This is a genomic window from Comamonas sp. GW821-FHT11H03 (assembly GCF_058807955.1).
On the sequence record NZ_JBXARF010000012.1, the window covers coordinates 1 to 113,059 of the forward strand.

101 protein-coding genes and 2 tRNA genes (1 of these 103 cut by a window edge) are annotated in these 113,059 nt (G+C 63.2%); 37 read left to right on the forward strand and 66 right to left on the reverse strand.

Annotation, left to right across the window (positions count from 1 at the left end; all coding sequences use genetic code 11):
* The 5 genes from AC1RTQ_RS21710 to motA all read right to left on the reverse strand — a co-directional run.
* Positions 1 to 356: transposase family protein (locus tag AC1RTQ_RS21710; protein ID WP_492878829.1), on the reverse strand; the 356-nt coding region annotated here is incomplete at its 3' end.
* A 161-nt stretch (positions 357 to 517) separates the two neighbouring features.
* A complete protein-coding gene (locus AC1RTQ_RS21715; RefSeq protein ID WP_492878831.1) occupies positions 518 to 1,135 on the reverse strand; it encodes a protein phosphatase CheZ in 618 nt (205 codons plus the stop codon).
* A 3-nt stretch (positions 1,136 to 1,138) separates the two neighbouring features.
* Positions 1,139 to 1,525 carry a chemotaxis response regulator CheY gene (gene cheY, locus AC1RTQ_RS21720; protein WP_054073241.1) on the reverse strand — a complete coding sequence of 129 codons (387 nt, stop codon included), beginning with the start codon at positions 1,523 to 1,525 and terminating at the stop codon, positions 1,139 to 1,141.
* A gap of 65 nt (positions 1,526 to 1,590) precedes the next feature.
* Positions 1,591 to 2,658, reverse strand: coding sequence for a flagellar motor protein MotB (motB, locus tag AC1RTQ_RS21725; RefSeq protein ID WP_492878833.1), 1,068 nt, complete (start codon positions 2,656 to 2,658; stop codon positions 1,591 to 1,593).
* Between the two features lie 42 nt (positions 2,659 to 2,700).
* Entirely contained in the window at positions 2,701 to 3,561 is an 861-nt protein-coding gene (gene motA, locus AC1RTQ_RS21730) for a flagellar motor stator protein MotA (protein ID WP_302093069.1), read from the reverse strand.
* Positions 3,562 to 3,946: 385 nt separating this feature from the next.
* On the opposite strand from motA, the gene AC1RTQ_RS21735 reads away from it, so the two are divergent.
* The 5 genes from AC1RTQ_RS21735 (at position 3,947) to AC1RTQ_RS21755 (ending at position 9,705) form a co-directional block, all read left to right on the forward strand.
* On the forward strand, positions 3,947 to 5,431 hold the full coding sequence (locus tag AC1RTQ_RS21735) for a flagellin N-terminal helical domain-containing protein (RefSeq protein ID WP_304350647.1): 1,485 nt from the start codon (positions 3,947 to 3,949) through the stop codon (positions 5,429 to 5,431).
* A 293-nt stretch (positions 5,432 to 5,724) separates the two neighbouring features.
* Positions 5,725 to 7,323 carry a flagellin N-terminal helical domain-containing protein gene (locus tag AC1RTQ_RS21740; protein ID WP_492878836.1) on the forward strand — a complete coding sequence of 533 codons (1,599 nt, stop codon included), beginning with the start codon at positions 5,725 to 5,727 and terminating at the stop codon, positions 7,321 to 7,323.
* Positions 7,324 to 7,479: 156 nt separating this feature from the next.
* Positions 7,480 to 8,895: a flagellar filament capping protein FliD gene (fliD, locus tag AC1RTQ_RS21745; RefSeq protein WP_492878838.1), complete on the forward strand. Its 1,416-nt coding sequence runs from the start codon at positions 7,480 to 7,482 to the stop codon at positions 8,893 to 8,895.
* A gap of 93 nt (positions 8,896 to 8,988) precedes the next feature.
* Positions 8,989 to 9,402, forward strand: coding sequence for a flagellar export chaperone FliS (gene fliS / locus AC1RTQ_RS21750; protein WP_492878840.1), 414 nt, complete (start codon positions 8,989 to 8,991; stop codon positions 9,400 to 9,402).
* A 3-nt stretch (positions 9,403 to 9,405) separates the two neighbouring features.
* Positions 9,406 to 9,705, forward strand: coding sequence for a flagellar protein FliT (locus AC1RTQ_RS21755; RefSeq protein ID WP_003059178.1), 300 nt, complete (start codon positions 9,406 to 9,408; stop codon positions 9,703 to 9,705).
* Between the two features lie 253 nt (positions 9,706 to 9,958).
* Here AC1RTQ_RS21755 and AC1RTQ_RS21760 read toward each other — a convergent pair whose 3' ends face one another.
* The 17 genes from AC1RTQ_RS21760 to flgB form a co-directional block, all read right to left on the reverse strand.
* Complete coding sequence (locus AC1RTQ_RS21760; protein ID WP_003059180.1) at positions 9,959 to 10,678, reverse strand: RNA polymerase sigma factor FliA; 720 nt, start codon at positions 10,676 to 10,678, stop codon at positions 9,959 to 9,961.
* A gap of 5 nt (positions 10,679 to 10,683) precedes the next feature.
* On the reverse strand, positions 10,684 to 11,541 hold the full coding sequence (locus AC1RTQ_RS21765) for a hypothetical protein (protein ID WP_492878843.1): 858 nt from the start codon (positions 11,539 to 11,541) through the stop codon (positions 10,684 to 10,686).
* On the reverse strand, positions 11,534 to 13,147 hold the full coding sequence (gene flhF / locus AC1RTQ_RS21770; RefSeq protein ID WP_492878845.1) for a flagellar biosynthesis GTPase FlhF: 1,614 nt from the start codon (positions 13,145 to 13,147) through the stop codon (positions 11,534 to 11,536). The genes AC1RTQ_RS21765 and flhF overlap by 8 nt, the downstream gene beginning before the upstream one ends.
* The gene (gene flhA / locus AC1RTQ_RS21775; RefSeq protein ID WP_492878847.1) at positions 13,144 to 15,246 is read right to left on the reverse strand and encodes a flagellar biosynthesis protein FlhA; all 2,103 of its coding nucleotides are present in this window, start codon (positions 15,244 to 15,246) and stop codon (positions 13,144 to 13,146) included. Before flhA ends, flhF begins: the two co-directional genes overlap by 4 nt.
* The gene (flhB, locus tag AC1RTQ_RS21780) at positions 15,246 to 16,427 is read right to left on the reverse strand and encodes a flagellar biosynthesis protein FlhB (protein WP_492878849.1); all 1,182 of its coding nucleotides are present in this window, start codon (positions 16,425 to 16,427) and stop codon (positions 15,246 to 15,248) included. The genes flhA and flhB overlap by 1 nt, the downstream gene beginning before the upstream one ends.
* 185 nt (positions 16,428 to 16,612) lie before the next feature.
* Complete coding sequence (locus AC1RTQ_RS21785; protein WP_492878851.1) at positions 16,613 to 17,881, reverse strand: HDOD domain-containing protein; 1,269 nt, start codon at positions 17,879 to 17,881, stop codon at positions 16,613 to 16,615.
* A 55-nt stretch (positions 17,882 to 17,936) separates the two neighbouring features.
* A complete protein-coding gene (gene flgL, locus AC1RTQ_RS21790) occupies positions 17,937 to 19,151 on the reverse strand; it encodes a flagellar hook-associated protein FlgL (RefSeq protein ID WP_492878853.1) in 1,215 nt (404 codons plus the stop codon).
* A gap of 23 nt (positions 19,152 to 19,174) precedes the next feature.
* Positions 19,175 to 21,121, reverse strand: a complete 1,947-nt coding sequence (gene flgK / locus AC1RTQ_RS21795; RefSeq protein ID WP_492878855.1) for a flagellar hook-associated protein FlgK — start codon at positions 21,119 to 21,121, stop codon at positions 19,175 to 19,177.
* Complete coding sequence (flgJ, locus tag AC1RTQ_RS21800; protein WP_492878857.1) at positions 21,118 to 22,146, reverse strand: flagellar assembly peptidoglycan hydrolase FlgJ; 1,029 nt, start codon at positions 22,144 to 22,146, stop codon at positions 21,118 to 21,120. The genes flgK and flgJ overlap by 4 nt, the downstream gene beginning before the upstream one ends.
* The gene (locus AC1RTQ_RS21805; protein WP_304350638.1) at positions 22,143 to 23,291 is read right to left on the reverse strand and encodes a flagellar basal body P-ring protein FlgI; all 1,149 of its coding nucleotides are present in this window, start codon (positions 23,289 to 23,291) and stop codon (positions 22,143 to 22,145) included. The genes flgJ and AC1RTQ_RS21805 overlap by 4 nt, the downstream gene beginning before the upstream one ends.
* Before the next feature lie 20 nt (positions 23,292 to 23,311).
* Positions 23,312 to 24,019, reverse strand: coding sequence for a flagellar basal body L-ring protein FlgH (locus AC1RTQ_RS21810; protein ID WP_492878859.1), 708 nt, complete (start codon positions 24,017 to 24,019; stop codon positions 23,312 to 23,314).
* A gap of 170 nt (positions 24,020 to 24,189) precedes the next feature.
* On the reverse strand, positions 24,190 to 24,972 hold the full coding sequence (gene flgG / locus AC1RTQ_RS21815; protein WP_302093055.1) for a flagellar basal-body rod protein FlgG: 783 nt from the start codon (positions 24,970 to 24,972) through the stop codon (positions 24,190 to 24,192).
* 18 nt (positions 24,973 to 24,990) lie between these two features.
* The gene (locus AC1RTQ_RS21820) at positions 24,991 to 25,731 is read right to left on the reverse strand and encodes a flagellar basal body rod protein FlgF (RefSeq protein WP_492878861.1); all 741 of its coding nucleotides are present in this window, start codon (positions 25,729 to 25,731) and stop codon (positions 24,991 to 24,993) included.
* Between the two features lie 69 nt (positions 25,732 to 25,800).
* Complete coding sequence (gene flgE / locus AC1RTQ_RS21825) at positions 25,801 to 27,069, reverse strand: flagellar hook protein FlgE (RefSeq protein WP_492878863.1); 1,269 nt, start codon at positions 27,067 to 27,069, stop codon at positions 25,801 to 25,803.
* A 14-nt stretch (positions 27,070 to 27,083) separates the two neighbouring features.
* Positions 27,084 to 27,746 carry a flagellar hook assembly protein FlgD gene (locus AC1RTQ_RS21830; RefSeq protein ID WP_492878865.1) on the reverse strand — a complete coding sequence of 221 codons (663 nt, stop codon included), beginning with the start codon at positions 27,744 to 27,746 and terminating at the stop codon, positions 27,084 to 27,086.
* A gap of 16 nt (positions 27,747 to 27,762) precedes the next feature.
* The gene (gene flgC, locus AC1RTQ_RS21835; protein ID WP_003059205.1) at positions 27,763 to 28,167 is read right to left on the reverse strand and encodes a flagellar basal body rod protein FlgC; all 405 of its coding nucleotides are present in this window, start codon (positions 28,165 to 28,167) and stop codon (positions 27,763 to 27,765) included.
* Positions 28,168 to 28,183: 16 nt separating this feature from the next.
* The gene (flgB, locus tag AC1RTQ_RS21840; protein WP_003065531.1) at positions 28,184 to 28,597 is read right to left on the reverse strand and encodes a flagellar basal body rod protein FlgB; all 414 of its coding nucleotides are present in this window, start codon (positions 28,595 to 28,597) and stop codon (positions 28,184 to 28,186) included.
* Between the two features lie 204 nt (positions 28,598 to 28,801).
* Here flgB and flgA point away from each other — a divergent pair, with 204 nt between their 5' ends.
* The 3 genes from flgA (at position 28,802) to AC1RTQ_RS21855 (ending at position 30,393) form a co-directional block, all read left to right on the forward strand.
* Positions 28,802 to 29,560: a flagellar basal body P-ring formation chaperone FlgA gene (flgA, locus tag AC1RTQ_RS21845; RefSeq protein WP_492878868.1), complete on the forward strand. Its 759-nt coding sequence runs from the start codon at positions 28,802 to 28,804 to the stop codon at positions 29,558 to 29,560.
* Between the two features lie 117 nt (positions 29,561 to 29,677).
* Positions 29,678 to 29,992 (forward strand): flagellar biosynthesis anti-sigma factor FlgM, encoded by a 315-nt coding sequence (gene flgM, locus AC1RTQ_RS21850; protein ID WP_492878870.1) that lies wholly within the window; start codon positions 29,678 to 29,680, stop codon positions 29,990 to 29,992.
* A 38-nt stretch (positions 29,993 to 30,030) separates the two neighbouring features.
* Entirely contained in the window at positions 30,031 to 30,393 is a 363-nt protein-coding gene (locus AC1RTQ_RS21855; protein ID WP_302093049.1) for a hypothetical protein, read from the forward strand.
* Positions 30,394 to 30,459: 66 nt separating this feature from the next.
* Here the strand turns inward: AC1RTQ_RS21855 and AC1RTQ_RS21860 are convergent, their stop codons facing one another.
* Positions 30,460 to 31,941: a glycosyltransferase family 39 protein gene (locus AC1RTQ_RS21860; protein WP_492878872.1), complete on the reverse strand. Its 1,482-nt coding sequence runs from the start codon at positions 31,939 to 31,941 to the stop codon at positions 30,460 to 30,462.
* 132 nt (positions 31,942 to 32,073) lie between these two features.
* Here AC1RTQ_RS21860 and AC1RTQ_RS21865 point away from each other — a divergent pair, with 132 nt between their 5' ends.
* From AC1RTQ_RS21865 to AC1RTQ_RS21875, 3 genes are read left to right on the forward strand one after another with little or no spacing between them, the layout of a single operon-like run.
* Positions 32,074 to 33,078 (forward strand): glycosyltransferase family 2 protein, encoded by a 1,005-nt coding sequence (locus AC1RTQ_RS21865; protein ID WP_492878874.1) that lies wholly within the window; start codon positions 32,074 to 32,076, stop codon positions 33,076 to 33,078.
* Entirely contained in the window at positions 33,075 to 33,491 is a 417-nt protein-coding gene (locus tag AC1RTQ_RS21870) for a GtrA family protein (protein ID WP_492878876.1), read from the forward strand. The genes AC1RTQ_RS21865 and AC1RTQ_RS21870 overlap by 4 nt, the downstream gene beginning before the upstream one ends.
* Positions 33,488 to 34,315 (forward strand): ChbG/HpnK family deacetylase, encoded by an 828-nt coding sequence (locus AC1RTQ_RS21875; protein WP_492878878.1) that lies wholly within the window; start codon positions 33,488 to 33,490, stop codon positions 34,313 to 34,315. The genes AC1RTQ_RS21870 and AC1RTQ_RS21875 overlap by 4 nt, the downstream gene beginning before the upstream one ends.
* On the opposite strand, the gene AC1RTQ_RS21880 is transcribed toward AC1RTQ_RS21875, so the two are convergent.
* Positions 34,312 to 35,784: an aminotransferase-like domain-containing protein gene (locus tag AC1RTQ_RS21880; RefSeq protein ID WP_492878880.1), complete on the reverse strand. Its 1,473-nt coding sequence runs from the start codon at positions 35,782 to 35,784 to the stop codon at positions 34,312 to 34,314. The genes AC1RTQ_RS21875 and AC1RTQ_RS21880 overlap by 4 nt on opposite strands.
* A gap of 381 nt (positions 35,785 to 36,165) precedes the next feature.
* On the opposite strand from AC1RTQ_RS21880, the gene AC1RTQ_RS21885 reads away from it, so the two are divergent.
* Positions 36,166 to 37,344, forward strand: coding sequence for an aminotransferase-like domain-containing protein (locus AC1RTQ_RS21885; protein ID WP_492878882.1), 1,179 nt, complete (start codon positions 36,166 to 36,168; stop codon positions 37,342 to 37,344).
* Positions 37,345 to 37,562: 218 nt separating this feature from the next.
* On the forward strand, positions 37,563 to 38,489 hold the full coding sequence (locus tag AC1RTQ_RS21890; RefSeq protein WP_492878979.1) for a PhzF family phenazine biosynthesis protein: 927 nt from the start codon (positions 37,563 to 37,565) through the stop codon (positions 38,487 to 38,489).
* 3 nt (positions 38,490 to 38,492) lie between these two features.
* On the opposite strand, the gene AC1RTQ_RS21895 is transcribed toward AC1RTQ_RS21890, so the two are convergent.
* The 3 genes from AC1RTQ_RS21895 to AC1RTQ_RS21905 form a co-directional block, all read right to left on the reverse strand.
* Positions 38,493 to 39,152 carry an ABC transporter ATP-binding protein gene (locus AC1RTQ_RS21895; RefSeq protein WP_034353083.1) on the reverse strand — a complete coding sequence of 220 codons (660 nt, stop codon included), beginning with the start codon at positions 39,150 to 39,152 and terminating at the stop codon, positions 38,493 to 38,495.
* A 166-nt stretch (positions 39,153 to 39,318) separates the two neighbouring features.
* Positions 39,319 to 40,971 carry an ABC transporter permease gene (locus AC1RTQ_RS21900; protein ID WP_302093042.1) on the reverse strand — a complete coding sequence of 551 codons (1,653 nt, stop codon included), beginning with the start codon at positions 40,969 to 40,971 and terminating at the stop codon, positions 39,319 to 39,321.
* A 205-nt stretch (positions 40,972 to 41,176) separates the two neighbouring features.
* Entirely contained in the window at positions 41,177 to 42,205 is a 1,029-nt protein-coding gene (locus AC1RTQ_RS21905; RefSeq protein WP_304350631.1) for an extracellular solute-binding protein, read from the reverse strand.
* A 283-nt stretch (positions 42,206 to 42,488) separates the two neighbouring features.
* On the opposite strand from AC1RTQ_RS21905, the gene AC1RTQ_RS21910 reads away from it, so the two are divergent.
* The 3 genes from AC1RTQ_RS21910 to AC1RTQ_RS21920 all read left to right on the forward strand — a co-directional run bounded on the left by AC1RTQ_RS21910 (position 42,489) and on the right by AC1RTQ_RS21920 (position 44,751).
* Positions 42,489 to 43,166, forward strand: coding sequence for a histidine phosphatase family protein (locus AC1RTQ_RS21910; protein WP_492878885.1), 678 nt, complete (start codon positions 42,489 to 42,491; stop codon positions 43,164 to 43,166).
* A gap of 47 nt (positions 43,167 to 43,213) precedes the next feature.
* Complete coding sequence (locus AC1RTQ_RS21915) at positions 43,214 to 43,663, forward strand: hypothetical protein (RefSeq protein WP_409811504.1); 450 nt, start codon at positions 43,214 to 43,216, stop codon at positions 43,661 to 43,663.
* Between the two features lie 101 nt (positions 43,664 to 43,764).
* On the forward strand, positions 43,765 to 44,751 hold the full coding sequence (locus tag AC1RTQ_RS21920) for a Bug family tripartite tricarboxylate transporter substrate binding protein (RefSeq protein ID WP_492878887.1): 987 nt from the start codon (positions 43,765 to 43,767) through the stop codon (positions 44,749 to 44,751).
* Between the two features lie 632 nt (positions 44,752 to 45,383).
* On the opposite strand, the gene AC1RTQ_RS21925 is transcribed toward AC1RTQ_RS21920, so the two are convergent.
* Positions 45,384 to 46,259 (reverse strand): creatininase family protein, encoded by an 876-nt coding sequence (locus AC1RTQ_RS21925; protein ID WP_492878889.1) that lies wholly within the window; start codon positions 46,257 to 46,259, stop codon positions 45,384 to 45,386.
* A gap of 96 nt (positions 46,260 to 46,355) precedes the next feature.
* Between AC1RTQ_RS21925 and AC1RTQ_RS21930 the strand changes: the two genes are divergently transcribed.
* Entirely contained in the window at positions 46,356 to 48,008 is a 1,653-nt protein-coding gene (locus tag AC1RTQ_RS21930) for an MATE family efflux transporter (RefSeq protein ID WP_492878891.1), read from the forward strand.
* Here AC1RTQ_RS21930 and AC1RTQ_RS21935 read toward each other — a convergent pair.
* A complete protein-coding gene (locus AC1RTQ_RS21935) occupies positions 47,995 to 48,969 on the reverse strand; it encodes a Bug family tripartite tricarboxylate transporter substrate binding protein (protein ID WP_492878893.1) in 975 nt (324 codons plus the stop codon). The genes AC1RTQ_RS21930 and AC1RTQ_RS21935 overlap by 14 nt on opposite strands.
* Positions 48,970 to 49,174: 205 nt before the next feature.
* Between AC1RTQ_RS21935 and AC1RTQ_RS21940 the strand changes: the two genes are divergently transcribed.
* Positions 49,175 to 51,463: a protein-disulfide reductase DsbD family protein gene (locus tag AC1RTQ_RS21940; protein WP_492878895.1), complete on the forward strand. Its 2,289-nt coding sequence runs from the start codon at positions 49,175 to 49,177 to the stop codon at positions 51,461 to 51,463.
* A 30-nt stretch (positions 51,464 to 51,493) separates the two neighbouring features.
* Here AC1RTQ_RS21940 and AC1RTQ_RS21945 read toward each other — a convergent pair whose 3' ends face one another.
* Positions 51,494 to 51,880: a VOC family protein gene (locus AC1RTQ_RS21945; RefSeq protein WP_012836833.1), complete on the reverse strand. Its 387-nt coding sequence runs from the start codon at positions 51,878 to 51,880 to the stop codon at positions 51,494 to 51,496.
* Positions 51,881 to 52,228: 348 nt separating this feature from the next.
* Here AC1RTQ_RS21945 and AC1RTQ_RS21950 point away from each other — a divergent pair, with 348 nt between their 5' ends.
* Positions 52,229 to 52,744 (forward strand): hypothetical protein, encoded by a 516-nt coding sequence (locus tag AC1RTQ_RS21950; RefSeq protein ID WP_492878897.1) that lies wholly within the window; start codon positions 52,229 to 52,231, stop codon positions 52,742 to 52,744.
* A gap of 62 nt (positions 52,745 to 52,806) precedes the next feature.
* Here the strand turns inward: AC1RTQ_RS21950 and AC1RTQ_RS21955 are convergent, their stop codons facing one another.
* Positions 52,807 to 53,673 (reverse strand): GNAT family N-acetyltransferase, encoded by an 867-nt coding sequence (locus tag AC1RTQ_RS21955; RefSeq protein ID WP_492878899.1) that lies wholly within the window; start codon positions 53,671 to 53,673, stop codon positions 52,807 to 52,809.
* A 216-nt stretch (positions 53,674 to 53,889) separates the two neighbouring features.
* Here AC1RTQ_RS21955 and hemE point away from each other — a divergent pair, with 216 nt between their 5' ends.
* From hemE to AC1RTQ_RS21970, 3 genes are all read left to right on the forward strand, one after another.
* Complete coding sequence (hemE, locus tag AC1RTQ_RS21960) at positions 53,890 to 55,005, forward strand: uroporphyrinogen decarboxylase (protein WP_302093031.1); 1,116 nt, start codon at positions 53,890 to 53,892, stop codon at positions 55,003 to 55,005.
* Positions 55,006 to 55,664: 659 nt separating this feature from the next.
* Positions 55,665 to 57,857, forward strand: a complete 2,193-nt coding sequence (gene priA / locus AC1RTQ_RS21965) for a replication restart helicase PriA (RefSeq protein WP_492878902.1) — start codon at positions 55,665 to 55,667, stop codon at positions 57,855 to 57,857.
* Positions 57,858 to 58,052: 195 nt separating this feature from the next.
* Positions 58,053 to 59,174, forward strand: a complete 1,122-nt coding sequence (locus tag AC1RTQ_RS21970) for an asparaginase (RefSeq protein WP_302093029.1) — start codon at positions 58,053 to 58,055, stop codon at positions 59,172 to 59,174.
* A gap of 163 nt (positions 59,175 to 59,337) precedes the next feature.
* Here the strand turns inward: AC1RTQ_RS21970 and AC1RTQ_RS21975 are convergent, their stop codons facing one another.
* From AC1RTQ_RS21975 to AC1RTQ_RS21995, 5 genes are all read right to left on the reverse strand, one after another.
* Complete coding sequence (locus tag AC1RTQ_RS21975) at positions 59,338 to 60,288, reverse strand: AEC family transporter (RefSeq protein WP_302093028.1); 951 nt, start codon at positions 60,286 to 60,288, stop codon at positions 59,338 to 59,340.
* A 127-nt stretch (positions 60,289 to 60,415) separates the two neighbouring features.
* Complete coding sequence (locus AC1RTQ_RS21980) at positions 60,416 to 60,775, reverse strand: hypothetical protein (RefSeq protein ID WP_003078024.1); 360 nt, start codon at positions 60,773 to 60,775, stop codon at positions 60,416 to 60,418.
* Between the two features lie 85 nt (positions 60,776 to 60,860).
* The gene (locus AC1RTQ_RS21985; RefSeq protein ID WP_302093027.1) at positions 60,861 to 61,262 is read right to left on the reverse strand and encodes a roadblock/LC7 domain-containing protein; all 402 of its coding nucleotides are present in this window, start codon (positions 61,260 to 61,262) and stop codon (positions 60,861 to 60,863) included.
* Complete coding sequence (locus AC1RTQ_RS21990) at positions 61,259 to 61,825, reverse strand: GTP-binding protein (protein ID WP_492878905.1); 567 nt, start codon at positions 61,823 to 61,825, stop codon at positions 61,259 to 61,261. Before AC1RTQ_RS21990 ends, AC1RTQ_RS21985 begins: the two co-directional genes overlap by 4 nt.
* Positions 61,822 to 62,649 (reverse strand): hypothetical protein, encoded by an 828-nt coding sequence (locus AC1RTQ_RS21995; protein ID WP_492878907.1) that lies wholly within the window; start codon positions 62,647 to 62,649, stop codon positions 61,822 to 61,824. Before AC1RTQ_RS21995 ends, AC1RTQ_RS21990 begins: the two co-directional genes overlap by 4 nt.
* A gap of 190 nt (positions 62,650 to 62,839) precedes the next feature.
* Here AC1RTQ_RS21995 and AC1RTQ_RS22000 point away from each other — a divergent pair, with 190 nt between their 5' ends.
* Genes AC1RTQ_RS22000 through AC1RTQ_RS22010 form a run of 3 tightly spaced genes read left to right on the forward strand, consistent with a single transcriptional unit; the run spans position 62,840 to position 66,606 of the window.
* Complete coding sequence (locus tag AC1RTQ_RS22000; protein ID WP_304350617.1) at positions 62,840 to 64,912, forward strand: ATP-dependent helicase; 2,073 nt, start codon at positions 62,840 to 62,842, stop codon at positions 64,910 to 64,912.
* 9 nt (positions 64,913 to 64,921) lie between these two features.
* Positions 64,922 to 65,350 (forward strand): hypothetical protein, encoded by a 429-nt coding sequence (locus AC1RTQ_RS22005; RefSeq protein WP_492878909.1) that lies wholly within the window; start codon positions 64,922 to 64,924, stop codon positions 65,348 to 65,350.
* 41 nt (positions 65,351 to 65,391) lie between these two features.
* Entirely contained in the window at positions 65,392 to 66,606 is a 1,215-nt protein-coding gene (locus tag AC1RTQ_RS22010) for a phospholipase A (protein ID WP_492878911.1), read from the forward strand.
* 38 nt (positions 66,607 to 66,644) lie between these two features.
* Here AC1RTQ_RS22010 and AC1RTQ_RS22015 read toward each other — a convergent pair whose 3' ends face one another.
* The 8 genes from AC1RTQ_RS22015 to AC1RTQ_RS22050 all read right to left on the reverse strand — a co-directional run bounded on the left by AC1RTQ_RS22015 (position 66,645) and on the right by AC1RTQ_RS22050 (position 75,368).
* Positions 66,645 to 67,316 (reverse strand): GDSL-type esterase/lipase family protein, encoded by a 672-nt coding sequence (locus AC1RTQ_RS22015; RefSeq protein WP_492878913.1) that lies wholly within the window; start codon positions 67,314 to 67,316, stop codon positions 66,645 to 66,647.
* Between the two features lie 180 nt (positions 67,317 to 67,496).
* A complete protein-coding gene (locus tag AC1RTQ_RS22020; protein WP_182285441.1) occupies positions 67,497 to 67,889 on the reverse strand; it encodes a RidA family protein in 393 nt (130 codons plus the stop codon).
* Between the two features lie 2 nt (positions 67,890 to 67,891).
* The gene (locus tag AC1RTQ_RS22025; RefSeq protein WP_492878915.1) at positions 67,892 to 68,353 is read right to left on the reverse strand and encodes an acyl-CoA thioesterase; all 462 of its coding nucleotides are present in this window, start codon (positions 68,351 to 68,353) and stop codon (positions 67,892 to 67,894) included.
* 76 nt (positions 68,354 to 68,429) lie between these two features.
* A complete protein-coding gene (locus AC1RTQ_RS22030; RefSeq protein ID WP_492878917.1) occupies positions 68,430 to 70,040 on the reverse strand; it encodes a benzoate-CoA ligase family protein in 1,611 nt (536 codons plus the stop codon).
* Positions 70,041 to 70,095: 55 nt separating this feature from the next.
* On the reverse strand, positions 70,096 to 71,259 hold the full coding sequence (locus AC1RTQ_RS22035; RefSeq protein ID WP_492878919.1) for an acyl-CoA dehydrogenase family protein: 1,164 nt from the start codon (positions 71,257 to 71,259) through the stop codon (positions 70,096 to 70,098).
* A gap of 1 nt (position 71,260) precedes the next feature.
* A complete protein-coding gene (locus AC1RTQ_RS22040) occupies positions 71,261 to 72,115 on the reverse strand; it encodes an enoyl-CoA hydratase family protein (RefSeq protein ID WP_302093018.1) in 855 nt (284 codons plus the stop codon).
* A gap of 21 nt (positions 72,116 to 72,136) precedes the next feature.
* A complete protein-coding gene (locus AC1RTQ_RS22045) occupies positions 72,137 to 72,907 on the reverse strand; it encodes an SDR family NAD(P)-dependent oxidoreductase (protein WP_492878922.1) in 771 nt (256 codons plus the stop codon).
* A 136-nt stretch (positions 72,908 to 73,043) separates the two neighbouring features.
* A complete protein-coding gene (locus AC1RTQ_RS22050; RefSeq protein ID WP_492878924.1) occupies positions 73,044 to 75,368 on the reverse strand; it encodes a bifunctional salicylyl-CoA 5-hydroxylase/oxidoreductase in 2,325 nt (774 codons plus the stop codon).
* Between the two features lie 116 nt (positions 75,369 to 75,484).
* Between AC1RTQ_RS22050 and AC1RTQ_RS22055 the strand changes: the two genes are divergently transcribed.
* Together AC1RTQ_RS22055 and AC1RTQ_RS22060 are read left to right on the forward strand one after the other, a co-directional pair.
* Positions 75,485 to 76,009 (forward strand): MarR family winged helix-turn-helix transcriptional regulator, encoded by a 525-nt coding sequence (locus AC1RTQ_RS22055; RefSeq protein ID WP_492878981.1) that lies wholly within the window; start codon positions 75,485 to 75,487, stop codon positions 76,007 to 76,009.
* Positions 76,010 to 76,047: 38 nt separating this feature from the next.
* Positions 76,048 to 76,527 carry a hypothetical protein gene (locus tag AC1RTQ_RS22060; RefSeq protein ID WP_492878926.1) on the forward strand — a complete coding sequence of 160 codons (480 nt, stop codon included), beginning with the start codon at positions 76,048 to 76,050 and terminating at the stop codon, positions 76,525 to 76,527.
* 58 nt (positions 76,528 to 76,585) lie between these two features.
* On the opposite strand, the gene AC1RTQ_RS22065 is transcribed toward AC1RTQ_RS22060, so the two are convergent.
* Complete coding sequence (locus tag AC1RTQ_RS22065; protein WP_182285434.1) at positions 76,586 to 77,059, reverse strand: universal stress protein; 474 nt, start codon at positions 77,057 to 77,059, stop codon at positions 76,586 to 76,588.
* A 121-nt stretch (positions 77,060 to 77,180) separates the two neighbouring features.
* On the opposite strand from AC1RTQ_RS22065, the gene tgt reads away from it, so the two are divergent.
* Positions 77,181 to 78,353 (forward strand): tRNA guanosine(34) transglycosylase Tgt, encoded by a 1,173-nt coding sequence (gene tgt, locus AC1RTQ_RS22070; RefSeq protein WP_304350609.1) that lies wholly within the window; start codon positions 77,181 to 77,183, stop codon positions 78,351 to 78,353.
* 264 nt (positions 78,354 to 78,617) lie between these two features.
* A complete protein-coding gene (locus AC1RTQ_RS22075) occupies positions 78,618 to 80,039 on the forward strand; it encodes a GGDEF domain-containing protein (RefSeq protein WP_492878929.1) in 1,422 nt (473 codons plus the stop codon).
* Positions 80,040 to 80,087: 48 nt separating this feature from the next.
* Here AC1RTQ_RS22075 and AC1RTQ_RS22080 read toward each other — a convergent pair whose 3' ends face one another.
* From AC1RTQ_RS22080 to AC1RTQ_RS22090, 3 genes are all read right to left on the reverse strand, one after another.
* Positions 80,088 to 81,188 (reverse strand): serine endopeptidase, encoded by a 1,101-nt coding sequence (locus AC1RTQ_RS22080; protein ID WP_492878931.1) that lies wholly within the window; start codon positions 81,186 to 81,188, stop codon positions 80,088 to 80,090.
* 70 nt (positions 81,189 to 81,258) lie between these two features.
* Positions 81,259 to 82,116 carry a DUF2145 domain-containing protein gene (locus AC1RTQ_RS22085; protein WP_302093012.1) on the reverse strand — a complete coding sequence of 286 codons (858 nt, stop codon included), beginning with the start codon at positions 82,114 to 82,116 and terminating at the stop codon, positions 81,259 to 81,261.
* Between the two features lie 21 nt (positions 82,117 to 82,137).
* Complete coding sequence (locus AC1RTQ_RS22090) at positions 82,138 to 82,644, reverse strand: hypothetical protein (RefSeq protein ID WP_492878933.1); 507 nt, start codon at positions 82,642 to 82,644, stop codon at positions 82,138 to 82,140.
* Between the two features lie 269 nt (positions 82,645 to 82,913).
* Between AC1RTQ_RS22090 and AC1RTQ_RS22095 the strand changes: the two genes are divergently transcribed.
* Entirely contained in the window at positions 82,914 to 83,606 is a 693-nt protein-coding gene (locus tag AC1RTQ_RS22095; RefSeq protein WP_492878935.1) for a DUF3047 domain-containing protein, read from the forward strand.
* Between the two features lie 10 nt (positions 83,607 to 83,616).
* Here the strand turns inward: AC1RTQ_RS22095 and AC1RTQ_RS22100 are convergent, their stop codons facing one another.
* Both AC1RTQ_RS22100 and AC1RTQ_RS22105 read right to left on the reverse strand, forming a co-directional pair.
* Complete coding sequence (locus tag AC1RTQ_RS22100) at positions 83,617 to 85,569, reverse strand: MFS transporter (RefSeq protein ID WP_492878937.1); 1,953 nt, start codon at positions 85,567 to 85,569, stop codon at positions 83,617 to 83,619.
* A gap of 105 nt (positions 85,570 to 85,674) precedes the next feature.
* Positions 85,675 to 86,475: a hypothetical protein gene (locus AC1RTQ_RS22105; RefSeq protein ID WP_492878939.1), complete on the reverse strand. Its 801-nt coding sequence runs from the start codon at positions 86,473 to 86,475 to the stop codon at positions 85,675 to 85,677.
* A 111-nt stretch (positions 86,476 to 86,586) separates the two neighbouring features.
* Between AC1RTQ_RS22105 and AC1RTQ_RS22110 the strand changes: the two genes are divergently transcribed.
* The 5 genes from AC1RTQ_RS22110 (at position 86,587) to AC1RTQ_RS22130 (ending at position 91,973) form a co-directional block, all read left to right on the forward strand.
* Positions 86,587 to 87,318 carry a helix-turn-helix domain-containing protein gene (locus AC1RTQ_RS22110; RefSeq protein ID WP_492878941.1) on the forward strand — a complete coding sequence of 244 codons (732 nt, stop codon included), beginning with the start codon at positions 86,587 to 86,589 and terminating at the stop codon, positions 87,316 to 87,318.
* A gap of 199 nt (positions 87,319 to 87,517) precedes the next feature.
* Positions 87,518 to 87,922, forward strand: a complete 405-nt coding sequence (locus tag AC1RTQ_RS22115; RefSeq protein ID WP_302093006.1) for a YXWGXW repeat-containing protein — start codon at positions 87,518 to 87,520, stop codon at positions 87,920 to 87,922.
* A 208-nt stretch (positions 87,923 to 88,130) separates the two neighbouring features.
* Positions 88,131 to 89,141 carry a Bug family tripartite tricarboxylate transporter substrate binding protein gene (locus tag AC1RTQ_RS22120; RefSeq protein ID WP_492878943.1) on the forward strand — a complete coding sequence of 337 codons (1,011 nt, stop codon included), beginning with the start codon at positions 88,131 to 88,133 and terminating at the stop codon, positions 89,139 to 89,141.
* A 198-nt stretch (positions 89,142 to 89,339) separates the two neighbouring features.
* Positions 89,340 to 90,803, forward strand: coding sequence for an NAD(P)-binding domain-containing protein (locus AC1RTQ_RS22125; RefSeq protein ID WP_492878945.1), 1,464 nt, complete (start codon positions 89,340 to 89,342; stop codon positions 90,801 to 90,803).
* Positions 90,804 to 90,818: 15 nt separating this feature from the next.
* Positions 90,819 to 91,973, forward strand: coding sequence for a CMD domain-containing protein (locus tag AC1RTQ_RS22130; protein WP_492878947.1), 1,155 nt, complete (start codon positions 90,819 to 90,821; stop codon positions 91,971 to 91,973).
* Between the two features lie 238 nt (positions 91,974 to 92,211).
* Here the strand turns inward: AC1RTQ_RS22130 and AC1RTQ_RS22135 are convergent, their stop codons facing one another.
* The 4 genes from AC1RTQ_RS22135 to AC1RTQ_RS22150 form a co-directional block, all read right to left on the reverse strand.
* Entirely contained in the window at positions 92,212 to 93,462 is a 1,251-nt protein-coding gene (locus AC1RTQ_RS22135) for an FIST signal transduction protein (protein ID WP_492878949.1), read from the reverse strand.
* Between the two features lie 72 nt (positions 93,463 to 93,534).
* Entirely contained in the window at positions 93,535 to 94,404 is an 870-nt protein-coding gene (locus AC1RTQ_RS22140) for a PhaM family polyhydroxyalkanoate granule multifunctional regulatory protein (protein WP_492878951.1), read from the reverse strand.
* A 127-nt stretch (positions 94,405 to 94,531) separates the two neighbouring features.
* A complete protein-coding gene (locus tag AC1RTQ_RS22145) occupies positions 94,532 to 95,047 on the reverse strand; it encodes a copper chaperone PCu(A)C (RefSeq protein WP_492878953.1) in 516 nt (171 codons plus the stop codon).
* Positions 95,048 to 95,188: 141 nt separating this feature from the next.
* A complete protein-coding gene (locus AC1RTQ_RS22150; RefSeq protein WP_492878955.1) occupies positions 95,189 to 95,590 on the reverse strand; it encodes a hypothetical protein in 402 nt (133 codons plus the stop codon).
* A gap of 115 nt (positions 95,591 to 95,705) precedes the next feature.
* On the opposite strand from AC1RTQ_RS22150, the gene AC1RTQ_RS22155 reads away from it, so the two are divergent.
* Together AC1RTQ_RS22155 and AC1RTQ_RS22160 are read left to right on the forward strand one after the other, a co-directional pair.
* Positions 95,706 to 96,365 carry a glutathione S-transferase family protein gene (locus tag AC1RTQ_RS22155; RefSeq protein ID WP_492878957.1) on the forward strand — a complete coding sequence of 220 codons (660 nt, stop codon included), beginning with the start codon at positions 95,706 to 95,708 and terminating at the stop codon, positions 96,363 to 96,365.
* 73 nt (positions 96,366 to 96,438) lie between these two features.
* Entirely contained in the window at positions 96,439 to 96,852 is a 414-nt protein-coding gene (locus tag AC1RTQ_RS22160) for a VOC family protein (RefSeq protein WP_409811561.1), read from the forward strand.
* Between the two features lie 133 nt (positions 96,853 to 96,985).
* On the opposite strand, the gene recD is transcribed toward AC1RTQ_RS22160, so the two are convergent.
* From recD to AC1RTQ_RS22220, 12 genes are all read right to left on the reverse strand, one after another.
* Positions 96,986 to 99,076: an exodeoxyribonuclease V subunit alpha gene (gene recD / locus AC1RTQ_RS22165; protein ID WP_492878959.1), complete on the reverse strand. Its 2,091-nt coding sequence runs from the start codon at positions 99,074 to 99,076 to the stop codon at positions 96,986 to 96,988.
* Positions 99,073 to 102,885 (reverse strand): exodeoxyribonuclease V subunit beta, encoded by a 3,813-nt coding sequence (recB, locus tag AC1RTQ_RS22170; RefSeq protein ID WP_492878961.1) that lies wholly within the window; start codon positions 102,883 to 102,885, stop codon positions 99,073 to 99,075. Before recB ends, recD begins: the two co-directional genes overlap by 4 nt.
* On the reverse strand, positions 102,882 to 106,436 hold the full coding sequence (gene recC / locus AC1RTQ_RS22175) for an exodeoxyribonuclease V subunit gamma (RefSeq protein ID WP_492878963.1): 3,555 nt from the start codon (positions 106,434 to 106,436) through the stop codon (positions 102,882 to 102,884). Before recC ends, recB begins: the two co-directional genes overlap by 4 nt.
* A 185-nt stretch (positions 106,437 to 106,621) precedes the next feature.
* Complete coding sequence (locus AC1RTQ_RS22180; protein ID WP_492878965.1) at positions 106,622 to 107,062, reverse strand: CopD family copper resistance protein; 441 nt, start codon at positions 107,060 to 107,062, stop codon at positions 106,622 to 106,624.
* Positions 107,059 to 107,517, reverse strand: a complete 459-nt coding sequence (locus tag AC1RTQ_RS22185) for an RrF2 family transcriptional regulator (protein WP_302092992.1) — start codon at positions 107,515 to 107,517, stop codon at positions 107,059 to 107,061. The genes AC1RTQ_RS22180 and AC1RTQ_RS22185 overlap by 4 nt, the downstream gene beginning before the upstream one ends.
* A gap of 13 nt (positions 107,518 to 107,530) precedes the next feature.
* Entirely contained in the window at positions 107,531 to 108,790 is a 1,260-nt protein-coding gene (locus AC1RTQ_RS22190) for an NnrS family protein (RefSeq protein ID WP_492878967.1), read from the reverse strand.
* A complete protein-coding gene (locus AC1RTQ_RS22195; protein WP_492878969.1) occupies positions 108,783 to 109,187 on the reverse strand; it encodes a group III truncated hemoglobin in 405 nt (134 codons plus the stop codon). Before AC1RTQ_RS22195 ends, AC1RTQ_RS22190 begins: the two co-directional genes overlap by 8 nt.
* A gap of 268 nt (positions 109,188 to 109,455) precedes the next feature.
* Positions 109,456 to 109,531 (reverse strand) — tRNA-Phe (locus AC1RTQ_RS22200).
* Between the two features lie 159 nt (positions 109,532 to 109,690).
* A tRNA-Phe gene (locus AC1RTQ_RS22205) sits at positions 109,691 to 109,766 on the reverse strand.
* Positions 109,767 to 109,851: 85 nt separating this feature from the next.
* The gene (locus AC1RTQ_RS22210; RefSeq protein WP_492878971.1) at positions 109,852 to 110,517 is read right to left on the reverse strand and encodes a response regulator; all 666 of its coding nucleotides are present in this window, start codon (positions 110,515 to 110,517) and stop codon (positions 109,852 to 109,854) included.
* Positions 110,518 to 110,555: 38 nt separating this feature from the next.
* Positions 110,556 to 112,877 (reverse strand): sensor histidine kinase, encoded by a 2,322-nt coding sequence (locus AC1RTQ_RS22215; protein ID WP_492878974.1) that lies wholly within the window; start codon positions 112,875 to 112,877, stop codon positions 110,556 to 110,558.
* Positions 112,877 to 113,059, reverse strand: the final stretch of a protein-coding gene (locus AC1RTQ_RS22220; protein WP_302093168.1) for a DUF4390 domain-containing protein. It continues 387 nt past the right edge of the window; only the last 183 of its 570 coding nucleotides appear in the window; the start codon falls outside the window, past its right edge; it ends in the stop codon at positions 112,877 to 112,879. Before AC1RTQ_RS22220 ends, AC1RTQ_RS22215 begins: the two co-directional genes overlap by 1 nt.

Below are 113,059 nucleotides of genomic sequence, written 5' to 3' on the forward strand. Positions count from 1 at the left end.
CTGCTGCTGCGAAGCAACTGGCTGCACGCCTGCGCCAGACGGTCTGTGACGCGCTGGTAGCGACCGAGCCAGCTGAGCTTCTCCAGGTACGGGCCACCACAGCTATCGCACCACAGACGCCGACGCGGCACATGTAGCACCACTCTGTACTCGAACAATGCCAGATCGCGCACGCGCCGTGTCGTGGTCTCATGGACTTGGCTGCACTGCGCACCGCAGCGCTCGCAATGCATGACGCTGGCCTGCGGCTTCAGATAAATCGACACGGTGCGGCTATCGCCCTGGGGCCACTGCACACGTTCAACCACGTAGCCCTCCCAGCCGCCAAGAGCCTGCAATAACTTCGAGTCCAGCATTTGATTTGTTCTCCGATGTCAGCTTCGTTGCTATCAGATTACAAAACGAACGGGCTTATCTCCACGGAATTCCTCGATGAACCTAAAAAAAGCCCGATCCATTCGAAGATCGGGCTTTTCGGGCTCAAACGCTTATCTGCAAAGCGCAATCAGCTATTTTTTTAAAAACCAAGACTGGCCAGCAGATCATCCACCTGGGACTGCGAAGTCACCACGTCGGTGGTGTTTTCGGGATCCACCACCGGGCCTGCCAGCTTGGGCTGCGCGGCTTCCACGGGCGCCAGGGCCGGCATCTGCTCAGCATCCGGCGAGGTCTGGATCAGCAGCTCCAGCAGCTGCGACTCCAGATCGGCCGCCAGCGCCACCACACGAGCAATCACCTGACCGGTGAGGTCGTGGAAGTCCTGCGCCATCATGATCTCGGTCAGATGGCTATTGGTCTGCTCCGTACCTTCCTCCACCTCCTGCAGATAGTTCATCACGCGCCCCTTGGCCACCGCAGCCACAGGATCCTTGATGAGTTCTGCACGCATGGCACGGGTACGCTCGGCCAGCGCATCCTGGCAGTTCTGCGTCACCTCGACCTGACCCAGCACCTTGTTGGCAGCTTCTCCCGTCAGACGGGCGATATAGGACAGACGGCTTTGCGCATCGGGAAGCTCCCCCGCACTGCCGCGCAAACGGTCCGCATAGCCCAGCTCATTGAGCGAGTTATGCAACTGGCGCGTGAGTACGCCAATCTTGTAGTGGACGTTGGCGGAAGCCTGGTCGCTGCTCATGGCTCAGAGATCGAGTTTCTTGATGATGAGATTGACCTTCTCTTCCAGAGTGGCCTTGGTGAAGGGCTTGACGATATAGCCGGCCGCGCCGCCCTGGGCGGCAGCCACGATATCTTCCTTGCGGGCTTCGGCAGTCACCATCAGCACCGGAAGATGCTTAAGCTTTTCATCCTGCTTGATCTCGGTGAGCAGCTGAAAGCCGTTCATGTTCGGCATGTTGATGTCGGTCACCACAAAGTCGAACTTGCTAGCACGCAACTTGGTGATGGCAGCCACACCATCTTCGGCTTCATCGGCATCGGCAAAGCCACTCTCCTTGAGCAGATTGCGCACGATGCGGCGCATGGTGGAGAAGTCGTCAACAATCAAAAATCGCAGGGCATTAGCCACGAGAGGCCCTTTCGGTCGGAATAGGTGCGTGGGAACAAGTTTTCAGCCGTGATGGTAACAATTTGTCAACCTCCCGGCATTGGACGTGCATTGTCAGGCTTTTCGACAGTCTCCGTGGCAACTTCAGGGTTTGTTACAACAAACTCTTCCTTGGCATCCAGAGACTGCCTGTCGACAGCGCTGGGTACTGCGCGCCGGGCCTTGGGTTGATTGATCGTGCTGGCAGCCTCCTCGGCACTGGTCACCTGCTCCATGCTGCGCTCCTTGTCATTGCCCAGCACACGGCGCTCGGCCTCCTTGGTCAGCACGGTAATCGTGATGCGGCGATTCTGCGCCGCGCGCGGCTCCTCCGGCAGCAGCAGGTCACTGCTGGCCATGCCGACCACGCGCGCCAGCTTGTCCAGCGGCATTCCGGCTGCCACCAGCTCGCGGCGCGATGCGTTGGCGCGGTCGGCCGATAATTCCCAGTTGCTATAGCCTCGATCGGCATTGCCGTAAGGCGCGGCATCGGTGTGGCCAGAGAGACTGATGCGATTTTCCGCATTGCCCATGGCCGCACCTATCTCGCGCAGGATATCGCGCATATAGGGCTTGACCACGGCACTGCCGCTATCGAACATGGGGCGGTTCTGGTCGTCGACGATCTGAATCATCAGGCCGTCATGCGTGATCTCCGTGCGAATCTGCGAGCGATACTCGTTCAGGCGCGCATTATTGGCAATCATGCTGTCCACCTTGGCCTTGAGCGCATGCAGACGCTGAGCATCGCGTGCGGACTCTTCGGCCCGGCCCATGGCCTGGCTGGAGCGACGGTTGGCATTGTCTTCGGACTCGGAGCGGCGCACCTGGCCGTGCACCTTGGACAGGTCGTTACCGCCGCCCGGCACGATGCTGGAGCTGTTACCGGCACCGCTGCCGCCCGACATGGCCACCTTCAGCGGCGAATTGAAATACGCAGCAATCCCCTGCAGCTCGCCCTGAGCGGTCGAGCCCAGCAGCCACATCAGCAGGAAGAAGGCCATCATCGCCGTCACAAAGTCGGCATAGGCAATCTTCCAGGCACCACCATGGTGGGCATGGGCGGTCTTCTTGACGCGCTTGATGATGATGGGCTGCAGCTTCTTGTCAGCCATAGCTGCGCTCCATCATTAGCTCCTGGCGAGAGTGGGCACTCATTACTTCTTACCCTTGACGTGCGTCTCCAGCTCCAGAAAGCCTGGACGCTCGGTGGAGAACAGCACCTTGCGGCCGAACTCGATGGCCGTGCCCGGGTTGTAGCCCTGCATGCTGGCCAGTAGCGTCGCCTTGATGCACTCGAACTCCTTGGCCGCATCCTGGGCACGCTGCTCCAGCAGTGCAGCCATAGGCTCCACCAGCGCATAGGCCAGCAAGATCCCGAGGAAGGTACCCACCAGCGCCGAGGCAATCATCCCGCCCAGCACTGCCGGGGGTTGCCCCACGAAAGCCATGGTGTTCACCACGCCCAGCACGGCCGCAATAATGCCGAAGGCCGGCAAAGCGCCCGCCAGACGATTCAGAGCCATCACCGGCGCATGGGCCTCGGCATGATGGGCTTCGATTTCGCTGTCCATCAGCGCTTCAATCTCGTGAGAGTTCAGATTGCCCGAGACCATCATGCGCAGATAGTCGGTCAGAAACTCGACGACATGGTGGTCGGCCATCAGCTGCGGATAGTTCTGAAACACCGTCGACGACTGCGGATCTTCCACATCGGACTCGATCGACATCAGGCCTTCCTTGCGCGCCTTCTGCAGCAGCTCGTACAGAAGCGCCATCACTTCCATATAGCGCGCCTTGTTATAGCGCGAAGGCTTGAGCGCCGAGGGAATCGCCTTGGCAGTGGCCTTGAGCACCTTGGGCTGGTTGCTGACGATGAAAGCGCCCAGAGCGCCACCGCCAATGGTCACCATCTCGAACGGCAGCGCCTTGACAAGAACGCCCACGCTGCCGCCGTGCAGCACATACATGCCGAAGATGCAGCCGAAGGCAACGATATAACCGATGAGAACAAGCATAGGTGCCGATTGTGAAGTTGCAAAAGCGCCGCCATAGCCGCAAAAAGCTGGGCGTTTGGAAGCTAGATCGGCAGCTAGCCGTCGTTATGTAGGGTAATTCCGAGCCAAGCAACGACTTGAAGGCTCTGGCGGCATACAGGCAAAGCAAAGCTTCTGCACTTGTTACATCCCGAAAAATATTTGCAGAACTCTCTAAAGTTTTTGCGGGATGGCTCCGATAACAGCTTCAACAGGGAAAAAAAGCCCTGTCACCAGCGAGCCACAGCAGCAAATATCATAAGGAACTGCAGGCTGGGGTGCTGGATTGGGCTGCCGCCGCCGCCCACCCTGAATATTTCAGGTCACTGTGGCGGCGACGTTTTGATCGCATCAAGGAGTTCGCATCATGGCAATGACCATCAACACCAATATCCAGTCGCTCAACGCACAGCGCAACCTGGGCACCTCGCAATCTTCGCTGTCGACCTCCATGCAGCGTCTGTCTTCCGGTATGCGCATCAACAGCGCCAAGGACGATGCAGCCGGCCTGGCCATTGCCGAGCGTATGAGCGCCCAGGTTCGCGGCCTGAACCAGGCACAGCGCAACGCCAATGACGGCGTCTCGCTGGCCCAGACGGCTGAAGGCGCACTGAGCACCATCGGCGGCAACCTGCAGCGTATCCGCGAACTGGCTGTGCAATCGCGCAATGCCACCAACTCGACCGAAGACCGTTCGGCTCTGCAAAAGGAAGTGGACCAACTCAAGAGCGAAATCGACCGCGTTGCCACCGACACTTCGTTCAACGGCACCAAGTTGCTGGATGGCTCCTTCACATCCCAGGCTTTCCAGGTTGGCGCCAATCAAGGCCAGCGTATCAATATCGATAGCATCCAGAACTCCAAGATCGATCAACTGGGTACCTGGAACAGCGCAGACAAGCCTGCAGCTGCCTTCGGCACCGCTGCGCTAGGCGGCACCGCCACCCCTGGTGCAGGTGCGTTCACCGTGACGGCTCCTGCAGATGCTGCCGCGGCCCAAGCTGCATTTGCAGACTTCAAGGTCAGCGTGGGCGGTGTTGAACTCAATGTCACCGGCCTGACCGCCGACGGCACTGCCACACGTACCGTGGCACAGGCTCAAGATCAGCTGGCTGCAAACATTGCCACTGCTGTCAATGCCGCCGGTATTTCCGGCCTGACTGCGACTGCTCCTGCAGCCGGCAACGGTGCAGTGACCCTGGCCAATGCATCCGGCAATCAATATGCTCTGTCTGTTGCAGGCCTGGCAGCCACGACCACCAACGTGACGGCTGGAACCAAGCATGCTGCACTGACAACCGAGCTGAGCATCAACGGTAAAGCGATTGCCGTCGGTGCCGCCTACACCGACGCAGAGCGCTCCAACCAGCTCGTTGCAGCCATCAACAAGACCTTCACCGACGGCTCGGTCAAGGCTTCCAATGTGAACGGCTCTGTCGTTCTGCGCTCCGACAAAGATATCGTCGTGGACGCTGCACCCGCAACTGGCACCGGCTTGACTGCAGGCACGACCAAGGTAACCTCCGGCACTGCCCAGACAGGCTTCAAGGATATCTCCGTGGCCACCGCCGAAGGTGCGGATGACACCATCCTGGCCATGGACGCTGCTCTCAAGGCAGTGAACTCCGCACGCGCCGACCTGGGTGCCATTCAGAACCGCTTTGAATCCGTGGTTTCCAACCTGAGCGTGAACAGCGAAAATCTGTCGGCCTCCAAGTCCCGCATCACCGATGCAGACTTCGCTGCAGAAACCGCCAATCTGAGCCGCTCGCAGATTCTGCAGCAAGCCGGCACCGCCATGGTGGCACAGGCCAACCAGTTGCCCCAGGGCGTGCTGTCCCTGCTGCGCTAATTGCATCAAGCTACTGCACCAGCCATACGCTGGTGCAGTCAGCGTCATGCCAGGCCTCCTTCGGGAGGCCTTTTTGCTGCCCAACTGCGCCGACATGTAACCATCAATTGTAAAAATGGCAGGACTTTAGGCCTCTTATCGGTCTTATGTCCCACACGGCTTGCTCCAACAATCCTCGTACCCGGAATACCAGACTTCGTCCGTGTTTCCGGTCACGTGGGCCAGCGCCGTCGCTGGTCGTGAAAACGGCTAGTACGTCGCCGGTTTACTGGCTTGAAACAGGAGCACACGCCATGGCAGCCATCATCAATACCAATATCCAGTCGCTCAATGCGCAACGCAATCTGAGCTCGTCCCAAAGCCAGCTGGCTACATCCATGCAGCGCCTGTCCTCGGGCTTGCGCATCAATAGTGCCAAAGATGATGCAGCCGGCCTGGCCATTTCCGAGCGCATGACCACCCAGGTGCGCGGCCTCACAGTTGCGATGCGCAATGCCAATGATGGCATTTCCCTCGCGCAGACCGCCGAAGGCGCCCTGGGCTCATTGGGCAGCAATCTGCAGCGCATTCGCGAACTGGCTGTTCAGGCGCGCAATGCCACCAACTCGGCAGAAGACCGTGCAGCTCTGGATGTGGAAGTGCAGCAGCTCAAAGCCGAAGTGACCCGAGTCGCCCAGCAAACCAGCTTCAACGGCACCAACCTGCTCGATGGCTCATTTACCAATATGGCCTTTCAAGTCGGTGCCAACCAAGGTCAGACCATCGATATTTCCTCGATTGTGAATGCCAATGTGGATGCGCTGGGTACTTGGAACAGCGTGGCAGTTCCCTCGAAGCTGACCGGATCAAGCATCTCCGGCAGCAACACGGCAGTGACGGTCCCAGCAAAAACCAGCTGGAACCTGAACGAGCCCGCCCCTGACGGCTCCTACGGAGCCTTCACGCTCACCATCAATGGCGGCACCGCTGTCAACGTCCCAGCCGTCACCGCCGTTGCGGCGCCTCCAGCATCGGCGGCTGAAATAGCTACCGCCAAAGATACTCTGGCGACCAGCATTCAGACGGCACTGAACACAGCCGCTCCCAATGGTCTGGGTGCCAACGCGGTATCCGTGAGTGTGGTGAATGGCAAGATCGAGATCGTCAACAACACGACCGCCAGTGCCGTAGTCGCGCCATCTGCCGGCGCAGCCCTGGGCAATGCGACATTGAGCGTGAATGCTGCAAAGAACGTGACTTCCGGCGGCATGTCGGCCGCAAGCGTGCAAATCAATGGCGTGACATTGAACCTGCCCGCACAGGAAAGCTCGAGCAACCGCATCAATGACCTCGTGAGCCAGATCAATTCCGCCAGCACCACCCCAAAAGTGCAGGCATCGATCGTGAATGGCTCGCTGTCGCTGACTTCCTCCTCCGGTGACGTGGTGATTGGTCTTCCCAATCCTCAAACCACTCCTGCCACGGCTGCCGCCGATATCGCAGCGGCAACCGGCCTGTCAGTTGGCACCACCAACGAGTCCAGTCCTCAGCATATTGGCGGGACACGCGGATTCGCTGGCGCAGAGTCGGGAAAGAATGGCTTCTCTGACCTCAATGTGCTGGATGCGGAATACGCCGATAACGCCATCCTGGCGATGGACGCGGCCTTGAAGGCGGTCAATGGCGCACGAGCTACGCTGGGCGCTGTGCAAAGCCGTTTTGAAACCACAGTGGAAAATCTGAGTGTCAATTCAGAAAACCTGTCTGCTTCCCGCAGCCGCATCATGGATGCCGACTTTGCCGCAGAAACCGCCAATCTGAGCCGCACACAGATTCTGCAGCAGGCGGGAACGGCCATGGTCGCACAGGCCAATCAGCTGCCGCAACAGGTGCTCAAACTGCTGCAAGGCTGATACCGGCATCTGGCATTTCGGACTCAAGTTCTGTTTCGGCCTGCCGAAACACAATGCGTAGTACTGTCCATAAAGACGGCGCGAGAAGCGCCGTTTGTTCAATGACGCAGACCCGGCGTACCAAACGCCCGCTGTCTTGCGCAGAGGGAGTTTTGTATGGGTATCAGCTCAGTCGGTATTGGTAGCGGCCTGGAAGTAGAAACCATTGTTTCGAAATTGGTGGCGCTGGAGTCCAAGCCCATTGCGGCGCTGCAGACCAAGGCCAGCGGCATCAATACGCAGATCTCGGCCTTTAGCCAGCTCAAGTCGCAAATCTCCAATCTGCAGGATCAGGTGGACAAGCTGGCAAAGCCCGCCACCTGGCTAGGCAATACGCTGACCTCTTCCAACTCTACCCAAGTGACAGGAACGGCAACCTCCAGCGCCGTACAAGCCACTTATGACGTGGAAGTGTCGCAGATGGCGGCAGGTCAAACCATTGGCTCCGGCCTGGTGCCCAGCGGCACCACTCTCGGACCTGGCAAGCTGACCATTTCCATGGGGACCTATGGTGCCAATGGACTGACACCCAATACCAAGGACGGCAAAAATGTGAGCTTCAGCGTGGAAATCGCTGCAGAAGATGACTCTCTGGCCAAGATTGCTGCCAAGATCAATGCCGCCAAGGGCGATGTCAGCGCCACCGTCCTCAAGGACCACACGGGCGAACGCCTGGTGCTGCAATCCAAGGCCACGGGCGTGAATTCCGCCTTCTCGGTGGATGCCGAAGGCGCCGGGCTGCAGCAATTTGCTTACAACGGCAGCGACGGGACCATGAAGCGTTCCGTTGAGGCGCAGGACACTCTGGCCAAGATCAACGGCATCGACATGGCCTCGCACACCAATGTGTTTGAAGAGGTGGCGGCGGGTGTGACGCTGACGGTAGCGCAAAAGTCAGCGAAGGATGCTGCTCCGGTGCGCATCACCATTGCCAATGACACGGCAACGGCCAAGACAGCGCTAAAAAATCTCGTGGAGTCCTATAACGCACTCAGCAACGCCCTGAAAACCATGACTGCCTATGACAAGGACAGCAAGACGGCTGGCACCTTGCAAGGCGATTCAACGGCTGTGAATCTGCAGTCCGCCATGCGTCGTTTGCTGTCCGGCCCGGGCGGAGAAGGCAGTGAATTCACCAGTCTGTCGCAGATGGGCATTGCCTTCCAGAAAGACGGCACGCTCAAGATTGACGACACCAAGCTGGACAAGGCGCTCAAGGATCCTGAGAGCATGTCCAAGTTCTTCACCGCAGACGTTGCCGATGCCAACCAGGACGGCCTGGCAGTGCGCATGAAGGATTTCACAAGCGGTCTGCTGGCCACTGGCGGCACCTTCTCGACCAAGGACGAGACGCTCAAGAATGCCTTGAAGCGCAACACCGCCGACCAGGAACGCCAGACTACGCGCGTGACGGCCTATGAAGCGCGCTTGCGTGCCCAGTATTCGCGTCTGGATACGCAGATGGCCAGCCTGAAAGCCCTGGACACCTATGTCGCCCAACAAGTGACAACATGGAACAAGTCCAGCAACTAAGCGATTGAAGCCTGCAGAAAGGACTTAATTGCCCCCTGAGTCGGCCGATAAGAAGAACAGTAATTTGAGAAACTGCAACAAAGGAGTTTTGTGATGTTTTCCCCAGCCAATGCGCGCGCAATGTCGGCTTACCGTCAGGTGGGTGTGCAATCCATGGTGGACAGTGCATCGCCTCAGCAGTTGATCAAGATGCTGTTTGATGGCCTGTTGGCCTCCATCAATGCGGCACGCGGTGCGATCGAGCGCGGTGATATCAGCGAGAAAGTGCGCCATATCGGCAAGGCCGTGCGCATTCTGCAGGAGGGCCTGCTGGGCGCGCTGGACCGGGAAAAAGGGGGCGAGCTGGCCAGCAACCTGGCCTCGCTCTATGAGTACTGCACCACCCAATTGACCTTGGCCAATGCCCGCAACGATGCAAGCATGGTCGATGAAGTCGCAGGCCTTGTGAGCACGGTGGCACAGGGCTGGAGTGAAATAACCAATGCACCAGCACCCGCTGCTGCCTAAAAAATGGAGCACACATTGATCGACTTCTACCGCGCCATAGAGGAAAGCAGTGCCAAGATGCTGCAGGCCGCCCAGGCCAAGGACTGGGATGGTGTTGCGCGCTATGAGGGCACTTGTGCCGTGCTGATCGAGCAGCTGCGCTTTCGCTCGCGAGATGAAAAGCTGGCGCCCGAACTGCGCAAGGAAAAGGCGCGCATCATGCAGCGCATCTTGCGCAACGACGCCCAGATTCGCGTGCTGGCCGAGCCCTGGCTTGCAAGTTTCGAGCATATGTTCGACGGTCAGCCGCATGTGATGCACTGATTTCCAAGCCACTCAACCCCAAGCCCTGCTGCAGCGATGCGACAGGGCTTTTTGCTTGCAGCGACGACGGATGATCGATCAAAACATCCATGAATCCAATGCCGTAGAGCGCCACAAGCTGTCGATAGCGAAGCACCAGAACACAGCCAGGCTGCGTCACAAAAGCAAAGCCGCCGCGTGGGCAGATGGAATCTGCCAGCGCGGCGGCTTCTGTTGTGGTCAACGGCCCGCTCCTGGCGAGCCGTTTCAGTGATCAATGCGATCGCATCTTGGTGCGCAGGCGGGCGATGGCCTGGCTGTGCAGTTGGCAGACCCGCGATTCGGTCACGCCAAGCACGGCGGCGATCTCCTTGAGGTTCATATCGTGCTCGTAGTACATGCCCATCACATATTGCTCACGCTCCGGCAGAGCCTTGATGGCCTCGACCAACGCGGAGCGCATGCGCTGGTCGCGCAGCAAGGCAAAGGGGTCGGCGCCCGAGTCGGCCACATGCCGCTCCAGATAGTCGTCGCCATCGTCGCCGTCACCGCCGCCGATGTCCTCGAGATAGACCAGCTGCGTGCCTCGCACCTTGCCTAGCAGGGACTGATAGTCGTCCAGGGCCATGCCCAGCTCGGCCGCGATCTCTGACTCCAGCGGGGGCCGGCCCAGGCGCTGTTCCAGGCGGTTGAGCGCCTGCTCGATTTCCTTCTGGCTTTTGCGCGAACTGCGGCTCATCCAGTCGCCTTCGCGCAGTTCATCGAGCATGGCGCCACGAATGCGCTGGCTAGCGAAAGTGTCGAATTGCACGCCTTGCTCGCTCTCGAAGCGCGACAGCGCTTCGGCCAGGCCAATCATGCCGACCTGGATCAAATCATCCAGCTCGACATTCGGTGGCAGTTTGGCGATCATGTGCAAGGCAATCCGACGCACAAGCGGCACATGCTGACGAATCAGCGCGTCGCGGTCGAGTTGGCCTTTGGCGGTGTACATGGCAGTCAATGGCTCCAGACAAGAGATTCAGGCGCGGCAGCCGTCGTGGGCTGGGCATGCATAGGCAGAATGCAAGCCGTCTTGAGCATGTGCAGCGTGAGCTGATGCAGATCGCTGGCCTGGCGCCAGCGCAGGCGCAAGAGCACCGGGGCATCGCCCAGGTGGCGCTGCGAACACTGTAGCAACGCATTCAGACGCTGCAGGCGTGTCTGGGCGTTTTGCTTGGCTGTCTGCGAGCTGCTCTGCTTGCGGCTCCAGTCGTATTTCTGTGGGCCGTCTGCTGTCAGCGGCGCTTCCAGCGCAGCAATCGTGCATTCCACGCCGGCAAACACGGCCAGATGCTTGAGCTGACGGTAGCTTTCGAGCAGATGCTCGGAGTCAGGCGGCACTACCAGCAGCGGCTGCAGGCCCTGGCCTTGCAGCAGTGGCGTCAAGGTTTCGCTGCTCGCATAGATGATCACAGTGGTGTAGCCACGCACATAGGCTTGCAGGGCCGTCAGCATGTCCAGCCCCATCTCGTCGGCCGAGGCCTTGAGCTGCTTGAGGCCCATCCGCGCCGGCAGACTGGCCACCGACTGGGCATCACCGACGCTTGCGCGCAGTCCCACCTGGGCCTGCCAGGCATGCTGCGCCAGCAGCTGTGCAAGACCTGGCGTGTGAAAGGATTCGGCCTGGCTGCCGTCGAGCACCAGCACCTTCTGGCCCAGGCGCTGCAGTTGGGCGCACAACGGCCACAGCACGGCCTGCTCGGCAGCCGCACCCGATGCGCTGTGCAGCACGGCCAGCACGCGCAAGCCGGCGGTGCTGGCATCGCTCATATGCAAAGCCATGCCCTGATGCAGGGGCGAACGGCGCTCAAGCATGGGCAGCCTCTGCGCCGCTGGCGGACGAAGGGGTAAAGAAGAAGTCCAGATCCAGTGACTGAGGATCAAAGGCCGACTTGGCAGCCGAGCGCATGGAGGCCGAGACCAGCAGCTGCGCATTGGCGCGTTCGAGGTCTTCGGGCACGCGCTGGCCATTGGTCACGCCGCACAGCTGGATCTGATGGCGAATCAGCGTATCCACCGAGGGGCCGACCTTCACGGCTTCATCGACTTTGGTAAGGATGGCATGTTGCGAGCCGCGCGCCTTGAAGGCCTGCATGACATCGTCCTGCGCATCGCCCTGCGCGGCCGCATTGACAGCCAGCAGCTGCTGCACGCCGTCAATGGCCAGCACATCCATGATCTCGTCCTTGCGCGGATCACGCGGGGCCACGCCGGTCGTGTCGATCAGCACCATCTTCTTGCTTTGCAGCAGGCCCAGCAGGTCCTGCAAAGCCGCCTTGTCATGGGCCTGATGGGCCACCATGCCCAGCATGCGTGCATAGGTGCGCAGCTGGTCATGACCACCGATGCGGTAGGTATCCAGCGTGATCAGGCCCACGGAGGCGGGACCGTGCTTGGCCGCACACAGCGCCGCCAGCTTGGCCGTGGTCGTGGTCTTGCCCACACCGGTCGCGCCGACCAGGGCAAACACCCCGCCTTGCTCGTAGATAGCGGGCTGTGCGGCATCGGTGCGCAGATTGCGCTCCAGCACCTGCATCAGCCAGCGCACGGCGTCGCCGGCGGAGAGCGTCTCCGGCAGCTTCTCGATCAGTGCACGCGCAAGTGCGGGCGAGTATCCGGCGCGGATGAGCTTGTGCATCAGGCTGGACTGGATCGGGTTCTGGCGCGTCTGGCCCAGCCAGGTCAGCGTGTTGAAGCGCTCCTCGATCAGATCCTTCATGGACTGCATCTCCTGCATGAAGTTCTGGGGTGCAGCCGCGCTGACGGGCCTGGCGCTTTCCTTGAGCTGAATCTTCTCGGGGCGCAGAGGATTGTGGCGAACCACCGGGGCGCTGGCCGCCTGAGACTTGGCAGCCATGGCGGGGCGTTCGTTATTGCGCTCCTGCACGCGCTGGGCAAAAGTGGGCAGGGCTTCGCTGCTGTCCAGCGACGACTCATGGCGACGGCGCAGCATGCGTTCACGCACATAGTCCTGGAAAGTCAGCGTGCTCATGGACAGTTGCTCCACATCGTCCTGCACGGAATGCTGGGCCAGTTCGTTGATGGCCTTGACCGGCTTGGCCTGAACCTGCATCTCGCGGGCCTGCTCTTGCTTGGCCGTCTGGCGCGCCTGCACATGCTCCAGCGTACTCATGGCTTCACCGCCCGTGCCGCGCCTGGCAGCAGCGGGGGCCAGAGGCGAGCGCTCCTTGCGCAGGCTCATGCCTTCGTCGCTTGCGCGACGCTCCAGAGCCTTTTGCAGGGGCGAGCCAGTCTGCATGCCGGCATCCATTTCCTTGAGGGTCTCTTCGGCCGTGGCCATGACTTCCACTCCGTCCGGCGTCTGGCGGTTGGAGAGAATCAGGGTGCCGTCGCCAAAAACCATGCGCGCCTTGGCCAGGGCCTCGCGGGCGGTCGGTGCGTAAAAGCGTTTGATATTCATGCGGATGCACCTTTAAGAATCGGGCCGATGCGGATGGTGTGCGTCTCGGGAATCTCGCTGTGCGCGAGCACCTGCAGACGCGGCGCCACACGACGCAGCAGCTTGGCAAGAGAGTTGCGGATCGCGTCCGGCACCAGCAGGCAGGCGGGCAGGCCCAGCTCTTCCTGTTGGTTGGCCACATCGACCGCTTTTTGTGTGAGGATTTCAGCCACGCCGGGGTCCAGCGATGGCGCATTGGGGTTCGACAGTGCCTGCACCAGCAGACGCTCCAGGCCGGGCTCGATGGCAATCACATTGAGCTCGCGGGTCGGACCGTAGATCTGCTGCACGATGGCAGGCGACAGCGCAATGCGCACGCGACGCGCCAGCTCCACCGGGTCGGTCGTCTGCGTGGCGTTTTCGGCCAGCGTCTCGATGATGGTGCGGATATCACGAATGTGCACAGAGTCCTCCAGCAGCAGCTGGAGCACTTTCTGGAACGTTGTGATGGGCACCATTTTCGGGATGACTTCTTCGATGAGTTTGGGGGCCAACTTGGCCACATGGTCAACGAGCTGCTGCGTCTCGGTACGAGACAACAGCTTGGCCGCGTGCACTTGCATCAAGTGTGACAAATGCGTCGCCATCACGGTTTCCGAATCAACGACGGTAAAACCGGCCATTTGTGCCGCTTCCTTTTGCCGCTCGTCGATCCAGTGCGCAGGCAGACCGAAGGCCGGATCGGTGGTGGCCGTGCCGATCAGCGGCGTGGTGATACCGCCGGGGTTGATGGCCAGGAACATGCCGGGGAAGGCTTCGCCCTCGCCCACCATGACGCCGCGCAGCGTCATGCGATAGGCGCTGGGCTTGAGTTCCAGGTTGTCGCGCACATGCACGGCCGGCGGCAGAAAGCCGACCTCCTGGGCGAACTTGCGGCGCACGCCCTTGATGCGCGTCAGCAGGTCGCCCTGGCGGCTCTTGTCCACCAGCGCGATCAGGCGGTAGCCCAGCTCCAGACCCAGCAAGTCCACGGGCTGCAGATCGTCCCAGGTCGCTTCGCCATCATTTTGCGCCGCCTGTTGCTGGGGCACCGGGGCACTGTTTTGGGCGGCCAGACGGGCTTTTTCCCTCTTGTCCAGCAACCAGGCACCCCAGCCCAGCAAGGCGCCCATGAGCAGAAACACCACATGCGGCATACCGGGAATCAGACCCAGCAAGATCATCACGCCGGCAGTGATGCCCAGCACCTTGGGCGACATGAACAGCTGCTGCACGATCTGGCGGCCCATGTCGGCATCCTTGCCAACGCGCGAAATCACCATGGCCGATGCCACCGAAATCAGCAGACCCGGAATCTGTGCCACCAGCGCATCACCCACGGCCAGCAGGATATAGCTGTCGGCTGCCTGCCCGGCCGACAGGCCATGCTGGGCCATGCCGATGATCAGGCCGCCGATGACGTTGATCACCAGAATCAAGATGCCGGCAACCGCATCGCCGCGCACAAACTTGCTGGCACCGTCCATGGAGCCAAAGAAATTCGCTTCCTCGCCCACCTCGGCGCGGCGGCGCTTGGCTTCTTTTTCATCAATCAGGCCCGCGTTCAGGTCGGCGTCCACAGCCATCTGCTTGCCGGGCATCGCGTCCAGCGTAAAGCGGGCCGAGACTTCGGCAATACGCTCGGCGCCCTTGGTAATCACCACAAAGTTGATGACCACCAGAATGCTGAACACGATCAGACCGACGGCGAAGTTGCCGCCGATCAGGAAGTGGCCGAAGGCCTCGATCACTGCACCCGCAGCGCCAGGGCCGGTGTGGCCCTCCATCAGCACCACACGCGTCGATGCCACGTTGAGCGACAGGCGCATCAGCGTCGTCAGCAGCAGCACCGAAGGGAAGGCCGCGAAATCCAGCGGCTTGATCATGTAGGCCGCCACCATCATCACCATCAGCGCCACGGCAATATTGAGGGTGAAGAAGGTGTCCAGCAGCCAGGGCGGCACAGGCAACACCATCAGACCCAGAATGGCCACCACCAGAATGGGAGCGGTCATCCCTTGCAGGGCACTGACGTTGGAGCCAGACCACTTCTGGAGCAGTTGCAGAGGATTCGACGACATTACAGATTACCTTCTTGCTGCGCGGCAGCATCGACCGCCGCAGGCTGGGTGCGGCCACGGTGCGGATCCAGCTCCACGGGCACGGGGGGCTCGCCCAGGACATCGGGCATTGGACCCTGGCCGCTCAGTGCAGCCTTGAGACGATAGACATAGGCCAGCACCTGGGCCACGGCTGTGTAGAGCGCAGCAGGGATGGCCTGATCCAGATCGGCATGGGCATAGAGTGCACGCGCCAGCATGGGAGACTCCAGCACCGGTATCTGGTGCGCGCCCGCGATTTCGCGAATCTTGAGCGCCACCAGATCCGTGCCCTTGGCAATGACCTGGGGAGCGGCCATGGAGGCGTCGTCATAGCGCAGCGCCACGGCATAGTGGGTGGGATTGGTGACCACAAAGTCGGCTTTCGGTACGGCGGAAACGCTGGCCCGGTCGGCGATCTCACGCTGCTTCTGGCGGATCTTGCCCTTGAGCTGCGGATTGCCTTCGGACTCCTTGTGCTCCTGCTTCACTTCCTCATGACTCATCTTGAGCCGTGACTTGAAGAGAAAGTCCTGCAGCGGCACGTCGATCAAGGCCACCAGCAGCACCACGATCAGCAGCAAGGTGATGCCCGTGGTCAGCCAGGAGCCGACCATGGCAAGCGCCATGGGCGATGGCTGGGCCGAAACCGACGCAATTTCGGCAATATTGGCGCTCATGTACTTCCAGGCCACAAAGCCCAGCACGATGGTCATGAACACCATCTTGACCACCGTGGTCAGTTGCTGCTTGGAAAACAGATTCTTGAGACCCGACAAGGGGTTGAGCTTGCCAAAGCGCGGCTGAATGGGCTTGAAGCTGAAGATCCAGCCACCGGCAGCCACGCCGGACAGCACCGAGGCCGTGGTGGTCACCAGGGCAAAGATCACGGCAATCCCCAGGCCCAGCACCAGCATGGACTGAAAGCGCTCCAGCATCAGCGCCGGAGTCTTGGCCGACGCCGCGTTGAACACCAGTTGCCGGGCCATGGCCTCGCGCAGATGATTGATCATGGGCTGCGTGCCCATCAGCATCAGCAATGCGCCCGTACCCAGAATGGCCAGATGCGACAGATCGCGCGAGCGCGCACCCTGGCCCTCTTCACGCGTCTTCTGCAGCTTGCGTTCGGTGGCGGGCAGGTTTTTGTCTTGGGATTCGGACATGGCGCACGGACGGATTGGATATCCCGATTGTCCGAATCCGGCGCCCAGGCAATGCGCGGATAAGCGGCAGCCAAGCCCTGCTTATGCACGACTCTGCCTCACAGCACATTCAGCATGTTTGATAGCTGCCTGCGCTTTTCCATCAGGAGATAGAGCCTGTTTTTAGCGAATTTTCACCCAGACACTCAGGTCTGAACTTGCGGCATGCCCAGCTTGAGTTCGCTGAGCATGCGCAGCAGCATCCGGTTGAGGTCCTCGGCCTCCCACTCCTCCTGCTCGCGCAGCTGCCGGATGGGTGCGGGGTCACGGCTCTCCAGAGCCTGGCTCATCTGCAGCACGGCCGCATAAGGACCGGAGCGCGTGACGATGGCATCGAAAATGCGCTCGTTCAGCGGCGTGCGTCGCAAGATGGTCGCCACCGACTCATGCAGCAGCAAGTCCAGCTGCGAGAACAGGCTGCACAAGTACATCTCGCGCTGCAGATCCAGGCTCACCCCGGCTTCGATCAGTTGCTCGGCCAGCCTGGCGCGCAGCACGACCTGCGTGCGCAGGGGCACCAGGTCCTGTTCGGTACAGGCATGGGGCAGCTGGTCGGCCAGCCAGCGCTCCAGCGTGCCCAGCCCCAGCATCACCAGCCCGCGGCGCAGCGAGTCCACGCCGCGACGCAGGCCCAGGGCGGCCGAGTTGGTATAGAGCAAAAAGCGATAGGCCAGCACTGGGTCCGAGCCCAGGATCTCTTCCATCACATCCAGGGACTGCTCCTTGTCGATGGCTTTCATGAGCCTGAAGAGCGCATCGCGCGAGGGCTGGGGCTGTTGCAGCCGAAAGGCCTGCATGGTGTCTGCCACGGGCCAGCCGGCCACGGCGGCCGCTTCATGCACGTCGAGACAGGAGCGCGCCAGCTCCAGGCTTTGCAGGCTCTGGTACATCTGGCCGTCCAGCAGATTCAGCGGCTGAGTGGCAAAAAAGCCCGAGGCACTCTCCTTGTCCGCATCCTTCGCCGGCTGGCTTGGGCGCACCACATTGGGCAGTCCCGCAGCACCTTCCGGCGGCAGGCTCAGCAGGCTGCTGGCAAAGCAGCGCGCAGCATCGGCATCGGGCACATCGGCCAGCGATCCTCCCCAAACCAGCATCAGCCCACGTGCCTTGGCCTTCTGCACCAGCTCGTAGATACCTTCATCCTGCTGCAGCCAGTCGCCGCGCACCTCTATCCAGGGACTGCCCTGAGGTGCATGTTCGAGAAGATTGCACAGAACCTGGCGGGACTGCGGCGATATCAGCAACGGCGGAGCCTGACGGCTCCAGAGCTCATCCACCGTGCGCAGGAAATGCGCCATGTCGGCAGAGGAGCCCGAGTCCTCGTGGACATAAAGCTGAATCCCTGCCAGGCGTCGCGTACGTCCCCAGAGCGGCCGATAACCAAGAGTCAAAGAGCTGAGGACAGACTGGGTCATGGAGGATTTGGACAGGTAGACGACGAGACATCAAGACGGACAGAGCCCGCCGGAATCAGCCGATGTAGTTGAACAGCGAAAGCTTCTGCATCTGTGCATAGGACTGCAGGGCGGCCTGCAAGCCCACCTTCTGCGTATCCACTTGCGACAGCGCCGTGATCATATCGATATCTTCGGCGCGTGAACGGGCTCCTTCCTGCGTCAGTGCCTGATCCTTCATGTCGGACTCCAGGCCGTCTGCGCGTTTGAGCTGGTCGCCCGCATAACTGCGCATGGCCTGCACCCGGTTCATGCCCGAATCCAGTTCGCTCAAGGCGCGCCCCAGACCCTGCTGCAATGCGGTCGATCCTCCCGTGCCGCCCTTGACCGTGGCAATGGCCTCATCCAGCACACTGAAAATATCGGTGCGTTTGCTTGGAGACATGGTGAAGCTGTCGCCGTCGCCCGGAGTGCCCTTGATGCTGATCTGCTGACCGCCGACGGTTATCGCCTGCCCTTCCTTGTAGGGTGTGGACGGAACCACGGGATTGGTCGCCGTGGCCGAGCTGGAGTTGATCTCGTAGCTGACCGCACCGGTCGTCGGATCCTTGGCGAACACCAGGGTGTAGCTATCGCCAGTGACCTTGCTCGGGTCAGTGACCGATCCCACATCCGCCCAGGCCTTGCCGGAATTGGAGGCCGCGCCATTCACCACAAACACGCCGTTGCCGGTAGGCACGTTCAGCCAGGCCGCATGACCATCCAGAGAGATGGGCAGGCCGTTGTCGCTGCCGGTGTTCTGCCCGGGGTTGAGCTGGCTGGTCGAGCCCGGTGGCGTGCTTTGCAGCGGCGTGTCGGGACTGCCCAGCCCGCGAAAAATCGGCAGGCCGTTGGAATCCTTGGAATTCGCGTAGTCGAGAATCTGATCGCGCAGGCTCTGCATCTGCTGGACGAGAGAGTCGCGTGCCACCTGGTCATACGATCCGTTGCCCGCCTGCATCAACAGATCACGAAAATCCTGCAATGCGCCGTGAGCCTTGCCCAGCTCGGACTCGCCCTGGGCAATCACATCGCGCTGGGCACCGAGCACACGCTGGTCATTTTCGGAGCGGGTGATGCGGGTGCGTGCACGCTCGGCCTGGGCAGCCGCCACAGGATCGTCGCTGGCGCGCAGCACGCGCTTGCCCGCCGTGGTCTTCTCCATCAGGTCCACCAGGCTGCTTTGACGCGAGCCCAGGTTGTTGATAGTGCTGTCATACATATTGGCCGTGCCAATGCGGTTGATGCTCATGCCTGTTCTCCGGCTGTAGGGGGTTAACGGCCAACGGCCTGGATCACGCTGTCAAAAATGCCCTGCGCCACCTGCAGCATCTTGGCCGAGGCCTGGTAGGACTGCTGGTACTGCAGCAGCTTGGCGGCTTCTTCATCCAGATTGACGCCGGACACTGCGGTGCGGTCGCCCTCCAGATTCTTGGCAATCGAGTCGGACAGCTTGGCTGCGTAGGCCGCGCTTTGCGTGCGCGTGCCGATCTGCGCCATGGCGGTGGAAAAACCGTCGCTGAGCGTGGTCGCGCCATCGAAGATCACGGTGTCGCGCAACGACAGGAAGGAGCTGGCATTGCCCGTATCCGAGCTGTAGAAGCTGTTGGGACCGAAGCTCACGGTATCGCTGGTGGCACCAGCCACCGCAGGCGTACCGGTGAGCGTCACCTTGAGCCCCGGCGCCAGCTCGATGGCCTGTCCGGAGATATAGGCGCCTGTCGCAGCCACGCCGCTGGGGGCGGGAGTGATGGTGTAGGTCATGCCGCCCGCCCCATCAGGAGCGAAAGACAGGGTGATGCCCGCAGGAAAGGTAGCGGCATCGAAGCCTTTTCCCACCTTCAGGCTAGACATGCGGACGGCCGCATCGCCCAGCGAGTTGATCTTGGCCGACACCGGATTGGCCACCGCCAGATCGTTGCCGGAATGCACCATGGTCTGAATATCGTGCGCCGCCGATGCCACAGGACTGAACAGCACGGACTGGCCGGCCTGGCCATCGTTCTTGAGATCGAACTGCAGTCCGTCAATCGTCTTGCCGCGCAGGTCCGTCAGATCGTTGAAGGCCGTGGTCTGGCCATCCGACAGGCGCACCACCTTGCCCTTGGGCGCATCGTTGCCGAAAACGATCTTGTAATCCGTTGCCTTGAGCGCGCTTGAGTCCTTGACCGTGACCGTGGGCGTATCGGGCTGTACCCATTGAGCACCTGTGGTGGAGCCCGTGGCCGTCATCGGAATATTGAATAGCGCCCCGCCTTTCTGGCCCGACAAGGTCAGGCCCAGCTGGTTTTGCGTATTGAGCGTATCGCCGATCGAGATCACCATGCGCCCCAGCAGGTTTCGTCCCTCGCTCAGGTCGTTGTTCTGGAACTGCAGCAGACCGGCAATCTCGCCGCCACCAGCCATGGCTGGAGTCAGCTCCACGGGCTGCCCGCCCTGCTGCTGGAAATACAGGCTCATCTTGCCGCTGCCGGGGTACTGCGTGGACTCCTGCAGGCTGAGCTTGGCAGAGCTCTGTCCCAGCACCAGCGGCTGGCTGCCGCCCGCGAACAGGCTGATGGAGCCATCGCCGGCATCGACCTGCGAGGTCTGCACGTATTTGTTGATGTCACGCACGAGCTGGTCGCGCTGATCGAGCAGGTCATTGGGCGTGTGGCCCGTAGCGATGGCGCTGCTGATCTGGCCATTGAGCGCCGCAACCTGTTGGGACAGACTGTTGACCACATTCACGTCATTGCTCATCTGCTGGCGCGTGCTGTAGTCCATCTCGTCGAGCTGGGCCGAGGCCGAACGGAAGCGCGCGGCCAGTTCGCTCATGCGCGTCAGCACCACCTGACGCGCCGAAGAGTCAGTCGGCGCGCTGCTGACATCGGCAAACGCATTCATCATGTCGTTGATGGCCGCGCCCAGGCCGTTGGTTCCGCCGGAGAACACTTCCTGCAACTGGTTGAGCGAGTTCGAACGCGCGGAGTCCGCAGCACTGGCGGCGGTGGCCGCCGTGGCCTGACGGTTGAGCAGCTCGCTGAAGTTGCGCAAGATGGTCGTCACATCGGAGCCATTGCCGATATAGCCATTGCCGATGTTCTGGCCCGCCGAGGTCTGAAAGGTCACACTCTGGCGCGAATAGCCGGCGGTGTTGACATTGGCGATGTTGTGCCCCGTGGTTTGCAGGGCGATCTGGTTGGCCATCAGGGCGCGCGCGCCCACGTTCAGAAGACTCATGACTGGTTCTCGTTGATCTTGTTGATCTGGGCTGCACGGGCACTGGCGCCCAGACGGCTTGCGACATTGGCGCTGCTGTTGCCGGCGCTGGCGACTGTGACCTGGGCCACGCTCTGGATGGCGCGGCTGAGCTTTTGCGCATAGGCCGGATCGGTGGCGTAGCCGGCCTTTTGCAACTCGCTGGCGTAGGCCTGGGCAGAGCCGGTCTGGGCCATGGCTTTTTCGTAGCGCGGATTGCTGCCGATCAGACGTGCGTAGTCGCGGAAAGACTCTTCGTAGGAGTCATAGGCGCGGAACTTGGCCGTCACCTTCTTGGGCGCGCCATTGATGTATTCGGTGGTGGTGACTTCGGCGACCTTGCCCGTCCAGCTGCCCCCGGCCTTGATGCCGAACAGATTGAACGAGTTGCTGCCGTCCTTGTTGCGGATCTCGCTCTTGCCCCAGCCCGTCTCATGCCCGGCCTGGCCGATCATGTAGTGAGCCGGGATGCCGCTCTCGCTGGCCACACGCTGCGCTGCACCGGTGTGCGCCGTCACGAAGTTGTCGCGCCCCTTGGGAGCCGGTGCATAGGCGTTGATCGATTGCACAGCCTGGCTGCGGCTGCCGCTCCAGGCGCCGTTGCTGCCCGCATTGCGCCAGGCATTGCGGCTCAGGCTCAGGGTGGAAGGCACGGCAATTTCGGTTTCCTCTGCGGCGTCGACCCCCATGCTGCGCGCCAGCTGCTTGCTGATGGCATCGGTGAGGCCGCCGGGCTGACCCGCCATGGCCACTGAGAGCTGCTGATCCAGCAGATCGGTGCTGAGATTGCCCTGCGCGCTGTCGAGCAGGCCGGACTTCATGGTCGCCTCGCGCATGCTCTTGATCATCTCGCGCATGAACAGCGACTCGAGCTGCTTGGCGGTCTCGCGTGCGGCCTGGGGGCTGTTCTCGCCGGCTGCCGTCTTGAGCGCATTGAGCGAGCGTGCATCGACAGCCAGCGCATTGCTGGCCGCCAGGGATGAAGAATGGGGCAATGACGTGCTCATATCACCTCCAGCTCCGCGTCCAAGGCGCCTGCGGCCTTGATGGCCTGCAGGATGGCCAGCAGGTCCTGCGGCGTGGCGCCCAGTGAGTTCAGCGCCCGCACCACATCGGTGAGCTGGGGCGAATTGGGCATGTTGATGACCTTGCCGGGCTCCTGCTTGAGCTGGATATCGGACTTCTGCGCCACCACGGTCTGCCCTTGCGAGAACGGTGCGGGCTGGCTGATGACCGGCGTGGTGCTGATGGTGATGGACAGGTTGCCGTGCGCAATGGCGCAGGGACCCAGGGTCACCGCCTGATTGAGCACGATGGAGCCGGTACGGGCATTGATGACCACCTTGGCCGCCGGCTTGGAGGTCTCGATGGGCATCTCCTGAATCTCGGCGATCATGCGCACGCGCGAGCCCGGATCGATGGGGGCATTGACCTGCACCGTGCGGCCGTCCAATGCCATGGCCGTGCCCGCGCCCATGCGCTGGTTGATGGCGCGCACCATCTTGTCGGCGGTCTGGAAATCGGTCTGATTCAGGCCTAGCGTGATCGTGTTGCCCTGGTTGACGGGAGTGGGCACTGCACGCTCCACCTGCGCGCCCTGCGGCACGCGGCCCGCGTTCAGGTGATTGACCTGCACCTTGGAGCCGCCGGCCGCAGCCCCGGCACCGCCGACCACCACATTGCCCTGGGCCAGTGCATAGATCTCGCCGTCCGCGCCGCGCAGCGGTGTCGCCACCAGCGTGCCGCCTTTGAGCGACTTGGCATTGCCCATGGAGGAGACGTTGATGTCGATGACCTGGCCGGGCTGCGCAAAGGCCGGAAGCTCGGCCGTGATGATCACCGCCGCCACATTCTTGAGCTGCAGCTGGGCCGCATTGCCCGAGGCCGGCAGGGCGATACCCATCTGCTCCAGGTAATTGGCCAGCGCCTGCTTGGTGTAGGGCATCTGCGTGGTCTGATCGCCCGTGCCGTCGAGGCCGACCACCAGACCGTAGCCTGTCAACTGGTTGCTGCGCACGCCCTGGATGGCGGCAACCTCCTTGATGCGTGTGGCATGCGCAGGCAGGGTGAGCCCGCTGGCGCCAAGGGCTGCGACCACCAGCAAGGCGGTGTGCGCAGGGCGCAGTGACAGGAGCGTGGACAGTACTTTCATACTGCCCATTCTCGGAAGAATCAGAACGGCATAACGTTCAAAAAGAACCGGGACAACCAGCCAATTGACTGGGCTTCACCAGCCTGGCCACGGCTGCGCGACTCGACGCGCAGATTGGCCACCTGAGTCGATGCCACGGTGCTGCCCGGACGCAGCGAGCGCGGGTCCACCGTGCCCGTGAAACGCAGCACATCGACGTTGTGGTTGACGCCGATCTGCTTCTCGCCGGCAATCACCAGATGGCCGTTGGGCAGCACGTCGACCACGGTGGTAGCAATCGAGCCCGTGAAGGTGTTGTTGCTGGTGGTGGCACCCGAGCCCTTGAAGTCGTTCTTGCTCTCGGCCCCCAGGGTGAGCGCATCGGCAACCGTCTTCTCTGCGCCGCCTCTGAGCAGCGGCAGCGAGGTGATGCCCGTGCTCAGCTCGTTGGCACGTCCGACCTTGGAGTCCGTGCTCTGGCTGGCCGACACGCGCTCGACGATCTGCACCGTCACCGAGTCACCCACCATGCGGGCCCGCTGATCCTCGAACATGGGTCGGTAACGACTGGCGTTGAACAGGCTGCCGGTGGGCGCCTGGGCCGTCTGCTCGCGCGGCTGCAGCACGGGAGGTGCGGTGGATGGCATGTCCACGGGCGGCGGCGGATTGAGCGTGACGCAGCCCGAAACCAGCAGGGCCGCAGCGAGGGCACAGACCGGTGGGCAATGGGAAACAATGGCTTTGAACATGACGGCAAGTCCTTGGCAGTCAGGCGCTTGGCCCCTTGTGCCCTTGCGTGCGCAATGCACGCTACTTAAATAGGAGCAATAATCACCTGATACACATACATTTCGACACATATTGCATCTGAAAATCATATGTATCAGGCGCAATAAGCTCCTCAATACATAGCAATCAATCAGAGCTGCGCCAGCTTGGCCAGCATCTGGTCGGAAGTCTGGATCGCCTTGGAATTCATTTCGTAGGCGCGCTGCGTCTGGATCATGGTCACCAGTTCCTGGACCACATTCACATTCGAGGCTTCCAGATAGCCCTGCTGAATCGTGCCCAGGCCGTTGGTGCCGGGCGTGCCCTGCTGGGGCTGGCCCGAGGAGGCGGTCTCGATGTAGAGGTTCTGGCCGCGCGGCTCCAGGCCGGCGGGATTGATGAACTGGCTCATGGCGATATTGCCCACCTGCTGCGGCGCGGCCTGGCCGGGCATGGTGACGCTCACAACGCCGTCATTGCTGATCGACACCTTGGTCGCCCCGTTGGGGATGGTGATGCCGTTGGCCACGGGCAGGCCGCTGGAGGTCACCAACTGGCCCTGGGCATTGACCTCGAACGAGCCATCGCGGGTATAGGCAATCGTGCCGTCCGGCATATTGACTTCGAAGAATCCGTTGCCGTTGATGGCCACATCCAGCGCATTGCTCGACTGCTGCAGGCTGCCTTGCAGAAAGTTGCGGCTGGTGGCCACGGTACGCACGCCCAGGCCCAGATGCAGGCCGGTCGGCAGCTGATTTTGCTCGGTGGTCTGCGAACCGGACTGGCGCAGATTCTGATAGATCAGATCCTCGAAAACCGCATTCGCGCGCTTGTAGCCCGTGGTGGAGACGTTGGCCAGATTGTGCGAAATCACGTCCAGCTGCGTCTGCTGGGCTTCCATGCCGGTCTTGGCAATGAACAGCGAATTGATCATGACGTATTCCTTTGGCTATCAGCCGTTCAAGCTCAGCAGCTGGCTGGCGGATTTATCGTTGGTTTCAGCGGTCTGCAGCAACTTCATCTGCTGCTCGAACTGGCGTGAGGCGGCGATCATGCCGACCATGGTTTCGACGGAGTTCACGTTCGAGCCTTCGATCGAGCCCGACAGCAGACGTGCCGTCTCGTCGTTGGGCAGCGCATCGCCCTGGGCCGCGCGGAAAAAACCGTCATCGCCGCGCACCAGCGGCTCATCGACGGGCGGCGTGACCAGCTTGACGCGCCCCACGGCCACGGGCAGCTGATTGCCCGTCTTGGCGGTCAGCGTGCCGTCCGAGCCCAGGGAAATCGTGGACTCGGGCGGGATATCGATGGGAGCGCCGCCGTCGGAGAGCACGGCCTGGCCGTTGCTGTTGACCAGTTGCCCTTCGGGCGAGATCTCGAAAACGCCGTTGCGCGTGTACGCTTCCTGACCATCCAGGCCCTGCACGGCAAACCAGGCGCGCCCCATGGCCATGGCGTCCAGCGCCCGGCCGGTGCGCTGGGCAGGGCCGGGAGTGTCCTGATAGCCGGAGGTTGCCTCCAGCGCAAACACGCGCGTGCCGGCCCCGGTACCCTGCAGCGGCACCGAACGGAAGGTGGACATCTCGGCCCTGAAGCCGTTGGTGCCCGCATTGGCCAGGTTGTGAGCCAGCACGGCCTGACGCTGGGCTGCCGCATTGGCCCCAGTCATCGACGTATAAATAATTTTGTCCATGCTGACCTTCCTTCCGTCAAAGCAATCGCTTTTGCAGCCCCGGCGCAAAGCGCCTCAGGGGCTTAGCTGTTATCGCAAGTTCACCAGGGTGGAGAAAACCTGATCCTGCGTCTTGATGGTCTGGGCATTGGCCTGGTAGGAGCGCTGCGCCGTCATCATGTTGACCAGCTCGGCCGTCAGATCCACGTTGGACTCTTCCAGTGCGCCCGACTGCAGCGAGCCGAAGGTGCCGGTCTGGGCCGAACCATTGAGCGCAGGGCCGGAGTCGGAGGTGGCAACCCATTTGTTGTTGCCAACGGAGCCCAGACCCTGGGTATTGGTAAAGGCTGCCAGCGCGATCTGGCCTTCGGTGCGCGTGACGCCGTTGGAGTAGGAGGCCACGATGGAGCCGTCGCGACCCACATTGATGCCCGTCAGTGCGCCCGAGGTATAGCCATCCTGCTTGAGGCTGCTGACGGCAAACTTGGTACCAAACTGGGTCAGACCGCCGAAATCGAACGCGACATTGAAGGGCTGCAGGCCGTTGGGATTGGCCGTGCCGCCGCTGACGCTCAGATTCAGCGTGGTGCCCGAACCTGTGGTCGGTGCATTGGGAGTGACGCTGGTGAGCTTGCCGCTCGCGTCGAACACGGCCTTGCCGATGGGCGCGGCCGTGGCATCGAGCGAGTTGAAGACATTCCAGGTGTTGCCTGTAGCGTCTTTCTCGAAATACAGATTGACCGGGATCGCCGTGCCCTGGGTGTCATAGACATTGAGCGAGGTGCCGTAGGTGGCACGCGGCGTGGCGGCAATAGGAGGCGTGGCCGTCGCGTCGCCGGCGGCCACCGTGGCGCGCGCGTCCAGGTTCAGCTCCACATTCACCTTGGAGGTCTGCTTGGCGGGAATCGGCTGACCCGTGGGAAAGCTCATCGGCACGGGCGTGGCACCCGACTGGATCTTGCCGGTCGAAGGATCCACCACATAGCCCATGACATTGTCGTTATCCACGGTCTTGAGGTTGCCCTCCTTGTCCAGGCCGAAGTTGCCGGCGCGCGTATAGGCAATGCTGCCGTCGCTTTGCTTGACGACGAAAAAGCCGTTGCCGTTGATGGCGATGTCCAGGTTGTTGCCCGTCGATGTGATCGGACCCTGCCTGAACTGCTGGGACACGCCGGCCACGTTGACACCGATGCCGCTGCTCTGGCCGCTGGCCGAGCCGATGGCACTGGCGACCATTTCGGCAAAGTCGGCACGCGAGGCCTTGAAGCCCGTGGTGTTGGAGTTGGCGATGTTGTGGCCGATGACGTCCAGATTCTTGCTGGCGGCGTTCAGACCGGAGAGACCTTGTTGAAAACCCATGATGTGTTCCTCAATCAGTAAACGGCCTTGACGCCGGAATAAGCCACGCTGCTGCCGTTGTCGAGCTCCAGCGACAGCGCGCCGTTGGCCGAGCTGGTGGCGATCACGGCATGGGGCGCCAGCGGTGTGGATGCCACAGCGGTCGCTCCATTGGTGGCAACCACGCTGTAGCGCAGCTGCGAAGCGTCGCCGCTGTACTTGTCCTTGCCTTCCCAGGTGAAGTAGTTGCGCCCGGCTGCGCCGGCACCCAGATCGATGGTGTCCACCAGCTCGCCGCCGGCCGTGGTGATCTGGATCTTGACGCTGGCTGCCTGGTTTTCCAGATCGAAGGCGGCGGTATGCGTGCCATTGGCCGCCACGCCCAGGGTGTTGCCCTCGGTCAACACCGTACGGCCGATCATGGAAGTGCCCTGCAGCACCTGCATGGCCGTGAACTGGCCGGACATGGAAGCCATGGTCTGGTTCAGCTGCTGAATCCCGGTCACGGTATTGATCTGCGCCATCTGCGAGGTCATTTGCGCGTTGTCCATGGGATTCATGGGGTCCTGGTTGTTGAGCTGGGCCACCAGCAACTTGAGGAAACGGTCCTGGGCCTCGTTGGGGTCGGTTACCGAATTCTTGGTATTGCTGGTGGTGTTGGTCGTGGTGCCGTCCACACTGCTTGCGCCGTAGATCATGTGCGTGTTCCCGGGCTTACTGGCCCATTTGCAGAGTCTTGAGCAGCAGCGTCTTGGCCGTGTTCATGACTTCCACGTTGTTCTGATAGGAGCGCGAGGCCGAGATCATGTTGACCATTTCGTCCACGGCGCTCACGTTGGAGTGGGTGACATAGCCTTCGCCATCGGCCAGCGGATTGCTGGGGTCGTGGATGCGACGGCCGGGCGTGTTGTCCTCGCTGATGGCATTGACCTTGACGCCCGCGCTGCCGTCATTGCCCATGGGTACGGTCTGAAACACGACCTGACGCGCCTTGTAGACGCTGCCGTCGGGACCGGCCACGGCATCGACGTTGGCCAGATTGGAGGCCACCACGTTCAGACGCTGGGACTGGGCGCTGACCGCACTGCCCGAGATATTGAAGATGGAAAACATGGACATGGTTTAGCTCCTGGGCTTACTGGCCTTGAATGGCGCTGAGCATGGTCTTGGCCTGGCCGTTGATGAAGCGCAGCGTGGCTTCGTAGCGCACGGAGTTATCGACGAAATTGGCGCGCTCGCGATCCAGGTCCACGGTGTTGTTGTCCAGACTGGGCTGGGAATTGACCGAATAGCCGAGCTTGGCCTTGAGCGCCTCGTCCGACATCTGCGCCTGCAGCGGGATATGGCCTGCCGTCGTGACACTGGCCTGGGTCAGGGGCTTGGGCCCGCTGGTCGCGGCCATCAAGGCTTCACGGAAGTTGAAGTCGCGCGCCACATAGCCGGGGGTATCGGCGTTGGCGATATTGCTGGCAATGGCTCGCTGGCGCTCGGCGCGCAAGAGCAGCGCCTCGCTTTGGAAGTCCAGTCGTTCGGTCATTTTGTTCAGCATTGCGGCCTCGCTTTCAGAATTCGGGGATGCCGGAGCCCACGGACTGCGGCATGCGAGGATTATGAAAATCGGCAGCGCAAACTAAAGCGCGAAGAAAGCGGTATTGCGCTGGCTCTTCAAGCCATTGCGCAAGCCATGTCGCGCCTATATTTGCAAGCGTCGTCTGCAGCTTCGTGACTGCGGATAACTTCAAAGGATTGATGCATGTCTGGCCGCTTTTCCCTGTTTCTGCGCCTTCGCCCCTCTCGGGGCCTGGCTGCGGCATGGGGTCTGGGCGCGTTGCTGCTGACAGCCGGCGCACAAGCCCAGGATGGTGCGGCGCAGCTCAGCCAGATCGGACAGCGCTTTGTCGACGCCGCTTTGCACCAGCCATCGACCGAGACCGTGCAGGCCGGCAGCGGCATGGCTTTGCGCATGGAGGTCCAGATGGGCCAGCTGGACTCGCGCCTGCGTCTGGCGGCCTGTGCCAAAGTCGAGCCCTATCTGCCTGCGGGAAGCCGTCTCTGGGGTCGCACCCGATTGGGTCTGCGCTGCGTGCAGGGCAGCGTGCCCTGGAATGTGTTTCTGCCCATCACCGTGCGTGCCTATGGCCCGGCCTGGGTGGCGCAAGGCAATATTCCGGCCGGCAAGACCCTGAGCGCCGAGGACGCAGTCCCTGCGGAAGTGGACTGGGCCGAGGACAGCGCCGCCGTCTTCGCCAATGCTCAGGATTTCATCGGCATGGTTGCGGCGCGTCCGCTGACATCGGGGCAGGCTCTGCGCCAGAACATGGTGCGCCCGCCAGCCTTGTTCACGGCGGGATCGCCCGTGCAGGTGATGGTCAATGGCGGCGGCTTCAGCGTTGCCGGCTCGGGCAAGGCGATGACTGCCGCCGGCGAAGGGCAACAGGTACGGGTTCGCATGGATAATGGCCGCCTTGTCACAGGAACGGTCAATGCCAGTGGCGTGGTTCTGGTTCAGTAGCAAGAGAGTACACACTCACTTTGCAAACCATGCCAAATATTCCTCAAGTTTTACGCGCCCTTGTCGAAAGCAAGGCTACAGCGCCCTACGCCGATACAGGGCGATTGGAGAACCAGCATGAAGATAGGCAATAAGCCGGACCTGCAGCAGACCGCTGCAGCCGCCAAGCAGGCCCCGAAATCTGCAGCCACGGTTGCCACCGAAGAATCGACCAAAGGCTTGTCCGAGCGCGCCGCCGGGGTGCCCGTGTCCTTTTCGTCCTCGGCCCGCGCCCTGGATAGCCAAAGCCGCACCAACACCGACTTTGATGCCGATCGCGTCAAGGCCATGCGCGAAGCCATTGCCAATGGCAGCTTCCGCGTCAACGCCGAGGCCGTGGCAGACAAGCTGCTGGCCAATACCGAAGAATTCCTGGTTCACGCTCGCGGCTGAAGCGCCCGAGCCTGAACTCCCGAACAGAGGCTGACCCGATGACCTTGCAGGAAATGCTCGATTCGCTGGATGCGGTGATTCAGACCGTTTCGGCATCGCTGCAGTCACCGGACGCATCCGCCCTGGAACAGTCCAGCAACCGCCTGCGTGACGCCATGGTGGCGTTCTCCCAGCTCGTCAAGCGCTTCTCGGCCGACGACTGGACGCCTGCGCTGCGCGAGCGTGCACAGAATCTGGACCGCGAAATCTCCCTGGTTCGCGACCAGCTGGCGCGGCTTTCCGTGCTCAACCAGCGCCGCACCAAGGCCCTGGTGCCTGCTGCCGAAGACAGCACCTACGAAAGCAGCCTGCGCGGCGCATCGCAGACCGGCCGCGCACGTATCTATCACGCTGCCAGCTAGGCTCGCATCGGCAACTTCAGCAAAAAAGGCGGGCCAGAGGCCCGCCTTTGCTTGTTTTGACAAGTCTCAGTGCTCGCCCTTGGCAATCTTCACGGGCCGCCAGGCCCAGACACCGTAGGCTCGCGTCACGCCTTCGGGCAATGGGTCCGGTGCCACCATCACCTCGATGATGCGGGCGTTCGGCAGTTCGTCCTCACGAATCCAGGGGCTGTATTGCAGATTGCGCTCCACGTAGACACGTGGACGCTCGGGCAACTCCATGGCAATGCGCCCGGCCAGCGCCTGCGGGCCGATGATGATGTCCACAGGACCGCCCAGTGCCTGATGCGCCGCAGGTGCCAGACCTTCCACGATCCTGTCCACGGGGATATGGTTCTGATGGCTGCTCTTGTAGCCAGACAGTCCCATGGGCGAAGCCAGCCAGAACTGCAGCAGCAGCAGCGCCTGCAAAACCCCGAACGTCAGCCAGGCGGCACGCATGTCCCCGGCTGAGCCCCAGCTCTGCGGCGAGCGAGCCCACTCCATGACGGCAGGCACGCACAGGAACATGAAGGCCGTACCCCATTGCAGATGCAGATAGGAGCCCGTAAACAGGCACAGCACCAGCATGGCCAGCAGCGGCACCAGACCCCAGAGCAGCCAGAACTCGCGCAGCATCCTGTCCGCAGCGACCGGGGTCACCTGTGCCGGCGCAGTCTGCACGCCAGTTTTGCCCGCCCTGCGGCGCCCCCACCAGAGAGCCACACCCAGCACGATCCAGGCCGGCATGCAGCGGTTGAAGATCCAGTCCACCGCGAACCTCCAGGACATATCGATGCGGGCGGCCGTATCCAGGTGCAGCCCCAGGGAAGTGCGCTCGGCGTAATGCATGGGCATCCAGTCATGGGTGCTCAGCCAGTACAGATGGGGAGACAGCACCAGCAAGCCGATCACGGTCGCCAGCGCTGCCCCTTTGACATGCACCGGATTCTTCCAGGCACCAATGCGCAGCCACCACAGGCCTATCACGCCCAACGCCAGCACATATTGATATTTGCTGAGCATGCCCAGGCCCGAGACCAGGCCCAAGCAGGCCCAGCCCGCCAGAGTTGGCTTCTGTGTGACATGCCAGGTCAGTGCTGCGGCCAGCGAGATCCATAGCATCATCACGACGTTATGGTTGTAGTAATAGAGCCGCCCGCAGTAGAAGGTGATGCTCAGCGCCGCCAGCAGAGCCACGCTCGCATAGGCCTGGCCCCGCATATCGCACAGCAGCTTCCAGAAAATCGCCAATGAACCCAGCGTGATCACACCGCCCAGCACATAGGTCAGCCCTATGGACGGACCAAAGACAGCCGCAGAAGCAGCCATGATCCAGGTCGGCATCGGCGGATGCTTGAAATAGCCCAGCTCCAGAGAGTGAATCCAGATCAGCTGCTCCACATTGTCTCCGGGCGCGGCCAGGGCCGTCACCCAGTGAATGGCCAGCCAGATCACGCCGTACACCGCAAGCAAGGCGGCAACGGCACGGCCGGTAAGAACAAGAGATTCGCGTGGGACAGCGGTCATCTGACGATCAAGGAAATAAAGGAGCAGAGGCAGCATTGCCTAGGGGCGTGAGTATAGCGACGGCCCTTAGAGGCAACACCAACCGTGACCGGCCCCAGCAAGCAGTTACAGACTTGCGCGAAAATCCTGCCCATGACCGATCTTCATGCCGAATATGCACCCGCAGCCCCGCCAGCACAATTGCCGCGCCAGCCGCTGAGGCTGAGCTGCGTGGTGCCGGCCTATAACGAACAAGCCAATATCGAGGGCTTTTTGCGTGCGCTGGCCGAGACGGTGCGGACTTTGACTCCTGATTTCGAGATCGTGGTGGTCAACGACGGCAGCCGTGACGCCACGCATGAGTTGAGCCTGCGTCTGGCGCAGGAGCTTCCGCTGCGCTATCTGGCCTTGTCGCGCAACTATGGCAAGGAAGCCGCCCTGACTGCCGGCATAGACCACGCCAGAGGCAACGCCGTGCTGCTGATCGACGCCGATTTCCAGCATCCGCTGGAGATGCTCGGCGAGATGCACGGGCTGTGGCAAGCGGGTTACGAGATGGTCTACGGCGTGATTGCCGACCGCGGCGCAGAAAGTGGCGCCAAGCGCATGGGCACCCAACTGTTCTACCGCGTGATGAACTCGGGCAGCGCGGTCAAGATGCCGCCGAACGCAGGCGACTTCCGCTGGATGGACCGCAAGGTCGTCGATGCCCTCAAGGCCTTGCCTGAAAACAACCGCTTCATGAAGGGTCTGTACGCCTGGGTCGGCTTCAAGACCGTGGCCCTGCCCTTTGTCCCCAAGGACCGTGCGGCAGGCAACTCCAGCTTCAATCTGCGCCGCCTGGGATCGCTGGCGCTGCTCGGGCTGACCTCCTTCACCACCCTGCCCCTGCGCATCTGGAGCATGGTGGGTGCCGGCATTTCCCTGCTGGCTCTGGCCTACGGCCTGTGGATTGCGATTGAAGCCCTGTTCCTTGGCAACCCTTTGCGCGGCTGGCCCACGCTGGCTGCCAGCATCATGCTGTTTTCGGGCGTGCAGCTGCTGTCCATCGGCATTCTGGGCGAGTACATCGGCCGCATCTACGAAGAGGTCAAGCGTCGCCCCATTTACCTGGTGGCGCATGACGAAGACCGCAGCCCGCTGCGCGAGCCATCGTGATCGCGCACGCGCTGCAAAGCCTGCGCCGCCTGCCGCAGCTGCTGCAGTTCGTACTGGTGGGCGGCTCGGCAGCGGCCACGCATCTGGCGGTGGTCGGCCTGCTGGTCTCACTGGGCGGCATGCCGCCGCTCTGGGCCAATGTGCTGGCGTTTCTGGTGGCCTTTGTGGTCAGCTACAACGGTCATGCCCTGCTCACCTTTTCGGCAGCGCAGGCCAGAGGCTGGCCGGTGGTGGCGAAATTCTTTGCCGTGGCCTGCCTTTCCTTTGTCGCCAATGAGGCGCTGTACTACATCGCCCTGAACTGGCTGCACTGGCATTACTTCTGGAGTCTGGCCGCCGTGCTGGTGCTGGTGGCCATAGGCACTTTTGTCATGAGCAAGTTCTGGGCCTTCAAGGCAAGCAGCGCCGCATGAGTCACATGAAAAACACCCGCGCCATCCTGCTGTGCGCCGATGATTACGCCCTGCATCCGCTGGTGAACGACGCCGTGCAGCAACTGGCGCTTGCCGGTCGCCTGTCGGCCACCAGCTGCATGACCACTTCGCCTCTGTGGCCGCAAGCCGCGCCGGCACTACGGGAGTTGCGTCCCCGGCTCTCGGTGGGTCTGCACTTCAACCTGACCGAAGACCATGGCGGACAGCATGACGCCCAGGCACTGGGCAAGGTGCTGCGCCGGGCCTATGCAAGGCAGATGCCGCAAGATCTGATGCGCAATGCCTGGCGCGAACAGCTCGATGCTTTCGAGCGGGTCATGGGCACGGCCCCGGACTTCATCGACGGCCACCAGCATGTGCATCAGTTGCCCGGCCTGCGCGCTGCCATGCAGCAGGAACTCCAGGACCGCTATGCCGCGCGCGAGATGCCCTGGGTGCGCTCCACGGCGCCGGCCGCTGGCCTGTGGCGCAGTCCCAAGGCTGCCATCATTGCCTTGCTGGGCGGCTGGGCCACCACCCGGCGGCTGCGCCATGCAGGCATTCCCATGAACCATGGTTTTGGCGGCGTCTATGGCTTTGATGCGCCCGACACGGCCAGCTACGGCAGGCAGATGGCCGCCTGGCTGCCGCATATGGCGGCCGGCGGCCTGCTGATGTGCCACCCGGCCAGCGGCGTGGTGCCGGGCGACGCCATAGGCAGGCAGCGCCCCGTGGAGTTCGACTATCTGATGTCCGACGCCTTTGGCGAGCTGCTGCAGCGCAGCGGCTGTCATATCCATCAGGGCCCCGTCCAGCTGGGCTAGGACTTCTGCGCCTGGGCCCGCATCTGGGCCACCGCGCGCTCGAAGACGCGCCAGAAGGCGGCGTCCTGCGTGGTCGCGAAATTGATGCGCATACAGGTGCTGGAGCCCCGGCTGGCATGGAACATGGCGCCCGGGGCGATCATATAACCCTGATCCAGCAACAGCTGGGTCAGCACCTCGGTATCCACGCCGGTATCCACCCAGCCGAACATGCCCGCAGGCTCGGCCACAAAACGGCAGCCGGCTGCCTGGGCCAGCGCCACGCTGCGCGTGCGCGCCTGGGCCAGATGCTGGCGCAGCCGCTCGGCATGTCGGCGCAGCTGGCCTTGCTCCATGCACTGGGCCAGGGCCTGCTCCATGGGGGTCGGCGTGGACAGGGTGGACAGCAGCTTGGTGTCCAGCAGTCTCTCGACCAGCTCGGGCGGCGCTGCCAGATAGCCCAGGCGCCAGTTGGGCACCAGCACCTTGGCAAAGCCGCTGATGTAGATGCTGCGCTGCAGCCGGTCCAGCACCGACACACGCGGCGCGTGATCGGCAGCGATATGGCAGTAGCTATCGTCCTCCACCACATAAAAGCCGTGGCGCTGCGCCATCTGCAGCACCTCATGGGCGCTGGCCGCGCTCAGGCTGTAACCCGTGGGGTTGTGCAGCACGCTGACACTCACATAGAGCTTGGGGGCCATGGTCTCGCAATAGCGCTGCATCACCGCCATGTCCGGCCCCTCGGGCCCGCGCGGCACCGGCAGCACGCGCATGCCCATGGCGGCCAGGCGGGCATATTCCACGGCCCAGCCCGGCTCTTCCACCATCACCGGATCGCCGGGCTGCAGCAGAGCCCGGCTCACAATGTCCAGCGCCTGGGTCGCGCCCAGGGTGGTGATGATCTGGCCCGGCCCCGCCGCGATGCCTATGCGTTGCAGGCGCCGCGCAAGCGCCTCGCGCAGCCGGCTGTCGCCCATGGGTTCGCCATAGCGCACCAGCGATTCGCGCAGCGCCTGCCCGCTGGTGACCTTGCGCATGGCCGCTACCAGAAAGCCGGCATCCAGCCATTCGGCGGGCAGCACACCGGCACCGGGCTGGGGTTTGCCGGCCACACTCTCCACAAACATGCCGCGAATCAGCATGGTGGCGTTGATGCGCGTGCCCGGCGGGATGCCTACGGGAGTATTGACCGCTCCCTCATTGAGAGCAAACTGCGCCTTACCTTCCTGCATCTGAAGCGGATTTTGCACAATATCCCGTACATAGAAGCCGCGTTGCGGTCTGGCCTCGACCAGTCCCTGGGCCTGCAACAGGTCGTAGGCGGCCACCACCGTGTAGGGGCTCACGCCTTGCTGGCGCGCACATTCACGCACCGAAGGCAGGCGCGCACCTGCGGGCAGCAGCCTTGTGCGTATGCGCTCGGCCAGACGCTCTGCCAGTTGCTGGGTCAGGGTCAGGGCCGCCTGGCGGGACAGGGAGATGGACATGGTGATGGGCAGCGAACTGTATTGAAGCGAATACCGATACAGAAGCCATAATTGTGAGACTGTCTGTATAGGCACTGTAATGGTCTCAAGCGTATATTGAGTCCATCAACCGCTCTTGGCCGCCCTCCACACAGGGCTATGGTCACGGTCTGCGGCCTCACCGACTGCAGACCAAACGTCGCAATTGCCCGCCAGCCCACACAGGCAAACCGGCCGCGACACAATAAGCCCCACCTGCTGGTGCATGGTTGCAGCGCTTTGTGCGCCGCAGCGATTGCATCCCGAGCCCCAAGCTCAGGCCGGCACATGCCCGACAATGGCGTGAGAATGCACACTGGCCAGCCCTGCCCGGGCTGGCAACGTAGAGATCGAGTACTGTTTATGACAACCTGGACGCTGGCAGAACGTGCTGCCAAGATGAATTCCTCCGCCATCCGCGAGATCCTCAAGCTGACCGACCGCCCCGGCATCATCAGCATGGCTGGCGGCCTGCCTTCCCCCAAGGCCTTCCCCCTGGACGCGTTCACCGAGGCCTGCCAGACCGTGATGCAGCGTGACGGTGCCGCAGCCCTGCAGTACTCGACCACCGAAGGCTTTGCCCCGCTGCGTCAGGCGATTGCCGACTTCCTGCCCTGGAGTGTCGATCCCGAGCAGATCCTGATCACCACCGGCAGCCAGCAGGCGCTGGACCTGATCGGCAAGGTGTTCCTGGACAAGGGCAGCCGTCTGCTGGTTGAAAAGCCCACCTACCTCGGCGCCCTGCAGGCTTTCACTCCCATGGAGCCCGTGGCCGTGGGCGTGGACAGCGATGACGAAGGCATGCTGATCGACGACTTTGCCAAGCAGATCGGCAGCGGCGCCGACAAGGCCCGTCTGGCCTATGTGCTGCCCAACTTCCAGAACCCCACTGGCCGCACCATGAGCGATGCGCGCCGCCAGGCTTTGGTCGACAAGGCCAGGGAAATGGACATTCCCCTGGTCGAGGACAACCCCTACGGCGACCTCTGGTACGAGCAGGAACCTCCCCTGCCCCTGGCTGCACGCAACCCCGAGGGCGTGATCTATATGGGCTCGTTCTCCAAGGTGCTGGCCCCGGGCTTGCGCATCGGCTTCATCGTCGCGCCCAAGTCCGTGTACGGCAAGCTGACCCAGGCCAAGCAGGCGGCCGACCTGCACACCCCCAGCTTCAACCAGCGCGTGGTGGCCGAAGTCATCAAGGACGGCTTCCTGGACCGCCATGTGCCCACCATCCGCGCCATGTACAAGGTGCAGCGAGATGTGATGCTGATGGCCCTGGAGCGCGAGATGGCCGGCCTCGACGTGCAATGGACACGTCCTGTGGGCGGCATGTTCCTCTGGGTCAAGCTGCCTGCCGGCATGGACGCCCAGGCCCTGCTGGCCAAGGCCGTGGAGCGCAATATGGCTTTTGTGCCCGGCGCGCCCTTCTACGCCGGCGATGCACAGAACAACACGCTGCGCCTGTCCTACGTGACGGTGTCTGCCGAGCAGATCAACGTCGGCATCAAGTCTCTGGCTGAGGCCATCAAGGCTAGCCTATAACTGGTACACACCCCCTGAGGCGCTGTGCGCCTTCCCCCTCTCTCGCTTCGCGGGAGGGGGACGACAGCCTCGCTGCGGGGCGGCCCTTGCTCGCTGTCCCTGATCGGTGATGGCAAGATGCATGCCTCATCAACCGGCCCTGCGCCGGTTTTTCTTTTTGCCGACAATCGCTGCCCATGTCTGCTCCAGCCCCCCATGCCGCTCTATCCCGTCCCTATATGACCGTGGACGTGTTCACGCACACCGCGCTGCTCGGCAACCCCGTGGCCGTGGTGCTGGGCGCCGATGGCTTGAGCGATGCTCAGATGCAGGCCTTTGCGTGCTGGACCAATCTGTCGGAAACCACCTTTGTGCTGCAGCCCGGCACAGCAGCGCTGGCCGCAGGGGCCGACTACCAGCTGCGCATCTTCACGCCTGCGGGCGAGCTGGCTTTTGCTGGCCACCCCACGCTGGGCAGCTGCCATGCCTGGCTGGCCCAGGGCGGCCAACCGCGCAACCCCGAGCAGGTACTGCAGGAGTGCAAAAAAGGCCTGGTGGCCATTGGCTGCAATGCACAAGGCGCTCTTTTTTTCGAAGCACCCTCACTCGACTCTCAGGAGATTTCCGAAGAGGAACTGGCACCCGTTCTGCAGGCACTGGGCCTGCAGCGTGAGCAGTTGCTGGTGGCACGCAGCCTCGATAACGGATCGCCCTGGCTGGGCCTGCTGCTCGATCACCCGGACACCGTGCTGGCGGTGGAGCCCGATTTTGCGGCGCTCAAAAAGCTCGATGCCAAGGCGGGCCTGGCTGCGATTCACGAGCCTGAAGAGGCGGCTGTGCTGATAGGCCGCTCCAGTCGCGAAGCGCGCGCCTTTGCCAAGCAGGCCGAAGAAGCCGTTCAAGAAAGAGTGACCCCAGCCCAGCCACGCCTCGAAGTGCGCGCCCTGATAGGGGAGACCGCGAACGAAGACCCTGTCACCGGCAGCCTGAATGCTGCGCTGGCCCAATGGCTGACGGGCGAAGGTCTGCTGCAGACGCCCTATATCGCCGCGCAAGGCGTTTGCGTGGGCCGTGACGGACAGGTTCATGTCCAGACCGCCGCCAACGGCAAGCTCTGGGTGGGCGGGCACACCGTGACCGTCACATCAGGCCGCGTCCTGCTTTAAATCTCAGAGCTGGACCGGCGTCATCCGGCAGATCTGGTCGGCCATGGTTTCAGCCTCCTGCGCGTTGTGCGTGACCAGAATCGCCGTCTGCCCGGTGGCCCGAAGAATGTCGCGCACCTCCAGCGTCAGGCGCTCGCGCGTGGCGGCATCGAGATTGGAAAATGGCTCATCGAGCAGCAGCAAGGCCGGAGACGGTGCCAGGGCTCGCGCCAGCGCCACACGCTGCTGCTGACCGCCGGACAACTCGTGCGGGAACTTGCTGCCTGAATTCGCCAGCCCCACCACGGCAAGCAGCTCCTGCACACGTTTGTCGCGCTCTGGCTTGCCCATGCGGCGCAGGCCGAAGCCCACGTTCTGCACTGCCGTCAAATGCGGGAACAGCCCATACTCCTGAAACATCATGCCCACATGGCGCTGCTCGGGAGGCAGATGCGTGCCGGGGCCGGAGAGCAATACCTCGCCCAGATGAATGCTGCCCGCGCGCACCGGCTCAAAACCCGCAATCGCTCGCAGCACGGAGGTCTTGCCGCAGCCCGAGGGCCCCAGCAAGCTGGCGATATGTCCGGCAGGCACCTGCAGATCAAAGCCTTGCAGCACGGTGTGCAAGCCCTTGGGCGTGTCGTAGCCCAGTTGCAGCTGCGCAATTTGTAGAGAGGCGGTCATGCAATCACTTCATACGACTTACGCAAAAACAGGTTCAGGCAAGACGACTGCCTCGGCAGGCAGGCCGTTCTTGCATTCTTGTTTGCATAAGTCGTATTCATCCTATTCATTTTCAATAGCTGCTTGCGCAATATAAATAAGCACCGCAGCCGATGCTCATGCGTCTTCATCGCTGCCCATCAGACAGCTGCGTGCGCGCCAGCAGCATGACGGGAACCAGCCCCGCGACCACAATGCACAGCGCGGCGATCGCGCCCTCCTCATAGGTACCGCGCGCGGCTTCGGCATAGAGCCAGGTGGCCAGGGTGTCGAAATCGGCCGGGCGCAGCAGCAAGGTGGCGGGCAGCTCCTTCATGGCGTCGACAAATACCAGCATGGCACTGGTGGCCATGGCAGGGCGCAGCAGCGGCAGGTGTACGCGCCGCAGGGTGCCCAGGCGGCTTTCGCCCAGCAGGCGTGAGGCCTGCTCCAGCGTCGGCGGGATACGGGCCAGTCCGGCCTCGATACCGCCCACGGGCATGACCAGAAAGCGAATCACGCAGGCAGCCACCAGCACAATGCCCTGCCCCATCAGCGGCAGGCCGTCCATGCCGAACAGCTGGGCCAGCCCGGCGTCGAAGGCCAGCGCCGGCGTCAACAGGCCGATAGCCAACACCGTGCCCGGCACGGCGTAACCCAGCGCCGCCAGCTGCGCTGGCCAGCGCGAAGGCGCTCGCGTGCTGACGCCGGTGCGAGTGGCCCAGGCCACGACAAGACCCGCTGCTACCGCGATCACGGTCACACCCAGCGCCAGCCCCAACGTGTTGAGCAGACTGGATACCAGGCCCTCGGAGACACCCGAGCCCTGCACCAGACGCTTGCCGCTTTCCCAAGCCAGATAGGCCGCTGGCGCAGCAAAGCCGATCAGCACCGGCAGACTGCAGGCCAGCGTGGCCAGCCAGGCGCTGCCTGGGGGCAGGCGGTGCGGCGCTATGGCCCTCATGCGCTGGGCCGAGCCAAAGCGCTGACGACTGCGGCCCTGACGCTCCAGCCAGACCAGTGCCACCACAGCCAGCAGCATGGAGCAGGCAATCTGCGCGGCACCGGCCAGATCGGAGCGCGTGACCCAGGTGGTGTAGATCGACACCGTGAGCGTGTGCACGCCCAGGAACTCGGACGCACCGATATCGTTGAGCGTCTCCAGCAGCGCCAGACTCAGGCCCACGACCAGCGCCGGCCGCGCCATGGGCAAAGCCACGCGCCAAAAAGCACCCCAGCGGGTCTCACCCAGCGAGCGAGCGGCCTCCATCAGATGCGCCGGCTGGGTCATGAACATGGCCCGCGCCGTCATATACACATAGGGGTAGAGCGTGAACCCCAGCACAAAGATTGCACCGCCCATGGAGCGCAGATCGGGCAGGCGCCACTGGCGCGGGCTGTCGTAACCCAGCAGCCAGCGCAGCGCCCCTTGCACCGGGCCTATGGGGTGCAGCAGATCCAGATAGGCAAAGGCCACGATATAGGCCGGCATGGCCAGCGGCAGCAGCAGTGCCCAGTGCAACCAGCGCCGCCCCGGAAAATCACAGGCCGTCACCAGCCAGGCACAGCCCGTGCCCACCACCAGCACCACCAGGCCCACCCCGCCCAGCAGCCAGGCCGTATTGGCGGCGGCATCGGGTAGTACATAGCGCAGCAGATCCTGCCAGTGCGCCCAGTCCGCCCCCAGCGCCAGCCAGGCCAGCGAGGCAATGGGCGCAAACACCCCCAGCGCAATCAACCAGCTTGCGCCCTGCCACACCGGCCCGACGGGCCGCAGCCCCGAACGAAGATAAGAAAACATCAAGACAAAACGATCACAGCAAGACCAACGCCCCAGAAACAGATATGCCCCAGCGAAGGGGCTCATACAGGAGCGCAATGCTAAAACAAGCATGCTCCGAAGCAAGGGACAGCGAGCAAGGGCCGCCCCGCTGCGATGCTGTCGTCCCCTCCCCTAGCGCGCAGCGCCTAGAGAGAGGGGAAGCGGCAAAGCCGCTCAGGGGTGTTTACTTGTCAAACCCCACCTTGTCGACCAGCATGCTGGCAGCCTTGCGGTGCTTGGCGATCTCGGTCAGCGGCAGCGGATCGATCTTGATCTCGCCAATGCTCTGGGCCACCACGGGGTCCAGCGCCACGCCCTTGCGCACAGGGTGCTCGTAGTTGGCCTGGGCGTACATGTTCTGGGCTGGCTCCGAGACCAGGAACTCCAGCAGCTTCACGGCCTGATCGCGGTTGGGCGCGTGCTTGGCCACCGAGGCGCCGCTGATATTGATATGCGTGCCGCTCTTGGGGTCGTCGAAGCTGGGCTTGACGACCTTGATGGCATCGCCCCACTTGCGTGCGTCGGTACCTTCCTTGGCCGCCTTCATATGGCCCACGTAATAGGTGTTGGCCAGACCCACATCGCAGATGCCGCCCAGAATGTCACGCGCCACGTCGCGGTCGCCGCCCGTGGCCTTGCGCGCCAGATTGGCCTTGACGCCCTTGAGCCACTGCTCGGTCTTGGCTTCGCCGTCATGGGCAATCATGGCCGCAATCAGCGCCGTGTTGTAGGGGTGCTGGCCGGCACGGCTGCAGACCTTGCCCTTGAACTGAGGCTTGGCCAGGTCTTCATAGCGGAAGGCGCCGATCTTCATGTCCTTTTCGGCATACAGCACGCGGGCCCGCATGGACAGCGCAAACCACTGGTTGTCTGCGGCGCGCAGCTGGGCCGGAATGGCCGCTTCCAGCAGGCTGGACTTGACGGGCTGGGTCACGCCACCGTCCACCAGATCCACCAGATTGCCGATATCCACCGTCATCAGCACATCGGCAGGCGAGCGCTGGCCTTCGGCCTTGACGCGCTCCAGCAGGCCGTCCTTGACGAACACCGTCTTCACACCGATCTTGGTCTGCGCCGTGAAGGCCGCCAGCAAGGGCTGGATCAGGGCCGGTTCACGGGTGGTGTAGAGCGTGATGTCCTCGGCGTGTGCGGACAGCGCAGGGGCGCACAGGCTGGCAACGGCGGCCAGTGCAAACAGGGGTCGTCGAAACATGAAGGGCTCCAGAAGGTGAACAGGCATAAAAAACACGCTCCGCCTCGAAACTAGCAAGCCTCCTGCAGCCAAGTGCAGGAGGCCCGTGAACCAGTACCGAAAACGGAGCGTGTTTTTATGTTTTTGAGAATCGCTCTCAACTATCTTAACCGAGCGCCAGGCCATGCCCGCGCCTCAATCCCGATCCGGGATACGGAAATGCGAACCAGTCCGCTGTCACCCAAGCGCCACCTGGTCGCAGGCATGACAGCGCCGCAAGCGGCCAAGGGCCAACATCCGCGCCATGGGAAACCTCTACCTTGTGCGCCATGGCCAGGCCTCGTTTGGCGCGGATGATTACGACCAGCTCAGCCCACGCGGCCAGGAACAGGCCGTGCGTCTGGGTGAATACTGGCGTGAGCGAGGTCTGAAGTTCGACGCCGTCTATGCGGGCACGCTCAAGCGCCATCAGCAGACGCTGGCCGGCATCGTCCAGGGCCTGGGCAGCGCCTCCAGCGCCGAGGCACAAAGCCGCCCCGGACTCAACGAGTACGACAGCGAAGCCCTGCTGCGCGCCATCCACCCAGCCCCCTTGCCCAGGCCCGATACGCCCGAGCTGTACCGCCATCATTTCCGCCTGCTGTGCGACGCACTGGCGCAATGGATGGGGGGCACCATCAGCCCGCAGGGCATGCCCGACTGGAACGGCTTTGCGGACGGCGTGCACCAGGTACTCGAGGAAATACGCCACCAGCACAGCGGCCAGAACGTGCTGCTGGTCAGCAGCGGCGGCCCTATCTCTGCTGCCGTGGGCCAGGTGCTTGGCACCGCGCCCGAGGTGACCATTGCCCTCAATATGCGGCTGCGCAACATTGCCGTGACCGAGTTCAGCATCAGCCCCAAGCGCCTGATGCTGCAAAGCTTCAACACGCTCAACCATCTCGATAGCGCCGAATACAGAAGCTGGATCACCAGCGCCTGACCCCCTCAGGCCTGGAGCCGGCCAACGCAAAGTGCTACAAAGCCGGCATGGACTCCATCTTTCTCACCCTTGGCGATACGGCGCTGACACTCGACATCGGCTCGCAGCAACATCGGCTACCCATAGGCCTTGCCACCCTGGTCAAGGCATTTGGCCAGCACATGCCCAATGCGCTGACGCTGGAAAACGCGATTGCCGATGTGGAAGATGCCATCATGCCGGCCGGGCGCTGGCTGCCTGCAGGTGCCCGCATGCTGCAAACGGCAGACCCGCTGCTGAGGCAGTTGATCCACAGTGCCACGGCCGACCCGCAAGCCACGCAGGCTTCGCGCGATGCGATCGAGAACCTGTTCGAGTTGCTGGCGCGCCAGGCCCAGCAGTCCGGCCATGCCGACCCGCAGTTGCCGCAGACCGCTGAACATGCAGCCGCCCTGCTGATACTCCGCGAGGCCATGCATCACTGGGGGCTGGCCGCCCTGCAAGCAAGCGGCAACTAGCCATACCTGTGCGGCATAGCAGACAGAACGCTTTGCTGCTGCCTCCGGGGGGCGTTCAGCGGCACACTCTGTGGATAAAAGTTTCAGACAGAAGGACAAGCATGAAACGCCGCAGTTTTACCCAGTCTCTGATCAGTGCCGCAGCGGGGGCTGCCCTGCTGAGCGGATTTGCCGCCACCTCCCAGGCCGAAGGCCTGTCCAACCGTCCTATCCGCATCGTCGTGCCCTTCGGTGCCGGCGGCGTGGCCGATGTGACGGCCCGTGTGGTGGCCCAACAGCTGTCCACCCAGCTCGGCCAGCCCGTGGTCATCGACAACAAGCCCAGCGCGGGCGGTATTGTGGCGGCCGATACCGTGGCCAAGGCTGCGCCCGACGGACATACCTTGTTTCTCATGTCCAACGGCAGCGCCGTCACGGTGAACCTGTTCAACAACCTGCCCTTCGACATGGTCAAGGACCTGACGCCCATCTCCACGCTGGGCTACTTCGACATTGGCGTCATCACCGATGCCAAGTCGCCCTTCAAGAATCTGGGCGAGCTGGTGAGCTATGCCAAGGCCAATCCCGGCAAGCTGAATCTGGGCAGCATCAACGTGGGCAGCACCCAGCATCTGGCGGCCGAGCTGTTCAAGACCACGGCCGGCATCGATGCCCAGATCGTGCCCTTCAACGGCACCCCCGCCGTGGTGACCGCGCTGCGCGGCAAGCAGATCGATGCGGCCGTGGAAATTCTCACGCCCATCATGGGCCAGATCAATTCCAAGGCCGTGAACCTGCTCGCGGTGACGGGAGAGAAGCGCTCGCCGCTGCTGCCCAATGTGCCCACGGCCCAGGAATCCGGCGTCAAGGGCTTTGTGGCCTCGTCCTGGAATGCGCTGGCTGCGCCCTCCAAGACACCCGCCCCCGTGATCGCGCGTCTGAACAAGGAAATCAACGCCGCCCTCAACAACCCCGAGGTCGCCAAGAAGCTGCGCGAACTGAATGTGCAGGCCCAGGCCAGCACGCCCGAGCAGACCGCCAAGCTGCTGCAGTCGGAAATCAAGCGCTGGGGCGATGTCATCACCACAGCAAAGATTGCTAAACAGTAAGCACCCCCTGTGGCGCTGGCGCGCCTTCCCCCTCTCTGGTGCTTCGCACCGGAAGGGGACGACAGCCTCGCTGCGCGGCGGCGCTTGCTCGCTGTCTCTTTGCGGACCACGCCAGTTTTTCAGGGCGTTGACAGAGGCTGCGGCCGCTGCCCTACGGTGTCTGCGAGCAGATCTATGGCGCTGGCGCGCCTTCCCCTCTCTGGTGCTTCGCACCGAAAGGGGACGACAGCCTCGCTGCGCGGCGGCGCTTGCTCGCTGTCTCTTTGCGGACCGCGCCAGTTTTTCAGGGCGTTGACAGAGGCTGCGGCCGCTGCCCTACGGTGTTGCGAGCAGATCTATGGCGCTGGCGCGCCTTCCAGCTCTCTGGTGCTTCGCACCGGAAGGGGACGACAGCCTCGCGGCGCGGCGGCGAGGGCCGCCCTGGTCTTGCTCGCTGTCACGCACATGGAGCACGCCAGTTTTTGGCGGCTTGCGTTGAACGAGGCTCGCGATGAAACAGATTTTTGCAGTGGCCTTTCAGGGCCTTTCTGTTTTTGCTATCTTTAAAGTAGCTTATATCGCTTTATAGCATTGATTTTCAATACAAAATGCATCTCGAATGCATACCGATATTGCGCAATAAGCTCCTGAATTCAAAGCGGCTGCGGCTGGTTCCCCACCGTGCTCAGTGGCAGGTCATGAATCTCGCCCAGCAACCTGACCAGGCCCTGCGCCGATGAACGCACCATGGCCGCGCCTCGCTCGGCCGTCGCGGCGGCGGAATTGCCCACGGCTCCGACCGGGTTGTAGTCCTCGATGGCCCAGCCCAGCTTGGCGCTGCGGCCATTGCCGATGAAGTGGTATTTGCCGGCCCGCAGCTCCGAGCTGGAGGCGAAGTTCTGCGCACGATCCATATGCACGGTCTCGGGCGCCAGATGCAGCATCATCGAAGTCTCCACTTCGCCGCCGTGAACCCCGAAGCGATGCTCATGCGCGCAGAACTGCTGGTTGGCCGCGTCGTCCACCAGCCCGAACCAGCTGGCGCTGTAGACCAGCAGGCCATGCCGGATGCGCAGCTCGCGCGCAACGATGTCCATCACGCTGACCTGGCCGCCATGGCCGTTGAGCAGCAGCAGCTTCTTGATGCCGGCGCGTGCCACGCAGGCGCCCAGCTCCGTCCACAGCGCAATCAGCGTGGCGGGCTGCAGGCTCAATGTGCCCGCATAGTGCGTATGCTCGACCGAAAAGCCGATGTTCTGCGGCGGCAGAAACAGCACTGGCAGCTCGGCAGGCAGCTGCGCCAGAGCGGCATCGATGACGCCATCTATCAGGCTGGCATCCACCGACAGCGGCAGGTGCGGCCCATGCTGCTCCACCGCCGCCACGGGCAGCACGGCCACGGTATCAGCGGCCAGACCATTGCTCTGGGCCAGGGCAAAGTCATGGGCCGAGGCCTGGGCCCAGAAGCGTGACGGCCAGCGGGGAAGCGCGCTTGCGGGAGTGGTCGGGATATTGCTCATGGCCATCATCGTAGCTGCGCCAGCTCCACAAAACCACGTCTCGCTCCCGACTTCGGTCCGGCCTCCCGTCATCCGCAACCGGACGACATGCCCCACAATGGCCCGATGCCTGAAGCCTCCGCAAGCGCCCCGCGCCAGAGTGCGCGCACCGCCACCTCCAAGCCCCAGACCCGCGACCTGACCCAGGGCCCGATTGCCAGCACCTTGCTGGTCTTTGCCCTGCCGATTCTGGCCGGCAATGTGCTGCAGTCGCTCAACGGCTCGGTCAATGCCATCTGGGTCGGCGGTCACCTGGGCGAGGCCGCGCTCACGGCCACCGCCAATGCCAACAATGTGATGTTTGCGCTGATCGGTGCGGTGTTCGGCATCAGCATGGCGACCAATATCCTGATTGCCCAGAGCATTGGCGCGAAAAACATCGCGCAAGCCAAGCGGGTGCTTGGCACCAGCGCTACGTTTTTTGGTGTTGTTTCACTGCTGATTGCCTTGCTGGGCTGGCCACTTTCGCGCCATCTCATGCAGTGGATGAGCACCCCCGAGGCGGCGCTGCCGCTGGCCGAGGCCTATCTCAAGGTCATCTTTCTGGCCATTCCGCTGCTGTTCATGTTCAGCTTTGTGACGGCGGCCCTGCGCGGCGCGGGAGACACCCGAACGCCGTTCTGGTTTCTGCTCGTCGTCGTGGCACTGGACATGGCGCTCAACCCTGTGCTGATCTTTGGCTGGGGGCCCGTGCCGCGCATGGGCATCCAGGGCTCGGCGGTCGCCACGCTGATTGCCAATGCCGTGAGCTTTACAGCCCTGCTGGGCTGGCTGCGTCTGCGCCGCCACCCGCTATGGATAGGTCGCCGGCAGTTGGGGCTGTTCAAGCCCGATCTGACGATTGTGCGCACTCTGGTGGTCAAGGGCCTGCCCATGGGCGTGCAGATCGTGATGATCTCGCTGGCCATGATCGCCATGATCTCCATGGTCAACGAACACGGCGTGCAGACGGCATCTGCCTATAGCGCCGCGCTGCAACTGTGGACCTATGTGCAGATGCCGGCCATGGCCATGGGCGCAGCCTGTTCGTCCATGGCGGCGCAGAACGTGGGCGCGGGCCTCTGGAAGCGTGTCAGCGCCACGGCCCATGCCGGCATGCTGGGCAATCTTGCGCTGACCGGCAGCCTGATCGCCCTCATCGTGCTGCTGGACCGCCATGTGCTGGGCTGGTTTCTGCCCGGAGGCAGCCCATCGCTGGAGGTGGCCCGCCACCTCAACCACATCGCCATCGGCTCTTTCCTCTTCTTCGGCGTGACGTTTGTGCTGGCCGGTGTGGTGCGTTCCACGGGGGCGGTCATGGCGCCGGTGCTCATTCTGGCCATTGCCATGTGGGGCATACGCGTTCCCGTGGCACGCTGGCTGCAACCCGTGATGGGCGTGGATGCCATCTGGTGGAGCTTTCCCATCAGCTCCGTCTGCTCCATGCTGATGATGCTGGCCTACTACCGCTGGGGCAACTGGCGCAAGGCGCACATGCTGCCGGCTGCAGCCCAGTCTCCGGCACAGCCCGCAGGGATGGAGGTGCCGGCGCAGGCCCAGGCGAGCGAGGAGTTCGAAGCACAGGCACCCGTGGACAGCGATGCGCTGATGGCCCGGGCCGCCCCCTGCGAGCGCATCGCCATCCCGGCCGAAGTGGGCGGCCAGCCGCCCAGTACCGTGGCCACCCTCGCCACGGATGCGGGTACGGGTGCGCCGCCGCGCGACGCTAACCCAGGGTGATGCCCGTTTCCTTGACGACGCGCTTCCAGCGCTCGTGGTCGGCGGCGATGAGCCGTCCGAACTCTTCGGGCGTGCTGCGCCGCGGCAGATAGTTGTAGCCGGCGAGCCTGGCCGTCACATCGGGCATCTGCATGATCTTGTCCATCTGCTGGGCCAGATAGCCCACGATCTCCTGCGGTGTGCCCTTGGGCGCCAGCAGGCCCGACCAGGAGCTGAAATCCATGCCCCCTATGCCCAGCTCGCGCAGCGTGGGCACCTGCGCCAAGGCCGGTGCACGCTGGGGCAGCAGCACGGCCAGGGCCTTGACCTTGCCCGCGCGAATCATTTCCACCGAGGTGAAGGAGTCGAACGAGAAGTCCACCTCGCCCGCCACCACGGCCTGCATCTGCGCGCCCGTGCCCTTGTACTGGGCATTGACGATGCCGGGCACCTCGACCACCTTCTTGAACTGCTCGGTGATCAGCGAAATCATGCTGCTGCCCGAGGAGGCGCTCAGCGGTCGGCCCTGCCTCGCCATGGCGATCAGCTCCGGCATGCTGTTGACAGGCAGGTCCTTGCGCGCGATCACCACAAAGCCCACATCGCACAGATGACTGATGGGCTCGAAGCTGGCCAGCGCCTCGTAGCTGGTCTTGTAGAGCACGGGACTCAGGGTCTGCGCTCCTGCCGTGTTCATCAGCAGCGTGTAGCCATCGGGCGCGGCGCGGGCCGCCAGCTCGGAGCCAATGACACCGTTGGCGCCGCCCTTGTTGTCGACCACAAAGGACTGGCCCGTGATTTCGCCGAGCTTTTGCATGGCCAGCCTCGCCACCACGTCCGTGGTGCCCCCGGCTGGAAACGGCACGATGACCCGTACCGGCTTGTCCGGATAGCCGGGCGCTGCGGCCGCATGCCAGGGCAGCGCGGTGGCAGCACAGGCAGCCGAGGTGGCAAGAAAGCGGCGGCGTGAAGTATTCACCATAATACTTGTCTCCTGTCATTGCCCGGCAACGGACTGCTGCGACCGGCTCCGGCTGCGGGCTGTTTGAGCCTTGTAGGCCAGGCCATGATGGAGTCCACCCGCGCCTTCTGTCCAATACCATGCGCCTATGCAAGCATTGGTTTTGCCAATCGGCCGCCCCCATGCAGGGAACCAAAAACACCGCCACCGACTCCCACCGTCCGCCATGTCTTCTCAAGCCCCTTCCCTGACCGCCGGACCCCGCAGCCTCTCGCAGCACCTTTCACTCTGGCTGATGCTGGCGCTGACCGTCTGGGTCTGTGCCTTCTCCACCGGTGCCAGCGCGCAGATCCTGCTCAAGAATGCAGCTTCGGGTGGTGCCACCGTACAGACACCGCGCGTGCAGGCCGAGCTGGTGGCCCAGGCCCCCGAGGGCATTGCCGCCGGCCAGATCTTCTGGCTGGGGCTGAAGATCACCCATCAGCCCGAATGGCATACCTATTGGAAGAATGCCGGCGATTCGGGCCTGCCCACCGTGCTGCAGTGGCAGTTGCCACCAGGCCTGGAGGCCGGCCCCATCGGCTGGCCGCTGCCTCATGCGCTGCGCGTGGGGCCCCTGGTCAACTATGGCTATGAGGACACGGTGCTGCTGCCCGTGCCCATCAAGGTCGCGGCCGATTTCAAGGCACCGGCCTCCGGCATGGTGGATGTGGGCCTGGCCGCAGAATGGCTGGTCTGCCGCGTGGAATGCATTCCCGAATCCGGCAACTTCCAGCTGCAGATCCCCGTTCAGGGCAGCAGCGCCTCGCAAAGCCAGGCCTTTGTGCAGGCCCAGGCCGGCCAGCCCCAGACGCTGAACCAGAGCGGCCAGGCCCTTGTTGAGTCCGGCAAGGCCGAGGGCGCGAACCTGCCCGACGACCGCGTGACACTGCGCATACCCGGACTGCCCGCCAGCCTGAGGGGCAAGACACTGGAGTTCTATCCCGAGAATTCCGACACCTTCAAGCATGCCGCAGAGTCAGGCAAGGACTGGAAGCAGTACTGGGACGGTGAAGTATGGGTGGGCGAGAACATGCCCCTGTCCGATATGCGCGGCGAAACTGCGGCGCAACTGGCCGTGGTGCTGGCCCTGCCGCCCGCTGAGCGCGCTGCCGCGCTGCAGCGCGGCGAAAGCGCTGGCTGGCGCAGCGAGCTGGCCGTGCAGGGCCGCTGGAGCGCCCCCGCGCTCGCAGGCGTTTCTCCGGCCCTGGCCGCAGCGCTGGAGGCCAACAAGACCGCTTCACAACCCGCAACGACAGGCAATACGGCCACTGCAGGCAGCCTCTGGGCAGCACTGCTGGGCGGTTTGATCGGTGGCCTGATCCTCAACCTCATGCCCTGCGTGTTTCCCGTGCTGGCCATCAAGGTACTGGGGTTTTCGGGTCATGGCCAGAACCGCCATGCCCAGAAACTGAGCGGCCTGGCATATACCGCAGGCGTGGTGCTGTCCTTTGTGGCACTCGGCGCACTGCTGCTGGGCTTGCGCGCGGCGGGCCAGCAGCTGGGCTGGGGCTTCCAGCTGCAGTCGCCCGTGGTGGTGTCGCTGCTGGCGGCGCTGTTCACCGTGCTGGGACTGAATCTGGCCGGACTGTTCGAGTTCGGCAATCTGCTGCCCAGCAGCATTGCCAGCGCCCAGGCGCGCAACCCGATGCTGGACTCCTTTCTCTCAGGCGTGCTGGCCGTGGCTATCGCATCGCCCTGCACAGCGCCCTTCATGGGTGCCTCGCTGGGCTTTGCCATCGATATGCCAGCGGCGCAGGCGCTAACGGTGTTTGCGGCGCTTGGCATGGGGATGGCCCTGCCCTATCTGCTGGCCAGCTTCGTGCCCGCAGTCGTGAGCTGGTTGCCCCGCCCCGGGCCCTGGATGCAGACCTTCCGCCACGCAATGGCCTTCCCCATGTTTGCCACCGTGGTCTGGCTGGTCTGGGTGTTGGGTCATCAGGGCGGCATGGATGCAGCGGCGGCCCTGCTGGCGCTGCTGCTGGTGCTGGCCGCGCTGATCTGGGCCCTGGGCCTGCGCGGCAAGAGCCGCCTGAGCCTCGGAGCGCTCGCCTTGCTGCTGGCCGTTGGCGTGGCCTATTACGCCCTGCCGCTGATCAAGGCAGAACCTGTGGATCAGGTCAGGGCACAGGTCGGCGAACTCTGGCAGCCCTGGTCCGCAGACAAGGTTCAGTCGGCCCAGACTTCGGGCCAACCGGTGTTTGTGGACTTCACGGCCGCCTGGTGCGTGACCTGCCAGGTCAACAAGCGCACCACGCTGAACAATGCAGAGGTACTCGCCGCCTTTTCACAGCACCAGGTGCAGTTGCTGCGCGCCGACTGGACACGCCAGGACCCGGCCATCACCCGGGCACTGCAATCGCTGGGGCGCAGCGGCGTACCCGTCTACGTGCTGTACCTGCCCGGCAAGCCGCCTGTGGTGATGAGCGAGTTGCTCTCCAAGAGCGAGGTACTTGACGCACTCCAACAGATCTAGGCCATTGCTGCGCGCAGAGCATGACGCAATTCAGGCTGGCGCCACTTCCTCGTGCAGGCAGAGGTAGTTACCTTCCGTGTCCTTGAACCAGGCAGCCTTCTCGGACCCCAGCACGCAGACATGGTTGACGGTCTTGAAGTCGGGAAAGTCGTAGTCCTCAAACACCACACCCCGGCTTTTCAGTTCCCGAATGCTTGCAGCGATGTCGGGCACCCGGAAGCTGATGGCAGTGTGCTCGGCCTTGGTGCCGCCAGGCTTTGGAAAGAGCGCCAGCGCACTGCCGCCAACCAGGTAGACAAACTTTCCATCGGGCCGCAGCTCTCCTGGCTGCAGACCCAGGCTTTCTTCGTAGAAAGCACGAGCACGCGCCATATCCATCACCGGCAGCATCGTCGTCACAGCAGAATGGCTCAGCATAAGAACTCCTTTGCCCGGCACTGCGGGGGCATGGCCCTGAGTCGAGCAGACCAAGCTTAGTCCCAGGGGTGGGCAGATGCCAGCCCCGGCCAGCTCAATGAACGTGGCGCAATCAACTTTACGACTGGGCACATCGGCCTCGCCCTGCTCAAACCGGCAATACCTGACATGGCTTCGGCCTGGATTGGAGAGCGACTTCAAACAGGCGCACAGTGCCTATGGCACAAACCAGGCAAAAGCTCTAGACTGGAACGGCCCACAAGCCAGGCGCAACCGCAGTTTCCAGCCTTTGCCAGCCTTGCGCGCGTTGACCACTGCGGACTGCCTGAACTGCACAGGAGGTAAGCCATGCATGCCAACCTTATCCACCAGCCGTCTCACAAACGTCTTTGCCTGTTGCGTGCACTGGCGCTGGCCAGTCTGGCAATCGCCGGCCTGGCCCTGCCCTTTGCCTGGGACGTCCTTGCCAGCATCAACAGCATGCCCAAGATGCACTGGTTGCAACAGGCACTGGCGCAGGCTCCTGCCCTCAGCTGGCTGATGATGTTTGTCTGGGGCGGAGCCATACCGGTGGTCTTGCTCAAGAACATGGACCAGACGCCATCACACAAGCTTCGCACCACGGTGGTGATGCTGATCCTGATGTGGATCGCCGTCACCTGGTATGTGCACATGCCGGCCAGCAATCAGTGCAGCGCGCTTTATGGGTCCTGGGATTGGGCCTGCTCTGTTCTGCAATGGGGCTACAGCATGAGTCTGGTGCTGTCCATTGCAGCCTATGCCTTCCTCATGCTGGGCCTGATGGTTACGGCGCTGGGCCTGTTTGCCGAAGGCCTGGAAGATGAGCCCAGCCACGCTGCATGACCCGTCCAGCCATCAAAAAAGCCTGTGGCATGACCACAGGCTTTTTGCGCTCTGCCCTCGCCTCAGGCCTTCATGCGCCCGAACAGTCGGCGGTAGCGAGAGGGTAGATCCTGCATGCGCATCATGATGGGCAGATCGGCCGTATTGAAGTCGCTGTCCCAGGCCGGCGCCCCCAGCACCTTGGCACCGGCACGCAGATAGCCCTGAATCAGCGCTGGCGGCTCGACCTTCAACGCATCAGCCGAGACATTGCTGATACAAGCCAGCTCCTCGGGCAGGGCTACGCGGGGACGCACCTGCAGCTCGGACTCGGCCAGATGGCTCTGGCGCAGTTGCTGCCAGATGCGTGCCGGGCCTTCGCCATGGGCCAGACCCGGGTACTGCATGGGGATGCTGGCGCAGCCCACCATGGCCTCGAGCCGGTTGCGCTGCATGAATTCGGCCAACGCTCCCCAGAGCGCCAGAATCACGCCGCCCTGGCGATGCTCCGCATGCACGCAGCTGCGTCCCAGCTCGACCATCTGCGAACGCCAGGCGTTGATGGGCGAGAGATCGAATTCCTGATCGCTGTACAGACCGCCGGCACGCTGGGCCTGAGCGGGAGTCAGCAGACGGTAGGTGCCGATCACCTTGTTCTGCTCTTCATCGCAGACCATCAGATGCTCGCAGAAATCATCAAAGACATCGATATCGTAGCCAGCCACGGGCGTCTGCAGCACAGCCCCCATTTCTTCGGCAAAGATCTGGTAGCGCAGGCGCTGCGCCTGACGAACCTCATCCAGATGTCGGGCCCAGCGCACCTGCAGGCGCAAAGCGGGCGCGGCAGCATGCACGGGACTGGCGGGTCGATGGGAAAGCGAGGGAGCCGATGACGGTGTCGTCGCGATGCTCTGGCCATTCAGCGCATCAAGAATCTCGGGATGCCTCATGTCTGCTTTCCTCCGGTGTTGGACGCAGTTGGCGGCCTGCCTGTGCCACACGGTGTGTCTGCGTGGCGTCATTGTGGAAAACACAGATGAAGCCCGCGCGACATTTGGATGACGGTTGCATGACAAGCCATGGCAACCGCCATCCCTGCGCAGAGAGCTGAATTGCTGCTCGGGATTGTGGTGAATGGGAAAGCCGGAGTGGGCGACAATCAGCATATGAGTTTCGCCCCCCTGACCAATGACACCTTCCTGCGCGCATGCCGTCGCCAGGCTACTGACTACACGCCCCTGTGGCTGATGCGCCAGGCGGGACGCTACCTGCCCGAGTACAAGGCCACCCGCGCCAAGGCCGGCAGCTTCATGGGCCTGGCCACCAATGTGGACTACGCCACCGAGGTGACCCTGCAGCCGCTGGATCGCTTCCCTCTGGACGCGGCCATTCTGTTCAGCGACATCCTGACCGTGCCCGACGCCATGGGCCTTGGCCTGTCGTTCGCCGAAGGCGAGGGGCCGCGCTTTGCCAAGGTCGTGCGTGACGAGGCCGCCGTGGCGGAGCTGGCCGTGCCCGACATGGACAAGCTGCGCTATGTGTTTGACGCCGTCACCAATATCCGCAAGGTGCTCAATGGCCGTGTGCCGCTGATCGGCTTCTCTGGCAGCCCCTGGACACTGGCCTGCTACATGACCGAGGGCAAGGGCAGCGATGACTACCGCACCGTCAAGTCGCTGATGTACTCGCGCCCCGACCTGATGCACCGCATCCTGGAAGTCAACGCCGACAGCGTGGCCCAGTACCTGAACGCCCAGATCGATGCCGGCGCCCAGGCCGTGATGATTTTTGACAGCTGGGGCGGCGTGCTGGCCGACGGCGCGTTCCAGGAATTCAGCCTGGCCTATACCAAGCGCGTGCTGGCTCAGCTCAAGCGCACCGGTGTCGATGGCAGCGATGTGCCCCGCATCGTCTTCACCAAGGGTGGAGGCATCTGGCTGCAGGACATGAAGGACATCGACTGCGAGGTGCTGGGTCTGGACTGGACGGCCAACCTGGGCAAGGCTCGTGCCATCGTGGGCGGCGAGGTTGGCGGCCCAGGCAAGGCGCTGCAGGGCAATATCGACCCCAATGTGCTGTTTGCCGCACCCGAGCAGGTCGCCGCCCAGGCGCGCGCCGTGCTGGACAGCTTTGGCAAGCCCCATACCGACAAGAGCACCACCGGCCCCACCCATATCTTCAATCTGGGTCACGGCATCAGCCAGTTCACCCCGCCCGAACATGTGGCCGCGCTGGTCGAGGCCGTGCACAGCCACTCGCGCCTGCTGCGCACAAAGGGCTGACTCCACCTGCAACCAATGCCTTCACAGGTATTTGTTGCAGAACAACGGCCCCAATCACCCGATAAGATCAAATGGTTATTGAACGACAATCACTGGCCTGAGATGCAGTAAAGCGGCAGCAAATCATTGATTTCAAATCACTAAATCTCAGACCCTGAAAAATTCGGCGCCAGCAGTGTTTGGCGCTTTTTTATTTTTTCACCGACCTCCGCGTCGATTGACGGAAGTTATCCACATAGGGATGCTCCGAGATAACTGCACGTCTCATGGCTGCTTGCTCTAGTGCTATTTTTTTGAGAAGTTAAGGACTTTGCGCTGCGGTTTGAACGCATTTAGGTTTAGGGAGCTTCTCGGTTGACAGTGACTCGTCGCCTGATTTATGCACAGATATGGCGAGGCAGACTCCCTGCCAACACTCTGCCAAAGCAACCTCCCCATCCCGCCATGAACACATATAAGTCTTTGTTTTAAATAAATTAATTATTCAACCACTCAGTCATCCTGCCGGCTTGCCAACGCAAACAGGACTTGCTCAGGCCTTTCGCGCATATTGTTTCTCACAAAGTTATCCACAGAACGCAAAGCCTTTGCAGGCCTCAAAATCTGCTATAGCTCTGAGGAGCTGCGGCCTCCGCAGCGCCTTCCCCTGATCCAACTCCATGCCCCATATCGTTTACGTTGCCGTCCAGACCCCTGCCCACAGCGCCGTAGGTGATCTGTTGAGCTACGTTAGCGATGCATGGCTGGAGCCCGGCACCTTGGTGCGCGTTCCTTTGGGAAAGAGAGAATTGCTGGGGGTGGTCTGGGATACGCCCGCCGCCCCCGAAGCCATTCCAGACGGGGTGGAGCTGCGTCGCATTGCCGGCCTGCTGCAAGGCATAGAGCCGCTGGACCAGGCCTGGCGACGGCTGGTGGCTTTTGCCGCGCACTATTACCAGCGCAGCTTGGGCGAGATTGCCGTCACCGCGTTGCCGCCTCAGTTGCGCGATATGTCGCCCGAACAACTGGCACGGCGGCTGGCTCCGCCCAAGACGGCCAAGACATCGGCCGGCAAGCGCAAGAAGGCACAGGCACCAGTGGCCGAAGCAGCACAAGCGAGCACCGAGACGATGGCTCACGCGCCGGACGCCAGCAGCGCAACGCCTTTGCTCGCACTCAGCGCCGAGCAATCCTCGGTTTTCGAGCAAATTGAGCAAAACCCAGGCCCGTTCCTGCTATACGGCAGCACGGGCAGCGGCAAGACCGAGGTGTATCTGCGTGCAGTGCAAGCCGTGCTGGATGCCAGCCCAGAGGCTCAAGCCCTGGTGATGGTGCCAGAGATCAACCTCACGCCTCAGCTGGAAGAGCGATTTGTCGCCCGCTTCGTGCCTCAGTACGGCAAGGATTCCGTAGTCAGCATGCACAGCGGCATGACCAACCCGCAGCGTCTCAAAAGCTGGCTGGCCGCTCACACGGGTCGTGCCCGCATCGTGCTGGGTACGCGCATGGCTATTTTTGCCAGCGTGCCGCAACTGGCGCTGATTGTGGTCGACGAGGAGCATGACGCCAGCTACAAGCAGCAGGAAGGCGCACGCTATTCGGCACGCGATCTGGCCATCTGGCGCGGGCGCGATGCCGGCGCCAAAGTCATTCTGGGCAGCGCCACACCGTCGCTGGAGAGCTGGCATGCCTCGGAACCCGAAGTCGGCCGCTACCTGCGCCTGCATATGCCCAGCCGCATCGGCGCGGCCGGATCAGGCGCAGCCAGCCTTCCCAAGGTGAGAATGGTGGACATGGGCCAGCAGCCCAAACGCGCCGTGTTCTCGCCTGCGCTGATCGAGGCCATCACCAAGCGCGTCGAACGCGGCGAGCAAAGCCTGATTCTGCTCAACCGCCGCGGCTTTGCCCCCGTGCTGTTCTGCGCCGACTGCAACTGGAAAAGCGACTGCCCCCATTGCAGCGCTCACCAGGTCTTTCACAAGGGCGACCGCACACTGCGCTGCCACCACTGCGGCTTTACCCAGCGCGTGCCGTTTGCCTGCCCTAGCTGCGGCAACCCCGACATCCTGCCGCTGGGCAAGGGCACGGAGCAGTTGCAGGAAGAGCTGGAGCGGCTGCTGCGCAATGTGCAGCGCCCCGACGGCAATCCGGCCCGCGTGGCACGCATCGACGCCGACACCACCAAGGCCAAGGGCAGCCTGCAGGAGCAACTGGCCCAGGTGCATGCCGGCGATGTGGATGTGCTGGTTGGCACCCAGATGGTGGCCAAGGGCCATGACTTCCGGCGCATCACGCTGGTGGCGGCGGTGCAACCCGACAGCGCGCTGTACTCCAGCGACTATCGCGCCCCGGAGCGGCTGTTCTGCCTGCTGATGCAGGCCGCAGGGCGTGCCGGGCGCGACGCGCAATATGTGAAGGCCCAAGGCAGCCATCCGGAGATGTGGATTCAAAGCCACGACCCGCAAAACGTCGTCTACACCGCACTGCGCAAGCATGACTACCCGGCGTTTGCCAGGCAACAGCTCAAGGAACGGCTGGATGCCGGTATGCCGCCCTATGCCTTCCAGGCCATAGTCCGGGCCGATGCACGCACCCAGGAAGCCGCACAGGCCTTTCTGAATGCCGCCACCCAGGTCGCCAAAGAGGCCAGGCTGCCTTATCTGGACGAGGTGTTCATCTACCCGCCGATCCCCATGGCAGTGCAGCGCGTGGCCAATGTGGAGCGTGCCCAGATGCTGCTGGAAGCCGCAAGCCGCAGCGCGCTGCTGCGCTTTCTCAATGCCTGGCAGCAGTATCTGCACTGGCTGCGCACTCTGCCCGAGCACAAGCCTCTGGTGCGCTGGCTGGTGGATGTGGATCCGCTCAGCATTTAAAGCCTCTAGGAATTTAAGGGTTTTAAGTCTTCAGACCTTTACCCATAAGCCCTGACAGCTATCAATTTATATAAACTACAGGCGCTTGGCAAATCCATCGGGATTTGCGCGAATGGGCAAGCCGGCATGGCTATTGCATGGTGTGAGGCTCGGCTCCACAAGAGGCCGTTTCATTCAATCACGGAGCACTACTTCATGCAAAAACAAGTCTTCCGCCAGTCCTTGCTGGCCGCCACCATTGCCGTTCTGGGCGTTCTGTCCGGCCCCGGCGCAGCACTGGCGCAGGATGCATCGCCTGCGGCCGCGCAGGCGGCCAAGGCGCAGGCAGCCAAACCCAATGTGGTGGTGCTGGCCACGGGCGGCACGATTGCGGGTGCCGGTGCCTCGACCGTCAACAGCGCCACCTACACGGCCGCCAAGGTGCCTGTGGACAAGCTGCTGGCCGGCCTGCCCGAGCTGGCCCAGATCGCCAATGTGCGCGGCGAGCAGGTGTTCCAGATCGCGTCCGAGAGCTTTACCAACGACAATCTGCTGACCCTGGCAAAGCGTGTCTCGCAATTGTCCAAGCAGCCTGATGTGGACGGCATCGTCGTCACCCACGGTACGGACACTCTGGCCGAGACGGCCTACTTCCTGAGCCTGACCGTGCACACCGACAAGCCCATTGCCGTGGTCGGCAGCATGCGCCCGGGCACGGCCTTGTCCGCCGATGGCGCGCTGAATCTGGTCAATGCCGTCAGCGTGGCAGGCTCCAAGGACGCCAGGGGCAAGGGCGTCTTCGTCACCATGAATGACGAGATCAACACCGCCCGTGATGTGAACAAGGACATCAACATCCAGACCGGTGCCTTCAAGAGCCAATGGGGCCCGCTGGGCATGGTGGTCGAGGGCAAGAACTACTGGTTCCGCGCCCCCGTCAAGCGCCACACCATGAACTCCGAGTTCAATATCGACAACATCGACAAGCTGCCTCAGGTGGACATCGTCTATGCCTATGGCAGCGTCCAGCCCACGGCCGTGAATGCCCTGGTCGATGCCGGCGCCAAGGCCATCGTCCATGCCGGCACCGGCAATGGCTCGGTGGCCGACCGCATGGTCAAGCCGCTGCAGGATGCACGCGGCAAGGGCGTGTTCATCGTGCGCTCGTCACGCGTGCCCTACGGCTTTGTGCTGCGCAATGCCGAGCAGCCCGACGACAAGTACGACTGGGTGGTCGCCCACGATATGCGCCCCGAAAAAGCACGCCTGCTGACCATGCTGGCGCTGACCAAGGGCGCCAATACCAAGGAACTGCAGCGGATGTTCTGGGAGTATTGAGCCACCCCTGAGCCGCTTCGCGGCTTCCCCTCAAGGGGACGGCAGCCTTTGCTGCGAGGCGGCTCTTGCTGGCTGCCTCTCTCGGGGCATGCCTGATCTGAGATTCAGGATACAAACATCGGTTTGCGCAGGGTAGCCTTGCGCAAGCCGCTCTTGTTTTTGATCAGGTCATCAGCGCCACCGCGGCGGAGAAGCTGAGAAAGGCCAGGCTGGTCGATACCAGGATGATGCGCGCCACGCGGCCGCTGTGGGCGCCGTAGCGCTCGGTCAGCAGCGACACATTGCTGGCCGAAGGCAGGGCCGCCAGCAGCACCAGCACCACCAGGGTTTCGTGCTGAAGCCCCAAGCCCATGGAGATCGCCGCCAACCCGACAGTCCAGACCAGCAGCGGATGGACGAGCAGCTTGGCCAGCGCAATCGGCACATAGTCGCGCGCCGCCACGCGCTCATGGCTGTTCATCTGCGAGCGCGCCAGCACCGCACCGATGGTGAACAAGGCCACCGGCGAAGCTGCTGCGGCCAGCATGGCCACGGTCTTGTCCACCGGGCCGGGCAACACCCAGCCCATGGCCGACGCCAGACCGCCCAGAAGAATCGACCAGGGCATGGGATTGGACGCCATGCCCTTGAGCGAATTGCGTACCGCCAACCAGATCCCCTGCCCTCCCGCCAGATCAAGCCGCGACAGCGCAATGCAGGCCGAGGTGGTGATGACCATGTCGATGGTCATGGTCACGATCACCGGCCCCGCGCTCTGCGCGCCCAGCAGCGCCGCCAGCATGGGAACGCCCATGAAGCCGGTGTTGGGAAACGCGGCCACCAAAGCGCCGAATGCGGCATCGTTCCAGCCCAGGCGTCTGCGTGTCAGCAACACGGTCACGCCCACCATCAGCGCCGCACAGAACAGATAGACCAGGGTGACATGGATATCGAGCAGCTGATGAATCGGCGTCTGCGCGCCAAAGCGGTACAGCATGCAAGGCAGCGCGAAGTACAGCACAAAGGCATTGAGGCCAGGAATGGCCGCCTGGGGCAGGACGGCGCGCCATGTGGCGGCAAAGCCGCAAGCCACCAATGCAAAGAAGGGGAAGGTGATGAGTAAAACGGACAACACGCACAAATTGTGACAGCGACCGGCTCCAACCCTCTCGCGGCCTTCTATGAAAATTTTTCAGTACAGACCTACCCCAAAACAAAGCCTGCGCAAGGCAGGCTGCTGTGACAGATACGAGGACAGCGCGTCAGAGCTTGAGTTCCTTTTCCACATCGGCAGTCTTGCGGCGCGCCAGCGCCAGGTTGGCACGAGCCTTGTCCAGCACCAGATAGAAGAACACGCCATCATTGGCGGCCACGGGACGGATGATGTGATATTGCTTGCCCAGAGTGATCAGTATGTCGTCGATCTGATCGTTGAGATTGAGCATGCGCATGGTCTTGATCTTGGCACGCACGACCTCGGTGTTGCCGGCCGCAGCCAGCTCCATGTCCACGCCGCCGCCTACGCTGCCCATCAGCATGCCGCTGGCGCTGTCCACGAGAGCGCCACAGACGGCACCGTCTGTGGTCATCAAAGCGTTCAGAGAATCCTGGATAGAGGCCATAAATCCACCTTTTGAAAAAGCAAGACAAGGAACTCGTGCGCCCGAGGCGCACCCACTCAGACTCAGAACTCCAGTGAACCTGTGATCAAGAGGGCAGGTACCCTGTGGCGACCTCACCGGCCGCCCACAGTGCGCGACCCAGCAAGGCGTTCTGATCCACCACCAGGCAGAGCACGGCCGGGAAGGAGCCGTTCACCGCCTGGAAGACCACCGTACCCGACTCCGTCTCGAAGGTCAGGCGCTTGCAATCCTTGTGTCCGATCTCATTGGCCACGGCCTTGGCCATGGCCATGAGCGAGCCCGCCATGGCCGACAGTCGTTCGGTCGGCAGTTCGCTGCGAATGCGCAGCGCTGAAATCTCGAAACCGTCAGGGGTACAGAGCAAGGCGATGTGGACGCCCGCCACCGGGGCGACCACGCGCGCCAGGATTTCCTGACCGGCCTCCACGACATGTCGCGGAATCACGAGGGAGGTATGGGCCTTCATAGAGTTTGACTTTGCAAGGACAACAGCGATGCAAGCACGCTCAGGGCATCCAGCATCTGCTGGCGATCACGTGGATCGGCCTCAACAAGCGGGGTGAGGTCATGGCCTTTGGCAACCAGGGCGGAGCTGAATGCCTCCAGCCTTGCTCCGCTGACGGGACGGCAACTGAGAATGACCATCAAAGGTGCCCGGTCCAGCTCTGCGACCCCCATCAGCATCTCGCAGGCGTAGTCCACCGCGCCCGCATCGTTGACGTCCACCATCAGCAACGCGCCCACCGATGCAGAAAGCACCCAGCGGCGCACGAAATCAAAACGATCCTGACCAGGGCTACCTACCAGTTGCAGTCGCTCTCCAGAGCCCAGGTCAATCTCGCCAAACTCCGCTCCGACCGTGGTGAACTCCTTGTGGTGCGCCGCCTTGTCCAAGTTGCGCACATCGCTGCCCGCCATGAGTTCCCCGCACAGGCTGCGCAGAGCCGTGGTCTTGCCTATGCCCATGGGCCCCAGCAGACTCACCCGCAGCAGGCCCTGACCAGGCTGCATGGGCATGAAAGATGTCATGTACGTCCTCCACGGGTAATCCAGCCCGTCAGCTTGCTGATCCATTGCAGCGGCGCGGCAGCGGCCGGCTGCCTGGCAACGCTCGGCTTTGCAGCGGCGGCGGGCTCCTCGCTGCCAGGCTGGCTGCAGCTCAGCACGGACTGGAGCTGGGGCAGCGACAACAGGGCCCAGAGCTGCCGCATCTCGATGCCGGCATGTTCGGCCAGCGATCTGGCATCGATGGGCCCGCGCGACAGCAGCGCCAGCACGCGCATGTTCTGCGCGCTGTTGGCGCCGCCGGGCAAGGCGATCCAGGACTTGATCTGAAAGCGATGCAGGCACCCAGCCCCCTGCTGCTGAAGCTCCTCCAAGGCGCGCTGCAGACTCAGGCCTGCGCTGCTGCGGTGTCTAGCCCTCCAGTCCATGAGGAAAACCGCAGCCCGGTCGAGCATGTCGATCAAATCGGACAACGTGAAGTCCACATCAAGATGTACTACCCAGCCCTGGGAAGAACGCCCCAGCGGCTGCATGGCCGGCTCGCCGCCGAGATAGACCACGCAAGGGGCTCTCGCCTCTGCCCTGGCCAGCAGGCTATCCAGCCCTTCGATCACCAGCACTTCGGCCGCATGCCGCGGAACCTGACGCCAGGCGGAAAGCGACTTGCGCGCTGCGACGGCGAACAGCGCTTCAAAGCGCTGCTGCACGGCAGGCGTCCAAAGTTCTGCGGCCAAGCTCACTTCACCGATGGTTCTCGCCATGCACAGCACCCTGACTGTTGAGGAAAAGACAATGAATCCCTCAACCATCGCCAATTCGCTGGCGCTGTCGGGATCAAGGCCGGACATGATGCAATCTTCACGCTACACAACTAACACCTTATTACAACAATTATTCAAGTAACAGCAGAGTGCACGTGTAGGTGAAGGGCTCGCTGAGCCCCTGATTTTTGTCAGTTGTGAGCGCTGTCATCAGGGCTCTTTACAGCGAAGCGGTATGCTCCCAGTCCTTGTTTTTGATGATGGGTCACTCTGCTTCATGTCTGCTGGTCTCAACCTCGCTCAGCTCCAGGCCGTGCATTACACCGAAGGTCCATGCCTTGTTTTGGCAGGCGCCGGCTCGGGCAAGACCCGTGTGATTACGCACAAGATCGGCCGTCTGATCGAAACCGGTCTGGCGCCACGGCGCATTGCCGCTATTACTTTTACCAACAAGGCCGCCGCCGAAATGCGCGAACGCGCCGCAGGTCTGATAGGCCGCCAGGCCAAGGAGGTGCTGATCTGCACTTTCCACTCGCTGGGCGTGCGCATGGTGCGCGAGGACGGCCACATTCTCGGTCTCAAGCCTCAGTTCAGCATTCTGGACACCGATGACGTCACCGGCATCCTCAAGGACTGCGCAGGCGGCACCACCGATGTGGCGACGGCACGCCAGTGGCAGTGGACCATCAGCGGCTGGAAGAATCAGGGCTGGGACAGTCGCAAGGCCCTGGCCATGGCGCAGGACGACAACGAACGCAGCACCGCGCTCATCATGCAGCGCTATGAGGAGCGCCTGACCGCCTACCAGAGCGTGGACTTCGACGACCTGATCGGCATGCCCATGCGTCTGCTGCGCGGCCACCCCGAGGTGCGCGAGAAATGGCAACGCCTGCTGGGCCATGTACTGGTGGACGAATACCAGGACACCAATGCCACGCAGTACGAGCTGCTGAAATTCCTGGTGGGTGAGCGCGCCCACTTCACGGCCGTGGGCGACGACGACCAGTCGATCTACGGCTGGCGTGGCGCCACGCTGGACAACCTCAGGAAGCTGCCCGTGGACTTTCCGCAGCTCAAGGTCATCAAGCTGGAGCAGAACTACCGCTCCACCAGCGCCATCTTGCGCGCCGCCAACAATGTGATCGGCCCCAACCCCAAGCTGTTTCCCAAGACACTGTTTTCGGAACTCGGCGAGGGTGAACCCGTACGCATCGTCGACTGCGACACCGAAGAGCACGAGGCCGAGCGCGCCGTGGCCCGCATCCAGAGCCTGCGTGCCAATATGAACCCGCAGCCCGCGTGGAAGGACTTCGCCATCCTCTACCGCGCCAACCACCAGGCCAAGCCCTTCGAGAAGGCGCTGCGCAAGGCCAGCATCCCCTACAAGGTCTCGGGCGGCACCAGCTTTTTCGACCGCGCCGAGATCAAGGACCTGTGCGCCTGGTTCCGTCTCTGGATCAACAACGACGACGACCCGGCGTTTCTGCGCTCCATCGGCACCCCCAAGCGCGGCATTGGTCACACCACGCTGGGCAAGCTCGGGGAATTCTCCGCTGCGCACAAGCTCAGCATGTTCGGCTCGCTGTTCAATGCGATGCTCCCGGAGGCGCTGCCACGCAAGGCCTTCGACAGTCTGCTGGAATTCGGACGCTACATCAACGACCTGGAATACCGCGCCCGCCACACCCTGGGCTTTGAAGCCTCACGCAGCTTTCTGATCGACTGGCTCAAGGAAATTGGCTACGAACAGTATCTGTATGACAGCGAAGACAGCGAGTCCGTCGCCGCCGCGCGCTGGAGCAATGTGCTGGAGTTTTGCGACTGGATGGCCCAGCGAGCCGGCGGCCAGATAGAAGATGCTGCAGGCGCCGGCACCCAGACCGAGGTCAAGAGCCTGCTGGAGGTCTCGCAGAACATTGCCCTGCTGTCCACCATCAGCGAGCGCGAGAAGGAGCAGGACATGGTCGTGCTCTCCACCCTCCATGCCTCCAAGGGTCTGGAATGGCCCCATGTCATGCAGGTCGGGGTGACCGAGGGCATGCTGCCGTTCAAGCTCGACGACGACGACGGCAAGCAGCAAAAGGTCAGCGATGAAACGGCAGCGCGGCTGCAGGAAGAACGCCGCCTGATGTATGTGGGCATCACCCGCGCCCAGCGCACGCTGGCCGTGAGCTGGACCAAGCGCCGCAAGAAAGGCCGCGAAATGGTGGCCTGCCAGCCCAGCCGCTTCATCAAGGAGATGGGCCTCGATGCAGCCACGGCCAAGGAAGACCCGCGCGAGAAGCTGCGCAAGCTGCGCGAAGAATTTGCTGCACGCAAGAATCAGGCGGCGCCGGGCGCCACCAACTGAAGACCCGAGATGACTTTGAGAACCTTGATATTCATAGCTGCCAGCGCTTTTTCCATCAATGCTTGCGCGCAGTTCGACGCCAAGCCCGCCAGCACTTGCGCGCAAGACTGGCAGATGAGCGACAAGCAGCTGCAAGGCGTATGGACGGGCTCCGTCGCCGGCAGTGAGGAAACCGCCCGCATGGTGCTGGGCCCGCACCCCGAATGGGAAGGCAATGTCAAAGGCAGCATCAGCCGCCCGGGCAGCAGCCACCCCATGGTCGGCGATGTGAACGAAGGCACGGTCACGCTTGAGGAAAGCGCAGACGGCTCACGCATCACCTCCACCTGGCTGGGTGAGGTGGTCGAGGGCAGCTGCGGTACAGAAATTCACGGCAGTTACCAGGAGGGGGAAAATGATCCACCCCGCGCGTTCATCATGCGCAAGGCCCAACCCTGAGCAGGGTCGGGCCTTGTACTGCCTGTGCATTGATTGATCCCATGAGTATTCGCTTCTTCACCCAGTCCCCCCTGACCCTGAGCATAGGCTTGACACTGGTCGGCGGCCTGAACCCGGCCACCGCAAGCAGCGCGGAACTGCCGCCCCCCGAAAGCTGGCAGCAATGCTCTGCCACCACCAGCAACAATGATCGCCTGGCCTGCTTTGATGCCTGGGCACTCAAGCAAGGCCCGGCGGTTGCGCCACAGGCCACCGGTTGGAGTGCGCCTGCAGCCAGCGCACAAGCTGCGCCTGCTCTCACTGCCGCGACCGCCTCGGCCAACAACGACGCGCCCGCCAGTGCGGCTGCGGCGACTGTCGCCAGCGCCGATAGAGGCCTGGGCCTCTCGCCCACCAACGGCGGCTGCCGCGATCCGCGCTACACCGAGGTCTCGCGCTACTTCGAGCTGGAGCCCGGTACGGACTGCGGCACCTTCAACTTCCGCGGCTATCGCCCCATGTCGGTCTCCGTGGTGGTGGGCGACGAGGTCAATCAGCAGCCCTATTCACCCAGCCGAGGCCTGGCAACCGAGCAGCCCTACCAGAAGCACGAGATGCGCCTGCAGCTCTCGGCCCGCACCAAGATTGCCTCCGGCCTGCTGACCGGCCCCACCTCGAAGGGCAAGGATTCGCTGTGGTTCGGCTATACCCAGCAGTCCTACTGGCAGCTGTTCAACGGCGATATCTCGCGCCCTTTCCGCACCACCGACCACGAGCCCGAGGTGTTCTACGTCTACCCGACGGACGCCCAACTGCCGCTAGGCTGGCGCTGGCGCTACTCGGGCATAGGCATAGCGCATCAGTCGAACGGCCAGAGCAACCCGCTTTCGCGCAGCTGGAACCGCTGGTATCTGATGACCGGGGCCGAGCTGGGCAACCGCTGGCAACTGCATCTGAAAGCCTGGCAGCGCATGAAGGAAAGCGCGCTCGAGGACGACAACCCCCATATCCAGGACTACATCGGTCGCGGTGAAGTCAAGCTGGGCTGGAACGTCAACGAGCAGAACTACCTGGGCCTGACCGCACGTGGCTCGCTGGGCAAGGGCAAGGGCTCCGGTCGCATCGAGTGGCTGCGCACTCTGGGCGAAGGCTGGAACGGCGGCAAGAGCAATCTGCGCCTGCATGTTCAGCTGTTCAGCGGCTATGGCGACAGCCTGATCGACTACAACAACAAGCGCACGGTACTCAGCGTGGGCTTGAGCCTGCTGGACTTCTGAAGCCGGCTTGGCCCTCGGCCGCTGGGCCGAGCCGTGATTTACGCCAGAAAACCAGAAGCCCGGGCTTGAGCCACCAGTAGTTCGGTGAACCGCGCATAGCCTGCGGCATTGGCATGCACCTGATCGGCGCGCAAGGCGCTATTGCCCAGCACCTCGCTCCAGGCATCGGGCAGCAATGCCACCCGGTTGTCCTTGGCCAAGGTTTGGTAGATGGAGTGATCCTTCATGCGCCCCGTCAACGCGGCACCCAGGCTCAGCTCCGGCACGGCCACCAACAGCACGGGCGTCGCCCTTGCTTTGCACAGCTGCAGCATGCGCGTGATCTCGCCTTGCACAACTTGCTCGCTCCTGCGCTGCAGCCAGTCGTTGCCACCAGCGCACAGAATTGCCAACGATGGCCTGTGCTCATCGAGCAGCCCCGGCAGACGGTCCGCAATCTGTTGGCTGGTCTCGCCCGAAACACCGGCATTCACCACCTTCCAGCCCGTGCGCTCGGCCAGCAGGCTGGGGTAGCCGGCATCTGCATTGGCGCCAACACCTTGCGTCAAGGAGTCTCCAAGCGCCAGCACGGTAGCACCGGCAGGAACGGCAGCGGCCTTGGGTGTCTTCTTGCCACAGGCACTTAGCAGCATGGCGCCACCCGTCAGCAATGCTGCGGCACGCATGCCTTGAAGGACATGGCGTCGGTACGGGTCAAATATCGGTTTCATGGCATCTCACAAAACAGCGGGTTTGCAACGGCTGGAGGGCAGCTCCTTGGGCCTGAGGATAGCTCAGCCTCTGCCGCCCCTGTTCAAACCGCGCTGCACCACGGTAAAACTGCAAAGGCAGCAGCCGTAAAAAAACCGCTGCGCCCAAGGCCCAGCGGCTATGCGTGTGCAGATTGCCGATCAGTCGGGCACGACTGCCGTCACCTCGATCTCCACCTTGGCCCGGTCCTCGATCAAGGCCGCCACCTGCACGGCCGTCATGGCCACGTTGAATGAACCAATCAGCTCGCGATAGGCCTTGCCGATCTCGGCCTGCTGTGCCAGATATTCCTTCTTGTCGGTGATGTACCAGGTCATGCGCACGATATGTTCGGGCCTGGCTCCACCGGCCTGCAGCACCTCGACGATATTGTGCAGAGCCTGCCTGGCCTGCGCCGCGAGGTCGTCGGTATGAAACCGGCCCTCGGCGTCCCAGCCAATCATGCCGGCCACATAGATCTGGCGGCCGCTGACGGCCACGCCATTCGCATATCCCTTGGGCCGAGGCCAGCCCGGAGGCAGCAGTACTTGCATGTTCAACTCCTGTTTTCTGTTGGATTGGATGAACTTTGCCAACGCTCGATTGCGTGGCGGATATGTTGCGGCGCAGTGATGGCCTGATGGGTTTGAAGACTGGTGAAGACCAGCACTTTCTGCGCCCTCACACGCAACTGGCCGTCAGGGCCTGTGCAGTCCACATCGAGTGTCAGCGAACGATTGCCCAGCTTGGCAACCGACAGGCCCAGCGCCACAGTTTCACCCATGCGGGTGATGGCGCGAAAGTCGCACTCCAGGTGCACGATGGGCAGACCCACATTGTCCTTGTGCACCATGTCCGCATAGCTCAGGCCAAGTGCGTGGTTGAACCAGTCTTCGACCAGCCCGTTGAACAGCACCAGATACTGCGGAAAGAAGATGATGCCCGCCGGATCGCAGTGCGCAAAACGAATCGGCGACTGCGTCACAAAGCGTTTTGAAGCCATTGCCACTTCATTCATACCCAAACAGCTCCTTCAGCAAAATCTGCCTGCAGCGCTTTTCAATCAGCGCGTGCAGCTTTTAAAAACATAGCAATCAGGTTTGATGCAGGCGAAAGCGCTGCAACTTGCCCGTGGCCGTGCGCGGCAGTTGATCGACGAACTGTATGGCCCGTGGATATTTGTAGGGTGCGACCTGGCTCTTCACGAAGTCCTGCAGCTCCATGACCATGGCATCGCTGGCCACATGGCCGGCACGCAGCACCACAAAAGCCTTGACGATCTGACCTCGCTCGCTGTCAGCCACGCCAATCACCGCGCATTCCGCCACAGAACCGTGCTGCATCAGGGCTTCTTCGACTTCAGGCGCGGCGATGTTGTATCCGGCCGAGATGATCATGTCGTCGGTGCGTGCCTGATAAACGAAATAGCCATCGACATCCATCAGATAGGCATCGCCCGTCAGATTCCAGCCCCGGCTCACATACTTGGCCTGACGGCTGTCGTTGAGATAGCGGCATCCCGTGGGTCCCAGCACGGCCAGTCTGCCCACGGTGCCGGGCGGTACCTCGAGCCCCGCATCATCCACCACCTTGGCACGATAGCCGGGCACGGCCTTGCCGGTGGCACCGGGACGAGCCTCCTCTTCGCGGTGCGAGATGAAGATGTGCAGCATCTCGGTGGAGCCGATACCGTCAATGATTTCAATACCGGTCGCGTCCTTCCACAGCGCTCGTGTGGAGGCAGTCAAGGCCTCGCCCGCCGACACGCATTTGCGCAACCGGGTGCGGCGGATGCGCTCGCCCTGCTGGGCCATCACACGGTAGGACGTGGGCGCCGTGAACACCACACTGGCACCAAATCGCTCAATGCCATCCACCAGTTGCACGGGGCCGGCTTTCTCCAGCAAGGCCATGCTGGCACCGATGGACATCGGAAACAGAACCTGCCCACCCAGACCGAAGGTGAATGCCAGCGGCGGGCTGCCTATGAACACATCGTCGGCATTGGCACGCAGCGTATGCACGGGCCAGCAGGCGCAGACCGCCATCACATCACGATGAAAATGCATGGTGGCCTTAGGCACGCCCGTGGTGCCTGAGGTGAAGCCCAGCAGGCAAGTATCGGTCGCTGCGGTTTCCACGGCCTGGAAGTCATCGCCCGCCTGCTCCATCAGGCGCTCCAGTGCATCGGCTTGCACACTGTTGAAATAGCGCACGGCCTTGAGCGTGCTGGTTTTTTCCTGTGCGCCCTGTACCTCGGTGCGCAGCGCCGCATCGCACAACGCATGGCTGATTTGCGCTATGTCGATGATGGTGGACAGCTCCTTGGCCCGCAGCAGCGGCATGGCGGCCACGGCAATGCCCCCGGCCTTGATGACGCCAAACCAGCAGGCCACCATCATGGGGTTGTTGGGTGCGCACAGCAACACGCGATTGCCGGGCTGCAATCCCAGCTCCTGCGTCAGCACATTGGCGATGCGATTGGCCTTGAGCTGCAGATCCGCATAACTCCAGCGCAGGCCTTCGGCCTGAATGCACAGGCGATCACCGCGCCCCTCGCTCACATGTCTATCCAGCAGCTCCACGGCACAGTTCAGCCGCTCGGGGAACCGCAGCTCGGGCAGCTCGAAAATGAACTCGGGCTGCTGCTCGGGTGGCGGCAGGTTGTCGGCAGCAAAGGTATCGATATGCGCGGTGTACGACATGACTCACACTCCTTTTGGCCAAAACAGGCTGATGTTCTTTTTGGGGTGAGCGCTTTCAGCCATGGCTTTTGATGAGGTCACGACCGATGATGAGCTGCTGCACCTCGGTCGCGCCTTCGTAGATGCGCAGGGCGCGAATCTCCCGGTAAAGGCGCTCCACGGGCTGCTCGCTGACCACGCCCAGGCCGCCCCAGATCTGCACGGCAGCATCGATCACCTGCTGGGCGTTTTCGGTCGCCGTCATCTTGGCCATGGCGGCTTCCCGTGTCACGTTCTCGCCTTGGTCGCGCAACCAGGCTGCGCGATAGGTCAGCAGCGCCGCGCTGTCGATTTGCGTGGCCATCTGCGCCAGCTTGGCCTGGGTGAGCTGGAAATCGGCCAGCACGCCGCCGAACATCTTGCGGCTGGTCGCGCGCTGCAAGGCCTCATCCATGGCTCGACGCGCAAAGCCCAACGATGCGGCGGCCACCGAGGTGCGGAACACATCGAGCGTGCGCATCGCCACCTTGAAGCCCTCGCCCGCCACGCCAATGCGCTGAGCGGCAGGCACGCGGCAGTTCGAAAACTTCAAACGCGCCAGCGGGTGCGGTGCAATGACGTCGATGCGCTCGGCCACTTCGAAGCCCGATGTGTCGGCGTCCACAATCAGCGCGGACAGGCCGCGCGAGCCGGCAGCCTCGCCGGTACGCACAAAGACGACATAGAAGTCCGCGATGCCGCCGTTGGAAATCCAGGTCTTTTCCCCGTTGATCACATAGTGATCACCTTCCAGCCTGGCCTCGCAGGCCATGGCCGCCACGTCCGAGCCGGCGTCGGGCTCGGACAGCGCAAAGGCCGAGATCGCATCGCCCCTGGCCACCAGGCTCAGATAGCGCTTTTTCTGCTCCTCGCTGCCCGCCAGAGAAATCGCCCCCGAGCCCAGACCCTGCATGGCAAACGCAAAGTCGGCCAGCCCGCTATGACGCGCCAGAGTCTCCCGGATCAGGCAGATGGCTCTTGTATCAATATGCTCTGCGGCACCGCCATAGGCCGTGCCCGCAACCGCATGACGCAGCCAGCCAGCCTCGCCCAGGGACTTGACCAGTTTGCGGCATTCGGCATCCACATCGGGGCCATGCGCATGTGCAATGCTCTGCCGTGCCCAGGCATCCAGCGACTGTGTCAGACGTGCGTGATGGGGCTCGAAAAAAGGCCACTTCAGATAGCTGGTGTCTGCCATGTCAGTTTCCTTGAAAGACCGGTTTTTGCTTGGCGACAAACGCGTGATAGGCACGCGAGAAATCCTCGGTCAGCATGCACAGCGCCTGGGCCTGCGCTTCGGCTTCAATCGCCTGCTCAATCGTCATGGCCCATTCCTGGTGCAGCATGGTCTTCGTGATGCCGTTGGCAAAGCTGGGCCCGGCGGCCAGATCGGCGGCCAGCTTCTGCGCATCGGCCGGCAAGCTCTCGGGCTCACACAGACGGTTGAAGAAGCCCCAGCGTTCGCCCTCCTCGCCGCCCAGGCTGCGTCCCGTATAGAGCAACTCACTCGCGCGGCCCTGGCCAATGATGCGCGGCAGCATGGCGCAGGCCCCCATATCGCAGCCCGCCAGCCCCACGCGGTTGAACAGGAACGCAGTCTTGCTGCGCGCAGTGCCAAGGCGCATGTCCGAGGCCATGGCCATGATGGCCCCAGCACCCGCGCACACCCCATCGACTGCCGCAATGATGGGCTGCGGACAGGCCCGCATGGTCTTGACCAGCTCGCCCGTCATGCGGGTGAACATCAGCAGCTCGGGAGCCTTGAGCGCGACCAGCGGACCGATGATTTCATGCACATCACCACCCGAGCAGAAGTTGCCGCCCGCGCCGACCAGCACCACGGCCTTCACATCCTGCGCCCACTTGAGCTGGTGAAACAGGTCGCGCAGCTCGGCGTAGGAATCAAACGTCAGCGGATTCTTGCGCTCCGGACGATTGAGAGTGATGGTTCCCACGCCATCTGTCACCTGCCACTGGAAATGCGTGGCCCTATAGCCGGCCAGCAGCTTGTGATTGCCAGCTTGCAGCGCTGGATCGATTGCATATTCACTCATGTCTGTCTCCAAAAATCCGGGTCACATGACTTCGCCACCAGCGACGGCTATGGCTTGCCCGGTAATACTTGATGCGCCTCGACCACATAGCCACAGCACGGCGTCAGCCACCTCGTGCGGCTGCACCAGGCGGCCTTGGGGGTTGGATTTGACGAACTCAGCCATTGCCTGCTCTGGTGTGCGGCCGGTCTTGGCTACAACGCGGTCAATGCTGGTTTTGACAATCTCGGTTTCGGTATAGCCGGGGCAGACGGCGTTGACGGTGATCCCGGTCTTGGCGTACTCCAGCGCCAGGGCTCGCGTCAGGCCCACCACGCCATGCTTGGCCGCTACATAGGCCGCGACATAGGCATAGCCCACCAGTCCTGCCGTGCTGGCCATATTGACGATGCGACCCCGGCCTGATGCCAACATAGCCGGCAGCACTTGCTGAATGCAGTACATGGTGCCGCTGAGATTGACCGCCAGCATCTGCTGCCAATGCGCGGCATCCATTTTCATGAACGGTGAACTGCCGGCCTGACCTGCGTTGTTGATCAGGATATTGATAGCACCTTGCGCAGCCGCTGCCTTTTCAAACGCCGCTTTCACCTGTGATTCATCCGCCACATCGGCCAGCACCATCTGGCATTGACCGGGGTGCTCTTGCACCAGTTTCTGCAGCGGCTCGGCGCGACGCCCCAGCACCGTGACGCGAGCGCCCTGCTCCAGCAACTGGCGTGCAATCGCCTCGCCAATGCCTTGGCCCGCGCCCGTCACCAGCGCATGTTGATCGTTCAGATCGCCTGTCATTGAACTCTCCAGACAGCTGGCCCACAAAACTGGCGCACTCCAGCCAGTGGCAGCAGAAAAGGGACCGCCCCGCAGCGTGGGCTGCGTCTTCGCGGGCTGAGAGCGGGGGAAGGCGCGAGGCGACTCAGGGGGTGTTTCATTTGGCTGCGGCTTGCTGCGCTTTCTCGCGCTCGAACAGGGCTTCCATCTGGCGCTTGCCCTGGAAGTATTGTTTGGGCCAGACGATAGGCGTGTAGCCAATCTTGGCGGCTTCGGTCAGCGTCCAGGCCGGATTGGCCAGATGCGGTCTGGCAATCGCGCACAGATCGGCACGCCCTGCGGCAATGATGCTGTTGGCATGATCGGCCTCGCTGATCGCTCCCACAGCCATGGTGGCAATGCCAGCCTCCTGTCGGATGCGGTCGGCAAACGGGGTTTGATACATGCGGCCGAACACCGGCTTTTCGAGCTTGCTGACCTGCCCCGACGAGCAGTCGATCAGGTCGGCACCCGCAGCCTTGAAGGCCTTGGCAATCTGTACCGCATCTTCAGGCGTGATGCCACCCGGCACCCAGTCATGGGCAGAAATGCGCACGGACATGGGCCTGTCCTGAGGCCAAACGGCGCGCATGGCCTTGAACACTTCCAGCGGGAAGCGCAGACGGTTTTCCAGGCTGCCGCCGTATTCATCACTGCGCTGGTTGGTCAGCGGCGAGATAAAGCTGGACAGCAGATAGCCGTGCGCACAGTGCAGCTCCAGCCAGTCCACGCCGATGTCGGCCGCCATGTGCGCAGCATGCACAAACTGCTGCAGCACCTCATCCATGTCGGCGCGTGTCATGGCCCTGGAGATCTGGCTCACTCCCTGCAGATATTGCTGCTCCGACGCGGCCATGATGGGCCAGTTGCCCTGCTCCAGCGGCAGATCCGTACCTTCCCAGGCCAGCCGCGTCGAGGCCTTGGCACCCGCATGGCCTATCTGCATGGCGAACTTGGCATCGGTGTTGGCGTGAATCCAGTCGCTGATGCGTTTCCAGGCCTGCTTTTGCTCAGCACTATAAGTACCCGGGCAGCCGGGCGTGATGCGCCCCTCGGGGCTGACACATGCCATCTCGGCGAACACCAGACCTGCACCGCCGAGCGCACGCGCACCCAGGTGAACGAGGTGAAACTCACCAGGCACGCCATCAACCGCAGAGTACTGCGCCATGGGTGAGACCACGATACGGTTCTTCAGCGTGAGGCCGCGCAGGGTATAGGGCAGAAACATGGGCGGCGGCGCCTTGGCATCGACCGCGACACCCTCTCTTTCGGCCAGCCATTTCTCATAGCCGCCAAGCCACTGCGCATCACGCAGGCGCAGGTTCTCATGGCTGATGCGCTGACTGCGCGTGAGCATGGAGTACATGAACTGCTCGGGCTCCAGCTGGTCGCAATAGCGCTGGCCGCAGACCTCGAACCATTCCATCGCATTCCAGGCCGCGTTCTGAATGCGCAGCGTCTCAACGCGACGCGCTTCCTGATAGGCCGCCAGCACCTCGGGAATATGCGCAGCCGCATCACCCCGCTGCTTGAACTGGCGTGCCAGCTCGATCGCATCCTCGATCGCCAGCTTGGTTCCTGAGCCAATCGCGAAATGTGCCGTATGGACGGCATCGCCCATCAGCACCACATGGCTGCCCTTGGGGTTTTGCAACCACCACTGGTCACAGACCACGCGCTGAAAATTGATCCAGGCCGAGCCGCGCAGATGACGGGCATTGGTCATCAGTTTCTCGCCCTGAAGATTGTCCGCGAACAGCTTTTCACAGAAGGCAATGGACTGCTCTTGATCGGCGGTGTCGAGGCCGCTGGCTTTCCAGCATTCCTCCGTGGTCTCCACGATGAAGGTTGAGGTCTTGTCGTCGAACTTGTAGATATGCGCCTGAAACCAGCCATGCGGCGTGCGCACGAAGTCAAAGGTGAATGCCTCGTAGACCTTGTTCGTGCCCAGCCAGATATAGCGATTGGGGCGGGTGACGATATCGGGCTTGAAGATGTCGGCGTATTTGCTGCGGATGCGCGAGTTCACGCCATCGCAGGCAATCACCAGGTCGGCATCCGGATAGTCCTCGTCGCTTTGCACATCGGTCTCGAACACCAGGTTCACACCCAGCTGTTCGCAACGCGCTTGCAGGATATTGAGCAGATGCTTGCGGCCAATCCCCACAAAACCATGCCCGCCGGAGCGAATCTTTCGTCCTTTGAATAGCAACTCGATATCGTCCCAATGGTTGAAAGCCTGCTCGATCTGCGCGGCTGTCACCGGGTCCCAGTCGCGCATATTGTCCATGGTGGCATCGGAGAAAACCACGCCCCAGCCAAAGGTGTCGTAGGGCTTGTTGCGCTCCACCACCGTCACCTCATGCGCAGGGCTCATCTGCTTCATCAGCAAAGCGAAGTACAAGCCGGCGGGGCCACCACCTATGCAGACAATTTTCATGACAGTGATCCGTTCCTGGCTTTTCAAAAATTACTTTATACCTAAATTATTAATGCATGAAATTTTCACTAAAATCCGGCCAAACCCTGAACCCAAAGCACTCTAGTTTGCGCACCATGCCAACCATGGCCCAACACAATCCGGATTTTTCCATCGACATGCCCGAAGCCCCGGGACGCGAGGCGGGCCTGTCCCACTCCGACCATCAGGCCGTGCGCCTGTGGCTGCGCCTTCTGACCTGCAGCACACAGATCGAGCAAGTCATTCGCAGCCAGCTACGCACAGAGTTCAGCACGACCTTGCCTCGTTTTGACTACCTGGCACAGCTCAGCCGCTTTCCCAAGGGTCTGCGCATGAAGACACTGTCGGAATATCTGATGGTGACCGGCGGCAATGTGACCGGACTGACCGATCAACTGGTGGCCGAAGGCTGGGTGGAGCGCGTGGCTGACGAGGAGGACCGCCGCTCCATGATCGTGCGCCTGACCCGCACGGGCAAAAAGCAGTTCAAGGCCATGGCTGCCGCGCATGAGCTATGGCTTGAGCAGTTGCTGACTCCACTGGGCAGCAAAAACGCCAGCGATCTGTACGAGCAACTGGGCAAGCTCAGGCAGGTGCTGAGCTCGCCAGACAATGCCTGAGCCCGAAAAAACACCGTTTTGTGACAATTTCATGGAGAATGCCCTGCACGCAGTCCTGCGTGACACAGGCTTGGGGGGCATGGTTCATGGATTTACTGCATCTGCGATATCGACTCAAGTCCGGGTTCTACTATCTCTACGACATGCGTGATGCGCCCAACGTCATCACGGGAGAGCGCCCCTATCGCCTCAAGACCGAGCTGGTCGCCATCGCGTTTGACCGGATCACCGGTCGCGTGCACCAGCATGGTCACCCCACCCGCATTCACTCCTGGGCCATGGGCGCGCAGCGCCGTCTGCGCATGGCAGGAGACTGGGAAGGCGCAAACCGGCTGGTCGTGGTCTCCGGCCCGCTGCCCGAAGAAGAAATCAACAAATGCCTGAGCGTGCAAGGCTATTGCCGCTGGATGCTGACGCGTCTGGCAAACATGCCGCATGGCAAATTTGCAGCCCATCGTGCAGGCAGCCGCAACAGCTGGCAAAGACGTGAGTCCGGCCAGCAGCGCCGGGCTGCCTGATTTCCACTCCAATCTCCGCCAGCTCGCTCTTATTGATCAAGCGCAGAGCGCCATCAAATCAGGATTCAGCCTCTTCAGCGGAGCTGTCATCCGCCTCGGTCACCTCGGGCATTTTCACAATCGTCACCGGCAGCCGACTGTGTCTGGCCACCTCGCGTGAGACCGAGCCGATCAGAATGCTGCCCAGGCCGCTCTGGCCCGTGGCACCGATGATGATCTGGTCGCATTCATTGCTCTCGGCAATATCGATCAGGGTATTGGCCTCTTCGCCCAGGCTGATCTCCACTTCATAGGAGGCCCCGGCCTCCTTGAGAAGATCCTGTGCAGGCGCCACCAGATCCATGCCGGCTTCGATGCTGGCGTTGGCAATCAGGTCTGAATCTGTGGTTGCAAGCTCCAGCAGCGTGGCCTCCTTCTGCACATGAGCTATCACAAAGTGAGCATCCAGTCCGCTCTGTAAAAGCTTGATGCCGTGACGTACGGCCTCAAGTGCGACATCCGATCCATCCACCGCAATCATGATCTTGAGCATGGCAACCTCCTGTTCGTCTTGCGCACCAGTGTAGGCGCAGGCTGCAAAGACGGGTTGCGAATCTGGGGCAAGCACCGGCTATTGCAGCAGTGCTTGCGGGCATCTGGGAAAATAGCCGGCTATGCTGCAGTTTGACCTTCTCAAGACCGACCCGACCAGCCACGCGCGCCGTGGCACCTTGACGCTTAACCACGGCAAGGTCCAGACCCCCATCTTCATGCCCGTGGGCACCTATGGCACCGTCAAGGGCGTGATGCCGCGCAGCCTCGAAGAAATGGGCGCACAGATCATCCTGGGCAACACCTTCCATCTGTGGATGCGTCCGGGCCTGGACATCATGAAGTCCTTTGGCGGTCTGCACGACTTCGAGAAGTGGGACAAGCCCATACTGACCGACTCGGGGGGCTTCCAGGTCTGGTCGCTGGGTGCCATGCGCAAGATCACCGAGGAAGGCGTGCATTTCCAGAGCCCCGTGAACGGCGACAAGCTGTTCATGTCGCCCGAGGTCAGCATGCAGATCCAGACGATTCTGAATTCGGACATCGTCATGCAGCTCGACGAGTGCACACCCTACGAAACCAACGGCAAGAAGACCACCGAAGCCGAAGCGCGCAAGTCCATGGAGATGAGCCGTCGCTGGGCCAAGCGCTCCAAGGAGGAGTTCCAGCGCCTGGAGAACCCCAATGCCTTGTTCGGCATCGTGCAGGGCGGCATGTACACCAATCTGCGCGAGGAATCGCTGCAGGGTCTGCTGGAAATCGATTTCCCCGGCTATGCCGTGGGCGGCGTCTCCGTGGGCGAGCCCAAGGACGAGATGCTGGAGATCATGGCCCACACGCCGCATCTGCTGCCCGCCAACAAGCCGCGCTACCTGATGGGCGTTGGCACACCCGAGGACCTGGTGCAAGGCGTGGCCGATGGCGTCGACATGTTTGACTGCGTGATGCCTACCCGCAATGCTCGCAACGGCACCATCTTCACGCGCTACGGCGATCTGAAGATCCGCAACGCTCGCCACAAGGTGGATCACCAGCCCATAGACACCACCTGCACCTGCCACGCCTGCGCGGGCAAGAGCGGCGTGAGCTGGGACGATGGCGGTCGCGACGGCTTCAGCCGCGCCTATCTGCATCACCTGGACCGCTGCGGCGAGATGCTGGGTCCCATGCTCACCACCATCCACAATCTGCACTATTACCTGAACCTGATGCAGGAAATCCGCAACGCACTGGACGCAGGCACTTTTGCCCAGTTCCGCGCCCAATTCAAGGCCGACCGCGCACGCGGGGTCTGAGCCACCCATCGTCTGCCGCAGCAGAACCTCCCAAAAGCCAGAGCGAGTCTCTGGCTTTTTTCATTTGGCGGTTGACATCCCGCATGTCTGAAGCCCGTCAAATGAAAAACATCGTCAACTTCGCCGCTTCGGCAATCACTTTTCTGTGTGTTTTTGTTAAAACCACAACATTTGACGGCAACAACAGGCACTTTTGGCGATTGAGATCGAATTCGCAAAGAGCCACTGAAGCAAGTTCCACGAAACGCTCGCGGCCCCTCTCTCATGACCGAAGCCTCCGCATCCAAGCCAACGCCGCTGCTGCAGACCGCTGCCCCCAAGACATGGGCAGCGGCGCTCGGGCTTGGGAGCCTGGTATTTCTCGCCGCCTTGCTAGGCATACTGGGGCGCCCCATGGGGTTTCTCTCGGCAATCTGGCCCGCAAACGCACTGCTGCTGGGCCTTTTGCTGCACCGCCCTGACTGGCTGCGCCCGAGCTCGGTGCTGGCGATTTCGGCAGCCTATATCGCAGCCGATCTGCTCACAGGCAGCCGGCTTGATGTGGCAATCCTGCTGAGCATCGCCAATATGGCCGGTGTGGGCGCGGCCTGGGCGCTGATGCACAGGCAGCGCCATGCCACTTTGTTCATGCAACGCCAGTCCTCCGCGCTGCTGCTGTTTGTGGGCAGCGGCCTGGGCGCACTGACGGCCGCACTGCTGGGAGCGCCGGTGCTGAGGGCCGTTTTCGGGATGCCGCACTGGCAGGCCTTTTCCATGTGGCTGAGCAGCGAATGGCTGAACTACATGATGTTTTTGCCCATTGTCCTGGCCTGGCCGACACGCAAGCAGCCAGTTGGGCATCTGGGCGAGCCCTCCCCCTTGCGCCGCATCCTGCCTTTGCTGTCTGTCATTGCGCTGGAAGCCATCAGCTACTGGATCAAAGGTCCCGGCTCGCTGGCGTTCTCGCTGCCGGCTCTCATATGGTGCGCGCTGAGCTATCGCATCTTCAGTCTGACTCTGATCACGGCAACACTTTGCCTGAGCAGCATCATTTTCATTTCGCTGGGAACGCTTGAATTCACACCCGCACATTTTCTGGAGACTTTGTCATTTCGCATGGGGCTATGCATGCTGGTGCTGGGCCCACTTGCGGTGGCAGGATCGCATATGGCGCGCAACGAGCTGATGCAAAAGCTCAGTCATGCCGTCAACCACGACTTTCTGACCGATATGCTGACACGCGGCGCCTTCATGAAGCAGGGGCAAAGAATACTGGAGCGTTGCCGCCAGGATGGCCAGCCCTTCGCCATTCTGATGCTGGATCTCGACCATTTCAAACAGATCAACGACGGCTTCGGCCATGCGGGAGGCGACCAATTGCTGCGCAGCTTCAGCCAGACGTTGACCCAGGTGCTGCGCGCTCAGGACATCGTGGGTCGCATGGGAGGCGAGGAGTTCGCCGTGGCTCTACCCAAGGTGGACGCAACCGCTGCCCAGGAGATCGCCAAGCGCATCAATCGCGCCATCCGGGAGCTGCGCGTGTGCCTGGATGACAAGATGATGAGCGCCACGGTCAGCATAGGCCTGGTCCATACCAGCCGACTGCAAGCGCATCAAAGCCTGGACCTGCTGCTGCAGCAGGCAGACCAGGCTTTGTATGAGGCCAAGGCCGCCGGGCGCGATTGCGTCGCGGCGCAGCTTCGCTGAGTGCGACACGCCACTGCGCCCCCGACCAGCCGGTAGCCCGGCCCACGGTCATCCGAGCTCGCCAGAGCCGGATGCGAGCGGTGCCGCCACCGCCGTGTCGGGACGCGGCAGCGTCTTGCTGGCTGCAGCGCCACAGCTATGACAAAAGCGTGAGAACGCGCTCTTGCGGGTATTGCAGCTGCCGCAATGGTCGAACAGGCCGATACCGCAATGGGGGCAGAAGTCGATCTCGGTGTTCTTGAGATCCACTGGACGCTCGCAACCCGGGCACACATTCTTGGACAGACGCTCCAGCGCCACGTCATAGCTCAGCTCCTCACGGCGCTGCTCTTCGGGCAAGGACTCCTGCAGCTTCTGCTTTTCCAGATAGCGGTTGAGCGCCAAAATGGCATATCGACCCAGCAGCACCGTCACCAAAATGCCCACTATGTAGCGCACATAGCCGCCGTAGTCGGGCAGATAAGGCACCAGCTCGACAAAGAAGGCGAACAGCGCAAAAAAGATAAAGCCCCAGACAAAGGGCCACCAGGTGCTCTTGCGCTTCTTGGCGAACAGCCAGCCCGCCACACCCAGCAGGGGCAGGGTGATGGCCAGGCGGAACAGAAACACGCGCAGTTCGCTGGCACGCATGGCGGCTTCATATTGGGGATAGGCCTGCTCGCGCAGACTGCTCATCTCCGCCTCGGCGTTGGAGACGGCCTGATTGGCCTCCAGATGGGTCTGTGCCTCTTTCTCGCGCTCCTGGCGGGCCATGTCCTCGGCCTGCTTGAGCGCATCAAGCGCCTTGCTGCGCGCGACCAGCTCGGCGTCCTGCTCGGGGCGCTCCGTCGCCCGGCGGGTCGCGACCCAGTTGTCAAAGGTGTCGCGCGCCGACTGATAGCGCGCGCGCTCGGCATCGAACTTGAGCTGAGCCCTGTCCAAAGCCTTCTGGGTCACGCCGGCCGTCTTCCGGGCCTGGTCGATTTCGGCCTGCACACGCTGTGCATCGGCCTGCGGAATAAAGGACTCCACCTCCAGCGAGCGATTAGGCTGCGGCAGATTGCCCACCACCAGTCCACCCAGACCGATCAGGAAGAAGGCAAACACCAGCGCCACCAGCCAGAGGCCGCGGCGAAACCATTTCTCAGGCAAACGCAGAGACTTGCTCATTTTCAATTACTCCAAAAACGTAGCACCATGCGCATACTCAGCAAGGCCTTGAAGCTAACAAGGCTCAAATTCACTGCACAGTACGCACGGCCGATGCCATTTGCGTGCGCTGCAGCCACTGGACCACGGAGTCCACGGTCACCGTCTCTATGCGGCTGGCAAAGCGCTTTTCATTCGGATGATCGTCAAACGCGATATTGGCAGCCGTCATGCGCCCGCCCATTCGCGAGAACGCCCGAATGATGAGCGCGCTGGGCTCATAGCCCTTGGACTGCAGCCAGGCCTGAGCCTGTGCGCGGTTCTGAATCGTTGCCGGCTCCATGGCAGCGGCCAGCGTCTCGGTCGCCCATTGGTTCGACTGCTGGTATTTGCTGCTCCAGACATAGCTGACCATGCTGTAGGGCTCGTTTTGCAGGCGCAGCACTGTGGGAGCGCTCAAGAACTTGAGCAGGGCCTGCTGCACCGCCGGCGTCGGGATCTGAATGGCGGCTTCGTAGCGCCACATATCGTCAAGAAAGAACTCGCCCAGGCCCTGGCGGTAGATATGGCCGGATGCAGTGCCGCACTCGTTGAGCTTGTGCGCCACGCGCCAGGGGCCGGCGGGTGTTCTATAAGCCCAGCCATAGTGCGAGTACTTGAGATCGTATTTGCTCAAGTCCTGCCCTTGCCGAGCCAGCAGCACGACCTGGGTGCCGTTTTTCTGAAACTCGGCATCCAGTGCCTTGGCGGTGCGCGCGGCCAGATTCAGCCCCTTGGCCATGACATCGGCAGTCAGCGGACGGGCCTCACAGCTGCGGCCAGCCTCTGCCGAGCCTGCCCAGGCAATCAGCGCGGCGCCCAGCGCCAGCACCACAGGGCCGGGAATGGGCATGCCAGTGCGTTGAGCGGGTGCCATGGCGTGTACAACGCTTGTCGGTTTCTTGATCATGCGAGCCTCCAGCTTCTTGAATTACAGACGCTCGTTGTGCATCAGCGCCTTGCCGATTTCATTGGGGATGAAGGCCAGCACCTTGCCTGCAGTGGACAGAATCACGCCGGCCGCCGTGGCGCTGGTCTCCACCACCGTGCCCACACCGACCGACAGGGCACCTGCGGCCTGGCCGGAGACCTTGACCACGGCCGAAGTGCCATCAGCCACATTCTTGAGCACATAGGTCACGCCTGTGGCACTGCCCTCCACCGCCTCAACGATCACGGATGCACCTGCCGCCGACAGAAACAGGGGTATTGCCACGACTTCCTCCGAAGCGCCACCCGATGCCACTGCAACCACCGATGCCACAGGCAGGGCCGACAGCACCAAAGAGGCTTCGCTCTGGGCGTGGACCGCACTGCCGCCCAGCAAGGCACAGGCCGTGCCCAGGGCGCACAGGCTGTTGCGAAGAGGACGGATAAAGGTCAGGACGTTGATCACAAATGGCTCCCGGTGGTTTTTGAAATGGACCGCGATTTGCATGCGGCGACGGACGAATCATCCATGCGCCCGAAACTTCGGCCCTGTGTTTTGTCAAAATCAGCAAGCGGCAGGTCTCGCAGTATCGCAAAGCGATACTTCCCGCCCGCTGCCAGCCCTCAATCCAGCTGCAGCTTGCACATCTTGCCCCACTCCCACGCCCACAACTTTCAAAAATCATCAGGCAATCCATGCGGCTTCACTCTCAGACCTTCGCCCTGCACAGACCTTCACGCCGGCAAAGCCGGCTTGCGACAGCGCTCGCCACGGCCATGTCCTCGCTAGCCGTCTCGGCACTGGCGCAGGGCAGCAGCATCCCCGCTTTTTCGCAGATGCCGCCGGGCCCGCTGGGCGGGCCCTGGCACTTTGCCACCCTGCCCAACAAGAATCCGACGGCATTCAATGTGGTGGAGCAGGATGGCGGTCATGTGCTGCGCGTGAGCACGCAGGACGCCTACGGCAATATGGTGCACGCCCTGCACCAGGCTGGCGCGCCCGATCTGCAGCTGCAGTGGCGCTGGCGCGTGGATCAGCTGATCGACAAGGCCGATATCAAAACCAGAGCCGGTGACGATGCGGCGCTCAAGCTCTGCGTGTCCTTCGACTTTGACAAATCGCAGCTGAGCTTTGGCGAACGGGCAAAGCTGCGGCTGGGCAGAATCAGCACTGGAGAGGACATTCCGGCCGAGACGCTGTGCTACGTCTGGGACAACAAGCAGCCCGTAGGGGCGGTCATGCACAACGCGTTCACGCATCGCATGCGCTATATCGTGCTGCAAAGCGGCAGCACGCACAAAGGCCAGTGGGTAACGGAGCAGCGCAATCTGACGTCCGACTATCTGCACGCCTTTGGCGACGAGTCCCAGGCCATGCCCACCATCATCGGTGTCACCGTCTCGGCGGACTCGGACAACACCCATGGAGAAGGACTTGCCTACATGGGTGATATCCGGCTCACTCCCTGATCATCCAACCTCAACGCCTAAGCAGTTCCGCCACGTTCTGCTGCAGCAGGGCTGGCGTGACCGCAGCCGCCGCCACTGGCTCGCCCACTTCCAGCCCCACGCGGTTGAACAGGCCGCGGCGCAGCGGCTTGACCATGGCCACATTCCTGCCGCCGCGCAGCTCGATGCGGCTGAAGTAGGAGCCCCAGAGATTGGTCAGCGCCATGGGAATGACGGGAACCTGCAGGCCGTCGTCTCGCGCGTGGTCGAGAATCTTCATGATGCCGCCCTTGAACGGCTGCAGCTGGCCGTCAGAGGTGATGCCGCCCTCGGGGAAGATGGCCAGCAGATCGCCCTCGCGCAGCACCTCGGCAGCACGTGCGAACGCGGCCTCATAGGTGGCTGGGTCATCCTTGTGGGATGCAATCGGAATCGCCTTGGCCAGCTTGAACAACCAGCCCAGCACCGGTGTCTGAAAGATGCGGTGATCCATCACGAAGTGGATGGGGCGCGGGCTGGCCGCCATGAGCAAGATGGCATCGACAAAGCTCACATGGTTGCAGACCAGCACGGCCGCGCCATCGCGCGGAATATGCTCGTCGCCACGCACCTTGAAGCGGTAGACAAAGTGGGTGATGACCCAGGCCACAAACCGCAGCAGATATTCGGGCACCAGCAGGAACACATAGAGCGCCACGATGGCGTTGGCGATGCCGGTGATCAGAAACACCTGGGGAATGCTGCAGCCTGCGGCCAGCAGGGCACCGGCCAGCACGGCCGAAGCGATCATGAACAGCGCGTTCAGGATGTTGTTGGCCGCGATGATGCGCGCGCGGTGCGTGGGCTGGCTGCGCATCTGGATCAGCGCATACATGGGCACGCTGTAGATGCCCGCCGACAGCGCCAGCAGGCCCAGGTCCAGCATCACGCGCCAGTGCTTGGGCTCTCCAAAAAAGGCGCTCACGCCCATCAGCTCTGAGGGCGGCAGGGAACGCGTGGCGAAGAACAGATCAATCGCGAACACGCTCATGCCGATCGCGCCCAGCGGCACCAGGCCAATCTCCACCTGTCGACGGCTGAACACCTCGCACAGCAGCGAGCCAATGCCTATGCCCACCGAGAAGATCACCAGCAGCAGCGATGCCACATGCTCGTCGCCATGCAGCACCTCCTTGGCAAAGCTGGGAAACTGCGAGAGGAACACCGCGCCGAAGAACCACATCCAGCTGATGCCCAGCAGCGAGCGGAACACCACGGGCTGCTGGCGTGCCAGCTGGAGGTTGCGCCAGGTTTCGGTAAACGGGTTCCAGTTGATCACCAGGCCCGGGTCGGTCGCCGGCGCGTGAGGAATGAACTGCGCGCAGATGCGGCCCACGACCGCGACGGCCACGCAGGCCATGGCGACCTGCATATGACCGACCTCGGGCACGGCGATCAGCAGGCCGCCGGCGACCTGACCCAGCAAGATGGCGACAAACGTGCCCATCTCCACCATGCCGTTGCCGCCCGTGAGCTCCCTGTCGTTGAGCACCTGGGGCAGGTAGGCAAACTTGACGGGGCCGAACAGCGTGGAGTGCAGTCCCATAAGGAACACGCACAGCAGCAGCACCGGCACATTGGCCTGAATGAAGCCCCAGGCCGCGATCAGCATGATGGCGATCTCGAGGTTCTTGACCAGACGGAACATGCGGGTCTTGTCCCACTTGTCGGTCAGTTGGCCCGAAGTGGCCGAAAACAGCAGATAAGGCAGGGTGAACAGCGCACCGATCACCAGGCCCGCCATGGAAGGCGGCAGCCACGAGACGCTGAGCTGATAGGTGACCATCACCGTGAAGGCGAACTTGAAGAGATTGTCATTGCCCGCGCCGGCAAACTGCGTCCAAAAGAACGGCGCAAAGCGGCGCTGGCCCAACAGGGCAAACTGGTTGGGGTGGGCATGCTGCTGTGCAGCGGCGGCCGTATGCACGGTCGGCGTGGAATTCATGGATCTCTCCCTGTGGCGCTGCTGGCATTGTGCCAACTTGCCCGGATTTTTTTGTAGGTTTTATGCCGCTGGCGCTTGATGAACATGCGCCAGCCGCTATGAATATTACGACTCGCGCCACTGCTGCAAGGCACGCAGCACAGGCCATGCGGCGGCGGCAGCCACCCAGTGCTTGAGACTGTGGCCGGAGATTGCGTGCGCGGTCACATCAAATACATCGCCGTCCGACAATTCCAGCAGCTTGGCCACGAGGTACAGACCGATCACCCAGCCCAGCCCCACGGGCAGTGCATGACGATGCGGCGCCACAAAAGCCAGCCACAGGAGAATGAGCATGCCGCCGCCCTGCACCAGCACCCAGGGCAGCACGTTGCTGGTCTGCGCCCAGACTGCCACGCTGACGGGCGCCGCCACCAGCAATATCCCGGCAGTGATGCGGGCGCTGATGTCGTCAATGCGCGTCTGCACCGCCAGACCCAGCAAGCCGGCGAAAGCCAGGCTCATGCCCAGCCGGTCCCAGACCAGGCTCGAGTCCTGAGGCGCCCAGTGATACCAGGCCGAGCCCGCCCCCGAGCACAGCAGGCCCGCAAAGAACAGAGCGCACAAGGCACGCGCCGTGCCATTGAGCTTCTGATAGTCGGCACGCCACAGAGCAAGCCCGCCCGCCAACCCGGCCAGCACAAACCCCAGATTGCTCAACACATCGGCCGCATGCGGCAGGCCCAGCCAGCCGCGCCGGTCGGCAAAGGCGTGATAGTGCTCGGGCTGGGCCATGCCGGGCATCAGCAGCGCCAGCGTGAACAGCAAGGCCATGCCCCCAAACAAGGCAAAGCGCTGCTCCAGCGTGCCCGAGGTCTCGGGGCTCGCCATTTCCACGGCCGCGATCGGTGAGTTGTGCAGTTGCATGGTGCTTCCTGTGTGTGTTTGCCGCGCAGTATGAAAATCCGCCGCTTCAACGGCATCAATCTTCTAAACTTGCGCCATATCGCTGCACTGCCAGTACTACCAACCGATACCATGAGCACGACTGCCGATCTCGTCACCGCCATCAAGAAAGAACTCAAGGCCGCGCAGATGACCTATGCCGACCTGGCCCAGGCCATAGACATGGCCGAATCCAGCGTCAAGCGCATGCTGGCCAAGGGCGACATGCCACTGTCGCGCATCGACGAGATCTGCCGCGCCCTGCACCTGGACTTTGCCGACCTCGCGCGCAATGTGGCCGACAGCCGGCCGCTGCTGCAGCAGATCACGCGCGAGCAGGAGGTTGCCGTGGTTGCCGACCGCAAGCTGCTGCTCACGGCCATCTGCGTGCTCAGCCAGTGGACGCTGGAGCAGATCGTCGCCACCTACCGCATCAGCGAGCCCGAGGGCATCGGCTATCTGGCGCAGCTGGACCGCATCGGCATCATCGAGCTGCGTCCCGGCAACCGCTACAAGCTGCGCCTGGCCAAGACCTTCCGCTGGCAGACCAACGGCCCGGTGATGGACTTCTTCCGCGAGAACGCCGTGCTGGACTACTTTGGTGGCACTTTTGCCGGCGAGGACGAGACCATGCTGCTGGTGCATGGCTCCGTCGCCCCAAGCCTTGCGCCCAGCTTCGTGGAGCGCATTCAGCGCATCGGTCAGGACTTTTCGCAGCAGCATCTTCAGGATCAGCGCCTGGGCTCCAACAAGATCGAGGGCTACACCCTGGTGCTGGGCATGCGCAAATGGGAGCTGCCTGCCTTTGCGGCCTTGCGCAGGTAGACCATCACTCCCAAATATGTAGCTAAATGCGCTTGCTGTATCTGCATCAGCCGCCAGTTTTATACATTCTTCACCAAGCAGACACACAAGATTGCAAGACTTCGCACAGCGGCAACCCACGGTTGACGCTGGCCTTCCAACATGGAGCCCAAGGGATGCCTGAACCACCGGCAACCCGCTACCCATGAAGGAGGCGTACATGCTGACAATCCGCAACACCATCCATACCGTCGCTGCCGCAGGCGCACTCGCCTTGCTGGGCTTTGCCGGTAGTGCACAGGCCCAAAGCGCTTACTGGGCGGGTGCCGGCCAGGGCACCTATGTGAACGTGCAGTTCAACGCACCGCCCCCGGTCCGCTATGAAGCCGTGCCCGCTCCGCGCCGTGGCTATGTCTGGGCTCCTGGTTACTGGGAGCCGCGCGGCCATCGCCATGTCTGGCGCGCCGGCCACTGGGTGCAGAACCGCCCCGGCTATGTGTACCGCCAGCCCGTCTGGGTACAGCACGGCAAGCGCTGGGACTACCGCGCCAGCCGCTGGGACAGGGACGGTGACGGCGTACCCAACCGCCATGACCGCAACCCCCACAACCCCTACCGTCGCTAAGCCGCTTAGACGATTGAGGTACTGATCGCTCCCTCCGCTGGCCCTCCGAGTCATCACTTTCCAGCGGATTTCAGCCCATGTCTCGCAAGAGAACTGGGCTTTTTTGCATTAACCCCACGAGCTTAATGCTGCATAAGCATATAGAAGCAAAGCATTAAATTACGGACACAATTCACAGCATTCAAGGCTCCTCTGGACAAGTCCCATCATGCGTTTGCTGCCCCGTTTCATCTCCGGTCTTGTTGCCACAGCAGCGGCCTCCGCCCTGTTTCCCCTGGCCAGCCAGGCGGCCGACCCCGGCGCCGCCAGCTATCCGCACCAGCCCATCACCATGATCATGGGCTTTAACGCCGGATCGGGTGTGGATGTGATCGGCCGCGTGGCGCAAGAGCCCCTGGGCAAGATTCTGGGCCAGCCCGTCATCATCGACTACAAGAGCGGCGCCGCCGGCAATATCGGCAGCGAGTTCGTGGCCCGTGCCAAGCCCGATGGCTACACCATCTACTTCGGCACCGCCGCCACCCATGGCAGCAATGCCGCGCTGTACAAGAAGCTGCCGTTCGACGTGGAGGCCGACTTCGTGCCCGTCGCTCCGCTGGTGGACGTGGCCAATGTGCTGACCATCAATCCCAATGTGATCAACGTCAAGAACCTCAAGGAGTTCGTGGACGAGGTCAAGGCCCACCCCGGCAAGTACAACTACGCCTCCACCGGCAACGGCGCCGGCACCCACATGGCGTTTGCCGAGTTCAACTCGCGCCTGGGCCTGGACATGGTGCACGTGCCCTACAAGGGCGGCCCCGAAGCCATCACCTCGGTGCTGCGCGGCGAGACCTGCTGCATCATGAACCAGGTGCAGACCGTGCTGAGCCACTACAAGGCCGGCAAGGTGCGCCTGCTGGGCGTGACCACGTCCAAGCCCGTGGAAGCCGTCAAGGAAGTGCCCACCATTGCTGCCAGCGGCCTGCCCGGCACCAAGGGCTTCAACAGCTCCATCTGGTTCGGCATCTTCGCGCCCAAGGGCACGGACCCGGTCATCATCAAGAAGCTCAATCTGGCCGTCAACGACGTGCTCAAGCAGCCCGAGGTGCGCGAGCGCTTTGTCTCCCAGGGCAACACCATCCGCGAAGAGACCCCCGAGCAGTTCAAGAAAACCGTGCATGAAGACCGCATCAAGTGGGCCAAGGTGGTCAAGGATGCCAAGATAAGTATTGACTAACACCCCCTGAGCGGCCCTGCCGCTCCCCCCTCTGTCTACGCGCTGCGCGCCAAGGCAGAGGAACGACACCCTCGGTGCAGGGCGGCCCGTCCTCGGTGTCTCTCGCTTGGTCCTGCTTCGAGTTCAAGCAGTGTTAAGTTATCGGTGTTTGTTTGATGCGTCTGCGGCTCAAGCCTCAGGCGCTTTTGGGTTTTAGCTATGTCAATTTCACCTTCTACGACAGCCGCCGCCACGGGGCTTGCAGCGCTGGAAGAGCGCCTACGTGACGACTTCGTCACTCTGGGCTGGCCTGCCAAGGCCTGGATTCCGGCCTCCATGCGCAAGGGACTGCCGGTGCATGACGTGCTCGTCATCGGCGCCGGCCAGGCCGGCCTCGCGCTGAGCATGGCGCTGCAGCAGGTCGGCATCAAGCCTGTGCTGCTGGACAGGTCCGCGCCGGACTTCGAAGGCCCATGGGCCACCACGGCGCGCATGGAAACCCTGCGCTCGCCCAAGGAGCTGACCGGCCCCGCCATGGGTGTGGCAGCCCTGTCCTTTCGCGCCTGGTTCATCGCCCAGTTCGGTCTGGATGCCTGGACGGCGCTGGACAAGATCCCGCGCCTGCAGTGGATGGACTATCTGCGCTGGAACCGCCGCGTGACCAACGCCGATGTGCGCAACGGCCATGAAGTCATTGCCGTGCGCCCGCAGGCCGATGGCGTGGTGGAAGTCGATGTCAAGGCCAATGGCGTGACCGCCACCTGGCAAACCCGCCGCCTGGTGCTGGCCACGGGCCGCGACGGTCTGGGCGGTGCCACGGTTCCCGCCTTCATGCGGGGCGTGGACAGGAAGTTCTGGGCCCATTCCTCCGACGCCATGGACTACGCCACGCTGGCGGGCAAGCATGTGGGCGTGGTCGGCGCCGGAGCGTCGGCCATGGACAGCGCCGCGACGGCTCTCGAACACGGCGCAGCCAGCGTGGACATGCTGATCCGCCGCCAGCAACTGCCGCTGGTCAACAAGTCCAAGGGCTCGGGAGTGCCCGGCCTGACGCATGGCCAGTACCTGCTGCCCGATGCCTGGAAATGGCGCATCCGCCACTACATCAACGCCCAGCAAGTGCCGCCGCCGCATGGCAGCACGCTGCGCGTCTCGCGCCATGACAACGCCTTCTTCAACCTGGGCTGCGCCGTGCAGGCGGTGGAGAAAGCGGGCGACAAGCTGCAGGTGCAGACCTCGGCCGGCGTGTTCGTGCTGGACTTTCTCATCGTCTCCACAGGCTTTGCCATCGACTGGAGCCTGCGTCCCGAGTTTGCCGACATTGCGCCGCATGTGAAGCTGTGGAACAGCCGCTTCACGCCCGAGGCCGGCGATGAAGATGCCGAGCTGTCGGCATCGCCCGATCTGGGGCCGCTGTTCGAGTTTCAGGGCGACCTTCCCGGTCTCGACCGGATTCACTGCTTTTGCTATCCCGCTGCACTCTCGCACGGCACGGTGTCGGGCGATATTCCCGCCATCAGTGACGGAGCGCGCAAACTCGCGCAAGGTCTGGCCTCGCTGTTCTACCTGAACGATATCGAGCAGCACTTTGCCAAGCTCAAGGCCTATGCCGAGCCCGAACTGGACGGCACGGAATGGACCGCCGCCGACAGCGCTGCGCGCATCCGGCAGCTGCAACCCTAAATCAAGAGACTTCGCATGACAGACACCATCGACCGACTGGCCGGCCTCGAACAGGGCAGCCCCACATTCACCACCCGCCACGAGCGCGAAAAAGTCGCTCTGGCCACCCAGGCCTGCGAAGACCTGCTGCTGGGCAATCAGCTGGACAGCGATCTGACCCAGGCCGAGCGCCTGGTGCTGGCCGCCGAGCAGGCCCGCGTCAGCGGCGTGAACGTGCTGGAAGCCGAATACCGTGCACGCGCCCAGGCCCTGGGTGATGCCATCACGCCCGAGCTGCGCGCCATCCTCGATCAGCCCGGAGCGCAGACCGGCAATGCACGCCTCGATGCCATGCTGCACTTTGTGCGCACGCTGGCCCTGAACCCAGCCCAGAGCGATCAGGCTGCGCTGCTGGCCATTCCTGCCGCCGGTCTGTCGCTCAACGACACCGTGCTGCTGGCCCAGCTGATCGGCTTTGTGGCCTACCAAGCCCGCCTGCTGGCGGGTGTGAAGGCCATGGGCGAGCTGGGCGGCGTGACCGAGGCGCCTGCCGCCCAGCCTGCCGATGCTGCGCCATTTGTTCACCCCGCCAACCTGCCGCCGCCCGGCGAGCCGCTGCGCCGCAACGGCTTTACCAGCGAGACGCTGGACTGGAAGGCCTGGCTGCAGGTGCTGGACCCCGACACCGCCACGCCCGAGCAGCAGCAGGTGCTGGAGGTCAGCCACCCCAAGGCCAAGAGCATGGACTTCTACCTGCTGCTGGCCCGCCAGCCCCAGGTGCTGCTGGAGCGCTCCCAGGCCTTCAACGCCATCATGTATGCGCCCGGTGGCCTGTCCCGCGCCGAGCGCGAAGTGGCGGCAACTGCCGTTTCTCGCTCCAACGGCTGCGTGTACTGCGCATCGGTGCACGCACAGCGCTTCGAGCAGTTGGCCAAGCGCAACGATGTGATGGCCCAGCTGTTTGACGAGCCCGACACCGCCGGCACCAATGCCCGCGAGCGCGCCATCATCCAGGCCTCCCTGGCACTGACGCGTGCGCCGGGCAGCTTTGGCAAGCAGAATCTGCAGCCGCTGCGCGATGCCGGTCTGTCCGATCTGGAAATTCTGGACATGCTGCACTCGGCCGCACTGTTTGGCTGGGCGAACCGCCTGATGCTGAATCTGGGCGTGGAGCTGTATTCAACCCCCTGAGCGGCTTTGCCGGGGCGGCCCCGCCGCCTCCTCTTTTCTCGGCGCGCTGCGCGCTACGGGAGGGGGACGACAGCTTCGCTGCGCGGCGGCGCTTGCTTGCCATGTCTTTGTGGGGCTGCGCCGGTTTCGGGGCCGCCCATATTTTTGATAGCTGCCTGCGCCTTCCAGCTATGGATTTCAGCATCAATTGATGCTGAAATCCTTTTAAATAAAGCGATAGCAGCTATCGAATTTAAAGCTATTTGCCGGTAAACACCGTCAGCACGCCGGCCAGCTGATGCACATGCGCATCCATCAGCTGGGCCTCGGCCACCAGGCCGATCAGAGGCACCGGCCCCAGCGCATGGCGCAGCAGCTTGAGCTCGGCATCGGCGCCGCCAAACAGCTCGCTGCCCCGCCCCTTGCTGCTCACATAGATGGCACCGCGTATATGCTGCGGCACGGCCGCTTCGGCGATGGTTTCGGGGCCGGCATCGGCAAAGTCGGGCTGCAGCGCATCTTTGAGGGCCGCGCCCATCTGCATCAGCTCATGGCGTGCCGCGCTGCTCTGGCGCTGGCAGAAGATCACCGTATGTTCGGCCTCCACGGGCGACGACAGCGCAACGCCCTGACGTACCGGATCCAGCCCCACGATATGCAGCACCTGGGCCTCGTCGGTCAGCGCGCCTCGCTCCAGGCCCCGGCCCAGCGGGGCAATCGCGGCCTGGGTCTTGCGCAGCTGCGACAACGCCGCCTGCCAGCCGCCACCAGCGCTGGGGCTGGCTTCCACATCCAGCATCTGCAGCAAGCGGGGCAAGGCGGGCTCGCCTTCCAGCTCCAGCACCACCGGGCCTCTGGCATCGGTAATCGCAAGTCCCCCGCCCAAGGGCGCACAGCCCTGGGCCAGCCTGGAGAGGCAGGCCACGTCGGCATCGAAGGCCACCCCCGAAAAGCCGGCATGAAAGATGCCGACGCTGGCCTGGGCACGCAAGCGGGGCAGATCTTCGGCGCGGCAGGCGAACTGCACGCCCTGCTCGCTGCTGAGCGCCCCGAACAGATTTCCCGAGCTGATGCGCTCGGACAGCTCCAGCAGCAGCTCTGCCAGATCGGGCTGGTCGATGCTGGAGTGCACCAGGGCCGAATGCGCTTCAAATCCGGCTTCGGCGCCGCTTTGCGCCAGCGGCGCGACACCGGAGTAGACGCGGTAATGGGCGGCGGGCAGGTCGAGCAGCATCACCGCCAGCGAGGAACTTTCGGAATACTCATGCTCCATGGCCAGCACGGCATGGCCGGAGCTGCCCACCCAATCCGTGACCTGGGGCAGCTCGCGCGCCAGCAGCGCCAGCAGTTGCTGCGCATGGGGCACCAGGCCCTGGGCGATATAGATCAGACCCAGGCGGTGCGGCAGCAGCGACTGGCGCAGCAGTTGCTCGCGCAGTTGCAGCACGACTTGCTCTGCCGCAGTGCGCCAGTCTTCATGAGCGGCATGAGCGACGGGAAACAGTGACATAAGCCCTCCTGTTCTTGCTGGAGCGTGGATGCCTTGCAACCACGATTTTCCACCTTGGCGGGAAGGGTTTGCTCAGGGCTTGCGCGAGGTAGCAGAGGTTTTGGCTGCCGTCTTTTTGGCGGCAGGCTGCTTGGAAGCCGTTTTTTTAGCGGCTGCCGTCTTGCTGGCTGCCGTTTTGGGCTGACCGGTCTTGACCGCCGCCTTGCGTGCAGGCCTGGGCTCGGCTGCCGCAGCGCTCTGTGCCGCACTTTTTGCTGCAGCTGCAGCGCCAAGACCGCCTGCCTGTGCCATCACCTTTTCCATGGTGGACTTGGCAAAACCGCTGGCCATCTCGGTCGCGCGCTGGGCAGCGGCCAAGGTCTCGGGGGGAACAGGCTCTGCCATGGCCTTGGCCGCAATCTGCTGGAACTGCTGGGTCAGAGCTCCCCACCATTGCATGGCCTGGCTCAAGGCAGCCTGGGAAGGCCGCTCGGCCTGGGCCTTGGCATCCGCCTCGCTCGCGGCGGGCTCTGCCTCGGGCTCCGACACTGGCGCCGCTGATGGCTCTGGGGCTTCCGCCCTGGCCGAGGCGCTGTCCATGGGCCAGCCGGTATTGCCGGTCGCAGCGGGCTCGGCCTGCGCTGCACCGGGGAAAGGAAAGGACTTGGCCAGCTCGCTCATGCTGACATTCATGTCCTTGAGCGTGGACAGCGTCATGCGCTGCACTTCCAGCGCCTGGATCGTGGCAGCCAGGGCGCGGCTGTTTTGCTCCAGCCAGAACTGCACGGCCTTGAGCTCGGCAATGCGCTTGTCCACCTCCTCCACGCTCACCGTGGGAGCCACCCATTGCGGCACGCGGCCCAGGGGATTGGCCGCAGCGCCAGCGCTTTGCGCCAGCCCCTGCAGAAAGTCAAAGCCGGGAATGAATTTGCCGAAACCAAATGCCGATGCGTCACCGCTCATAGTGCTCTCCACTGCAGGGATGGATACCAGAATCCGCATCCGGACAGGGCCGGATGCGGAACTAGCTTACTGCACTTGCGATGTTTGCTGCAAACAAGGGAGCAGGCAGCAACCCTGGCTCAGGGCCTCAATGCTGATGCGCACCATGACCCATGTGCTGATGCCCGGCACCGGCCGCCGCTGGGGCCGTCGCACGCACCGGCAGTTCCAGGCTCAGGCGCGAGAGGGCGCCCTTGGCATCCTTGAACACCAGGGTCACGGGCACCTGGCTGTCCTTGACCAGCGGGGCCTTGAGCTGCTGCAGCATCAGGTGATAGCCGCCGGGCTTGAGATCCACCGCTACGCCCTGGGGCAGATCCAGCGACTCGATGGCGCGCATGCGCATCACATCGCCCTCCATCTTCATCTCGTGCACCTCGGCCACAGCGGCGGCCGTGGTTTCCACACCGACGAGCTTGAGCGGCTCCTGGGCCGTCAGGCGCATAAAGGCCCCCGAAGCCTGCTGACCCGCCACGCTGGCGCGGGCCCAGGCATTTTCAACCTTGACATAGGCAGCATCGGCATGAGCCCAGGCGGCACCGGAAACCAGCAGCGAGCTGACCAGCGAACCCAGGGCCATCACGGTAAAACGACGCATATTCATGAAACCATCTCCATTCAAAAATTCAGTCTGGACTTACGCAAACAAGGGTGCATCAGGATGATTTCCTTGAAACAAAGCCCTTGCTTGAGCCTGTTTTGCATAAGTCGTGTCCATCTCAAAGCGACCTGAAGCGCCTGAGCATCAAGCGCCTTCAGCCATGTTTTTCAGGGTTTCAAAGGGCGGCGCACGTACCGGCGGCAGGGTGGAGACAAAGGCTCTGTGAGCGACATCGGCCCAAGGCCGGGCATCGACAACGGCGCGGTGAATGCCCGGATCTGACCGCTGCGCGGGCGGCGGCGCCAGCAGCGGCAGGCACAGCGCGCAATCGAGCCCATGCACAGTGGCGGCATCGTCGCTGGCGGGGCTGGGCACCCAGTGGGTGCTGCCGCCGGCCGTGCATACGGCCTCCCAGCCGGCAGGCGGCGTGGCCCGCGCCCAGGGCGTGAGCACGCTGACCAGCAGCACGCACAACCACGCACCCAGCACCCGGCGCGCCAGCAGAGCTGCCGGTCGGTGCCGAGGATGGAATGAGCGCCATTGCATGGAGCGATTGTAGAAGCCGGCCCGCTATCCGGTTGGCGACGCAGGGCTTGCGCCACTTGCCTCTACGATCACTGGCCACGTATACCTATTCACAACCACCGATCAGGAGACAAGCATGCTGACTTTGTGCGGATTTTCGGCCAGCAACTACTACAACAAGGTCAAGCTGGCCTTGATGGAAAAGCAGATTCCCTTCGCCGAGGAGCTGGCCTGGCTGGGCAGCACCAACCCCGAGGAATCACCGCTGGGCAAAGTGCCGTATCTGCGCACCCAGCATGGCGCCATCAGCGAGTCCGACGCCATCATCGAATATGTGGAAACACTGTCCAACAAGGTGCCGCTGTTGCCCGCAGATCCGTTTGCTGCCGCCAAGGTACGTGAGCTCTGCGTCTATCTGAATCTGCACCTGGAGCTGGTGGCGCGCAACCTCTATCCCCAGGCCTTCTTCGGCGGCAAGATCAGTGACGGCGCGCGCGACAAGACGCTGGAGCAGCTGAAAAAGAACATTGCAGCCTTTGCCAAGCTGGCCCGCTTCGATACCCCGTTCATCGCGGGCGACCGCTTCACGCTGGCCGACTGCAGCGCCATCGTGCACCTGCCCCTGGTCAGCAGCGCCTGCAAGATCGTGGGCGGCAGCGACTTGCTGGCCGAGCTGCCGGTGCGCGACTATCTGGCGCGCATGAGCGAGCGCCCCACAGTTCAGAAGGTCAACGCCGACCGCAAGAGCAATACCGAAGAGCTGATGGCACGCGTGCAGGCCAAGGCTGCGCGCTGATGCGCGCAGGGCCTGGTCCAGCCTGGCCTAACCTGGCCGGACCGGGCCCGCTGATGCTACGCTTGAGACCATCATGCAAAGCGCTTTTCATCTCGCCTACCACGTGACCGATCTCGACCAGGCCCGCCGCTTCTACGGCGGCGTGCTGGGCTGCCGCGAGGGTCGCAGCACCGAAACCTGGGTCGACTTCGACTTCTTCGGCCACCAGATCTCCCTGCATCTGGGCCAGCCCTTTGCCGTAAGCAACACCGGCAAGGTCGGCAACCATATGGTGCCCATGCCCCACCTGGGCGTGATCCTGCTCAAGCCCGACTGGCTGGCCCTGGCCGAACGCCTCAAGGCCGCCGGCACGGCCTTCATCCTGGAGCCGCAAGTGCGCTTCGAAGGCGAGCCCGGAGAGCAGTGGACGATGTTCTTCACCGACCCCTGCGGCAACCCGATCGAGGTCAAGGGGTTTGCCCACTGGGACGCGGTTTACGAGCACTAATCCCCCTGAGCCGCTTCGCGTCTTGCCCCGAAGGGGACGACCTTGGCTGCGGGGCGGCCCTTGCTGGCCGTCACGCGCCAGGACTGCGCCTGGACTGCACCAGCAGCGATCAAGACAGGTCCTCACCCATAAGCTACTGAGCACGTTCCATGAATCCCAGCAAACCGCTGCTGCGCTGCGTGGGACTGCCCATCGCCGACACCAGCAGGCCGGGCACTTCGGTCCACAGCGAGAACGCCTTGCGCGCCCGCGTGATGCCGGTATAGACCAGCTCGCGGCTGAGCACATTGCCGCCCTGCGCGGCCAGCACCAGCGCCGTGTGCTCGAACTCCGAGCCCTGGCTCTTGTGCACCGTCATGGCAAATGCGGTCTCCACATGGGCCAGGCGCGCCGTGCTGACATGGTGCAGCTGCTCGCCCTGCATGAAGTACACGCGCAGCCGCGTTGGGTCGGCAAAGCTGGGCAAGGCCATGCCGATGTCGCCATTGAATACGCCCAGCTGCGCATCGTTGCGGGTGACCATCACCGGACGGCCCATATACCACTCGCCCTCCTTGCGTATGGCGCCCATGGCCTGCAAGGCCTGCTCCACCGCGCGGTTCAGGCCCGCCACGCCCCAATTGCCGTCTCGCACGGCGCACAGCAGGCGGTAGCGGTCGAAGGCGGCCAGCACGGCCCTCACCCACTGCTGGTGCTCGGCCTCGGTGGCAAAGCCGAGTCCCTTTCCATGTCCATGTCTTTCCAGCACCTCGGCATAGGCGGCATAGCTGGCCATGCCGCCGCGGCCTTGCACGGCGCTGCGCACCACGGCATCGACGTCACCGCCTTCGCGCGCCCACAGTTCGGCATGCAGACCGGCCTGGGTCTGCGCGCGCAGCAACGCCATCGCAGCCGGTGCATCGCCGGCATTCACGGCCTGCGCCAGCTGACCGATAGGGCCGCCAAAGCGGCGGCTCTCGCGCAGCATGACGGTGTGCTGGGCCAGCGGCAAGGCCCTGGCTGACGCCAGGTACTGCGCTGGCAGGGGCTGGCCGGTCACGCGCTCGGCATAGGCTGCGGTGTCCGGTGCGTAATTGCCCCGCTGCGCATCGCGGCACAGATCGCCCAGCACGGCACCGGCCTCCACCGAGGCGAGCTGATCCTTGTCGCCCAGCAAAATCAGGCGCGCCGTGGGCGGCAGGGCCTGCAGCAAGGCGGCCATCATCTCGAGGTGGATCATGGAGGCCTCATCGACGATGAGCACATCCACATCCAGCGGATTGCCCGCATGGTGGGCAAAGCGCCGCGTGTCAGGCCTGGCACCCAGCAGCGAATGCAGGGTGCGTGCCGCCCCCATGCGCTTGACCAGCGCTTCCAGATCCAGCTCGCGGCCCACGGCCTCCTTCAGCTCCAGCAGCGAGCTGTCGATGGACTGCTTGAGCCGCGCCGCCGCCTTGCCGGTTGGCGCAGCCAGCGCCACGCGCAGCTGCGCGGCATCCGGCGCCGTGGCAAACAGCAGCGCCAGCAGGCGCGCTGCCGTATAGGTCTTGCCCGTGCCCGGCCCGCCGGTGATGACGGACATGTGCCCGCGCAGCGCCAGCGCGCAAGCCAGCTTTTGCCAGTCCACCGCATTCGCGGCAGCGGCGGGCGAGCTGAAAAGCAGCCCCAGCCAGTCGCGCACCCTGGGCTCGTCCAGCGCCGCTGCATCGGCCGCCGTGCGCTGCGCCATATGCGCGGCCACGCTGCGCTCGTAGTCCCAGTAGCGGCGCAGATACAGCAAGGGCGCAGCGCCGTCCAGCAGCACCAGCGGCTGGCCTCGGTCTACCACTACCGCTCCCGGCTGCACGACACGCACCACGGGGCTGCGGCGCAGGGCCTGCAGCCAGTCAGCCAGCCGGCCGGGCAATGGCTCCCATAGCGATTGCTGCAGGCGCTCGGCCTCCTTGGGCCAGGCAAGAATCTGATTGGGATCGCCAGCCAGCGCCTTCAAGGGCAGGCAGCTATGGCCGCGCCCTTCCATCTGCGCCAGCACGGCAGTGGCCACCAGCAGCGCAGGCCCGGCTTCGGCGTCCTGCGCAGCGACAAAGGCCGCCAGGGCGCTATCCAGGCGGCGCAGCAGACCCGCATCGGCCAGTCGCTCCAGCGCGGCCAGCCAGTCCGTGGTGCTCAGTGCCATTGAGTCGCCACCCGCGGGGGCTGCAAACAGGTCCAGCGTCTGCAGATCGGCTTTGCGGCGGCCCTTCATGACTGCTCCTCCTTCGATTCTTTCTCGCAGTTTCCAAGCAGCGCCTCAAGCCCGTCCAGCAGCGCCAGCGGCGGTTTCAGCACATGCATGCCGGCGGCCTCGCCATCGAGACCGCGCAGAAAGAAATAGAGCGCGCCACCCAGCTGTTCGCGGGGGTCGTAAGCCGCGCCCAGCCGGCTTTGCAGCAGGCGGTGCAGAGCCAGCAGATACAGCGCAGCCTGCACGTCATAACGGTGCTCGAGCATGGCCTGCTCCAGCGCCTGAGGGGCGTAGGCATCGCCGTCCTGGCCCAGGTGATTGGTCTTGTAGTCCAGCACCCAGTAGCGGCCGCCATGGTGAAACACCAGGTCGGCAAAACCCATCAGCATGCCGTGCAGCTCGCGCTCGGGCAGCACCGGGCGCGGCTGGCCGGGCAGGATGTGCTGGCGGCACAGCGCGTCGATGTGCGGTGCCGACAGGCGCCGCGCCGGCAGCCAGAACTCCATCTCGGGCAAGAGCGCATCACCTTGGCCCAGTTGCGACAGCGAGACACCGAGCGGCGCCAGCGGCTGGTGCACCACGGCGCGCAGCCATTGCAGCACATCGGCTGCCTGTTCCTTGCGGCCCGCACGCTCGCAGCGGCGCAGCAGTCGGGCCGCCAGGGGCTCACTGCTGTCGGGATCGTCCTCGGGCTGCAGCGCAAAGCCCTCTGCGGCCAGCCATTCCAGCTGGTCGTGCAGGAAATTGCCCACCACCGGGCCGCGCATGAAACGGTGCCACACCGCAGCATCGCTGCGCGCGCCGGCGGCGAATCTGCCCAAGGTGGGCAGGGCGGTCATGACGTCGTTGATGGCGCCCAGGTCCAGCGCAGCTTCACCCGCCTCCTGGGCCTGCAGCGCACGCTCGTCCTCGGCCGGGCTTTGTGCGGCCACCGGCAGGACCGGCAGGCTGGGTGCGGCCATGGCGCGGGTCAGCGACGAAAAGCTGCCAATGCCCCAGCGGCGGTCGAACTGCGCCTCGTACACGGGCGCAGCAGCCAGGGCGGGCAAGGCCTGCGCGGGAACATAGCGCGTGGGCACAGGCAGTTCGGCCGGCAGATCCACCACGGCGATCTGCGTGCAACGCTGGCTCAGGGCCTGGATACTGGCGCGCCAGCTGGCTGCGGCCTGCGAAACATCTCCGGCCAGCAGATAGCCCGCCGCCCCCTGTTCGTTCGCACAGTTTTTGCCGTTGCCGCGCTTCATCGGGGCCAGCCCCATCCACAGCGCATGGCGCGCTCGGGTCAGCGCCACATACAGCAGGCGCAGATCCTCGCGCAGGCGCTCCTTGTCGGCCTGCGCCAGTTGCGCATCGTCGTAGTCCAGCACCAGCTCGCGCGCGGGTGCGCCATCGATCTGCACGGGCAGCGAAAGATAGGCCGCCTTGCCGTCCACGGGCCGGAAGCTGCCGCCAAACGGCAGGCAGACCAGCGGATACTCCAGCCCCTTGCTCTTGTGCACGGTGACGACCTTGACCAGATCGGCGTCCGATTCCAGCCGCACGATCTGCGCATCGCCGGCCGCGCCCGGACTCTCGATCTGGGTGGCCAGCCAGCGGATCAGCGCCTGCTCGCCCTCCAGCTGGGCACTCGCACCTTGCAACAGCTCGGCCAGGTGCAGATAATTGGTCAGACGGCGCTCGCCGCCCATGTTCTGCAGCCAGCGTGCCGGCAATTCAAAGCGGTACAGCGTCTGGCGCAGCATGGCCAGCACGCCCAGGCGCAGCCAGAGGCTGTGCAGCTCCTTGAGCAGCTCGCTGCGCGCATCGAAGGCCTCGTCATCGCTGGCCAGCCAGGCCAGCTCGTCAAACGACAGACCCATCATGGGCGTGGCCAGACCGGCGCGCACGGCCAGTCCGTCCAGGGGCGCAGCCACGGCACGCAGCCACAGCAGCAGGTCTTGCGCCTCGCCGCTGGCGAAGACCGAGTCCTGATCGGAGAGGTATACCGAGGCCACATTGCGCCGCGCCAGCGCGCGGCGCACGGCAGCGGCCTCCTTGCCCGTGCGCACCAGCACCGCGACATCGGCCGGACGCAGGCGCTTGAGCGGCTGGCCGGTCTCGGCAAAGCCCGTGGCACCGTCCATCAGCCACTGCACGATCTGGCTGGCGCAGAACTCCGCCCCACGGCGGCGGATGTCGTCATTGCTCAGCGGCTCATCGCTGCTGCCATCCCAGGCAATGGTCAGCGCGGCCATGCGCTGGCTGCCCTGCATCAGCCGCTCCTTGCGGCCATTTGCCTTGACGCTCTCGAACGGCAGCGGATTGCTCTGCCCGGCGCGGAACATGAACGCGCCCTCGCCTTCGCGCTCTTCAGCCTGCACAAACCATTGGTTGACCGCATCGACCAGCGCCTCGGTGGAGCGGAAGTTGGTGTCCAGCACATAGTGGCGGCCCTCGGTCGCCTGCCTGGCCTGCAGATAGCTGTAGATGTCCGCACCACGAAAGCCGTAGATGGACTGCTTGGGGTCGCCGATCAGCAGCAGCGCGCTGTCCGCGCCGTTGTCTGCCGTGCGGTAGATCTGGTCGAACAGCCGGTATTGCAGCGGCGAGGTGTCCTGGAACTCGTCAATCAGCGCCACCGGGTACTGGGCCGCAATGCCGGCCTGCAGCGCGGGGCCGTTGTCGCCGGCCAGGGCCGCATCCAGGCGCTGCAGCATGTCGGCAAAGCCAAAGGTGCCGGCCTGGCGCTTGAGCCACAACAGGCGCTGGCTCACATGGACGGCCGCATGCAGGCGCAGCGCCACATGGAGGGACGGCAGCTGCGCCAGGGCCTGAAGCAGCTGCTCCAGCTCGGCAAACTCGACAGGCAGCAGCAAGTCCATGGTCGATCCCTTGAAGGCCTCGGCCATGCCCTCGGGACTGAGTCGCTTGCGCGCGGAGTCGCTGAGCTCCAGTTGCCGGTTGTGCGGGTCCTGCGCCCAGGCCGTCAGATGGGCAAACCAGCCCAGGTAGTAGCGTGGCTGCAGCTTGCGTTTGTCCCAGAGTGCTGCGCGGCCATCGAGTTCAGCGTCGATCCAGCGCTGCATGCGCTCGGCTTTGGCCTGCCAATCTGCAGACAGCGCTTGCAACTGCTGCGCACGCTCGGCCTGTGTCCGCGCAATGCATTCACCCAAGGTCCCGGCGCCTGCCGCAGCGGGCACGCTTTCCCGCAGCAGCGACTGCATATCCTTGACCAGGGCCTGCACATCGGGCCAGACCTGCAGCGCCGCCTCCAGCACCTCGCCCGACAGCGGGTAGCACTGCTGGCGCCAGTAATCCTGGGCAGCCTCGGTCTGACGCTGGCTTTCATCGGCCTCCAGCGTTTCATCAAACAGATTGCCGCTGTCGAACGCATGCTCGCGCAGCATGCGCTGGCACCAGGCGTCTATGGTGTGGATGGCCGCATCGTCCATGCACTGCGCAGCCATGTCCAGCCGCCAGGCGGCAGTGTCGCGCTGCACGCCCTCGGCATAGGCATCGCGCAGGTCGCGCAAGAAGATGTCGTGCGCTGCCGGCTCGGCCTCGCCGCGAAAGCACTGCACGGCCTCGATCAGGCGTGCACGAATGCGGTCCGACAGCTCGCGCGTGGCGGCCCGCGTGAAGGTCATGACCAGGATATCGGGCGGCATCAAGGGCCTGGAAAAACCGTTCTCGGCGCCATGGCCCAGTACCAGCCGCAGATAGAGTGCGGCAATCGTCCAGGTCTTGCCTGTGCCCGCGCTGGCCTCGATCAGGCGCGAGCCCCAGAGCGGGAAATGCAGGGGCTGCAGCGCCTGGCTGCCGGGCTTCATGGGGTTGGCGGGCGTGCTCATGCCGGCTCTCCTGGTTGTTCGTCCTGGTCTGCGCACTGCATCAAGGGCAGATCCTCGGTCTGCACCTGCGCGGCCAGCCAGTCATGCAGCGGGCCATAGACCTGCTTGGCCAGAGCGTGAAAGCGCAGATCGGCCGTCAGCGCCTCCCAGTCGGGGTAGCAGCGCGCCCAGCTGGGGTCTTCGCATTCGCCGCCCATCATGTAGCCGCCCTCGTAGGCCTGTGCGGCGGCGCTCAGATCGTCCAGGCCGGCGGCGATGGCGGCTTTGAGAGGCAGCGGCAAGGGCTCGTTCTGGCCCGCCAGCCACAGCTGCATCAAGGCCTGCAAGCGCGCCGTGGCCACTTCCGGCTCCAGCGGCTGCACCCAGACCAGGGTGTCGCGTGCGATCACGCCCATCAGCGTGTCGCTGCCCGCGCTTGAAAGCGCCAGACAGCGCACATAAATGGGCAGCAGCTTATGGGCCTGAAGCTCGCCTTTCTTGTTCAACAGCGTGCGCGGCTCCAGTGCGAACCAGCAACGGCCCAAGCCTGCATCCGAAGACTGCTCTTGGCGCTCCTGCAAGCCATCCATCCAGTCATCCAGCGTGACCGCGCCGGAGTGCAGCAGCAAACGCTCGCGCGGCGCCGCATGGGGCCACAGCCGCATCTGCTGCTGCCAGGCCAGCAGCGACGGCGTGGCCTGGGCCTGCAAGGCCTCGGCCTCGCGCCTGCCAAGACCTGCCAGCGGCAGCACGCCGGCACGCCCCAGGCGCTGCACCTGGCGCTGCACCTGCAGGCCCACGTCCAGCGCCGCATCATGCGCCAGCTGCGTGCGCACGCCTTGCTGCAGCTGCTGAATCAGGCCATAGGCGGTCAGGCCATCGACGCTGAAAAGCTCGTCGTCCTCCAGCAGCTCCTCGTCCTGTTCAAAGCGCACCTGCAGGCGATTGCGCAAAAAGCTGCGTGCGGGATGGCGCAGAAATTCCGTCAGGCGCGCCAGCGTCAGCGGCACTTCGGGATCGGGCTCGAACGCGGCCACGACCGGCGGCGCCTGCGCTGCCCGCTCTTCATGCGCGCCATACCATTCGCGCGCGAAGGTCGACAGCGCCGAAGCCTGTTCAAAATAGCGGCGGCTGAAGGGCTGCAAGGGATGCTGGCGGGTACGCTGGGCCAGCAGCAGATCTCCGCGCTCGCTGGCACAAAGGCCTGCGCTGCCTTCGCCCTGCCAGCCCTGGCGCAGATAGTCGCGCAGCTGCGAGACCAGCACCGAGGGCGGCTGCTCGCTGTTGTCGCGCACATTGCGACCGGCCCAGCTGATATAGAGCTTGCTGCGTGCCGACAGCAAGGCATCCAGCATCAGCTGACGGTCATCGTCGCGGCGCGCGCGGTCGCCGGGACGCTGCTGGCCGGGCAAGGCCATCAGATCGAAGTCCACGCGCGTGGCGCGGCGCGGGTAGTCGCCATCGTTCATGCCCAGCAGACACACCACGTCGAAGGGAATCGCGCGCATCGGCATCAGCGTGCAAAAAGTCACGCCGCCGGCGCGAAAGCGCTGGTTGAGCGCGGGCTCGGACAGAGCCTGCAACCAGGCCTCCTGGGCCACTTCCAGCGGAATGAGGGCCTCAAAACCCGCTTGCTCGCAGGCAGCCTGCCAGCCGACCAGGGCCGTGTCGAGTGCTGCGCACAAGGCCTGGTCCTCATCGCCCTGCGCGACAAAGAAATCATCGATCAGTGCACGAAAGCGCTGCGCCCAGACCTGGGGAGAAGCCGCCTCGCCGGCGGTTTGCCACCATTGCAGCATGCGCCCCAGCAGGCTGGCCAGCGATCCGGCCAGCTCGGCCGTCAGGCCGCCCACTTCGTCATAGGGCTCCATGCCGGCAAAAGCCTGTGCCTCGTCGAAGGGGGCCTGCAGCGCCGGCCCGCTGGCATAGCCCAGCAGCATGCGGCGCAGGCCGAACCAGGCGCTGTTGGGATCGCCGCAGGCCGCCAGGCCCAGTTGGGCGCGCTGTGCATGGTTGAGCCCCCAGCGAATTCCCGCGCCGGCCATCCAGTGCGTGAGTTGGGGCAGATCGTCGGCCGCCAGACCCACGCGCGCCGCCACGGCGGGCACATCGAGCAGATCGCACAACTCGCTCAGGCGGCAGCGCTGCTGCGGCAGCTTGAGCAGCCATTGCAGCGCGGTCACCAGCGGGCTGCTGGCGCGCGCGCCCACGTCGGCAATGTCAAACGGAATATGGCGCGCATCGTGGCGGCCGTACTGGCCGAACACCGCGCGGATGGCGGGTGCCGCCTCTTCGATCGACGGCAGCATGACCACCACCTCGCGCGGCGCCGGCGCTGGACGGCCCGCAGCGACAGGCTCGGCCAGCCATTGCAGCAGCTGGTCGTGCAGCACTTCAAGCTCGCGCACCAGGCCATGGGCCTTGTGAAAGACGATGGACTGGTCGGCCGCCGCGATCTCGACCGCAGGGTGCTCCGACATGGGCACCAGATCGCGAATGCGCTGCTGCACCTGGGCCAGCAGCGGTGCGTCGATCAGCTCGCCCGCATCGGCCTCGTCATACACATCCACACGCGGCCAGCCCCATTGCACGGCGGTGTCGCCCGTGGTGTCGAAGGCATCGAGCTGGCGCACATAGTCGCGGCTCTGCCGCCCCCATGCCGCCAGCAGCGGATGGGCATGGGCGTGCATGGCCGCCAGCGGAATCTGCGCCAGGTCCTTGCCGCCCTTGTCGGCATGGCGGCGGCGCTGCTGTCGCAGCAGCTCGCGCCCGTCAATCGCATCGGCCCAGTGAAAACGGCAGGGGTTGGGAACGGCAATCAGCACCTGGCTGTGCTGGGCAATGCCGCTGAGAAACTGCATCAGCGACAGAGGCATCTGGCTCATGCCGAACACCACCACGCGGCGCGCCAGCGGGGTGACCGGCGGCTGGCCGCTTTGCAGCGCGTCCAGAATCCGGGCCAGCAGGGCCGGACGGGTGGCAGCACGCTCCTGTTCATCGAGTTCGGCCAGCACCTTGCGCCACAGCTGGGGCTGCCAGAGCTGCCCTTCGGGAACGGGCGCATCGGGGCGGCCCTCTGTACGCAGCACATCCTCGCCCTTCTGCCAGGCGGCCAGCCAGTCGGCGCGGTAGATCTGATACTGGTCGAACAGGTCGGCCAGCTTTTCGGCCAGCTGCAGCAGGCGCTGCGGCTCGCCGGGGCGCAGAAAGTTGGCAATGGGCGCAAACGCAGGCTCGCCCAGGCATTGCGGCAGCAGACGCATCAGGCGCCAGATCATGGGCGTCTTATCCAGCGGCGAGTCACGCGGCACCTCGTGCCTTCCCAGAATCTGCCGGTAGCTGCGCCAGACAAAGCGCGCCGGCAATTCAACCTGTGCAGCGGCGCACACGCCCTGCTGCTCGGCCATGCGCATCTTGAACCACTCGGCCATGCCGTTGCTTTGCACCAGCACGATCTCGGGCTCCAGCGCGGCCAGAGGGTGAGCGGCCAACCAGGCCAGCACCGTGTCGGCCAACGCTTCGGTGCGATTTCCATGCAGGGCGATCAAGCCCGGTTGCCAATGCGCTGCCACTCACGCCCTCCTGTATTGCCTGCCACGCCAGCGGCGAGCTTAACGCGACTCGAGGGCGCAGCTGCGCAAATCCTTCCGCTCCTGCATCAAGAGCTGCTATCGCTGATCAATCAACGATTTCAAATAGAAAACATATTGAAATTCAGATTAATAAAGCGCAGAAAGCTATCAAATCTGCTCCTCATTCACCAGTGCAGATAGAACATGGCCTTGGCCAGCAGCACGATGACCAGCACATGGCAGAACACACTCAGATGCAGCCTATGCGAGCGCCGTCCGTTGAGCAGCCCTTTGCGGCGCCACCACATGGCCGTGAAGAAATGCAGCAGCACGCTGAGCGCCAGCGCAATCTTGATCGCCATCAGCAGGCCCATGCTGCTGGCCAGCGGATGCGCCAGCAGCGCGCGGTGCTGCCAGGCCAGGCCTGCGCCCGCCGAGTACAGCGCCAGCAACACCCAGGGCATGACAGCGGTAGCGCGCGTGCCCAGTGCCTGCTCCACGGGACGCATATGCTGAGCTGCCACCTTGCCGTGCACGCCGCCCAGCAGAACGACTTCGAAAAACACCGTGCCGGCAAAAGCCACGGCCGCCAGCAGGTGTACGGAGATCAACAGACCGTAGCTCATGCGTGTTCCTCTTTGAGTCTCCGGATGGTCTGCAGTGACGGCACGCTGCCTGCAGGCTTTTGAACCATCAGGTCCGCCAGGCTGAAACCGTCCAGATGCTCCACAAAGCGGTTCAGTGCACCTTGCAGCATGCCGGTCAAACGGCAGTCGCCCGTCAAGGCACATTGATTGCTGCCACCCAGGCATTCCACCAGCGCAAAGTCCGGCTCCATGTCTCGCACCACGGCGCCCACGCTGATCTGCTGTGGCGCATGGGCCAGGCGCATGCCGCCGCCCTTGCCGCGCACGGTCTCTATCCAGCCCTGGCGGGCCAGTTGGTGCGTCACCTTCATCAGGTGCGCTTCGGAAATACAATGCGCCTGCGCAATCTCGGCAATCGTGCACAACCGCTCGGGGTGCCGTGCCACATGCATGAGCAGACGCAGCGCATAGTCGGTCATCAGGGTCAGGCGCATCCATCCGCTCCGTTCAAACAGGTTTTCCGGGGCGGGCCGCCCGCGCAGCCACTTGCACCACGGGCTGACTCGCCTGCTGCAGGCGCGGCCGGATCAGCAATGGCGCAAAGCGCCACAGATACAGCGCAAACGCCAGTACCCAGACCAGCGCCGAGGCATGCTGCGCGGCCAGTGCCAAACTCGTCGGCCACAGAGCCAGCAGCCGCAGCACGGCGGCAGCCAGCACCAGCCCATACATGGTCACCATGGCGCAGTCGGTGCGCAACGGCCGGCCCAGATGACCCAACGCAGTACGCGTCACCATGCCGATGATCAGCACCGCAAAGCCGGCCACGGCTATCACATGCACCGGCCAGGCCAGGCGCAGCACCCAGCCGCCCGCCTGGGCCGCTGCCACCAACAGGCCCGCGCCCAGGGCCGCATGGCCCAGGTACAGAATCCACAGCAGCGGCACCTGGCGCACGGCCCAGGGCTTCCAGGCCAGCACCTGCCACAGCGTCAACATCCCCGCCAGGGTCAAAGCCGCCACCCAGCCTGAAGTCCAGCCCAGCAGCAGGCAGGCAACAGCCAGCACGCCGGCGCCCAGTTGCCACTGACCGCTGGCCGTGTGCATGGGAATCTGCAGCCCCGCCACCGCCCGCATGGCAAAGAACGGAATCACGCGCCGCGCCACCAGCAGCGCGATCACGGCCATGCACAGCAGGCCGGAATAAAGGTATTGCATCAGCGCGGCATAGTCGCGGCCCTGCCAGATGGTGCACAGATACAGCGCATCGGTCACGCCAAGACCCAGCATCAGCAGCGGCAGGCCATAGTTACGCCGGCTGCGCGCCATATAGATCACCCGGCCCAGCGCCACGGCAGCGACGCCGAAGAACAGCAACTCACACACAACGGCCAAAACAAAAGCCGTATCGCCTGCTGCCAGAAAGCCCGCACGCGCAATCACCCACAACAGACACAGGCCACCCAGCGCTCGGCCCTGCATCGGGTTGCGCCCGGTCCAGTTGGCAGCCGCCGTCAGCAGAAAGCCCACGGCAATCGTCGCCACAAAGGCCCAGAGCATTTCGTGTGCATGCCACAGCACACCGCCGAGTCGCCCCACCAGCCACTTCGGCGCGAACACCCACAGCGCCACCGACACTGCAGCCCACAGACAACCCGCGATGTACAAGGGTCTGAAGCCCAGCTCCAGAAAAGCGTGCCATTGCGGTGCTGGCATCTTTGGCTGGGCAGCAGAGCGCGGCTCCTCGATCTGCAGCAGCTCAGGCATGGCTCACCCCTTCCGGCAGCGCTTGGGGGTCGCGGCTCATCTGGTAGCCCATCCACAAGCTTTGCGCAATGCGGCGCGCGGCCTGCCCCGCCTGCTCGGCCATGGCTCGGTTGGGCTGCTCGGCCAACGTGGCGTCGAACAGACCCAGCCAACGCTCGAACCGCTCCATGCTGAGCCCCGGCAGCGCTGCATGCTTGGGCATGGGGGCGCCCGAAAACCGCGCCGTGCGCCGCAGAATGGCCGACCAGAAATCCGTCAGCTTGGCCAGATGATGGTCCCAGTTGACGATGTGCGTGTTGAAGATGGGCCCCAGCACCTCGTCCTGGCGCACACGCGCATAGAAGGCATGCACCAGGATGGAAACTTCCTCTTCGGTGCACAGTTCCTTGGTATCCATTGCAACTCCTTCCAGCCATTGCTGCGACATAAGATGTATTTATTGCATATCTTATGAAGCACGACCAGTTGCAACAATCAAAAGCCTGATGCAGCGCAAATACCGCGTCACTCCAGACCACGGCTTGCGCAAATCGGATTCAAGCAAGCGCTTCCCGCAAGAAAGCCGTCTTCACTCGTTCTGGTTAGCGCAGGTCCTAGAGATGACAGCATCCACTGCACCTACCAACAAAAAACCCCAGCACCTTCCAGTGCAGGGGTTTTGAATCTGGTGGCCTGGGACGGAATCGAACCGCCGACACAAGGATTTTCAATCCTCTGCTCTACCGACTGAGCTACCGGGCCTTTGCTATTCAGCGCTTGTTTGCTGAGCCGCTGATTATAGGCATATTTTTTCACCCTCGAATTCTGACCAGGCATCACATCCAGCGATGCAAGCAATCGGCGAAAACAGGTCCGAATAGAGAAAAGCGCCAGATCATTGCTGATCTGGCGCTTTATGTTTGGTGGCCTGGGACGGAATCGAACCGCCGACACAAGGATTTTCAATCCTCTGCTCTACCGACTGAGCTACCGGGCCTTTTTTTCGGCGCCCTTGAGCGCCGAAGCCACGATTATAGGCACACTTTTCGACCCGAAATCGAAAACTGCGATTTTTTTGAAAATTATCCGCGGCGATTGCGTCCGAGGTCCACGCCCAGCTGGCGCAGCTTGCGGTACAGATGGGTGCGCTCAAGGCCGGTCTTCTCGGCCACGCGCGTCATGGAGCCGCCTTCACGTGCCAGGTGGAATTCGAAATAGGCTTTTTCAAAGCCGTCGCGCGCCTCGCGCAAGGGACGGTCAAGATCGAAGCCCTGGTGCGAATTGGGCAGATTGTCTTCCGCCGCCTGGGCCGTGATGCTGACCACGGCCGATGCAGCCGTGCCGTTGCTGGCATGCACCGCAGTTTCCGAGCCCTGGCTGGCCGTGCTGCGCGCCAGCCCCTGCTCCACCGCCTTGAGCAGCTTCTGCATGGTGATGGGCTTTTCGAGGAAGGACAGCGCGCCGATGCGCGTTGCCTCGACGGCCGTCTCGATAGTCGCATGACCGCTCATCATGATGACTGGCATGGTGAGCTGACCGGCCGTAGCCCATTCCTTGAGCAAGGTGACGCCGTCGGTGTCCGGCATCCAGATGTCCAGCAGCACCAGATCGTAGTTGTTGGTCGCCCTGGATACGCGTGCCTGCGTGGCGTTCTCCGCCACGTCCACACTATGACCTTCGTCGTTGAGGATTTCCGACAACAAATCCCGGATCCCCAGTTCGTCGTCGACCACTAGTATGTTTGCCATGTGTCTAAAGCCTGTTGCTATGCCTTGTGCGAAACGGATCAAGCCGCCCCTGCACGGTCGTTAGGTACAAATGATAGCGACACTCTCGCGCCTTGCACTACCCCGTCTTCCTCTCGATTACCCAGGTCCACTCTTGCGCCATGCTCGTCGGCGATTTTTTTGACCACCGCCAAACCCAGGCCGGTGCCGCGGGTCTTGGTGGTCACATAGGGCTCGAAGGCTCTTTGAAGAATATTGGGAGCAAAACCTGTGCCACTGTCGCTGATGCTCAGGCGCACACGCTGGGCCGTGTCCATCCAGCGGGTTTCGATGGTGACGGATCCTGGAGTCTGCCCTGTTTCCTGCGCTCTTTGCGCCGTGGAATCTTGCGCATTTTGCAAAAGATTGTGGATGACCTGACGCAATTGCTGGCTATCGCCCTGAATCAACGGACAGGCCTCGTCGAGCGATGCCTCCACACGCACCGACGCATTCTCTTCACCATAGAGCTGCAGCACCTCCGCGACCAGTGCATTCAGATCCAGCGCTTGCAGATTGGCAGCCGGCAAACGTGCGTATTCGCGAAACTCATCGACCAGACGCTTCATGGCCCCCACCTGATCGACGATAGTCTTCACGGATTTGGCCAGCAGCGCCTGCTCCGCAGGTTGCAGCTTGTCGGTCAGCTTCATGGCCAGACGTTCGGCAGACAGCTGAATCGGCGTCAGCGGATTCTTGATCTCATGCGCCACGCGACGCGCCACCTCGCCCCAGGCCTGTGCACGCTGGGCCGAGACGATTTCCGAGATATCGTCAAACACCAGCAGGCGCTGGTCCTCGGGCAGCTCCGCACCTCGCATGACCAGGCTGGTGGTGTTGTGCACCACATCGCCATTGCCATTGCCGGCATCCAGTTCATAGACCTGCTGCCAGCGGTCCCGCCCCTGCTGGGCCGAAGCATCGCCCAGGAAGATCTCGAACTGCTCCTGCACTACGCGCGCAAAGTCCTGCAGGCCCGAGACATCGCGCAGGCGCTTGCCCTGGAATACCGCCATGGGCGCACGCAGAATGCGTGTCGCGCCAGGGTTGCTGAGCACGATGCGTCCGGCTCGATCGAGCACGATGACGCCCGAGGTGAGGTTGTCCAGAATGGTCTGCAGATTGCTGCGCGCCGCATCGAGCTGCAGCAGATTGCGGTTGGCGTCGGAGCGTGCGTCAGCCAGTTGCTGGGTCATGACGGCAAAGGAGCGCGTCAGCCCGCCAATCTCGTCCTTGCTCTGCAGCGCGGGCTTGGGGCGCAGATCGCCACGCGCCACATCGCGCATGCCCTGGGCCAGCAGCAGCAACGGCTTGGCCAGCTGGTTGCCCAGTACCACGGCCAGCACCACGGCGCCGAACACCGCCAGAAAGAGCGCCAGCGTCAGAGTGCCGATATACATGCGCTGCAATCCACCGCGAGCAAGTGCTCGCTCCTGATACTCGCGATTGGCCTCCTGCACGGCCAGGGCATTGCTGACCAGGGCTTGCGGCAGGGGAATCGTGGCCTGCAGATAACGCGCCTCCTCCAACAGATTCACTGCCGAGCTGGGCACCAGCGCCAGTGTGCGCACCTTGGCGTTGGCCGCAGCCTGATCGGCAGGCACATCGCCGGCATCATCCAGGCCTTCGATGCTGGCCACGGCACGCTGGCCGGCCTGCTCCTTCAAGCTTCGCAGCAGCTGGGTGTTGGGCCGCTCCGGCGCCAGGCTGAACTGAGACTGACCGGCACTGGCAATGGCCTTGCCCGATGCATTCCAGAGCACCACATCGGAGGCACCGATCTGATCGCGGATACGCTCCAGCATTAGAGCCGCCCCTGCATCCGAAGTCTGAGACAGCTGAAGGCCTGCCGTGCGGGTGTTGTTGGCCATGTCATTGGCCACGGTGTCCAGCGTGGCACTGGCCAGGCTCACGCCCGCAGACAAGGCCCCCTCGACCTTGACGTCAAACCAGCTCTCTATCGAGCGCGAAACAAACTGGTAGGACACGACATAGATCAACAAGCCCGGCAGCAGACCCACCAAGGTGAAGATGCCTGCCAGCTTGAGCAGCAGCTTGCTGCCAAAACGCCCGCGCCTGAGCCGCAGAGCCAGGCGCAAACCGCCCCAGAACAGCACCAGCAGCAGCAATCCGGCCACCACTACATTGGCAGCAAACAGCCAGTTGTAGTTGCGCTCGTAGGCCAGCCGGTTATTCGTGGCCAGGGTCAGCAGGAACAGCAGCAAAACGCCCACCACCACCATCAGCGCCACGCCCGTGCCCACGGCCAAGCGCGTAGCGCGCGACCAGCGTGTGGCAGAGGAGCCGGTGGCTTCGCCATCCGGGAGCTTGATGTCAGCCATCAGGGAGCGGCCTCCAGCGTCTGCGTGCGCGACAGTTGCAGATTCCAGCCCGAGCGCCCCAGCGCCCCAATCTGCAAAGGTCTGGGCAGGGACGACAGATCTACGCGAAAGCGCAGTTGCACCGAGACGCCCGAGGTAGAGCTCAGCTGGCCGGACTCCAGAATCTTCCAGCGGTAAATGCG

Bases quoted from the DNA above. Each gene is read 5' to 3' on its own strand.
- AC1RTQ_RS22185 (WP_302092992.1), bottom strand. From the start codon at position 107,517: ATGCGCCTGACCCTGATGACCGACTATGCGCTGCGTCTGCTCATGCAT.
- AC1RTQ_RS21890 (WP_492878979.1), top strand. From the start codon at position 37,563: ATGACCGTGGACGTGTTCACGCACACCGCGCTGCTCGGCAACCCCGTG.
- AC1RTQ_RS21875 (WP_492878878.1), top strand. From the start codon at position 33,488: ATGAGTCACATGAAAAACACCCGCGCCATCCTGCTGTGCGCCGATGAT.
- AC1RTQ_RS21735 (WP_304350647.1), top strand. From the start codon at position 3,947: ATGGCAATGACCATCAACACCAATATCCAGTCGCTCAACGCACAGCGC.
- AC1RTQ_RS22160 (WP_409811561.1), top strand. From the start codon at position 96,439: ATGCAAAGCGCTTTTCATCTCGCCTACCACGTGACCGATCTCGACCAG.
- AC1RTQ_RS22030 (WP_492878917.1), bottom strand. From the start codon at position 70,040: ATGTCGTACACCGCGCATATCGATACCTTTGCTGCCGACAACCTGCCG.
- AC1RTQ_RS22065 (WP_182285434.1), bottom strand. From the start codon at position 77,059: ATGCTCAAGATCATGATTGCGGTGGATGGATCGGATGTCGCACTTGAG.
- AC1RTQ_RS22215 (WP_492878974.1), bottom strand. From the start codon at position 112,877: ATGGCTGACATCAAGCTCCCGGATGGCGAAGCCACCGGCTCCTCTGCC.
- recB (WP_492878961.1), bottom strand. From the start codon at position 102,885: ATGAGCACGCCCGCCAACCCCATGAAGCCCGGCAGCCAGGCGCTGCAG.
- AC1RTQ_RS22195 (WP_492878969.1), bottom strand. From the start codon at position 109,187: ATGGATACCAAGGAACTGTGCACCGAAGAGGAAGTTTCCATCCTGGTG.
- AC1RTQ_RS21905 (WP_304350631.1), bottom strand. From the start codon at position 42,205: ATGTTTCGACGACCCCTGTTTGCACTGGCCGCCGTTGCCAGCCTGTGC.
- flgC (WP_003059205.1), bottom strand. From the start codon at position 28,167: ATGTCCATGTTTTCCATCTTCAATATCTCGGGCAGTGCGGTCAGCGCC.
- AC1RTQ_RS22100 (WP_492878937.1), bottom strand. From the start codon at position 85,569: ATGAATTCCACGCCGACCGTGCATACGGCCGCCGCTGCACAGCAGCAT.
- flgJ (WP_492878857.1), bottom strand. From the start codon at position 22,146: ATGAGCACGTCATTGCCCCATTCTTCATCCCTGGCGGCCAGCAATGCG.
- AC1RTQ_RS21855 (WP_302093049.1), top strand. From the start codon at position 30,031: ATGACCTTGCAGGAAATGCTCGATTCGCTGGATGCGGTGATTCAGACC.
- flhF (WP_492878845.1), bottom strand. From the start codon at position 13,147: ATGAATATCAAACGCTTTTACGCACCGACCGCCCGCGAGGCCCTGGCC.
- AC1RTQ_RS22210 (WP_492878971.1), bottom strand. From the start codon at position 110,517: ATGGCAAACATACTAGTGGTCGACGACGAACTGGGGATCCGGGATTTG.
- AC1RTQ_RS22090 (WP_492878933.1), bottom strand. From the start codon at position 82,644: ATGCAAATCGCGGTCCATTTCAAAAACCACCGGGAGCCATTTGTGATC.
- AC1RTQ_RS22120 (WP_492878943.1), top strand. From the start codon at position 88,131: ATGCGTTTGCTGCCCCGTTTCATCTCCGGTCTTGTTGCCACAGCAGCG.
- AC1RTQ_RS21885 (WP_492878882.1), top strand. From the start codon at position 36,166: ATGACAACCTGGACGCTGGCAGAACGTGCTGCCAAGATGAATTCCTCC.
- AC1RTQ_RS22110 (WP_492878941.1), top strand. From the start codon at position 86,587: ATGAGCACGACTGCCGATCTCGTCACCGCCATCAAGAAAGAACTCAAG.
- AC1RTQ_RS22075 (WP_492878929.1), top strand. From the start codon at position 78,618: ATGACCGAAGCCTCCGCATCCAAGCCAACGCCGCTGCTGCAGACCGCT.
- AC1RTQ_RS21760 (WP_003059180.1), bottom strand. From the start codon at position 10,678: ATGTACACCGCCAAAGGCCAACTCGACCGCGACGCGCTGATTCGTCAG.
- AC1RTQ_RS22080 (WP_492878931.1), bottom strand. From the start codon at position 81,188: ATGAGCAAGTCTCTGCGTTTGCCTGAGAAATGGTTTCGCCGCGGCCTC.
- AC1RTQ_RS22130 (WP_492878947.1), top strand. From the start codon at position 90,819: ATGACAGACACCATCGACCGACTGGCCGGCCTCGAACAGGGCAGCCCC.
- flgK (WP_492878855.1), bottom strand. From the start codon at position 21,121: ATGAGTCTTCTGAACGTGGGCGCGCGCGCCCTGATGGCCAACCAGATC.
- AC1RTQ_RS21860 (WP_492878872.1), bottom strand. From the start codon at position 31,941: ATGACCGCTGTCCCACGCGAATCTCTTGTTCTTACCGGCCGTGCCGTT.
- AC1RTQ_RS21785 (WP_492878851.1), bottom strand. From the start codon at position 17,881: ATGACCCAGTCTGTCCTCAGCTCTTTGACTCTTGGTTATCGGCCGCTC.
- hemE (WP_302093031.1), top strand. From the start codon at position 53,890: ATGAGTTTCGCCCCCCTGACCAATGACACCTTCCTGCGCGCATGCCGT.
- motB (WP_492878833.1), bottom strand. From the start codon at position 2,658: ATGGCTGACAAGAAGCTGCAGCCCATCATCATCAAGCGCGTCAAGAAG.
- AC1RTQ_RS21990 (WP_492878905.1), bottom strand. From the start codon at position 61,825: ATGACATCTTTCATGCCCATGCAGCCTGGTCAGGGCCTGCTGCGGGTG.
- motA (WP_302093069.1), bottom strand. From the start codon at position 3,561: ATGCTTGTTCTCATCGGTTATATCGTTGCCTTCGGCTGCATCTTCGGC.
- AC1RTQ_RS21970 (WP_302093029.1), top strand. From the start codon at position 58,053: ATGCAAAAACAAGTCTTCCGCCAGTCCTTGCTGGCCGCCACCATTGCC.
- AC1RTQ_RS21805 (WP_304350638.1), bottom strand. From the start codon at position 23,291: ATGAAAGTACTGTCCACGCTCCTGTCACTGCGCCCTGCGCACACCGCC.
- AC1RTQ_RS21985 (WP_302093027.1), bottom strand. From the start codon at position 61,262: ATGAAGGCCCATACCTCCCTCGTGATTCCGCGACATGTCGTGGAGGCC.
- AC1RTQ_RS22025 (WP_492878915.1), bottom strand. From the start codon at position 68,353: ATGAATGAAGTGGCAATGGCTTCAAAACGCTTTGTGACGCAGTCGCCG.
- AC1RTQ_RS21935 (WP_492878893.1), bottom strand. From the start codon at position 48,969: ATGGTGAATACTTCACGCCGCCGCTTTCTTGCCACCTCGGCTGCCTGT.
- AC1RTQ_RS22125 (WP_492878945.1), top strand. From the start codon at position 89,340: ATGTCAATTTCACCTTCTACGACAGCCGCCGCCACGGGGCTTGCAGCG.
- AC1RTQ_RS22115 (WP_302093006.1), top strand. From the start codon at position 87,518: ATGCTGACAATCCGCAACACCATCCATACCGTCGCTGCCGCAGGCGCA.
- AC1RTQ_RS22060 (WP_492878926.1), top strand. From the start codon at position 76,048: ATGCCCTGCACGCAGTCCTGCGTGACACAGGCTTGGGGGGCATGGTTC.
- AC1RTQ_RS22040 (WP_302093018.1), bottom strand. From the start codon at position 72,115: ATGAGTGAATATGCAATCGATCCAGCGCTGCAAGCTGGCAATCACAAG.
- AC1RTQ_RS21925 (WP_492878889.1), bottom strand. From the start codon at position 46,259: ATGATGGCCATGAGCAATATCCCGACCACTCCCGCAAGCGCGCTTCCC.
- AC1RTQ_RS22190 (WP_492878967.1), bottom strand. From the start codon at position 108,790: ATGCCTGAGCTGCTGCAGATCGAGGAGCCGCGCTCTGCTGCCCAGCCA.
- AC1RTQ_RS22180 (WP_492878965.1), bottom strand. From the start codon at position 107,062: ATGAGCTACGGTCTGTTGATCTCCGTACACCTGCTGGCGGCCGTGGCT.
- flhA (WP_492878847.1), bottom strand. From the start codon at position 15,246: ATGTCGTCGAATCCTCTGCAACTGCTCCAGAAGTGGTCTGGCTCCAAC.
- AC1RTQ_RS21995 (WP_492878907.1), bottom strand. From the start codon at position 62,649: ATGTCCGGCCTTGATCCCGACAGCGCCAGCGAATTGGCGATGGTTGAG.
- AC1RTQ_RS22020 (WP_182285441.1), bottom strand. From the start codon at position 67,889: ATGCAAGTACTGCTGCCTCCGGGCTGGCCTCGGCCCAAGGGATATGCG.
- AC1RTQ_RS21955 (WP_492878899.1), bottom strand. From the start codon at position 53,673: ATGAGGCATCCCGAGATTCTTGATGCGCTGAATGGCCAGAGCATCGCG.
- tgt (WP_304350609.1), top strand. From the start codon at position 77,181: ATGCTGCAGTTTGACCTTCTCAAGACCGACCCGACCAGCCACGCGCGC.
- AC1RTQ_RS22045 (WP_492878922.1), bottom strand. From the start codon at position 72,907: ATGACAGGCGATCTGAACGATCAACATGCGCTGGTGACGGGCGCGGGC.
- AC1RTQ_RS22055 (WP_492878981.1), top strand. From the start codon at position 75,485: ATGCCAACCATGGCCCAACACAATCCGGATTTTTCCATCGACATGCCC.
- AC1RTQ_RS22005 (WP_492878909.1), top strand. From the start codon at position 64,922: ATGACTTTGAGAACCTTGATATTCATAGCTGCCAGCGCTTTTTCCATC.
- AC1RTQ_RS22000 (WP_304350617.1), top strand. From the start codon at position 62,840: ATGTCTGCTGGTCTCAACCTCGCTCAGCTCCAGGCCGTGCATTACACC.
- AC1RTQ_RS22015 (WP_492878913.1), bottom strand. From the start codon at position 67,316: ATGAAACCGATATTTGACCCGTACCGACGCCATGTCCTTCAAGGCATG.
- AC1RTQ_RS21895 (WP_034353083.1), bottom strand. From the start codon at position 39,152: ATGACCGCCTCTCTACAAATTGCGCAGCTGCAACTGGGCTACGACACG.
- flgA (WP_492878868.1), top strand. From the start codon at position 28,802: ATGTCTGGCCGCTTTTCCCTGTTTCTGCGCCTTCGCCCCTCTCGGGGC.
- AC1RTQ_RS21900 (WP_302093042.1), bottom strand. From the start codon at position 40,971: ATGTTTTCTTATCTTCGTTCGGGGCTGCGGCCCGTCGGGCCGGTGTGG.
- AC1RTQ_RS21810 (WP_492878859.1), bottom strand. From the start codon at position 24,019: ATGTTCAAAGCCATTGTTTCCCATTGCCCACCGGTCTGTGCCCTCGCT.
- AC1RTQ_RS21865 (WP_492878874.1), top strand. From the start codon at position 32,074: ATGACCGATCTTCATGCCGAATATGCACCCGCAGCCCCGCCAGCACAA.
- AC1RTQ_RS21930 (WP_492878891.1), top strand. From the start codon at position 46,356: ATGCCTGAAGCCTCCGCAAGCGCCCCGCGCCAGAGTGCGCGCACCGCC.
- AC1RTQ_RS21755 (WP_003059178.1), top strand. From the start codon at position 9,406: ATGGAGCACACATTGATCGACTTCTACCGCGCCATAGAGGAAAGCAGT.
- AC1RTQ_RS22155 (WP_492878957.1), top strand. From the start codon at position 95,706: ATGCTGACTTTGTGCGGATTTTCGGCCAGCAACTACTACAACAAGGTC.
- priA (WP_492878902.1), top strand. From the start codon at position 55,665: ATGCCCCATATCGTTTACGTTGCCGTCCAGACCCCTGCCCACAGCGCC.
- AC1RTQ_RS21915 (WP_409811504.1), top strand. From the start codon at position 43,214: ATGGACTCCATCTTTCTCACCCTTGGCGATACGGCGCTGACACTCGAC.
- AC1RTQ_RS21910 (WP_492878885.1), top strand. From the start codon at position 42,489: ATGGGAAACCTCTACCTTGTGCGCCATGGCCAGGCCTCGTTTGGCGCG.
- AC1RTQ_RS22095 (WP_492878935.1), top strand. From the start codon at position 82,914: ATGTCCTCGCTAGCCGTCTCGGCACTGGCGCAGGGCAGCAGCATCCCC.
- AC1RTQ_RS21765 (WP_492878843.1), bottom strand. From the start codon at position 11,541: ATGCTTGAGCGCCGTTCGCCCCTGCATCAGGGCATGGCTTTGCATATG.
- fliS (WP_492878840.1), top strand. From the start codon at position 8,989: ATGTTTTCCCCAGCCAATGCGCGCGCAATGTCGGCTTACCGTCAGGTG.
- AC1RTQ_RS21820 (WP_492878861.1), bottom strand. From the start codon at position 25,731: ATGGACAAAATTATTTATACGTCGATGACTGGGGCCAATGCGGCAGCC.
- AC1RTQ_RS22010 (WP_492878911.1), top strand. From the start codon at position 65,392: ATGAGTATTCGCTTCTTCACCCAGTCCCCCCTGACCCTGAGCATAGGC.
- AC1RTQ_RS21940 (WP_492878895.1), top strand. From the start codon at position 49,175: ATGTCTTCTCAAGCCCCTTCCCTGACCGCCGGACCCCGCAGCCTCTCG.
- recD (WP_492878959.1), bottom strand. From the start codon at position 99,076: ATGAAGGGCCGCCGCAAAGCCGATCTGCAGACGCTGGACCTGTTTGCA.
- AC1RTQ_RS22050 (WP_492878924.1), bottom strand. From the start codon at position 75,368: ATGAAAATTGTCTGCATAGGTGGTGGCCCCGCCGGCTTGTACTTCGCT.
- AC1RTQ_RS21945 (WP_012836833.1), bottom strand. From the start codon at position 51,880: ATGCTGAGCCATTCTGCTGTGACGACGATGCTGCCGGTGATGGATATG.
- AC1RTQ_RS22085 (WP_302093012.1), bottom strand. From the start codon at position 82,116: ATGATCAAGAAACCGACAAGCGTTGTACACGCCATGGCACCCGCTCAA.
- flgM (WP_492878870.1), top strand. From the start codon at position 29,678: ATGAAGATAGGCAATAAGCCGGACCTGCAGCAGACCGCTGCAGCCGCC.
- AC1RTQ_RS22140 (WP_492878951.1), bottom strand. From the start codon at position 94,404: ATGAGCGGTGACGCATCGGCATTTGGTTTCGGCAAATTCATTCCCGGC.
- AC1RTQ_RS21920 (WP_492878887.1), top strand. From the start codon at position 43,765: ATGAAACGCCGCAGTTTTACCCAGTCTCTGATCAGTGCCGCAGCGGGG.
- AC1RTQ_RS22135 (WP_492878949.1), bottom strand. From the start codon at position 93,462: ATGTCACTGTTTCCCGTCGCTCATGCCGCTCATGAAGACTGGCGCACT.
- flgG (WP_302093055.1), bottom strand. From the start codon at position 24,972: ATGATCAATTCGCTGTTCATTGCCAAGACCGGCATGGAAGCCCAGCAG.
- flgB (WP_003065531.1), bottom strand. From the start codon at position 28,597: ATGCTGAACAAAATGACCGAACGACTGGACTTCCAAAGCGAGGCGCTG.
- flgL (WP_492878853.1), bottom strand. From the start codon at position 19,151: ATGAGCATCAACCGCATTGGCACGGCCAATATGTATGACAGCACTATC.
- AC1RTQ_RS21830 (WP_492878865.1), bottom strand. From the start codon at position 27,746: ATGATCTACGGCGCAAGCAGTGTGGACGGCACCACGACCAACACCACC.
- fliD (WP_492878838.1), top strand. From the start codon at position 7,480: ATGGGTATCAGCTCAGTCGGTATTGGTAGCGGCCTGGAAGTAGAAACC.
- AC1RTQ_RS22105 (WP_492878939.1), bottom strand. From the start codon at position 86,475: ATGCAACTGCACAACTCACCGATCGCGGCCGTGGAAATGGCGAGCCCC.
- flgE (WP_492878863.1), bottom strand. From the start codon at position 27,069: ATGGGTTTTCAACAAGGTCTCTCCGGTCTGAACGCCGCCAGCAAGAAT.
- AC1RTQ_RS21980 (WP_003078024.1), bottom strand. From the start codon at position 60,775: ATGGCCTCTATCCAGGATTCTCTGAACGCTTTGATGACCACAGACGGT.
- AC1RTQ_RS21880 (WP_492878880.1), bottom strand. From the start codon at position 35,784: ATGTCCATCTCCCTGTCCCGCCAGGCGGCCCTGACCCTGACCCAGCAA.
- flhB (WP_492878849.1), bottom strand. From the start codon at position 16,427: ATGTCCGAATCCCAAGACAAAAACCTGCCCGCCACCGAACGCAAGCTG.
- AC1RTQ_RS22035 (WP_492878919.1), bottom strand. From the start codon at position 71,259: ATGGCAGACACCAGCTATCTGAAGTGGCCTTTTTTCGAGCCCCATCAC.
- AC1RTQ_RS22145 (WP_492878953.1), bottom strand. From the start codon at position 95,047: ATGAATATGCGTCGTTTTACCGTGATGGCCCTGGGTTCGCTGGTCAGC.
- AC1RTQ_RS21950 (WP_492878897.1), top strand. From the start codon at position 52,229: ATGCATGCCAACCTTATCCACCAGCCGTCTCACAAACGTCTTTGCCTG.
- AC1RTQ_RS21740 (WP_492878836.1), top strand. From the start codon at position 5,725: ATGGCAGCCATCATCAATACCAATATCCAGTCGCTCAATGCGCAACGC.
- AC1RTQ_RS21715 (WP_492878831.1), bottom strand. From the start codon at position 1,135: ATGAGCAGCGACCAGGCTTCCGCCAACGTCCACTACAAGATTGGCGTA.
- AC1RTQ_RS22150 (WP_492878955.1), bottom strand. From the start codon at position 95,590: ATGCAATGGCGCTCATTCCATCCTCGGCACCGACCGGCAGCTCTGCTG.